This is a genomic window from Kitasatospora sp. NPDC057965, from assembly GCF_042887135.1.
Classification (GTDB): domain Bacteria; phylum Actinomycetota; class Actinomycetes; order Streptomycetales; family Streptomycetaceae; genus Kitasatospora.
Genome location: NZ_JBHVPZ010000006.1, coordinates 235,810 through 351,152, shown reverse-complemented (window position 1 = coordinate 351,152; position 115,343 = coordinate 235,810). Strand labels below are relative to the sequence as shown.

71 protein-coding genes, 1 pseudogene and 1 riboswitch (2 of these 73 only partly in view) are annotated in these 115,343 nt (G+C 74.2%); of the genes and pseudogenes, 30 read left to right on the top strand and 42 right to left on the bottom strand.

Going from position 1 to position 115,343, the window contains the following annotated elements; genetic code table 11:
• The 4 genes from ACFVVU_RS10455 to ACFVVU_RS10440 form a co-directional block, all read left to right on the top strand.
• Positions 1 to 89, top strand: partial view of a YfbM family protein gene (locus ACFVVU_RS10455; RefSeq protein WP_380681092.1) — the 3' end only. The gene continues 412 nt to the left of window position 1, outside the view; 89 of the gene's 501 nt are visible here — the last part of the coding sequence; its start codon lies beyond the left edge, outside the window; its stop codon occupies positions 87 to 89.
• 159 nt (positions 90 to 248) lie between these two features.
• A complete protein-coding gene (locus tag ACFVVU_RS10450) occupies positions 249 to 1,346 on the top strand; it encodes a chemotaxis protein (protein WP_380681095.1) in 1,098 nt (365 codons plus the stop codon).
• An 80-nt stretch (positions 1,347 to 1,426) separates the two neighbouring features.
• A complete protein-coding gene (locus tag ACFVVU_RS10445) occupies positions 1,427 to 2,410 on the top strand; it encodes a GlxA family transcriptional regulator (RefSeq protein ID WP_380681098.1) in 984 nt (327 codons plus the stop codon).
• A gap of 103 nt (positions 2,411 to 2,513) precedes the next feature.
• Positions 2,514 to 3,260 carry an MBL fold metallo-hydrolase gene (locus ACFVVU_RS10440; RefSeq protein ID WP_387789155.1) on the top strand — a complete coding sequence of 249 codons (747 nt, stop codon included), beginning with the start codon at positions 2,514 to 2,516 and terminating at the stop codon, positions 3,258 to 3,260.
• A gap of 183 nt (positions 3,261 to 3,443) precedes the next feature.
• Here ACFVVU_RS10440 and ACFVVU_RS10435 read toward each other — a convergent pair whose 3' ends face one another.
• Together ACFVVU_RS10435 and ACFVVU_RS10430 are read right to left on the bottom strand one after the other, a co-directional pair.
• Positions 3,444 to 4,226 (bottom strand): hypothetical protein, encoded by a 783-nt coding sequence (locus ACFVVU_RS10435; protein WP_380687581.1) that lies wholly within the window; start codon positions 4,224 to 4,226, stop codon positions 3,444 to 3,446.
• Positions 4,227 to 4,375: 149 nt separating this feature from the next.
• Positions 4,376 to 6,145 carry an oleate hydratase gene (locus ACFVVU_RS10430; RefSeq protein WP_380688198.1) on the bottom strand — a complete coding sequence of 590 codons (1,770 nt, stop codon included), beginning with the start codon at positions 6,143 to 6,145 and terminating at the stop codon, positions 4,376 to 4,378.
• A 371-nt stretch (positions 6,146 to 6,516) separates the two neighbouring features.
• Here ACFVVU_RS10430 and ACFVVU_RS10425 point away from each other — a divergent pair, with 371 nt between their 5' ends.
• Positions 6,517 to 6,780, top strand: coding sequence for a hypothetical protein (locus ACFVVU_RS10425; RefSeq protein ID WP_380688200.1), 264 nt, complete (start codon positions 6,517 to 6,519; stop codon positions 6,778 to 6,780).
• A gap of 176 nt (positions 6,781 to 6,956) precedes the next feature.
• The gene (locus tag ACFVVU_RS10420) at positions 6,957 to 8,333 is read left to right on the top strand and encodes an erythromycin esterase family protein (RefSeq protein ID WP_387789153.1); all 1,377 of its coding nucleotides are present in this window, start codon (positions 6,957 to 6,959) and stop codon (positions 8,331 to 8,333) included.
• 65 nt (positions 8,334 to 8,398) lie between these two features.
• Here ACFVVU_RS10420 and ACFVVU_RS10415 read toward each other — a convergent pair whose 3' ends face one another.
• The 7 genes from ACFVVU_RS10415 to ACFVVU_RS10385 form a co-directional block, all read right to left on the bottom strand.
• On the bottom strand, positions 8,399 to 9,508 hold the full coding sequence (locus ACFVVU_RS10415; RefSeq protein ID WP_380688204.1) for a HoxN/HupN/NixA family nickel/cobalt transporter: 1,110 nt from the start codon (positions 9,506 to 9,508) through the stop codon (positions 8,399 to 8,401).
• A 53-nt stretch (positions 9,509 to 9,561) separates the two neighbouring features.
• A riboswitch (cobalamin riboswitch) is annotated at positions 9,562 to 9,800 on the bottom strand.
• 214 nt (positions 9,801 to 10,014) lie between these two features.
• On the bottom strand, positions 10,015 to 10,854 hold the full coding sequence (locus ACFVVU_RS10410; protein WP_380688487.1) for a PIG-L family deacetylase: 840 nt from the start codon (positions 10,852 to 10,854) through the stop codon (positions 10,015 to 10,017).
• Positions 10,855 to 10,969: 115 nt separating this feature from the next.
• A complete protein-coding gene (locus tag ACFVVU_RS10405; protein WP_387789151.1) occupies positions 10,970 to 11,374 on the bottom strand; it encodes a DUF4259 domain-containing protein in 405 nt (134 codons plus the stop codon).
• 180 nt (positions 11,375 to 11,554) lie between these two features.
• Positions 11,555 to 12,631, bottom strand: a complete 1,077-nt coding sequence (locus tag ACFVVU_RS10400; RefSeq protein WP_387789149.1) for a YihY/virulence factor BrkB family protein — start codon at positions 12,629 to 12,631, stop codon at positions 11,555 to 11,557.
• A gap of 141 nt (positions 12,632 to 12,772) precedes the next feature.
• Positions 12,773 to 15,007 carry an MMPL family transporter gene (locus tag ACFVVU_RS10395; protein WP_387789147.1) on the bottom strand — a complete coding sequence of 745 codons (2,235 nt, stop codon included), beginning with the start codon at positions 15,005 to 15,007 and terminating at the stop codon, positions 12,773 to 12,775.
• 184 nt (positions 15,008 to 15,191) lie between these two features.
• Positions 15,192 to 16,826, bottom strand: coding sequence for a ribosomal protection-like ABC-F family protein (gene abc-f, locus ACFVVU_RS10390; protein WP_387789145.1), 1,635 nt, complete (start codon positions 16,824 to 16,826; stop codon positions 15,192 to 15,194).
• Positions 16,827 to 17,131: 305 nt separating this feature from the next.
• On the bottom strand, positions 17,132 to 18,172 hold the full coding sequence (locus ACFVVU_RS10385) for an alpha/beta fold hydrolase (protein WP_387789143.1): 1,041 nt from the start codon (positions 18,170 to 18,172) through the stop codon (positions 17,132 to 17,134).
• A 234-nt stretch (positions 18,173 to 18,406) separates the two neighbouring features.
• Here ACFVVU_RS10385 and ACFVVU_RS10380 point away from each other — a divergent pair, with 234 nt between their 5' ends.
• A complete protein-coding gene (locus tag ACFVVU_RS10380; protein WP_387789142.1) occupies positions 18,407 to 19,648 on the top strand; it encodes a cytochrome P450 in 1,242 nt (413 codons plus the stop codon).
• Positions 19,649 to 19,750: 102 nt separating this feature from the next.
• Here the strand turns inward: ACFVVU_RS10380 and ACFVVU_RS10375 are convergent, their stop codons facing one another.
• The 3 genes from ACFVVU_RS10375 to ACFVVU_RS10365 form a co-directional block, all read right to left on the bottom strand.
• A complete protein-coding gene (locus ACFVVU_RS10375; protein ID WP_387789140.1) occupies positions 19,751 to 20,515 on the bottom strand; it encodes a glucose 1-dehydrogenase in 765 nt (254 codons plus the stop codon).
• Positions 20,512 to 21,147: a TetR family transcriptional regulator gene (locus tag ACFVVU_RS10370; RefSeq protein WP_387789138.1), complete on the bottom strand. Its 636-nt coding sequence runs from the start codon at positions 21,145 to 21,147 to the stop codon at positions 20,512 to 20,514. The genes ACFVVU_RS10375 and ACFVVU_RS10370 overlap by 4 nt, the downstream gene beginning before the upstream one ends.
• A gap of 96 nt (positions 21,148 to 21,243) precedes the next feature.
• Entirely contained in the window at positions 21,244 to 21,447 is a 204-nt protein-coding gene (locus tag ACFVVU_RS10365) for a hypothetical protein (protein WP_380684684.1), read from the bottom strand.
• 247 nt (positions 21,448 to 21,694) lie between these two features.
• Between ACFVVU_RS10365 and ACFVVU_RS10360 the strand changes: the two genes are divergently transcribed.
• Positions 21,695 to 22,585 carry a helix-turn-helix domain-containing protein gene (locus ACFVVU_RS10360; protein WP_380684683.1) on the top strand — a complete coding sequence of 297 codons (891 nt, stop codon included), beginning with the start codon at positions 21,695 to 21,697 and terminating at the stop codon, positions 22,583 to 22,585.
• 42 nt (positions 22,586 to 22,627) lie between these two features.
• Here ACFVVU_RS10360 and ACFVVU_RS10355 read toward each other — a convergent pair whose 3' ends face one another.
• From ACFVVU_RS10355 to ACFVVU_RS10330, 6 genes are all read right to left on the bottom strand, one after another.
• Positions 22,628 to 23,644, bottom strand: a complete 1,017-nt coding sequence (locus ACFVVU_RS10355) for a hypothetical protein (RefSeq protein WP_387789136.1) — start codon at positions 23,642 to 23,644, stop codon at positions 22,628 to 22,630.
• Positions 23,645 to 23,705: 61 nt separating this feature from the next.
• The gene (locus tag ACFVVU_RS10350; RefSeq protein WP_387789134.1) at positions 23,706 to 24,092 is read right to left on the bottom strand and encodes a hypothetical protein; all 387 of its coding nucleotides are present in this window, start codon (positions 24,090 to 24,092) and stop codon (positions 23,706 to 23,708) included.
• Positions 24,093 to 24,233: 141 nt separating this feature from the next.
• On the bottom strand, positions 24,234 to 25,028 hold the full coding sequence (locus tag ACFVVU_RS10345) for a hypothetical protein (protein ID WP_387789133.1): 795 nt from the start codon (positions 25,026 to 25,028) through the stop codon (positions 24,234 to 24,236).
• The gene (locus tag ACFVVU_RS10340) at positions 25,025 to 25,759 is read right to left on the bottom strand and encodes a hypothetical protein (RefSeq protein WP_387789132.1); all 735 of its coding nucleotides are present in this window, start codon (positions 25,757 to 25,759) and stop codon (positions 25,025 to 25,027) included. Before ACFVVU_RS10340 ends, ACFVVU_RS10345 begins: the two co-directional genes overlap by 4 nt.
• Before the next feature lie 63 nt (positions 25,760 to 25,822).
• Positions 25,823 to 27,007, bottom strand: a complete 1,185-nt coding sequence (locus tag ACFVVU_RS10335; protein ID WP_387789131.1) for a hypothetical protein — start codon at positions 27,005 to 27,007, stop codon at positions 25,823 to 25,825.
• A gap of 144 nt (positions 27,008 to 27,151) precedes the next feature.
• Positions 27,152 to 27,643, bottom strand: a complete 492-nt coding sequence (locus ACFVVU_RS10330) for an HPP family protein (RefSeq protein ID WP_387789129.1) — start codon at positions 27,641 to 27,643, stop codon at positions 27,152 to 27,154.
• A 178-nt stretch (positions 27,644 to 27,821) separates the two neighbouring features.
• On the opposite strand from ACFVVU_RS10330, the gene ACFVVU_RS10325 reads away from it, so the two are divergent.
• The 4 genes from ACFVVU_RS10325 to ACFVVU_RS10310 all read left to right on the top strand — a co-directional run bounded on the left by ACFVVU_RS10325 (position 27,822) and on the right by ACFVVU_RS10310 (position 33,094).
• Positions 27,822 to 29,027, top strand: a complete 1,206-nt coding sequence (locus tag ACFVVU_RS10325) for an amidohydrolase (RefSeq protein WP_380684676.1) — start codon at positions 27,822 to 27,824, stop codon at positions 29,025 to 29,027.
• A gap of 211 nt (positions 29,028 to 29,238) precedes the next feature.
• Positions 29,239 to 30,801, top strand: coding sequence for a threonine/serine exporter ThrE family protein (locus ACFVVU_RS10320; RefSeq protein WP_380684675.1), 1,563 nt, complete (start codon positions 29,239 to 29,241; stop codon positions 30,799 to 30,801).
• 248 nt (positions 30,802 to 31,049) lie between these two features.
• Complete coding sequence (locus tag ACFVVU_RS10315) at positions 31,050 to 32,699, top strand: SulP family inorganic anion transporter (RefSeq protein WP_387789211.1); 1,650 nt, start codon at positions 31,050 to 31,052, stop codon at positions 32,697 to 32,699.
• Between the two features lie 41 nt (positions 32,700 to 32,740).
• Entirely contained in the window at positions 32,741 to 33,094 is a 354-nt protein-coding gene (locus tag ACFVVU_RS10310; protein ID WP_387789127.1) for a zinc ribbon domain-containing protein YjdM, read from the top strand.
• Between the two features lie 61 nt (positions 33,095 to 33,155).
• On the opposite strand, the gene ACFVVU_RS10305 is transcribed toward ACFVVU_RS10310, so the two are convergent.
• Both ACFVVU_RS10305 and ACFVVU_RS10300 read right to left on the bottom strand, forming a co-directional pair.
• Positions 33,156 to 33,518, bottom strand: a complete 363-nt coding sequence (locus tag ACFVVU_RS10305) for a hypothetical protein (RefSeq protein ID WP_387789125.1) — start codon at positions 33,516 to 33,518, stop codon at positions 33,156 to 33,158.
• A gap of 66 nt (positions 33,519 to 33,584) precedes the next feature.
• Positions 33,585 to 34,958, bottom strand: coding sequence for a cytochrome P450 (locus ACFVVU_RS10300; RefSeq protein ID WP_387789123.1), 1,374 nt, complete (start codon positions 34,956 to 34,958; stop codon positions 33,585 to 33,587).
• A 307-nt stretch (positions 34,959 to 35,265) separates the two neighbouring features.
• Between ACFVVU_RS10300 and ACFVVU_RS10295 the strand changes: the two genes are divergently transcribed.
• Positions 35,266 to 35,460 (top strand): hypothetical protein, encoded by a 195-nt coding sequence (locus ACFVVU_RS10295; RefSeq protein WP_387789121.1) that lies wholly within the window; start codon positions 35,266 to 35,268, stop codon positions 35,458 to 35,460.
• Between the two features lie 30 nt (positions 35,461 to 35,490).
• On the opposite strand, the gene ACFVVU_RS10290 is transcribed toward ACFVVU_RS10295, so the two are convergent.
• From ACFVVU_RS10290 to ACFVVU_RS10275, 4 genes are all read right to left on the bottom strand, one after another.
• Positions 35,491 to 36,429, bottom strand: coding sequence for an ADP-ribosylglycohydrolase family protein (locus tag ACFVVU_RS10290; RefSeq protein ID WP_387789119.1), 939 nt, complete (start codon positions 36,427 to 36,429; stop codon positions 35,491 to 35,493).
• A gap of 87 nt (positions 36,430 to 36,516) precedes the next feature.
• The gene (locus tag ACFVVU_RS10285) at positions 36,517 to 36,741 is read right to left on the bottom strand and encodes a holin (RefSeq protein ID WP_387789117.1); all 225 of its coding nucleotides are present in this window, start codon (positions 36,739 to 36,741) and stop codon (positions 36,517 to 36,519) included.
• Positions 36,742 to 37,105: 364 nt separating this feature from the next.
• The gene (locus ACFVVU_RS10280; RefSeq protein WP_387789115.1) at positions 37,106 to 37,582 is read right to left on the bottom strand and encodes a hypothetical protein; all 477 of its coding nucleotides are present in this window, start codon (positions 37,580 to 37,582) and stop codon (positions 37,106 to 37,108) included.
• Between the two features lie 109 nt (positions 37,583 to 37,691).
• Complete coding sequence (locus ACFVVU_RS10275; RefSeq protein ID WP_387789114.1) at positions 37,692 to 46,022, bottom strand: ricin-type beta-trefoil lectin domain protein; 8,331 nt, start codon at positions 46,020 to 46,022, stop codon at positions 37,692 to 37,694.
• Between the two features lie 639 nt (positions 46,023 to 46,661).
• On the opposite strand from ACFVVU_RS10275, the gene ACFVVU_RS10270 reads away from it, so the two are divergent.
• From ACFVVU_RS10270 to ACFVVU_RS10260, 3 genes and pseudogenes are all read left to right on the top strand, one after another.
• Complete coding sequence (locus ACFVVU_RS10270; protein ID WP_355369273.1) at positions 46,662 to 47,255, top strand: phosphoribosylanthranilate isomerase; 594 nt, start codon at positions 46,662 to 46,664, stop codon at positions 47,253 to 47,255.
• Positions 47,256 to 47,396: 141 nt separating this feature from the next.
• Complete coding sequence (locus ACFVVU_RS10265) at positions 47,397 to 48,254, top strand: class II glutamine amidotransferase (protein WP_387789210.1); 858 nt, start codon at positions 47,397 to 47,399, stop codon at positions 48,252 to 48,254.
• A gap of 69 nt (positions 48,255 to 48,323) precedes the next feature.
• Positions 48,324 to 48,629: pseudogene (locus ACFVVU_RS10260) on the top strand (TetR/AcrR family transcriptional regulator); the annotation flags it as partial.
• A gap of 71 nt (positions 48,630 to 48,700) precedes the next feature.
• Here ACFVVU_RS10260 and ACFVVU_RS10255 read toward each other — a convergent pair.
• Positions 48,701 to 49,339, bottom strand: coding sequence for a carbonic anhydrase (locus ACFVVU_RS10255; protein WP_380683081.1), 639 nt, complete (start codon positions 49,337 to 49,339; stop codon positions 48,701 to 48,703).
• Between the two features lie 299 nt (positions 49,340 to 49,638).
• On the opposite strand from ACFVVU_RS10255, the gene ACFVVU_RS10250 reads away from it, so the two are divergent.
• A complete protein-coding gene (locus ACFVVU_RS10250; RefSeq protein ID WP_380683082.1) occupies positions 49,639 to 49,965 on the top strand; it encodes a MazG-like family protein in 327 nt (108 codons plus the stop codon).
• 111 nt (positions 49,966 to 50,076) lie between these two features.
• Here ACFVVU_RS10250 and ACFVVU_RS10245 read toward each other — a convergent pair whose 3' ends face one another.
• Complete coding sequence (locus tag ACFVVU_RS10245; RefSeq protein ID WP_387789112.1) at positions 50,077 to 50,820, bottom strand: PIG-L deacetylase family protein; 744 nt, start codon at positions 50,818 to 50,820, stop codon at positions 50,077 to 50,079.
• 453 nt (positions 50,821 to 51,273) lie between these two features.
• Here ACFVVU_RS10245 and ACFVVU_RS10240 point away from each other — a divergent pair, with 453 nt between their 5' ends.
• From ACFVVU_RS10240 to ACFVVU_RS10220, 5 genes are all read left to right on the top strand, one after another.
• Entirely contained in the window at positions 51,274 to 52,332 is a 1,059-nt protein-coding gene (locus ACFVVU_RS10240) for a hypothetical protein (RefSeq protein WP_387789110.1), read from the top strand.
• Positions 52,333 to 52,346: 14 nt separating this feature from the next.
• Positions 52,347 to 52,853, top strand: coding sequence for a hypothetical protein (locus ACFVVU_RS10235; protein ID WP_387789109.1), 507 nt, complete (start codon positions 52,347 to 52,349; stop codon positions 52,851 to 52,853).
• A 10-nt stretch (positions 52,854 to 52,863) separates the two neighbouring features.
• Complete coding sequence (locus tag ACFVVU_RS10230) at positions 52,864 to 53,892, top strand: hypothetical protein (protein WP_387789108.1); 1,029 nt, start codon at positions 52,864 to 52,866, stop codon at positions 53,890 to 53,892.
• A gap of 347 nt (positions 53,893 to 54,239) precedes the next feature.
• Positions 54,240 to 55,544: a VWA domain-containing protein gene (locus ACFVVU_RS10225; protein ID WP_387789106.1), complete on the top strand. Its 1,305-nt coding sequence runs from the start codon at positions 54,240 to 54,242 to the stop codon at positions 55,542 to 55,544.
• A 282-nt stretch (positions 55,545 to 55,826) separates the two neighbouring features.
• The gene (locus ACFVVU_RS10220) at positions 55,827 to 57,461 is read left to right on the top strand and encodes an alpha/beta fold hydrolase (RefSeq protein WP_387789105.1); all 1,635 of its coding nucleotides are present in this window, start codon (positions 55,827 to 55,829) and stop codon (positions 57,459 to 57,461) included.
• 125 nt (positions 57,462 to 57,586) lie between these two features.
• Here the strand turns inward: ACFVVU_RS10220 and aceE are convergent, their stop codons facing one another.
• The 3 genes from aceE to ACFVVU_RS10205 all read right to left on the bottom strand — a co-directional run bounded on the left by aceE (position 57,587) and on the right by ACFVVU_RS10205 (position 63,010).
• The gene (gene aceE, locus ACFVVU_RS10215) at positions 57,587 to 60,241 is read right to left on the bottom strand and encodes a pyruvate dehydrogenase (acetyl-transferring), homodimeric type (protein WP_387789103.1); all 2,655 of its coding nucleotides are present in this window, start codon (positions 60,239 to 60,241) and stop codon (positions 57,587 to 57,589) included.
• A 305-nt stretch (positions 60,242 to 60,546) separates the two neighbouring features.
• A complete protein-coding gene (locus tag ACFVVU_RS10210; RefSeq protein ID WP_387789102.1) occupies positions 60,547 to 61,221 on the bottom strand; it encodes a GntR family transcriptional regulator in 675 nt (224 codons plus the stop codon).
• A 322-nt stretch (positions 61,222 to 61,543) separates the two neighbouring features.
• On the bottom strand, positions 61,544 to 63,010 hold the full coding sequence (locus ACFVVU_RS10205; protein WP_387789101.1) for an MFS transporter: 1,467 nt from the start codon (positions 63,008 to 63,010) through the stop codon (positions 61,544 to 61,546).
• A 273-nt stretch (positions 63,011 to 63,283) separates the two neighbouring features.
• Between ACFVVU_RS10205 and ACFVVU_RS10200 the strand changes: the two genes are divergently transcribed.
• The gene (locus tag ACFVVU_RS10200; RefSeq protein WP_387789100.1) at positions 63,284 to 64,207 is read left to right on the top strand and encodes an aldo/keto reductase; all 924 of its coding nucleotides are present in this window, start codon (positions 63,284 to 63,286) and stop codon (positions 64,205 to 64,207) included.
• 480 nt (positions 64,208 to 64,687) lie between these two features.
• Here ACFVVU_RS10200 and ACFVVU_RS10195 read toward each other — a convergent pair whose 3' ends face one another.
• The gene (locus tag ACFVVU_RS10195; protein WP_380682549.1) at positions 64,688 to 64,933 is read right to left on the bottom strand and encodes a hypothetical protein; all 246 of its coding nucleotides are present in this window, start codon (positions 64,931 to 64,933) and stop codon (positions 64,688 to 64,690) included.
• On the bottom strand, positions 64,930 to 66,084 hold the full coding sequence (locus tag ACFVVU_RS10190) for an anion permease (RefSeq protein WP_380682550.1): 1,155 nt from the start codon (positions 66,082 to 66,084) through the stop codon (positions 64,930 to 64,932). Before ACFVVU_RS10190 ends, ACFVVU_RS10195 begins: the two co-directional genes overlap by 4 nt.
• Before the next feature lie 414 nt (positions 66,085 to 66,498).
• Here ACFVVU_RS10190 and ftsH point away from each other — a divergent pair, with 414 nt between their 5' ends.
• The 4 genes from ftsH (at position 66,499) to ACFVVU_RS10170 (ending at position 72,530) form a co-directional block, all read left to right on the top strand.
• On the top strand, positions 66,499 to 68,514 hold the full coding sequence (ftsH, locus tag ACFVVU_RS10185) for an ATP-dependent zinc metalloprotease FtsH (RefSeq protein WP_380682552.1): 2,016 nt from the start codon (positions 66,499 to 66,501) through the stop codon (positions 68,512 to 68,514).
• A 408-nt stretch (positions 68,515 to 68,922) separates the two neighbouring features.
• On the top strand, positions 68,923 to 70,218 hold the full coding sequence (locus ACFVVU_RS10180; protein ID WP_387789098.1) for a glutamine synthetase: 1,296 nt from the start codon (positions 68,923 to 68,925) through the stop codon (positions 70,216 to 70,218).
• The gene (locus ACFVVU_RS10175) at positions 70,208 to 71,347 is read left to right on the top strand and encodes an amidohydrolase family protein (protein ID WP_387789097.1); all 1,140 of its coding nucleotides are present in this window, start codon (positions 70,208 to 70,210) and stop codon (positions 71,345 to 71,347) included. Before ACFVVU_RS10180 ends, ACFVVU_RS10175 begins: the two co-directional genes overlap by 11 nt.
• Positions 71,340 to 72,530 (top strand): M20 family metallopeptidase, encoded by a 1,191-nt coding sequence (locus ACFVVU_RS10170; protein WP_387789096.1) that lies wholly within the window; start codon positions 71,340 to 71,342, stop codon positions 72,528 to 72,530. The genes ACFVVU_RS10175 and ACFVVU_RS10170 overlap by 8 nt, the downstream gene beginning before the upstream one ends.
• A gap of 129 nt (positions 72,531 to 72,659) precedes the next feature.
• On the opposite strand, the gene ACFVVU_RS10165 is transcribed toward ACFVVU_RS10170, so the two are convergent.
• Both ACFVVU_RS10165 and rocD read right to left on the bottom strand, forming a co-directional pair.
• Positions 72,660 to 73,487: a MurR/RpiR family transcriptional regulator gene (locus tag ACFVVU_RS10165; protein WP_387789095.1), complete on the bottom strand. Its 828-nt coding sequence runs from the start codon at positions 73,485 to 73,487 to the stop codon at positions 72,660 to 72,662.
• Positions 73,488 to 73,628: 141 nt separating this feature from the next.
• Entirely contained in the window at positions 73,629 to 74,903 is a 1,275-nt protein-coding gene (gene rocD / locus ACFVVU_RS10160; RefSeq protein ID WP_387789093.1) for an ornithine--oxo-acid transaminase, read from the bottom strand.
• A 345-nt stretch (positions 74,904 to 75,248) separates the two neighbouring features.
• Here rocD and ACFVVU_RS10155 point away from each other — a divergent pair, with 345 nt between their 5' ends.
• Positions 75,249 to 76,595 (top strand): M20 family metallopeptidase, encoded by a 1,347-nt coding sequence (locus ACFVVU_RS10155; protein WP_387789092.1) that lies wholly within the window; start codon positions 75,249 to 75,251, stop codon positions 76,593 to 76,595.
• 75 nt (positions 76,596 to 76,670) lie between these two features.
• The gene (locus tag ACFVVU_RS10150; RefSeq protein WP_387789091.1) at positions 76,671 to 78,101 is read left to right on the top strand and encodes a purine-cytosine permease family protein; all 1,431 of its coding nucleotides are present in this window, start codon (positions 76,671 to 76,673) and stop codon (positions 78,099 to 78,101) included.
• A 262-nt stretch (positions 78,102 to 78,363) separates the two neighbouring features.
• Here ACFVVU_RS10150 and ACFVVU_RS10145 read toward each other — a convergent pair whose 3' ends face one another.
• From ACFVVU_RS10145 to ACFVVU_RS10105, 9 genes are all read right to left on the bottom strand, one after another.
• Complete coding sequence (locus tag ACFVVU_RS10145) at positions 78,364 to 78,876, bottom strand: AAA family ATPase (protein WP_387789090.1); 513 nt, start codon at positions 78,874 to 78,876, stop codon at positions 78,364 to 78,366.
• Between the two features lie 83 nt (positions 78,877 to 78,959).
• Positions 78,960 to 79,181, bottom strand: coding sequence for an MbtH family protein (locus tag ACFVVU_RS10140; RefSeq protein ID WP_387789088.1), 222 nt, complete (start codon positions 79,179 to 79,181; stop codon positions 78,960 to 78,962).
• A 28-nt stretch (positions 79,182 to 79,209) separates the two neighbouring features.
• A complete protein-coding gene (gene fabG / locus ACFVVU_RS10135) occupies positions 79,210 to 79,953 on the bottom strand; it encodes a 3-oxoacyl-ACP reductase FabG (RefSeq protein WP_387789087.1) in 744 nt (247 codons plus the stop codon).
• Complete coding sequence (locus ACFVVU_RS10130) at positions 79,950 to 90,644, bottom strand: amino acid adenylation domain-containing protein (protein ID WP_387789086.1); 10,695 nt, start codon at positions 90,642 to 90,644, stop codon at positions 79,950 to 79,952. The genes fabG and ACFVVU_RS10130 overlap by 4 nt, the downstream gene beginning before the upstream one ends.
• The gene (locus ACFVVU_RS10125; RefSeq protein WP_387789085.1) at positions 90,641 to 96,472 is read right to left on the bottom strand and encodes an SDR family NAD(P)-dependent oxidoreductase; all 5,832 of its coding nucleotides are present in this window, start codon (positions 96,470 to 96,472) and stop codon (positions 90,641 to 90,643) included. The genes ACFVVU_RS10130 and ACFVVU_RS10125 overlap by 4 nt, the downstream gene beginning before the upstream one ends.
• A 33-nt stretch (positions 96,473 to 96,505) precedes the next feature.
• Positions 96,506 to 99,871: an amino acid adenylation domain-containing protein gene (locus ACFVVU_RS10120; RefSeq protein WP_387789084.1), complete on the bottom strand. Its 3,366-nt coding sequence runs from the start codon at positions 99,869 to 99,871 to the stop codon at positions 96,506 to 96,508.
• Positions 99,864 to 103,217 carry a type I polyketide synthase gene (locus ACFVVU_RS10115; RefSeq protein WP_387789083.1) on the bottom strand — a complete coding sequence of 1,118 codons (3,354 nt, stop codon included), beginning with the start codon at positions 103,215 to 103,217 and terminating at the stop codon, positions 99,864 to 99,866. The genes ACFVVU_RS10120 and ACFVVU_RS10115 overlap by 8 nt, the downstream gene beginning before the upstream one ends.
• Entirely contained in the window at positions 103,214 to 107,920 is a 4,707-nt protein-coding gene (locus tag ACFVVU_RS10110) for a beta-ketoacyl synthase N-terminal-like domain-containing protein (RefSeq protein ID WP_387789081.1), read from the bottom strand. Before ACFVVU_RS10110 ends, ACFVVU_RS10115 begins: the two co-directional genes overlap by 4 nt.
• 5 nt (positions 107,921 to 107,925) lie before the next feature.
• The gene (locus ACFVVU_RS10105) at positions 107,926 to 114,306 is read right to left on the bottom strand and encodes an SDR family NAD(P)-dependent oxidoreductase (protein ID WP_387789079.1); all 6,381 of its coding nucleotides are present in this window, start codon (positions 114,304 to 114,306) and stop codon (positions 107,926 to 107,928) included.
• Between the two features lie 568 nt (positions 114,307 to 114,874).
• Here ACFVVU_RS10105 and ACFVVU_RS10100 point away from each other — a divergent pair.
• Positions 114,875 to 115,343: the 5' portion of a DNA-binding response regulator gene (locus ACFVVU_RS10100; RefSeq protein WP_387789077.1), read on the top strand. It continues 215 nt past the right edge of the window; 469 of the gene's 684 nt are visible here — the first part of the coding sequence; its start codon is at positions 114,875 to 114,877; its stop codon lies off the right edge, out of view.

Genomic DNA, 115,343 nt, shown 5'->3' with positions numbered 1-115,343 from the left:
ACCTGGTGACGGCCGAGTACCGGGCCCTGACGGAGTTCCTGCGGGCGGTCGCGACCCGGCGCCACGGGGTGCTGGTCTGGATCGAGTGACGGCAGGCGGCCCCGGCTCGGCGGACAGCGGACAGCGGACAGCGGGCGGCGGGCTGAGTGGCATCTCGGTACATTGAGGACATTACGGACAGGCGTGAGCGGTTCCGGGCTCCGCGTGTCCAGGCAGAGAAGGCCGAGCCGCCTTCGGAAAGGGTCCCCATGCAGCGTGCCCTCAGCCCCGCCGTCCTCGCCGAGCTGCGCCGGCCGAGGCCGTATCCGGCGGTGTCCATCCTGATGCCCACGCACCGCCGGGAGCCGGACAGCGCGCAGGACCCGGTCCGGCTGCGCAACCTGTTGGCCGAGGCCAAGGAGCGGGTCCAGGCCGACCCCGAGGTCTCCCGCGCGGACCGGATCGACGTGCTGGAGCAGCTCGACCGGGCCCTCGCCGAGGTGGACCTGGTGCACGCCGAGGACGGCCTGGCGATCCTCGCCGCCCCCGGGGAGCACCAGGTCTGGTCGCTCGGGCGCACCGCGCCCGCCCGGGTGGTGCTGTCGGACACCTTCCTGACCCGCAACCTGGTCGCCTCCCAGGCCGCCGAGCGCCCCTACTGGGTGCTCGCGGTCGCCGCCGACCGGGTGGTGCTGTGGGGCGGCGACGAGGAGCGGGTCGCCGAGGACCGGGGCCACGGCTTCCCGCTGGTGCGGGTCTTCGACAACCCCGACCCCGAGCGGCAGGAGCGCATCGGAGACACGCCCAGCACCTTCCGCGACGAGGAGACCAAGACCTTCCTGCGGCAGGCCGACACCGAGGTCGGCAAGCTGCTCGCCGCCGACCGCCGCCCGCTGTACGTGACCGGCGAGGCCGCCGCGCTCGCCCTGCTGGACGCCGTCGGCCCGATCGCCAAGGAGGCCACCGAGCAGATCCCGCACGGCGGCCTCGCCCAGGCGGACGCCGAGACGGTCCGCAAGGTGGTCGAGCCCGCCGTACGCGCGCAGGCCGAGCGCGAGACCACCGAGGCGCTCGCCCAGCTCGACGCCGCCCGCGGCCGTCAGACCTTCGCCGCCGGCCTGGACGAGGTCTGGCGGGCCGCCGGTGACGGCCGGCTCGGCCGGTTGGTGGTCGAGGAGAACTTCCGCACCACCGTCCGCGACGACGGCGAGCACCTGGTGCCGGCCGCGGCCGAGGAGTCCGGCGCCCGTGAGGACATCGTCGACGAGGTCGTCGAACGCACCCTCGACACCGGCGGCCAGGTCAGCTTCGTGCCCGACGGCACCCTGTCCGACGCCGGCCGGATCGCCGCCGTCCTGCGCTACTGAGGGCCGTCGGGCCCCCGATGGCCCGATGTGACAGATCCTGGTCGTTGTGGCCGTGCCCGGTCCGGCGGCAGGATCGGGGCATGCCCCAACCGCCCCAACCGCACCACGTCGTGATCGTCGCCTTCCCCGGCATCGAGCTGCTGGACGCCACCGGACCGGCCGAGGTGTTCTCCGTCGCCTCCAGGGTCGGGGCAGCCGACCGGCCCGGCTACGTCGTACGGATCGCGACGGCCGACGGCGGCCCGGTGACCACCTCCAGCGGCGTGCGCCTGCTGGCGGACCTGGCCTTCGACGAGGTGGCCGGCCCGATCGACACCCTGCTGGTGGCGGGCGCGATCGAGGTCGTCGACGGCGGCGTGGAACCGGTGATCGACCACGGGGTCACCGCGTGGCTGCGCGATGCGGCCCCCCGGGCCCGGCGGACCGGGTCGATCTGCGCGGGAGCACACCTGCTGGCCGCCGCCGGGCTGCTGGACGGCCGGCCCGCCACCACCCACTGGCTCACCGCGGGCCGGCTCGCCGCCGAACACCCCGACGTCCTGGTCGACCCCGATCCGATCTTCATCCGGGACGGCCGGGTGTGGACCTGCGCCGGTGTCACCTCGGGGATGGACATGGCGCTCGCCATGGTCGCCGAGGACCACGGTCAGGACCTCGCCCTCGCGACCGCCCGGATGATGGTGATGTACGTCAAACGCTCCGGAGGGCAGAGCCAGTTCAGCGTGCCGCTCTCCGTCCCCGGTTCCTCGGACGACCGGATCGACGAACTGCGCAGGTGGATCGGCGAGCACCTCACCGAGGACCTCTCCCTCGAAGCCCTCGCGGCCCGCACGCACCTGAGCACGCGCCACTTCACCCGGCTGTTCCGCCTGCGGACCTCCACCACACCGGCCGCCTACGTGGAGGCGGCCCGGCTGGAGGCCGCCCGGAGGCTGCTGCAGGACACCGACCGGAGCATGCCGGAGGTCGCCGCGGCGAGCGGCCTCGGCTCCGTGGAGACGCTGCACCGGGTCTTCCGCCGGCGGCTGGGCACCACCCCGGCCGAGTACCGCCGCCGCTTCTGACCCACGCCACCCGCACATCCGCTTGGCCGTCGCGCTCGCGCCCCGGCCGCGCCCCGCCGTGCCCGCACGCGCGGCACCGACCAGCACGCCCCGGAGGAGAACCGTGTCCAGCACGAAGGTCGTCCCGATCCCGGTCATGGGCCGGCACAACATCAACGCCTATCTGCTGCTCGGCCGTCGCCCGGTCGTCGTCGACGCCGGAACCCCCGGCAGCGGCCGAAGGATCCTCGACCGGATCACCGCCCACGGCGTCGACCCCGCCGACATCGCGCTGATCGTCATCACCCACGGTCACATCGACCACTTCGGCTCCGCCGCCGAACTGCACCGGCTCACCGGAGCGCCCCTGGCCGGGCACGTCGCCGACCTCGGACCGTACCGCTCCGGCCGGGTCCGCGAGCCCTACCTGCCCACCGGCCCGATGGGCCGTCTGATGGCCCGCAACCGCAAGCTCCACGTCCGCGCCGAGCCCTTCGAACCCACGGTGCTCGTCCGCGGGGCGACGAGCCTGGAGGACTTCGGCCTCGCGGCGCGCATCATGCCCACCCCCGGTCACACCGCAGGATCGGTCTCCGTCCTCACCGACGCCGGGGACCTGGTGGCCGGCGACCTGATCGCGAACTCCTTCATGGGCCTCGTCCGCGCCAGGCCCGCCAACCCGCCCTTCCACGACGACCCCCGGCAGAACCTCGCCAGCCTGCGCGAGATGCTCGCCCTCGACCCCACCCGCCTCCACGTCGGCCACGGCACCGCGCTGGACCCCGACCGGGTGCGGCGGTGGGCGGAGCGGGAACACGGGCGCCTCGCCCGTCGTGCCGCTGCCGGGCGCCTCACCGCTCGCAGCGCCTGAGGTACCGCGGGCGGCACGCCCCGGCACCGCCCCGGACGGGCCTACCGGACGGCGATCCCGACCAGGACCGACCGCTGGGGCGCCGAGCCGCACAGCCAGGGCGAGACGATCTGGTCCGAGGCCGACGCCGCGCGCTTCCCGCGCGGCGACTGAGCGGCCGCCGACCGCCGGGTTCCCTGCCGCTCAGATCCCCTCGACGGCGCGGGCGTCGCCGGTCAGCGCGTAGCGGCGGCAGGCCAGCAGCTCGTCACAGGTGCTGCCGATCTCCTCGCCGAGCAGGTGCAGGACGGCCTCGGCGTCGTGGTCCGAGACGTAGCCCGGTGCCACGCGCAGGGCGAGCAGGCCCAGCTCGCGGAAGCCGCCCCGCAGCCGTTTCTGCACCTCCAGCCCCTCGCCGACGGCCGTGCGCCAGGCCTCGACGTCCATGCCGTCGGGCCCGGGGACGCTGTGCAGCTCGGCGGGCGGCACGTCCGGGCGCTCGCACAGCTCCGCGACGGCGTCGGCCACGGCGGCGGCGACCCGGGCGGGCTCCTGGGGCCGGTCGCCGGCCTCCGCGCGCACCTGGCCCAGCCGGTCGGCGAGCAGGTCGGACAGCTCGGCCAGCCGGCCGCGGAGGTCCACGACCGCCCGGACGTCCAGCACCGCCCAGCTGTCCCAGACGTGGGCGAGCGAGGGCCCGGCCTCGCGGGCCACGGTGTCCTCGATCACCCCGGCGGTGTCCGCCAGGTCCAGCAGCCGGTAGGCCGTGGGCCGGGGGAGTCCGAGCTCGGCCATGGCGTAGGCGTCCCAGGAGGGGTGGCCCAGCGCCGTCCACGCCCGGCTCCGGTGCGCCGCGCGCACCCGCCGGGTCAGTACCAGCGCGGCGGTGCGGGGCTCCGTCACCGCCGCGCGGAGCTCGTCGGTCAGCTGCCGTGCGTCGGCCCGGTCGACCACGGCGTCCACCTCGCGGTTGCGCGTGTCATCCATACGCCTTGCTTGCCCGCTGCACGGCGGGCGAACCGTTCGATACCGGGGTGAACCGTCTGTGATCGCCATGTTCCGTACGGATACCGACGACCGGCGGACCGGCGGGTCCGCGGACCGTTCCCGGTCCGCGGACCCGCCGGTCCGTGCCGCTACCGCCCTTCGTCGATCAGCCCGAACTCCTCCAGCAGCGCGCCCACCTCGGTGGCCTCCAGCCGGTGCAGCAGCCGCTTGCGCAGGAACTCCGGTCCGGGCAGGCTCAGTTCGGCGCCGTCCCGCAGCCGGCTGGTCGCGGCGAGCAGCTTGCGCACGTCATAGGTCGAGTTGAAGACCTCCGGCACCCCGCGCTCGACGTCCATCAGACGGTAGGCCGCCTCCATGCCGGTGCGCACCGAGTACTCGGTGGTGAAGATGCAGTCCCGTCCGGTCTCCGCGAACTGGCCGATGAACGCGAAGTTCACCGCCCCCTCCGGCACCACCTGCGGCCGGTCGCCGGCCTTGCGCGGCAGGAAGAACGAGGTGACGTACGGCATCATCACCGGCACGCAGCGGGCGGCCTCGGCGGCCAGCTCGGGGATCTCCGCCTCCGGGACGCCCAGGTGGTACAGCCACTCCTGGGTGATCTCCTCGCCGGTGCACTCCGCCATCGGCTTGCGGACGTAGTCGCCCGGCCGGTCGACGAAGAGCGAGTACAGCCAGACCACGATCTGGTCGGCCGGCTGCTGCTTGAAGTGCGGCTGCCGGTTGACCGTCCAGCTCAGCAGCCAGGAGGAGTCACGGGCGGTGACGATGCCGCCGGTGACCACGCCGCCGCTGAACGGGTCGCGCTTGGCGACCTGCTGGATGTACCGGGGGATGCGCGGATCCAGGGTGGTGACGGTGGCCGACTCCCACTTGCTCTGTGCGATGTCGCCGCAGAACACCTCGGGGCGGCCGAACTCCGGGTCCTTGGCGGCGATCCGCCGCCACAGGTCCCAGGCCGGCGCCGGGCCGTCGTCCAGCCGGGCCGGGGTGTGCTGGTCGCCGTTGTCCGAGTTCTCGGTGAGCGAGCCGATGGTGGTGAACACCAGGTCGTCCTCACCGAGTTCGACGCCGCCGGGCTTTCCGGCCTCGGTCCAGTGGATCCGGGTGGCCCGCTTGCGCCCGGGCGTGAGGTCGAAGTCGATGTCGGTGACCTCGGTGTCGAAGCGGAAGGTCACGCCCTGGTCCATCAGCCAGCGGGTCAGCGGCAGCACCATCGACTCGTACTGGTTGTACTTGGTGAACTTCAGCGCCGAGAGGTCCGGCAGGCCGCCGACGTGGTGGACGAAGCGGTGCAGGTAGAGCTTCATCTCCAGGGCGCCGTGCCACTCCTCGAAGGCGAACATGGTCCGCCAGTACAGCCAGAAGTTGCTGTCCAGGAAGTCACGGCCGAAGACCTCGTCGATCCGCTTGCCCTCCAGCTCCTCGCGGGTGGCCAGGAAGATCCGCACCAGGTCCTTCTGCGCCCGGTCGTTCAGCGCGAACAGACCGTCGGTGCGGGCGTCCCGGCCCCGCTGCTCGGTGACCCGCTGGAGCGAGAAGTTCGGGTCGTCCTTGTTCAGCCAGTAGAACTCGTCGAGCACCGAGGCGCCCTCGACCTCCAGCGAGGGCACCGAGCGGAAGAGGTCCCACAGACACTCCATGTGGTCCTCCAGCTCGCGGCCGCCGCGCACCACGAAGCCCTTCTCCGGCTCCTTGATGCCGTCCAGCGCACCGCCGGGCAGCCGCAGCCGCTCCAGGATGGTGATCCGCTCGCCGGGCACCTGCGCATCGCGTACCAGGAACGCCGCTCCCGCGAGCGACGCCAGGCCCGAACCGACGAACCAGGCGCTCGCCCGGTCGGCCCGCTCGGGCTTGCGCGGCTTGGCGAACGCCTCGTAGTTCCCGCTGCTCCAGTACACGTGCACTCCTTCGATCGGTGGATCAGCCGTCGGCGCGCCGGCAGACCTCGCCCACGCTTGCCAACGGCGCTTCCGGCGGCAACGCGGCTGGTCCGAACGGGTGATGCCCCGTCGGTCCGGCCCGCCCTGCGCCGTGATCACCACACTGCTCCTCCCGGCACGGCCGGGGATCGGTCCACCGGGACCTGATCTCGGTCCGGAGGTCCCGGACCGCTCGTGCCATTGGTCCTGTTTCGCGTCCTTCGCGCCGCTGCCCGACGCGCTGCCCGACACGCTGCCCGACCCCGCTGGGCACGCCCCGGAAGCGGCCCCGGCCCCCGAACAGCCCACCCCGGGGTGTCCCGGCGGTCCGGGCGGCCGATCCTCGTGCCATGGCCTCGATCGTCGTCCTCTACGAGCTGGAACCCGCCCGGGTGCTCGGCCCCGACGGGGTCGAGCCCGCCGTCGCGGCCGTGCACGCCGCCGGCTCCGACCCGGACGTGCCCGAGGACCCGCTGCCCCGCACCCTGTGCGGCCGGGACACCGGCGACATGGAGCACGCCCACTTCCGGCCCGGCCTGGGCGAACCCTGGTACCCGCCGGCCCTCGCCGAGCAGCGCTGCCGCGAGTGCGAGCGGGCCCTGCGCGCCCGGTAACGGACGGCGCCCCCCCGGCGGGCGGGGCGACGCCCACCGAATTCCGCCGGGGGCTTCCCCCAGGAAGGTTGGGAGGCGCTCCCCAGTGCGCCGCCGTCGCCGTCGAAGCCAAGATCGACTCAACGGAACGCCGAGGTCAACGGCGTTCAGGCCGAGTCGAGGAGTGAACCGGAACGATGACGGGCAGCAAGCGGATCGGGCGGCACGGACTGCTGGCGGCGACGGCGGCGGTGGCGGCAGCGGCCGTGCTGGCCCCGGTGGCGGCGGTCGCCGCCCCGGTGGGACCGGCGGCCACGGCGGGGGTGAACGCCGAGGACGCCCGCCGGGCCGAGGTCGTGCGAGCCTTGCAGAGCGTCGCCCAGCCGCTGCGCACCACGGAAGCCGGCGGCCGCACCGCCGACCTGAACGCGCTGGGCGCGATGATCGGCGACGCCAAGGTGGTCGGCGTCGGCGAGGCCACCCACGGCTCGCACGAGTTCTTCGCGATGAAGCAGCGGCTCTTCCGCTACCTGGTCGAGGAGAAGGGCTTCACCAGCTTCGCCCTGGAGACCAGCTGGACCAGCGGTCTGCAGATCGACGAGTACGTCCAGGGCGGCCCGGGAGACGCCCGGCAGCTCGTCAAGGAGGCCCTGGGCGGCAGCCCCTGGGAGCGCGAGGAGTTCGTCGACCTGATCGCCTGGATGCGGGCCCACAACCGGAGCCACCCGAAGAACCCGGTCCACTTCGTGGGTGACGACCTCGGCCTCCCGAGGCTCGGCGACCCGGCCTTCGACCGGGTCACCTCCTACGTGCGGCAGGCCTGGCCGGCCGCTCTGCCGCAGCTCGACGGGCTCTACGCCGGCCTGCGGCCCCTGGACGACCTCCTCGCCTACATCGGCAGGCCGGTCGCCGAGCGCCGGGAGAACGCCGCCAGGGCCCAGCAGGCGCTCGACCTGGTCACCGCGAGCGGAACCCCCGGCGACGACGCGTACGAGTGGGCCGTGCAGCACGCCCGCAACATCGCCCAGACCTTCGCCTTCGCCACCTTCGACCTCGCCGACCCGGCCTCCGTCGCCGCCTCGGAGCAACTGCGCGACCGGGCGATGGCCGAGAACACCGCATGGTGGCAGCGCCGCACCGGCGGCAAGGTGCTGATGTCGGCGCACAACGGCCACGCCGGCTACCTGTCCACCGACACCTTCCTGTACCCCGAGCCGCAGGGCTCCCAGCTGCGCGACACCTACGGCGGCGACTACGTGGCCATCGGCTTCACCTTCGACAGCGGCTCCTTCCTCACCACCGACGCGGTCCTGACCGGCGACTGGAAGACCGTCACCGTCCCGGCGGCGACCCCGGACATGAACGAGTACACCCTCGACCGGGTCCGCTACCGGGACTACTACGTCGACCTGCGCACCGCTCCCCGGGCGGCCCGCGACTGGCTGGACGTCAGCCGGCCCACCTACGACGCCGGCACGGTCTTCGTCAAGGACCCCCTGCCGCAGCTCGCGATCGGCCGGGCCTACGACGTCCTCGTCCACCTGAACCAGGTCACCGAGGCGCGCAGGTTCTGATCGGGCCCGCTCCGACCGGGGCCGTGCCGGGCCCCGGTCGGGATGCGGCGTGGTCCGGACAGGCGTCAGCCGGTCTTCTCCACCCGGGCGCTCCAGCGCTGCTCGACGTTGCCGAGCCGCCAGTAGCCGAGGGCGCAGGCCCAGACGACGACGAACAGGCCGACGATGACGTAGCCGACGTTGTCGAGGCTGATGTCGGCGATCCAGGTGGTGACGGGGTCGGTGAGGTCGAGCTTCTCGTGGAGCACGCCGACGAGCTCGATGGTGCCGATCAGGAAGGCGACGGCGATCGACAGGCCGGTGATCGTGAGGTTGTAGTAGACCTTGCGGACCGGGTTGGAGAACGCCCAGTGGTAGGCGAAGTTCATGAAGGTGCCGTCGAGGGTGTCGAACAGGCTCATGCCGCAGGCGAAGAGCAGCGGCAGGCAGATGATCGCGTACCAGGGCAGCCCCGAGGCGGCGCCGGAGCCGGCCATCACCATCAGGGTGACCTCGGTGGCCGTGTCGAAGCCGAGGCCGAAGAGCACGCCGAGCGGGTACATCTGGCCGGGGCGGGTGATCGATTTGGTGAGGCGGCCGAGGAAGCGGTTCATGAAGCCGCGCTCGTCGAGGTGCTTCTCCAGCTGCCGTTCGTCGAACTGCCCGGCCCGCATGGCCTTGTAGACCTTGTGGATGCCGGCCAGGGCGAACAGGTTGAGGGCGGCGATCAGGTACAGGAAGGTGCCGGAGACACCGGTGCCGATGACGCCCAGGACGCTGCGGACGGTGGACTCGTCGTCGACCAGCGTGCCGGCGAACCGGGCGCCGCCGGCGACCAGGGCGGCCATCGCCAGGACGATGCTGGAGTGCCCGAGCGCGAACCAGAAGCCGACCGAGATCGGGCGCCGGCCGTCGGCCATCAGCTTGCGGGTGGTGTTGTCGATGGCGGCGATGTGGTCGGCGTCGAAGGCGTGCCGCATGCCGAGGGTGTAGGCGGTGATGCCCAGGCCGACGCCGAACACCTGGGTGCCGACCTCGTACCTCTCCGGGGCGACCAGCAGGAACAGCGTGCCGAAGGCGACGACGTGCATGGCGGCGATGACGGCCAGCAGGCCGCCGGTGCGGACGGTGTCCCCGCGCTGCCAGCGCGGGGCCCTGGGCAGGGTCGATGACGACGTGTCGTCGGTGAGGGTCATGACGGGCGGCCTCTCCAGCTCCTCGATGGGGGGCACCCCCGGGCGGGGCCGGGGGGTACTGCGCGCGCCGTGGCCGGTCTCCTGGCTTCGGGTGTACCGCCGCACCCGTGTCCGGGCAGGGCGGAGCGCACCCCTGACTCGTCTTCCCGTGCGCCGTGCGGCACCGGTGACTGCCCGCGTCGGTCGCGGGCACGTCGGGGGTACTTCCCTTCACAGTGGCGAGGGCCGCGCCGGATTGGGCCCTCACGGGCCGCCACCGGTCTTCCCGAGCACCACGGCGGGGAACACCGTAGGCGCTGGGCCCTCCTGCCGACAAGACAGTGCAGGTGCGCCGCGGTCGCAACAGGGCGGGTCCGCAGGGATCGAGGGGGTGGTCCTGACCTGGAGCGATCCGGTGGGCAGCGCGAGTTGCTCCAGAAGCAGGCCGTTGACGACCGATGAGCCGTCGCCCGGCCGGGCGACGGCTCATCGGTCATCGGCGCGGGGCGCCGCAGGGTGGGGGCCGCTCAGCGCAGGCCTGCGAAGAGGTCGTTCTCGGGGAGCTCCGCGCCGGTGGTGTCGTGGACCCGGACGAAGGTCTCCACGCCCATCAGCTGGGTGAACTTCTCCTTGCCCATCTTCAGGAAGAAGATGTTCTCGCCCTGGCTGGCGTGCGCGGCCAGGGCGTCGAACTTCTGGCCGCCGAACTCGGTGGTGTCCACCCAGGTGGTGATCTCCTCGTCAGGGAGGCCGATCTCGGGCATCTCGGGCATCTCCGAGTCCGCGGAGCCCGGCTCGTCCCAGTCCGCGCCGAGCTCGCGCATGACCTCCCCGAACCGCGCCATCATCGAGCGCGGGGCCGTCGTCCAGTACACCTTCGGCGTCGTGCCGGCCAGCTCCAGCGCCCGCGACGTGATGCGGTTCGCCTGGATGTGGTCGGGGTGGCCGTAGAAGCCGTTCTCGTCGTAGGTCACGACGACGTCGGGCCGGTAGCGCCGCATCAGCTCGGCGAGGCGGGCGGCCGCCTCGTCGACCGGCGTGGTCCAGAACGAGCCGGGCGCGTCGTTGGCGGCCCAGCCCATCATCCCGGAGTCCGCGTAGTCGAGCATTTCGAGGTGGCTGACCTTGAGGACCTCGCAGCTGTCCGCCAGCTCCTGACGGCGCATCGCGGCGACGGCCGCCGGGTCGTGTCCGGCCTCGCCGGGCTTGACTCCTCCGGGGCCGTCTCCGCAGGCGCCGTCGGTACAGGTGACGAGCACCGTTCGGATGCCCTCGGCCGCGTAGCGGGCGAGCACACCGCCCGTGCCGGTGGCCTCGTCGTCGGGGTGGGCGTGCACGGCCATCAGGGTCAGGGGCCGGTCGGTCATGAGGGCTCATCCTTAGGTCTGCCGAGTGTTCGGCCTCAGTCTGCGGCACGGGGCCGACAGGGAGCGGTCCGCCGTGTTTCTGATCGACTGTTGGGAACGAGGGGGCCGCGGTCCGCTATTCCGGGGAGCCGGGCACGATCGGATCGGCCGCCGCGTTCCGGGTGATGGCCTCGGCCAGCTGGTCGAACGTGCGGTTCAGGACCGCCCGGCGTTCCTCCTTGAAGCCCGGGGCGGGCTCCATGCCGTCGATGCTCCGCTCCCAGACGGCCATGAACGTCGTCTTCCACTGCATGATCACGTGGGCCTCCGGCAGGTCGCCGACGCCGTGGCCGACCCGGGCGAGGGAGAGCAGCAGTTCGAGGTTGCACGGCACGGCGACGCCCCAGTACTCGTCGGGTTCGAGCTCGACGAGGTCGCCCGCCATCGCCTGGGCGACCTCGTCGACGAGCCGGTCGATGACGGTCGACAGGTGGTCCAGGGCCGTGTCGCTCTCGAAGTTCCCGCTGCCCCACGTGCCCACAAGGTCTCCTTCGAAGGGTTCCGCTGTCAGTCCCGGTCGCTGTCCCGGTCATCGAAGCAGACCGCACTGACATCGCCGGGTCGCCGCCGTGCGATCCGTGCCACCCGCGCGGACGCCGAGCGCTCCGACCCCACCGCGGCCGCCGAACCCGTCGAGCCCGTCGACCGGTGGGCGCCCCCCTCAGCCGGCCCGGCCGTCGGCCTCCCCGTGGTCAGGCTCCGGGCCCTCCGCCTCCCTGTCGGCCCGCTCCTGGCCCTCCGGCTCCCCGCCGCTCCGCTTCTGGCCCTCCGGCTCCGTCGCGCCCACGTCGTGGAACGAGACGTCCACCCGCTGTTCGGGCCGGCGCTCCTCCTGCCGGGCGACGAAGGCGAGCACGTCCAGGTCGGCGGCGGTCAGCGGCGGCTGGAGCAGACTGCGCGGCCACAGCCGACGGGCGAGCACCACGTCGGTCTCCGCCGCGTACACGGTGACCTGCGCGGTCAGGTAGAGCCAGAAGAGCAGGCCGATCACGGTGGCGAAGAAGCCGTAGACCTGCCCGGCGTGCCGCAGCTCGTGCGCGACCAGCAGCGAGCCGAACGCCTGCAGCGCGGTGAACAGCGGCCCGGCCGGCAGACAGCCCGGCCACAGCGACCGGGTCGGCACGTCGCGCGGGGTGAGCACCCGGAAGCAGGCCAGGCAGAGCGCCGTGTTCAGCAGCGCCGAGACGACGAGTGCCCCGATCCGCGCGGGCAGCCCGCCCAGGGTGGTGCCGACCAGCGTGGCGCCGGCCGTGGTCAGCACCAGCCCGGTGCCCAGGACGGCGAACAGCAGCAGTCCGCGGGCCAGCCGGGGGAAGTAGCCGGGCCGCCGAACGCCGGGCACGTTCCAGATCTCGGCCATCGCGTGCTGGAGCACCTGGGTGACGCCGAGCGCGCCGTAGAGCAGGCCGAGCACACCGATGATCAGCGCCAGCCCGCTGCCCTGGAGCGAGTGGGTGCTCTGGCGCAGCTGGTCGCCGATGATCGGGAAGTCGGCGAGCGCGGAGTTGACGACCGCCTGCTGCGCCCCGGGGTGACCGTGCAGGACGAAGCCGAGCACGGTGCTGAGCAGGAGCAGCAGCGGGATCAGCGCGACGAAGCCGTAGTAGGTGAGCAGCGCGCAGAGCAGGCCGCCGCGGTCGTCCCCGTACTTCTTGATCACCCCGAAGACGAAGGCGGGCGGGCGGTGGCGCTGCTGGAAGCGGTCCACCGCGCGCAGGGCGCGTTCGATCGGATTCACGCCCGCGCGTCTGCCCCATCCGCGCGCCGGGACACCTGGACGCGCGCCCTACCGGTACGCTTCCTCGACTCCGGGTGCCGGCACGGCATGCCCCCTCCGCCACCCGGAACCGCGTGTTCCACGCCCTCCGTCCCCCGAGGTCTACACCTTCTCGCCCTCGCCCTCGGTGTCGATGTGCGGCAGGATCCGGTCGAGGAAGCGCGGCGTCCACCAGGCGGCGGCGCCCAGCAGGGTCATCACGGCGGGCACCAGCAGCAGGCGCACGATCGTGGCGTCGACCAGCACGCTGACGGCCAGGCCGAGGCCCATCATCTTGATGACGATGTTGTCGCTGACGATGAACGCGGCGAACACGCTGACCATGATCAGCGCGGCGCAGGTGATCACCCGGGCGGTGATCTCCAGGGCGTGCGCGACGGCGTCGTGCGGTCGGCCGGTGCGCACCCATGCCTCGTGCACGCGGGAGAGCAGGAAGATCTCGTAGTCCATGCTCAGTCCGAAGACGATGGCGAACATCATCATCGGCACATAGCTCTCGATCGGTACCTTCCCGGCCACCCCGAGCGCAGGCCCGCCCCAGCCCCACTGGAAGACCGCCACCACCACCCCGTACGAGGCCGCGATCGACAGCAGGTTGAGCACGGCGGCCTTGACCGCGACCAGCAGGCCGCGGAAGACGGCCAGGATGATCAGGAAGGCGAGCCCGACGACCACCGCGATGATCAGCACCAGCCGGCTGGACACGATGTCGAGGAAGTCCACCTGGGCCGCGGTGTTGCCGGTCACGTACGTCGTCGCGCCGGTGCCGGCCACGGCGTCCGGAAGCACGGTGTCCGACAGCCGGTTCACCAGGTCGGTGGTGGCGCGGTCCTGCGGCGCGGTGGCCGGGACGACGGTGTTGAACAGCACCACGCCGTCGGGGCTGGTCTGCAGCGGGCCGACGCTCGCCGCGCCGGGCAGGCCGGTGAGGGCCTGCTGCACCGAGGCCTGGACGGCGGGGCGGTCGTCGGCCGGTACGGCGCCCTGGTCGACGACCAGGGTGAGCGGCCCGTTGGAGCCCGGGCCGAAGGCCTGGGACATCAGGTCGAAGGCGCGCCGGTCGGTGAAGTCGGTGGAGTCCGCGCCGTCGTCGATGTGGCCGAGCTGGATGGAGAACAGCGGGATCGACAGCACCCCGAGCACGACCACGCCGGCGACCAGGTAGCGCCAGGGGTGCGCCTCCACCCGCCGGGCGTAGCGGTGCCAGGCACCGGTGGCCTCCTCGCCGCGCGCGCCGCCGCTCTCGGCGACCGGCCGGCGCATGGAGACGCGGTCCATGCGGCGGCCGATGAACCCCATCAGCGCGGGCAGCAGGGTGAGCGCGCCGAGCACCGCCGTCACCACGGTGACCCCGGCGGCGGCCCCGAGCTTGGCGATGAACGAGATGCCGGACACCGACAGCCCGGACAGTGCGATGATCACCGTGCAGCCGGAGACCAGCACCGCGCGCCCGCTGGTGGCCACAGCTTGCCCGGCGGAGGCGACCGGGTCCACGCCGTCCATCAGGTTCTGCCGGTGCCGGGTGAGCAGGAACAGGGCGTAGTCGATGCCGACGCCGATGCCGATCATGGTCGCCAGGGTGGGCGCCACCGTCGCGAAGGTGGACAGTGCGGCGATCAGCCCCAGTGCACCGAGGCCGACCACCGCCGCGAACAGCGCCGTCAGCAGCGGCAGCCCGGCCGCCAGCAGGCTGCCGAAGCCGACCAGCAGCACCACGATCGCCACCGCGAAGCCGATCGCCTCGCTGGAGCGGTCGTCCGGCGCCGGCCGGGCCAGCTCGCCCAACGGCCCGCCGTACTCCACCTGCACCCCGGCGGCCCGCAGCGGGGCGACGGCGGCGTCCACGCCGGTCAGGTAGTCGTCGCCGAGCAGGGTGGGGTTGGTGTCGAACCGGACGGTGATGTAGCCGGTCAGCCCGTCGGCCGACAGCGGCCCGCCGGGCGGCGCGGGCTGCCCGGGCGGTGGCAGCGGGTTCTGCGCGCCGAGCACGTGCGGCAGTGCCTGGAGCGCGGAGACGGCCTGGCCGATCTGCGACGCGAAGCCGGTCAGCGGCGCGGCGTCGTGCAGCACCACCTGGGAACTGGTGCCCGCGGCGGCCGGCTCGTGCGCCTGGAGGACCTCCTTGCCCTGCGCCGCCTGGGTGCCGGGCAGCGAGAAGTCGTCGGAGTAGCTGCCGCCGACCGTCCGGTTGGCGGCCTGGACGGCGGCCAGCGCCACGATCCACAGCACGATGACCAGGAGCGAGTGACGCGCGCACCACTCGCCCAGGCGGCGCAGGCCCGCGCGCTTGGCCGCGGGCGCGGCGGCCGGTGCGGAGCGGCGGATGGACGGCGGCATGGGCGGCTCCCGGGGCCTTGGGCGCGGCTGTGCGCCGATCCGGCGCAGCGTTCCCCGGCGGGCCGCGCCGCGCACCGGTACCGGTGGGTAGTCGCCCCGGCGGCGGTGCGCGGCGGTGCGCGGCGGAGGCCGGGGCAGGGGCCGACCGCCGTCCGTTCGGCCCCTGCCCCGGCATCCGTGGCCGTCAGCGCACCGGAGCCGCCGTCTCCCGCAGCTCGCCGTCGGCCAGCCGCAGCCAGCGGGTGATGCCGATCCCGCTCAGGAAGCGCTCGTCGTGGCTCACCACCACGAAGGCGCCCCGGTAGGCGTTCAGGGCGTTCTCCAGCTGCCCGGTGCTGACCAGGTCGAGATTGTTGGTCGGCTCGTCCAGCAGCAGCAGGTGCGGGGCCGGATCGGCGCACAGCAGACAGGCCAGCGTGGCGCGCAGCCGCTCGCCGCCCGACAGCACTCCGACCGGCAGATGCGCCCGGGCGCCGCGGAACAGGAAGCGGGCGAGCAGGTTCATCCGCTCCGCCTCCGGCCGCTCCGAGGCGTACGCGGCGAAGTTCTCCGCGACGGTGCGGTCCGGGTCGAGCAGGTCCAGGCGCTGCGAGAGGTAGGCGACGCGCCCGTCGGCCTGCCGCAGCTCACCGCCCTCGGGGGCGAGGTCGCCGGTGAGCAGGCGCAGCAGCGTGCTCTTGCCCGCGCCGTTGGGGCCGGTCAGCGCGATCCGCTCCGGGCCGCGGACGGTCAGGTCGACGCCGGGGCCGGTGAAGACCTCCCGCTCGCCGAGCCGTACGCGCAGCCCCTCGCCGAGGAACAGGGTGCGCCCGGCGGGCACCTGGGTGTCCGGCAGCTCCAGTACGATCCGCTGCTCCTCGCGCAGCGCCCGCCCGGCCTCGTCCAGCCGCGCCTTCGCCTCGCCGACCCGCCCGGCGTGCACCTGGCCGGCCCGTCCGGCGGCCTCCTGAGCGCCGCGCTTCATGTTCCCGGCGAAGATCTTCGGCAGACCCGCGTTCTTGAGGTTGCGGGCGGCGTTGCTCTGCCGGCGGTCGGCCCGCTCGCGGGCCAGCTGCATCTCCCGCTTCTCCCGCTTCAGCTCCTGCTCGGCGTTGCGGACGTTCTTCTCGGCGACCTCCTGCTCGGCCCGCACGGCCTCCTCGTAGGCGGTGAAGTTGCCGCCGAACAGGCGCAGTTCGCCCCGGTCGAGTTCGGCGATCCGCTCCATCCGGTCGAGCAGCGCCCGGTCGTGGCTGACCAGCAGCAGGCACCCGTGGTAGTCCTCCAGAGTGTCGTAGAGCCGGTGCCGGGCGTCCAGGTCGAGGTTGTTGGTGGGCTCGTCGAGCAGCAGCACGTCGGGCCGCTTCAGCAACTGGCCCGCCAGGCCCAGCGAGACGATCTGGCCGCCGCTGAGGGTGCGCAGCGTGCGGTCCAGGGTGAGCGAGCCCAGGCCCAGACGGTCCAGCTGGGCGCGGGTGCGCTCCTCGATGTCCCAGTCGTCGCCGATGGTGGTGAAGTGCCGTTCGTCGACGTCCCCGGACTCCACCGCGTCGATGGCCCGGATGATCTCCGCGACGCCCAGCACCTCGGCGACGGTCAGCCCGGCGGTGAGCGGGAGGGTCTGCGGCAGGTACCCGAGGGCGCCGTCCACGGTGATCGACCCGGCGGTGGGCCGCAGCTCGCCGGCGATCAGCCGCAGCAGCGTGCTCTTGCCGCTGCCGTTGGGCGCGACCAGGCCGGTGCGGCCCGTGCCGACGGCGAAGGAGAGGTCCTGGAAGACGGGGGTGTCGTCGGGCCAGGAGAAGGACAGGGTGGAGCAGACGACGGAAGCGCCGGACATGAAGGTGACCTCACGGGGTGACGGCTTCAGGGGCAGGGAAGGACACACCTGTCCCCTGAGTGGACAAGGGGGAGGAGGGGACGACAGCCGGGCCGCGGCAGCGGTGCTTCAGCGCACCGGCGAGCGGCCTGTCGGTCCGGGTATCACCCGGAGATGTCGTCGTCCACCACCATGTCCGGTCTCCTCAGCGAAAGATCAATGTTCTCGCCACTGTAGCAGCACGGGCCCGGCGCCGCAGGTGGATGGATCCGCAGGCGGAAAGGCCGCGGACGGACCGACGGGCCCGTGCCGCCGGTCTGCGGAGTTCAGAGCCGGTCGGCGTCCAGGACGGCCCGCGCGAAGGCGGCGGGCGCCTCCTGCGGCACGTTGTGGCCGACCTCCGGCAGGGTGCGGTGCAGATAGGGCCCGGTGAAGTACCGCCGGTAGCCGGAGCCGTCGCCCGGGGCGGTGAACGGGTCGCGCCCGGCGTCGAGGGTGACGGTCGGCACGGCGATCCGCGGGTGCGCGGCGAGCCGCTCCTCCAGACGGTCGTAGCGGCGTTCGCCGTCCGCCAGGCCCAGCCGCCAGCGGTAGTTGTGCACCACGATCGCCGCGTAGTCGGGGTTGTCGAAGGCGGTGGCCGTGCGGGCGAAGACCGCGTCGTCGAACGACCAGGTGGGGGAGACGGTGTCCCAGACGAGCCGGCACAGGTCGTCGCGCCGGCGCGGATCCGCCATGGCGCGCCGGCCGCGCTCGGTGGCGAAGTAGAACTGGTACCACCAGGTGTGCTCGGCGGCGGCTGCCAGCGGTTCCTGCTGCGCCTTCACATCGGTGATGAGGTACCCGCCGACCGAGACCAGCGCCTTCACCCGCTCCGGCCACAACGCGGCCAGGATGTCGGCGGTGCGCGAGCCCCAGTCGAAGCCGGCCACCACGGCGCGCTCGACGCCCAGCGCGTCCATCAGCGCCAGGACGTCCAGCGCGATCGCGGACTGCTGGGCGTTGCGGACCGTGCGGTCGGACAGGAAGCGGGTGCTGCCGTGCCCGCGCAGGTAGGGGACGACGACGCGGTAGCCCTGCGCGGCGAGCAGCGGGGCGACGTCGACGTAGCTGTGGATGTCGTACGGCCAGCCGTGCAGGCAGAGGACCACCGGGCCGTCCGCCGGGCCGTCCTCGGCGTAACCGACGTCCAGCAGCCCGGCCCGGACCTGCGCCGACCGGGCGAAGCCGGTGTTCGCTGTCGGCGCCGTGCGCGGTCCGGAGTCGCCGTCCGCCGCCCGCGCGGCCCCGGGCGGGCCGGCCAGGGACAGCGCGGTGGTGCCCGCGCCGAGTCCGAGGGCCTTGGTGAAGGTGCGCCTGTCGATCATGCTCGTTCCCTCCGTGGTGCGGCCGGATCGGCCGGTACCAGCCACTGTGGGCGGCGAAGCGACCGCGCGCATCGGTCAATTGACGGTGGGACGGCTGTTCGGGTGGTGCGCCGGAAGGGTGTCATCCGCACCCCGAAGGCCCTCTCGACGCGGCGGACGCGCGGCGGCATGCTCGTCCCCGTGCACGGTCCGGGCCGTGCCGCGTCCCTGCGCCGTACGACCGAAGGAGCCCCTGTGGACCGTCTCGTGCTGGACCCGACCGGCCGTGACCGCGACGCCGAGACCGCCGAGCTGCACGCGCGCGGACCGGCCACGCCCGTCGACATCCTGGGGGTGAAGGCCTGGGCGGTGGCCGACCCGGACCTGCTGGAGGAGCTGCTCAAGGACCCCAGGGTCTCCAAGGACGGCCACCAGCACTGGCCCGAGCTCCCCGAGTTCTCCTCCGGCTGGCCGCTGGCCCTCTGGGTGACCGTGCGCAGCATGTTCACCGCCCACGGTGCGGACCACCGGCGGCTGCGCCGGCTGGTCGGCACCGCCTTCACGGCACGCCGGATCAACGAGCTCGCCGGGCGCGTGGAGGAGCTGACGGAGGCCCTGCTGGACGACCTCGCCGCGACGCCGCCCAGTACGCCGGTCGACCTCCGCGAGCGCCTGGCCTACCCGCTGCCGATCCGGGTCATCGCCCAACTCCTCGGCTTGCCCGACGAGTTGGTGGATCGCTTCCGGGCCCACGTGGACGGCGCCTTCGACACCACGCTCACCCCGGCGGAGTCGGAGGCCAACGGGGTGGCGTTCTACGGGATGGTCGGCGAGCTGATCGCCGCCAAGCGCCGTGAGCCCGGCGACGACCTGACCTCCGCGCTGATCGCCGCCTGCGAGAGCGAGGCGGGGGGCGGCTCTCGTACCGACGGCGGTGACGCCGGACTGAGCGAGCAGGAGCTGCTCGACACCCTGCTGCTGGTCGTCTCGGCCGGCTACGAGACCACCGTGAACCTGATCGACAACGGCATCGCCAACCTGCTCACCCACCCCGAGCAGCTCGCCCTGGTGCGCGAGGGCAAGGTCGGCTGGGACGACGTGGTCGAGGAGACGCTGCGCCGCGACGCGCCCGTCGCCCACCTGCCGCTGCGCTACGCGGTGGAGGACATCGAACTGCCCGGTGGCGTGACCGTCCGCCGCGGCGAGGCGATCCTCGCCTCCTACGCCGCCGCCGGCCGCCACCCCTCCCGGCACACCGACGGCGCCGCCTTCGACCTGACCCGGGCCGACAAGGACCACCTCGCGTTCGGCCACGGCGTGCACTTCTGCCTCGGCGCCCCGCTCGGCCGCCTGGAGGGCCGCACCGCCCTGAGCAGGCTCTTCGAGCGCTTCCCGGATCTCGTGCTCGCCCCGGACGCCGAGCTGCGGCCGGTGGAGTCGCTGATCTCCAACGGCCACCGCACGCTCCCCGTGCTGCTGCACGGCCCGCGGGCCTGACGGCGGGAACGCGGCCGCCCCGCCCCGGGCACCCTCCGGGACGGCGCGGCCGCGCGGGGCTCACCGGCCGGTGATCACCGGCCCGTGATCACTGGCCCGTGATCACTGGCCCATGACGTACTTGACGGTCGGTCCGGTGGTCCAGCCGCCGTCCACCGCCAGCTCGGCGCCGGTGACGTAGGAGGAGTCGTCGGAGAGCAGGAAGACCACGGCGGTGGCGATCTCCGGGGCCTCGCCGACCCGGCCCATCGGGGTGTTCGGGTAGTTGCCCTCGCCGCGCTGGATCCCGACCGAGGCCGTCATCGGCGTGTACGTCATGCCCGGGTGCACCGAGTTGACCCGGATCCGCTCGGTGCCCAGCTCGACCGCGCCGATCTTGCTGAGGCCGCGCACGCCCCACTTGGAGGCGCCGTAGCCGGCCGTCAGCGCCAGGCCCATCAGGCCGGCCGCCGAGGAGATGTTGACGATCGAGCCGCCGCCGGCCGCGCGCAGCGCCGGGACGACGGTCTTCATCCCGATGAACACACCGGTCAGATTGACGTCCAGCACCCGGCGGAAGTGCTCGACGCTCTCGTCCGCCAGCAGCGTGCCGGTGGAGATGCCGGCGTTGTTGACCAGGCCGTGCACCGCGCCGAACTCCGCCACCGCGAAGTCCATCACGCGCTGCCACTCCTCCTCGGAGGTCACGTCGTGCCGGACGAACCGGGCCCGCTCGCCGAGCTCGGCGGCGGTGGCCTTGCCGTCGTCCTCCAGGACGTCGGTGATCACCACGTTGCCGCCGGCCGCGACGGCCAGCCGGGCGGCCTCGGCGCCGAGGCCGCGGGCGCCTCCGGTGATGATGACGGTCTTGCCGGTCAGGTCGTTCATGATGTGCTCCTTCGGGGGGCGGGGGCGGCGAGCATGGCGGCGGACACCGTCACCAGGTCGGCGAGGAAGGTCTCCTCGTCCGTCAGCGGCGCGGATCCGGTGAGGTACTGCTGCGCGCGGTCGGCGAGCGCCGCGCCGATCAGGGTGAGCACGAGGTCGAGCCGTTCCAGCCGGATCGGCTCCGGCAGCGCGGAGATCCGCTCCTCGGCCAGCTCGATCAGCCGCCAGTAGCCGCCGCCCGCCAGGGTGGGGTGCGGGGTCCGGGTGCGGACGCCGCTGTTGTGGCTGATCTGCGCGGAGATCCGCAGGCAGCGCCGGCCCTGCTCGGTGCGCAGTTCGGTGGCCTCAGCGGCGACCAGCGCGCCGAGCAGTCCCGGCAGGTCCGCGTCCGCGAGCGCCGGCAGGTCCGGCGCGAGCGCCCGCTCGGTGCGCTCCTGGCGGGCGGCCATGATCGCGTCGAGCAGGCCCTCGCGGGAGCCGAAGTGGTACTGCACGGCGGACGGGTTGCTCTGCCCGGCCAGCCGGACGATGTCCTTGGTCAGCGAGGCCTCGACGCCCCGGGTCGCGAAGAGTTCCTCCGCGGCCCGCAGCAGCCTCTCGCGGGTCTCATGGCCCGCCGACGTCCTTGCCATGCGACCAGATTAATACTGGGCATTATTAACGTCAATGAAGCAGAACGCCGCGGCCCCGCCGTCGGGGGACGGCGGGGCCGCGGGGCCGGAAGGGCGTCAGCAGCTGGTCGAGACGGTCACCCAGTGGTCCTGGTACCAGACCTCGATCTTGCACTTCTTGGGCGGCGCGGCCGTCGCCGAGGCGGTGGCGGCCGTGCCGACGGTCATGCCGCACACGGCGACGAGCGCGGCGAGCGCGGTGACCGCGCGCCGCCGGCCGGTCCCGGTGCTGCCGGTCCGGGTGGTGGTCCTGGTGGCCAAGGCTGGTCCTCCTCCTGTGGGCCGGCCCGCCGGGAGACGGAGCCGGTGGAACGAGGATGCGCCCCGGTCCCCGCCCGAGGGAGGGCAGAGCGTGCCCTGGCACAACGGCCGTCCCTGTGCGCAACGGCGGCTCCGACGACGGTTACGGCCGCGTACGTTCGAGTACCGCCACGGTCGGAGTTCCGTCCGCCGGTGTAGGTCTCGCGGCGTATGGGTGGACCGCGGGGGCGGTGTGACAATCACCGCTGTGGATATCGCTGAAGCGCTCCGTGACTTCTTGGTCTCCCGGCGGGCGAGGCTTCGCCCCGACGAGGTCGGGCTGCCCGCCCACGGCATCCGCAGAGTGACCGGCCTGCGCCGCGAGGAGGTCGCCGCGCTGGCGGCCCTGAGCGTGGAGCACTACACCCGGCTGGAACGGGGGCAGGCGTCGCGGGTCTCGGACGCCGTCCTCGACGCGGTGGCCGACGCCCTGCGCCTCAGCCCCGGGGAACGCCGCTACCTGCGCGGCCTCGCCCGCCCGACCGACCGCGCGGAGGCCGGCCTTCCCCCGGACCGGCGGTCGGGCATGCAGCGGGTGCTGGACTCGATGCTCCTCACACCGGCCTACCTGGTCGGCCGGGGCGGTTCGGTCCTGGCCTGGAACGCGCTGGCGGCGGCCGTGTTCATCGACTTCGCCCGCGTCCACCCGGACCGCCGCACCGTCGGGCGGCTGGTCTTCACCGACCCGCGTGCCCGCCGGGTGTTCGTCAACTGGGAGGAGAAGGCCCGCGAGACCGTGTCCTACCTCCGGGGCGAGGTCGGCAAGTGGCCGCACGACCCCGGCCTCGCCCGGGAGATCGGCGAACTGCGGGCGTGCAGCGCGGTGTTCCGCCGGCTCTGGGCGGAACAGGTGGTGCAGGAGAACGATCACGCGAACGTCCTGATCGCCTGCCCGGCGGTGGGCCTGCTCAGTCTCTCCGCCGAGGCACTGCACGTCGCGGGACATCCGGACACGGCGATGGCCGTGTACACCGCCGCCCCGGGATCCGGATCCGAGCGGGGGCTGCGCCGGCTGGCCCGTGCCCTCGCGCCCGGGGCCGCGCCGGCCGCCGCGCGTGTTGCGGCGCCGCCGTCCGCCGACGGTCCGGCCGGGGTCTGACGGAGCGTCCTGGTCCTGACGGAGCGTCCGGGCGCCCGTGGATCAGCTCAGGAAGCCCGCGTGCACGTGGTCGTGGTGGGTGTCGTCGGTGAAGAACTGGTTGGCCGTCGCACCGCCCGTCGGGAGCAGCGGCCCGCCGACGTTGTACGAGCCGGCCGCGGCGGCGGCCCGCATGAAACCCTCGACCAGGTCGCGCGGGGTGGCCGGGTCGACCACGGCGTGGCCGTCGATCTGCCAGGTGTCGAAGGCCCGGCCGGCCGGGTGGTCGCTGGGCCGGTCGGTCCCGAACACGTTCAGCGGGTGGCCCGAGCGGACCACGCTGACCTGGAAGGAGTGGGGACCGGCCAGGGTGAGCATGGCCTGCAGCACGCTGTCGTGGACCGAGCCGCTGCGCAGGTCGGCGACGGCCGCCGGCGGCAGGACGATCCGGGGTTCGGCGAGCACCCGGCCGGCGAGCGTCGGCAGCTGCGGCGCGGCGGGCCCCGGGTCGGCGGGATGGAGCGCGGTGACCGTCCAGCGGGGGCTCGCCGCACTCAGCCGGACGTCCACCGTCGTCCCGCCGGCGGTGACGGTGGAACCAGTGGCGGACCACTGGCGGCACACCACCAGGACGCTCGCCGAGTCCGCGAGGATGCCGCCGTACTGGGCGTCGATCACCTCCACCACCGCCTCGGCGTCGGCGGGCAGCAGCGGTCCCGCCTGGTCGGCGAGCTGCGGCGGGAGTCCGAGGGCCGCCACCCGTTCCCGGGCCGCGGCCGCTCCCTGCCCGCCCGGTCCCCAGGTGCCCAGCGCCTCGATCAGCTCGACCGCGCGCAGCTTGACGTCCGGCTGCACCTCGCCGGGCCCGGGGCGCCAGGGCGTGGCCGCCGGCAGGGGTGCGGTCGTGGGCGCGCCGGCCGGGCCCGGGGGAGCCGGCGAGGCGGTCGCCGTGGCGCCTTCCCGGGAGCCGCCGCTGTTCGGGCCGCCGCTGTTCGAGCAGCCGCATGCGGCGCCGAGCGCCACGCCGAGCCCGCCGACCAGGACCGCCCGCCGCCGCATCAGTGGAGCATGATCGCGCACGCGGTCCACTCTGCCCGCCGCCGCGTCCCTCCGCCGCCCGGCGTGAGCCGAAAGGGAGCGCCTACGGCTTGACCAGGAAGTAGGCCGTGATCATCACCACGCAGGCCAGGAAGGTCTGCGCCACCATGGCCACCGGCCAGGTCCCGTCCTCGGACTCGCCCGCCGCCTTGGCCGCCATCAGGCGTTGCGCCAGCTTCCTGCGGTGCCCGACGGCCCCCAGGGGGAAGACCAGCACCACCGAGGTGTACATCGCCAGCACGGTGGCCGGCTCCATCTGCTTCGCCGCGTAGCTCGCCAGCCCGAACAGCATCATGGCGACGGGCGCCAGCGCGGTCCGCACGCGGTACCCGGGGGTCGGCATGTGCGGCACCATGACGCACAGGTACACCCCCGTCGCCAGCAGCGCGATCCACCACCAGGTGGCCACATCGAGCCCGAGCGGAGTCATCCCCAGCCCCCCTTGTCGAGGACGTTCGTTGACGTACGTCCCATCGGCGTCAGCGTAGTACTCCGCCTCGCACCCACGATCACGGGGGACCGTCGCGGTGCGGGCCGGGAGCGCGTCCCGGCCCGCACGCGGGTGCGCCGGTCAGGTCCCCCAGGGGTCCGGTGGCTCGTCCCCCTGGCGGCCGGCCCCCGCGGGCTCGGAATGGTAGAGGTGCACGGACGCGCAGTGGACGGCTCCCCGGCCTGCTCGGCCGCCCGTCAGCAGGAAGCGCCGGTACGGCCAGGGCCCCGGTTCCTCGGTGACGGTGAGCGAGTCGTCGTACTCCTGCAGGACCGTCATCTCCCGGACGTCGCGGAACTCGACCTCCAGCCGGCCGAACCCGGGCCGGCCGTCCCCGCTCTGCAGCACGAGCCGGCGGTCCTCCGCCGTGTACGAGCGCAGCCAGGTGCTGTGGTCCAGCACGATGAGCGGTTCGCCCGGCGGACCGCTCGCGCCGTCCTCGGCGCCGAGCGGAGTCCTGGTCCGGGCCTGCCGCCCGGCCGCCCTCCGGAAGTCCGAGGAATCGAACCGGAGGTTCTCGGGGCGGGCGACGAACCGCGTTCCGACCGCCTCCGCCAGCTCGGCGTCGGAGACGGTGCCGCCGAGCCCGAGGCCGCTCCAGCAGGCGGCGCGCGTGGCGTCGACCGGGTCCAGGTCGAAGGCGAGCCCGAGCTGCGTCAGGATCTCGTCCGCCTTCTCCACCGGGCCGCACGCGCAGTCCTGCCGGGCCGCCATCTCGCGCAGCGTCCGGTGGACCGAGCCGTCGTGCCGCGCGGCGAACTCCCGCAGCGCCCGGACCGTGGCGCGCTCCTTCCGGTCGTCCTCCTCACGGATCTCCTCGAGGGTGGGTCGGCGCCTGCGGGCCGGCGGTTCCGGGGTGTTCCCGTCCCGGGTCATGCCATGGCCTTCGCGGGGGCCGGCCGGTGCACGCGGAAGCGGTGGCAGACCACGAAGTCCCGCCCGTCGCGGTGGGCCAGCAGCAGCCGGTGGTCGTTGCCGGCGGGATCCGGGCCCAGCAGCGCGTCCATCGCGGCCACCGCCTCGGCGTCCGTCCCCGGTGCGGGGGATCCTGGGGCGTGGTCGATGACGAGGTCCCGGTACACCGGCCGGACCCGCATGCCCCGGACGGCCTGGAACTCGACGTCGAGCAGGGCGCCGTCGCCGTCCGGGCCCGCGGCCCGGCCGCGCAGCACCAGGAGTCGGGAATGCCCGTAGGACACGAGCCGGGACTCGCCCGGCAGGTGCACGGGGAGGTCGTCCTGGGTGGCCGTGAGCAGCATGCGCCGGGGCATCCGGTGGGCGAAGCGGTCCCGGTCGACGGCGCCGTGGTCGAGGTCCCCGGTCCGCGGCAGCAGCCGCCCGACCTCCCGTTCCAGCCCGTCCTCGTCGAGCCGGCCGTCCCTCCCCAGTCCGGACCAGGCCATGATCAGGATGGCCTGCCCGCCGGTGATCCGGAACGCCTGCCAGACGATGGACCGCAGCGTCCCGAGCCGGTCCGCGACGTCCTCCCCGGGGGCACCCGGCAGCCCCAGCTCCCTCCCCAGCCACCGCGCCGTCGCCAGCACGGACCCTCCGTTCGCGACGGCCGTTTCCCTTACCCGCCGCACCAGTTCGCGCTCGTGGTTCATCTACCGCCCCCCTGTTCCCGTTGGCGGCATCCTCTCCCACGAGCCGGGAATCGGCCAGGCGCCTCAGCTGCCGGGAGGGGCCGGCAGGACGGCGACGGCCAGCGGGAGGCGGCCGACGGGCAGGCGGGTGGCGCGGCCGGTGGCGGTGTCGACGACGGTGAGGCCGTTCCAGCCGCCCTCGCGGGTGTAGCCGCCGGAGACGTAGGCGGTGCGGGCGTCGGGGGAGAGGGTGACGGTCTCGTGCGGGCCGTCGAGCGGGACCAGGCGTTCGGAGCCGTCGGGGGAGCGGATGGTGAGGGACGGACCGGCGTCCGTGGCGGGGTCGATCGGACCGGTGCCCACCACGTAGAGGGTGCCGTCGGGGGCGACGGCGGCGCCGTGCTGGTGGGTGTCGGCGGTCATCGGTTCGACCGTGACGCGGCCGGTGGCCGGGTCGACGACGGCGAGCCGCTCGCCCTCGAAGGGCAGCAGCAGCGCGCCGTCGGACGGGCGGACGGCGGTGTAGTGCGGCTTGAGCCAGGAGCCGAGGCCGCCCTCGGTGCCGTACGGGGCGACCTCGATGCGGCGGGGCTCCCAGGTGGCGGTGGGGACCACGGTGACGTCGAAGGAGTCGTGGCCGGTGACGTACACCTGGCGGCCGTCGGCGGAGACGTCCACGTCGAAGGGGCGGCGGCCGACCGGGACGACCCGGACGACCGCGCGGGTGGCGGTGTCCACGACCTCCAGGGTGCCGTTGCCCTCGGGGACGTTGACGCCGACGTAGAGCCGGGTGCCGTCCGGGGAGAGGGCGAGGCCCATGCCGCCGCCCCGGTACTCGCCGGTGGCGACCGGGCCGGTGCGGGTCCGGTACGGGATCAGCGCGGTGCGGGTGCGGGTGGCGGTGTCGACGGCGGCGACGCCCTCGGCGGTGGCCACCCACGCGGTGCCGTCGGCCGCGACGGCGAGCCCGTACGGGGCGGTGCCGACCCGCACGGAGCCGAGGTCGGCGGCGCCGCCCGGGCGGGCCGGGTCGACGAAGGTGACGGTGTCGGCGCCGAAGTCGCTCACCAGGAGGGGCGCGGCGGGGGAGGAGGGGGCCGGTTCGGCGGTGGTCGGAGCAGGTGTTGCCGACGACGGAGTGGCCGACGGCGTGGGTGATGACGCAGGTGCGGCGACGGGTGCGGGTGTCGGCCCCGCGCAGCCGGCGAGCAGGAGGACGGCGGCCAGCGCGGTGGCGGCGGCCGCCGGTGGCACGGGGCGGTTGGTCATCGCGGGTCTCCTCCGGGGCGCGGGCCTGACCCGCCCCAGCCTGCACCTTCGGACCCGGGCGCGGGATCGCCCGCCCGGCCCGTCCGCCGGAGCCGGCCGGTGGACAAGGGGGTCATCCGATCGGATGACCCCCCGCCTCCGCCGTCACCAGGAGAGCGGGTACCGGACCGGATGGCCGCCGATCCGGCCCGGCAGCAGGCCGATCGCCACCAGCAGCACGGTGGAGAGCACGAGCAGCGGCAGGAACGGCCAGGCGTGCGGCGCCTGGAGCACCACGACCACGGCGCTGGCGACGGCCGGGGAGTGCGACAGGTGGCACAGCATCATCGCGCCCAGCGCCAGTCCGGCGGCTATCGCCGCGCCCCAGGCGGTGCTGCCGGTGAGGGCGAGGGTGCCGTAGCCGATCAGCGCGGCGAGCAGCTGACCGCCGACCACGTTGCGCGGCTGGGAGATCGGCAGCCCGGGCGCGCCGTGCACCAGGGCCGCGCTGGCGGCGACCGGCGGGATCAGCAGGGGCTGGTGGACCAGTACACCGATCCCGGCCAGCAGGAGCAGCGCCCCGATGGCGAAGGCGGACGCCCGCAGCGCGTGCAGCGGATGCGGTCGGGAGGACTGGGCGGCGGGCGGCGTGGTCATGCGCGGGTGGCTCCGGGTGGGAAACGGGGGGACCCGGGGATGATAAACAGACTGTTGCAAGAAATGGTGGGATGTTTCGCCAGTTGGACGGTCGTCGGACACTCCGTGGACGGACCGCCTTCCCCGGTGACCCCGGAACCACCGCAGCGACCATGCACGCAGAGAGGGTTGACTCCCCATGGCCGGAGCCGCCGCCACCGTCTTCCGCAACGTCCGACCGTACGGCGCCGAACGGCCCGTCGACCTGTTCGCCGTCGACGGCGTGCTGGTCGAGCGCCTGCCGGAGGGCGTCGAGCCGGCCGTCGTCGACGGCGGGGGCCGGATCGCGCTGCCCACCCTGGTGGACGCGCACATCCACCCGGACAAGACGGCCTGGGGCGAACCCTGGTACAGCCGGCGCCCGGCCGGCTCGCTGCCCGAGTACGTCCAGGGCGACGTCGACCTCTACCACCACCAGCGCACCCCGCTCGCCGAGCGCGCCCACCGGCTGCTGGCCCACGCCGTCGCCTCCGGTACCCGGGCCGTGCGGGCGCACGTCGACGTCGCCCCCGCCTACGGGCCGGCCGGGGTGACCGGGCTGGCCGAGGCACGGGAGCGGCTGGCCGGGGCGCTGGACGTCCAGCTGGTCGCCTTCCCCCAGCACGGCGTCCGCCGGACGCCCGGCGCGGGGGAGCTGCTGGCCGAGGTGGCGGCGAGCGGGCTGATCGACGCGGTCGGCGGCATCGACCCGGCCGGCTTCGACGGCGGGCCCGACGGCGAGGGCCCCGCCCAGCTCGACCTCGTCTTCGACCTGGCCGAACGTCACGGCCTGCGGCTGGACGTCCACCTGCACGACCGGGGCGGGCGCGGCCTCGACCCGCTGCGCGACATCGTCGCCCGGACCAAGGCCGCGGGCCTGGCCGGCCGGGTGGTGGTCAGCCACGCCTTCTGCGTCCCGGAGCTGGCCGGCGAACCGCTCGCCGAGCTCGCCGACCGGCTGGCCGAGGCCGGTGTCGGCCTCACCACCGTCGCCCCCTCGGCGCACCAGGTGCTGCCGTTCCGCGAGCTCCAGGCGCGCGGCGTGCGGGTGGGCCTCGGCTCGGACGGCGTGCGCGACTCCTGGAGCCCCTACGGCAACGCCGACATGCTGCACCGCGCCCACCTGCTCGGCTGGACCACGGACGCGCGCACCGACCAGGAGCTGACCGACTGCTTCGCGCTCGCCGCCGACGGCGGCGCGGACCTGCTCGACCTGCCGCGCGTCACCCTGCGGCCGGGTTCCCCCGCCGACTTCATGCTGGTGGCCGGCGAGTGCCTCCCGCAGGTCGTCGTCGACCTCCCGTCGCGCGACGTCGTCGTCCGGGCCGGCCGGGTGGTCGCCAGGGACGGCCGTCCGCTCGTCTGAACGGCCTCACGGAAGGTCTGCCGGAGGGCGACTGCCGGGGTGGTGACGGGCGGTGTCCGTGGCGCGCCCCGACCTGACCGGCGCGAACGGTCCGCCCTCACTCCACCCCGGTGCGCCTGCGTACGCGTGGCGCGTTCACCGGGCGGTCGCACCGGGTAGTCGTTCGCATACACTGGGCGACTCCATGGGGGGTGACGGCCAGGGAGCGGCAATGCCGGAATACGAACAGCTGGGCCCACGCGCCGAGCCCGGCGGACCAGTCGACCCTTCCCGACCCGCCGGCGCGGCCGGTCCGGCCGGCCCGTCCCGGCTGCCGGCGCGGCCGGACAAGGTGCCGTTCCAGGCCCGCGCCCCCATGGACGGCCCGGCCGTCACCGGGCTGGGCGCGACCTCCTGGCCGGACCGGATGCTCCCGTTGCTCCGCATGCCCACCGCCGCCCGCCCGCTGCTCCCCGACCTCCCCGGCGAGGACCGGCCGGATCCGGCCGAGGTGGCGGCGGTGCTCGACCTCGCCCTGCTGGTGGGGGAGCTGCTGCTGGCCAGCGGCGAGGCGGCGGAGGACGTCGAGGCGGCGATGCTCGCGGTGGCGCGCGCCTACGGCGTCCACCCGTGCGACCCGCAGGTCACGTTCACCCGGGTCGCCGTCTCCTACCGGCCTGGCCCGGCCGAGCCGCCGCTGACGGTGGAGCGGTCCGTGCGCCGGCCGTCCGGCGACTACGCGCGCCTCGCGCTGCTCTTCCGGCTGGTCACCAGGATCTCGGCGGGCGGGATCGACGTCGAGGAGGCCCACCGCCGGCTCGCGGCCGGGCTCCGGTCCGGCCACCGCTACCCGGGGTGGCTGGTCGCGCTGTCCTGCGGGCTGCTGGCCGGGGCGGCCACCGTGCTGGTCGGCGGCCGCACCGACGCCCGCGCCGGGCTGGTGTTCGCCAGCGCCTTCGTCGCGGCCCTGGTGGGCGACCGGCTCGCCGTGCTGGTGGCCCGTCACGACCTCCCGGAGTTCTACCAGTTCGTGCTGGCCGCGACGCCGGCCGCGCTGATCGGCATCCTGCTGTCCTTCAACGGCCTGCACCTGCGCGGCTCGGCGGTGATCACCGGCGGGCTCTACGCGCTGCTGCCGGGGTGGCGGCTGGTCGCCGCGGCACAGGAGGGACTCGCGGGCTGCTACCTGACGGCCGCCGCCCGCATGCTCGAAGCGCTGTACATGATGACCGGCGTGGTGATCGGGGTGACGGCCGTGCTCTACGTCGGCATCAACCACGGCGCGGACCTCGCGGCCCGCGACCTCCCGGTCGGGGCCTCCAACCCACCGCTGCAGCTGGTGGCGGCCGTGCTGGTCACCCTGGCCTTCGCGGTGATGCTGAACACCGAACCTGGTGCGCTGCCCGCGGTGCTGCTGAACAGCACGGCCGGCTGGACGACCTACGGCGTGCTGGTCGGCGCGGGCCAGCAGCCGGTCGCCGCCGCCGCCCTGGCCGCCGGGCTGGTCGGCCTGGCCGGCCAGGTGATGGCCCGCCACCGCGGCACCTCCGCGCTCCCGCACGTGTCGGCGGCCCTCGGGCCGCTGCTGCCCGGCTCGGTGCTCTACTTCGCCCTGCTCGCCTTCGTCCGCGGGGACGCGGTGACCGGCCTGCGGGGCGTGGCCCACGCCTGCGCCATGGCCATGGCGCTCGCCATCGGCGTCAACCTCGGCCGCGAGGCCGCCCGGCTCTTCCTCCCGGCCCCGGCGCCGGGCGCGGTCCCGCCCCCGCGCCACCGGGGCCGCCACCGCCGCTGAGCCACGGCGTCGGCCGCCGGTCCGGTCGCTACTGTCCGGATCCGGCGCATGCCGAATCAGCGACTTGAAAAATTCTTCATGTTCATACATGCTGTCGTGCCGTTGGATCGGCACCGACCTGCCGCAGGCCGGTGAGGAAGAGGAAGAACACCGGTGAGGAAGAGCAAGAGGGAGGCAGGGTGAACATCGCCGCCTCCGTTCGCGGCCGGCTGCGCGCCGTACTGCCGAACCGGGAGACCGTCGCCACCATGGGGCGCTCGCCCCGCAAGGACCTGCTCGCCGGGGTGACGGTCGCGATCGTCGCGCTGCCGCTGGCACTCGGGTTCGGCATCTCGTCCGGCGCCGGCGCCGAGGCGGGGCTGGCCACCGCCGTGATCGCCGGCGCGCTCGCCGCGCTCTTCGGCGGCTCCAACCTCCAGGTGTCCGGGCCGACCGGGGCGATGACCGTCGTCCTGGTACCGATCATCGCCCGCTACGGGACCGGTGGCGTCCTGACCGTCGGGCTGCTCGCCGGTGTGATCCTCGTCGCCCTCGCACTGGCCCGGGCCGGCCGGTGGATGGCCTACGTCCCGGTGCCGGTGGTGGAGGGCTTCACCCTCGGGATCGCCGGTGTCATCGCCCTCCAGCAGGTGCCCGGAGCACTCGGGGTGAGCAAGCCGGACGGCGACAACCCCGCCGTCGTCGCCGCGCGGTCGGTGCGCGCCTTCGCCGCGTCGCCGCACTGGGCGGCGCTCGGCCTGGCCCTCGCGGTGGCGGCGGTGATGCTGATCGGCGCCCGGCTGCGACCCGCCGTGCCCTTCTCGCTGGTCGCCGTCGTGGCCGCGACCGTCACCGCGGGGGCCGCCGACCTGCCGGTCGCCACCATCGGCCATCTGCCCGCCGGCCTCCCGGCGCCCTCGCTCGGCTTCCTCGACCTCTCGGCCGTCCCCGCCCTGCTGCCCTCCGCGTTCGCCGTCGCGGCACTGGCCGCGCTGGAGTCCCTGATGTCCGCGACCGCCGCGGACGCCATGAGCGTCTCGGAGCGGCACGACAGCGACCGCGAGCTGTTCGGCCAGGGCCTGGCCAACCTGGCCGCGCCGCTGTTCGGCGGGGTCGCCGCCACCGGCGCGATCGCCCGCACGGCCGTGAACGTGCGCTCCGGCGCGGTGTCGCGCCTCTCCGCCCTCGTCCACGCCGCGGTCCTGGCGGTGATCGTCTTCGCCGCCGCCCCGCTGGTCGCCGGGATCCCGCTCGCGGCCCTGGCCGGGGTCCTGCTGGCCACCGCCGTGCGGATGGTCGAGGTCGGCTCGCTGCGGGCGCTCGCCCGGACCGGGCGCGGCGAGGCCGCCGTCCTGCTGCTCACCGCCGCCGCCACCCTGGCCTTCGACCTGGTCACCGCGGTCGTGGTCGGCCTGCTCGTCTCCGGCGTGCTGGCGCTCGCCGCGGTCGCACGGGCGGCCAGGGTCGAACAGGTCCCGCTGCACGCCGACCTGCCGCCGGCCGACCACCACGACGAGGAGCAGGCGCTGCTCGCCGAGCACATCGTCGCCTACCGGATCGACGGGCCGCTGCTGTTCGCCGCCGCGCACCGCTTCCTGCTGGAACTCACCGAGGCCGCCGAGGTCGACGTCGTCATCCTGCGGATGTCCCGGGTCAGCGCGATCGACGCCAGCGGCGCCACCGTCCTCGGCGACGCCATCGGCCGGCTGCGCCGCCGCGGCACGCTCGTCCTGGTCTCCGGCGTCCGGGACGAGCACCATCGCCCCCTCGACGCCCTCGGCACCCTGGACGCGCTGCGCGCCGACGGCCACGTCTTCGCGACCACCCCCGAGGCGATCGCCCACGCCCGCACCCACCTGCGGGCACGCGGCGCCGCCGCCGGGCCGCCGGCCCCCGCGGCCCCCGCCTGCCTTCGCTGACCTCGGTAACCACTACTCGAACGACTGGATAGTCTGATCACATGAGCGACAACCTCCCCGCCTGCCCGAAGTGCTCCGGCGAGTACACCTACGAGATGGACGCCCTCATGGTCTGCCCGGAGTGCGGCCACGAGTGGGAGCCCGCCACCGACGGCGGCGAGGCCGCGTCCGGCGAGCGGGTGATCAAGGACTCGGTCGGCAACGTCCTGAACGACGGCGACACCGTGACCGTCGTCAAGGCGCTCAAGGTCAAGGGCAGCGTCTCCGGCATCAAGGCCGGCACCAAGGTGCGCAACATCCGGCTGGTCGACGGCGTCGACGGCCACGACATCGACTGCCGGATCGAGGGCTTCGGCGCCATGCAGCTCAAGTCCAGCGTGGTCAAGAAGGCCTGAGGCCCCCGGCGGTGGCCGGTCACCGCTGCCGACCCGCCGGTGCCGGGTCGGCAGCGGCGCGTCAGCAGCGGTCGGCCGGAAATCTGGCGGTGACCGGTCCGCCCGGCCGCGCCCGCTCCAGCCACACCGGCCGGCTGCCCAGTTCGGCCACCGGCGGGGTGACGTACAGCAGCCCCGGCTCCTCGCCGGGTTCGGCGGTGTCGTAGGCCCCGGCCACCACCAGCCGCAGCGCCGCGCAGACCGCCCAGTCGGGATCGGCCGCCGCACCCGCCGGGTCGAGCCGGGCGGCCAGCCCGAGCAGCGCCGCGCGCAGGGTGCCGGAGAGACGGGAGACGGGCGCGCCGTCCAGGGCGGGGTGCCCGCCGCCGTCCCGGTGGGCGGAGGCGGTGCCGGTGACCGGTGTTGTTGCGCTCACAGTAGTCATGCCGAGGACGCTAGGGGAGACGTCCGACAACGGCCTGCCCGTAGCCGGCCGGTTCCGGGCGGTGCGTCAGTTGCCGTCCACCGTCGGCCGGGAGCGTCCCCGGTCGAACATCCGCAGGTGCAGCCGCTGCGGCCGCAGGACCGTGGTCAGCCGCATCGGGCGGTCGTCCGCCCGCCGGCCCGGCGCCGGCGCCGGATGCCAGCGGGCGAGCAGGGTGGCCAGCGCGATCGCCGCCTCGGCCCGGGCGTAGTCGGCGCCGAGGCACTGCCGCGGGCCGTTGGCGAATCCGGCGAACCCCCAGCGCGGCAGGGCGGCGGCCCGCTCGGGCAGCCAGCGGTCCGGATCGAACCGGTCCGGGTCGGCGAAGATCCGCGGATTGTGGTGGGCGACGTACGGGCTGACCAGCACCTGGCTGCCGCGCGGCAGGACGCGCCCGCCCAGCTCGGTCCCACGGGCGCAGGTGCGCAGCAGCACCCAGCCGGGCGGGTAGAGCCGCAGGGCCTCGGTCAGCACCCGGGTGGTGGCCGACAGCCGTGGCAGGTCGCCCCACCCGGCGGGCCGGCCGTCCGGCAGCACGGCGTCGACCTCCGCCCGTACGGCGGCCAGGGCCTCCGGGTGGGCCGTCAACAGCCGCAGCGTCCAGGAGAGTTGCGAGGCCGTGGTCTCGGTGCCGGCCAGCAGCATGGCGACCACCTGGTCGTGCAGTTCGGCGTCGGAGAGCGTCGATCCGTCCTCGTCGCGGGCGGCGACGAGTCCGGCGAGCAGGTCGGTGCGGCCCGGGCCGTGGGCGCGGTGGTCGCGCACCAGGTCGGCGACGGTCTGCCGCAGTGTCCGGACCGCCCGCCGGTAGCCCGGGCCCGCGGGCAGCATCCAGAGCCGCCGCAGCGCCCCGGCGAAGGCGGTCTCGAAGGAGTGCTGCAGCCGCTCGGCGAGCGCGTCCGGTACCTCGGTGCCGAGCAGTGTGCGGGTCACCACCCGCAGGGTGAAGCGGTAGCAGGCGGGAAAGACGTCCACCACCTCACCGTGCCGCCAGGAGCCGGCCAGCAGCGCCGCCTCCCGGCTCATCACCTCGGCGTACGCGGCCAGCCGCTCGGGCCGGAACTCCGGTTGCAGCATCCGGCGTTGGCGCCGGTGGTCGGCGTGGGCGCAGGTGGGCAGCCCGTTGCCGAGGATCTCCCGGAAGCGGCCGTAGATCGGCCCGCCCTTGTCGAAGGTGCGGTCGTCGGCGTACACCTGCCGCAGCAGCTCCGGATGGCAGGGCACCACCAGCCGGTACGTCCCCAGCCGGATCTCCACCAGGTCGCCGTACGCGTGCAGCCGCCCCAGGAACCGCGCCGGGTCCCGGGCCAGCACGGGCAGGTGCCCGAGCACCGGTACCGCGCCGGGCAGCTTTCCGTGTACGTAGGCCGTGGTCGCGGAACCCCGCGCTGACGAGGACACAGCAGCAGGTTAGGCGCACCGCGGAGCGGCGGACAACCGGCGTACGTCCACCCGCCCGCGCCGCTCGGCCGGACGGGGGACCGACGGCTGCCGGATCGCGGGTTCCCCGTCCCGGGGGTCGGCGGTCCGGTGCCGCTCTGGCGAAGCGCCCGGGCGGAGTTGAGTACCGGTACTCAGGCGAACGGCGCCCCGGGCCGGGCAGGATCGTCGGTATGACCAACGATCAGACGGCCCGGGCCCGGCAGGCCCGGACCGCGACCGGGTGGACGTGCGCCCCGTGCGCGGCGCACGAGGCGGTGACGGCGGGATGATCTGGGGACGTGGCGGCCCGGGACGCATCCCGCTCACCGACGGCGGGGCGATCCGATGCCCGGGACTCGCCCATGTGACGGTCGGCGACCGGGACCCGGGCCGGGACGACGGCGACCGGGACGGCGCCCGTGCCCCCGACGCCCCCGGCGAGCCGCCCTCCCCCGCGATGGGGCGCCGGTCCAGGCGCTGAACCGGCCCGCGGCGAGCGGGCCGGCGCCCCCTACCCCGCCGGTGCGTCGGCCTCGGCGTCGGCGACCCAGGCGGGCAACGGCTCACGACGGGTCAGCCACTCCCGGGGCACCCGGCCCAGGCCGGTGCGGGCGGCGACCACCCCGGCGGTGATGGCGCAGGTGGTGTCGACGTCGCCGAGGCCCTCGGCGGTGGTCCACAGCGCGTCGGTCAGACTGTCCAGGTGGTGGGCGGCGGACCACAGCGCGAAGGGGACGGTGTCACCCGCCTGGACGCGCTGCCCGCTCCCCAGGACGTCGGCGGCCTGCCACGGCTCGGTTCCGGCGTCCAGGTCGGCGGCGCGGCGCAGGCCCTCGCGCACGGCCCCCGGCGGCGTGCGGTCGGCGACCTCGGCGAGCAGCGCCGGGGCCTGCGGCACGGGCCGGGTACGGCTGCCCGCGGCGAGCGAGGCCGCGACGGCGACCGCCACCGCGCCGGCCACCCCTTCCGGGTGCGCGTGCGTCACCTCGGCGGACAGCACCGCCTGCTCGGCCGCCTCCTCCGGGTCCGCGGGGAACCAGGCCCCGAGCGGTGCCACCCGCATGGCCGCGCCGTTGCCGAAGCTCCCCTCGCCGCCGAACAGTTCGCGCGCACCCGACCGCCAGCTGCCCGGCGACTCCGCGAGCGCGGGCAGCAGCCGCTGCATGCCGCGCCCGTAGCCGCGTCCGGGGTCGGCCAGGTAGGTCGCGCCGAAGGCGAGGGCCAGCTTCTCCTGGTGCACCGCGTCGAACGCGGTCAGTACCCCGTACACCGACAGCGCCATCGCGGTGTCGTCGGTCCAGTGCCAGGGCGCCTCCTCGGGAATCCGGCGGGCCCTGATCTGGGCGAACGCCTCCCGGGGCGTACGGAAGAGGGGGAACCAGCGCTCCCCGAATCCGTCCCCGAGGGCCAGACCCTCCAGCGAGTCACGAGCGGCGGAAGTGGATGTCATCGCGCCATCCTCCCAGGACCCGCCAGGGGCCGTCTGCCGGGCGCCGAACGGCACCGCGCCCCGCACGGCGCACGCGAGCCGCGCCGGTCAGTCGCGCCCGCGGACCAGCAGCGCGGCCGAACTCGGATCGCCGACGCGCTTCGCCGCCGCCCCCTTGATCACACTCAGCGCGGCCGGCAGCGCGGCCACCGCCGCCGCCCTGAGCGCACCGATCGAGGTCAGGTCGAAGTTGTCGGCCAGCAGCAGGCCCAGGAACGTCACGGCATAGGTGGCGAGGGTGCGCTCGGTCAGGTCGATGATGAACGTCCGCATGGTCAGGACTCCTTGCACGATGGAGACGATCAGGCGCGTGGTCGCGGAGCACTCGGTTCGGGCAGTTCGTCGGGGGAGGGTGTCGTCGGCCGGAGGACCTGCGGGTGCGGCGAGTCGCCGCCCCTGCTGTACACGTTCGGACCCACCCGTTCCGAGGACGGCCTCGGTCCGCAACCGAAGAAATCCGAAGACCTCACCCGCGCCGTCCACTGCGCCATGACCAGCCCCTTCGTCACCGGCACCGTCCTGCACGTCGACGGCGGCGGGCGCCTGTGATGACCAGGACCACCGAGAAACGGCCGATGCCGTGGACGGCTGCGCAGCCGTCCACGGCATCGATTCCGGCCGACCACTCGACCTTCCGTCAGGCGTACGAGAAAAGGGCCTCGTAGAGGGTGACCGGTTCGTCGGCGTTTGCGAGGCGCAGCGGGACAGTCCGGTCGAGCTCGGCGCGTGACAGGAGCGCGAAACCTGCCCCGCGGACGATGTCCGCGAGCCGACGTTCCTCTTCCCGACCGGCGGCCCCCTCACCCTCAGTGGCCGGCGGAAACACGCACTCCCCCGTCGCATAGCCGGCGGAGTGCAGCCGGAAGGCGGTCGCGTACGGTCCGATCATTGAGAGGCGGAGCAGCGTCCCGCCCCCACCCCAGGTGATCCGCCACACGGAGCCGACGTCGTCGTTCTCGTCGGTCACGTCCTCGACACTCCACGACGGGGGGAATTCCGACCGGAGGGACCGGTAGGGATCCCGTTCCAGCAGTTTCAGAATCGCGTGGTAGGTGGGGCGTTCAAGGCTCCCGTAGGCACGGCGGACGAACTCCACGTAGGCGGTCGCGGTCATCGCAGGACCTCCTCTCCTTCATTGGTGGACAGGTGCGGCCGGCCCGGTGCTTCGCGGCGGAACCGCGAGGCACCGGGCCGGACCGGATCAGGAAGCGGCGAGACCTACGTCAGCGCCTCCCAGGACCCGACGGGTGACCGTGGATCTTGTTCTTCTTGTCCTTGTGGACGCGGACCTTTGTCTGTGCCCTCCCCCTGGAGTCGGTCCCCACGGCGAAGCCGAAGTCGAGTTCCCGGACCTCCTTGTGCTTCTCCTTCGTGATCACCTTCCCATGCTTCCAGGCCAGGTTGACGAGTCGACGGGCGGAGGCCCAACCGTTGAAGCTGGAGATACCGCCCCGCTTCTTGACCTCGCGGAAGTATTCCGCCGTTCCCCGGACGTGCTGTGCCTGCTTCTGCTGGGAGATCTGGCACACCGCGGACTTGTTGTGGGACAGCGCCCAGCCGTCGCCCATCCGGACTGAGAAGGTGTGCTGGTTGCCGACGTTGAGGTTGAAGACCAGCTGATCGGCCACGAATCCGCGGTCGTTGGTCTCCGTCACATCGCTAAGCGTCCCGTCCGGGGCGATGAGCTGGTCGCCGATGCCGACCTTCGCCGCGTCCGTCCAGCCCTTCCCGGCGACCCACAGCGGGTGCTCGGCGGTCACCCGGACGAGCTGGGTGCCCTCCTCGCCGGTGCCGATCTCGATGAGGTGCTTCGTCCCGTACCCGACGATGACGTTCACGACGGGCTCCGCACGGGACTCGCCCGTCGCCGGGTCGGTCGACCACACGTAGTCACCGATCTGGACCTGGTCGATCCGCGCCGCTGAGCCGTCGCCCATCAGCACCAAGGTGTCGGGTGCGAAGGAGTTGCATCCTGACTGACGGAACAGGTTCCGTGCGGTCGAGGCGGCCCGTTGCACCCTGGAGGCGGCTCGGCTGGACTTGACCGCGGTAGCCGCCGCCTTGACGACGGGGCCGGCGCCGACCGTGGCAGCCACGGCGGTGACGGCCATCTCGGCGGCCTTCTGCCAGTTTCCGGTGGCGGCGTAGGAGACCGAGGAGACGGCGGCCGCGACGGCGCCGATGGGGCCGGGGACCACGGTGGCCACGACCTCGGCCACGACCGCCACGACCTGGACCGTCTTCTTCAGCCACTTGGGCATGCCCCAGTTGCCGTCGAGGTCGGTGCAGTTGACCGGGTCGCCGGTGCAGTAGTCGTAGGCGCCGGCGTTGCCGCCGGGCACCGGGTCGATCTGCAGGAAGCGGCCGAGGGCCGGGCTGTAGAGGCGGGCACCCATGAGGATGTCGCCGTCCTGGGCCTCGGCGGAGCGCTGCTTGCCGCCCAGCCAGCCGTAGCGGACGTTCGTCTGGCCGTCCTGCGGGATGCCGAACTCGTCGAAATCGAGCACGACCGGCTTGGTCAGCGCGGTGTCGGTGGCGATGACCACCGAGCCGAACAGGTTGGTCAGCTGGAGCTGGACGTCACCCGTCTTGCTGGTGGTGGCGACCAGGTCGGCATCCGGGCCCGAGACGTTGCGGGTCAGGGTGCCCTCGGTGGTGTCCTCGACGGTCCAGCGGACCTCGTCACCGTCGTCGCCGTAGTGGTTCAGCTTCGAGGAGGCGTTCGCCCAGGTACCGTCGGCCTGCTTCTTGCTGGTGGTGAACGCGGTCAGGCGGTGGGCGGCGTCGACGGCCCACTCCTGCTTGGTGTCCCCCTTCTCCTGGGCGGCCACGCGGTCGTTCGCCCAGTAGGTGTTGGTCGCACCGCTCGCGGTCTTCACCGTGCGCCCGAAGGCGTCGTAGGAGAAGCCCGCGTCGGTCAGCCGGTCGGCGCTGTCGTAGGTGTGGTTCTCCGCCGTGGCCCCGTCCGCACTGCACTGGCCGGACGCCCCCTTCGGGGACGTCGACTTCGACAGGCGGTTGGAGTGGGCGTCGAAGGCGTACTGGCGGGTGACGCAGCCGGTGGCGACCGTGGACTGCTCGGCCTTCACCAGCCGGCCGAGCCGGTCGTACTGGTAGGAGCGGGTGGCGGTGGAGCTGGTGTCCTTGGCCACCTGGCCCTGGGTGGAGATGACGGCGCTCTGCGCCCAGATGACCTTGTTGTCGGAAGTGCGGGTGTAGGTGCGGCCGGTGGCCTCGCCGACGGCGTTGGTGGTGTCCTTGCGGACGATCCCGCCGGGGTAGGTCTGCTCGACCAGCTGGCCGTCCGGACCGTACTTGGCGGTGAACTCACCCGCGACGCTGTCGTTGACGGAGGTGACCAGTCCGCGCGGCTCCTTGGCGCGGTCGTAGGTGTAGGTGGTGGAACCGGTCGGGTCGGTGACCTTCACCGGCTTGCCGAACTTGTCGAACTCGCTGGTGGTGGTGCCGCCGTCGGCGTCGGTGTAGGAGATGAGCCGGCCGAGCTGGTCCATCACCCGGGTCAGCGACTTGCCGCCGGCGTTCGTCTTCACGATGTCGCCGGTGGCCGGGTCGTACTCGGTGGTGACCTTCGGGAGCGGCTTGCCCTCGTCCGAGGTGATCTCGGTGGAGGTGATGCGGTCCGCGCCGTCGTAGGTGGTGACCGTCTTGCGGGACTTGCCCGCGTTGGTCTCGGTCGTCTCCTCCGGCTCGCCGAACGGCGAGTAGCGGGTGACCCGCTTCACCGGCAGCGTGGTCGGCATCCGGGTCGCGTCCGCACCGGTGATCGCACCACCGGGCATGGTGACACAGGCCAGGCCCGCCCACTCGGGACGGTTGCCGCACAGGGCGTCGTCCGGGTTGGCGCCGGCGGTGTAGTACACCGCCTTGACCGTGCCGGCGTCCGCGCCGTTGGAGCCCGGCTTGCGGGACTCCACCGCGCGGGCGTGGGCGTCGTACTTGACCGTGGCCGTCAGCTTCGCGCCCAGCGCGTCGGTGGTCACCGACGTCGCGGTCTTCAGGACCCAGCCCGACGTCCCGCCGATCGGCGTGTCGTAGCCGGTCCTGGTGACCCGCAGCTCGACGTCGTCGGCGTAGCCCTCGATCCGGGCACCGTCCGTGGCCGTGGTGACCAGGTGGTACGCCTTGCCGTCCGGCTTCCCCTCGTCGTAGGTGCTGGTGTTGTGGTCCCGCGCCACCACCGAGGTCCCCGCCGGAAGGGCCGGGTTGACCGTCGTCTTGGTCAGCGTGAGGGTGTCGATGCCCGCCTGGAAGTACGGCGGGCCGGCGGACGGGTTGGTGCCGGTGACGACCAGGTCGAGCTGGTGGTCGCCGCGGGCCAGCTGCACCGGGGCGCCGGCGGACCACGGGGTGGTGGTGACGCCGTTGTTGTAGCCGTCGAAGCTGCCGGTGACGTCGGTGCCGTCGAGAACGAACTTGACGATGCCGTAGTCGATGGCCTTGGTCATCTTGGCGGAGAGCAGGTACTTGCCCTCCTCCGGGACGGTGACCCGGAACGAGGCGCTGTCGCCGGCCTTCTTGCCGAGGAGCATCACCTGGGCGTTGCCGGACCAGCCGCCTCCGCCGACCCAGCTGCCGTCGCCGTTCTGGGTGATGACCTCGGCGGTCGTGCCCAGGCGGGGCATGCTCTCGCCCTCGACCGTGACGGTCGCCGGGTTGGTGCCGGCGGCGATGTCCTCGGCGAGGCTGGCGCGGTAGAGCGGGCCGAGGGTCTCCAGGACGTCGAGGCCGTCGGCGGTGTAGGTGGTGCGGGAGTCGAGCAGGCGGGCCCGGTCCGCGGACGCGGCGGGCAGGCCGAGCTCCTCGACGAAGCGCGCGGTCTCCGGGTGGGTCCCCAGGGCGATCGCCCGGTTGGTGGCCTCCAGGGTGCGCACGGCGTGGCCGTAGCGGTCGTACTCGGTGGTGTCGATGTCACCGCCGGGCGTGACCGACGGGCTCGCGGTGTTGACCTCGTTGCCGGAGGCGTTGAGGTAGTGCACCGCGGCCGGCTTGTAGCCGTCCTTGCCCGGCTTGGCCGCCGTGGCGGTGCTGGTGCCCGGGTCGTCCTCCGGCCCGAACACCGCGGTCGCGTCGGTGGGAGCGTCCAGCTGCGCCCACTTGGCCACATCGGCACCCGCGAGGTCGTACGGACCGCCCGCGCCGACCGTCAGCGGCACCTCGTAGACGACGCTGGTCGCGACCTCGCCGCTGACCTGGTCCTTGCTGCCCTGGGCGAGAGAGGCCCGACGGACCTTCAGCAGACGCCCCGGGTCCTGGTCGGCCGCGGCCTTGCCGTAGTCGAAGTTCCACGGCAGCTCGCCGGCGGCACCGATCTGCGTGACCCGGCCGTCGGCGTCGTAGCTGTACGTGGTCTTCAGCGGCTGGGCCAGACGCGGGTCCCAGACCTGCACCAGTCGGCCGCGCTCGTCGTACGCGTAGTGCGCGACCTCGACGGCCTCCTGCTTGGACGTGATCGGGTTCCACGACCACGCCTTCACCGAGCGGATCCGGTCGGTGAAGTCACCGGGGGTCCCGGCCACCGCCGTCGTGGTGACGGCGTAGTCGTAGTCCATCGCCTCGCAGCCGCGCGGCAGGGCCCCGGCCAGGCAGCCGCCCGCGTCGTCCACGCCGGGCTCCACCGTCGGGACGGCGCGCTTGGGCAGCACCCGGCCGTCGGTGACGTCGTAGACGTAGCGGGTGGTGGAGGCCGCTTCGGGACCGGTCTCGCTCTGGACCTGGAACTCGCTCGTGCCGAGGCCGCGGGCGAAGACCGTGACGCTGCCGTCGAGGTCGGCGAGCTTGTAGGTGGTACCGGAGTTGGCCGGGGTCCACTTCTGGTTGGGACCGCCGTGGCACCAGTGCAGGGTGACCTGGGTGCCCTGGCCGCCGGAGTCCGGGGCGTCGAGGCACTTGCCGGAGTTGGCGTTCATCAGACTGCCGTCCGGGCGGACCTCCCACTGCTGGGCGCCGGTGCCGTTGCACTCCCACAGCTGGATCTTGGTGTAGTCCGCGGTGGAGGAGTTGGGGACGTCCAGGCACTTGCCGAGCGCGGAGACCGAGCCCCGGTCACCCAGGATCCACTGCTGCGCAGCGGAGGTGTTGCAGTCCCAGGTCTGGATGGCGGTGCCGTTGGCGGTGTTGGAGCCGTTGACGTCCAGGCAGCGTCCGGTGGTCGGCGTGGTGATCAGGCCGGCCACGGCGGGCTGGGCGGTCAGGGTCAGCGACTCCGCCCCCGGCTCCGGGAAGAAGGTGCCGTCGGAGCCCTTGGCGAAGGTGAGCGAGGTGTCGTCGTTGCCCTTGATCTCCGCGAGGTCGGACTCGGGGAAGGTCAGCGAGCGGTAGTCGGAACCGGCTCCCGCGTCCGGGCCGCCGGACCACTGCGGACCGAACGGTGCGACGATCTCCTTGAGCGACAGATCGTCGAAGAAGACCTCCTTGCCGCCCCCGGAGAACCCGTTGTAGAGGCGGAAGAACGCCTCGGTGGCGCCCTGCGGGACGGCCATGTCGACCGTCAGCTGCTGCCAGCCGTCGGTGAACCCGGCCTTCGCGGAGGTCACCTGGGCGTAGCCGGCCGAGGTCCTGGTGAAGCCGGCCAGACGCAGGCCGCGGTCGGCGTAGTCGGGGTTCAGACCGGTGCCGGACGGCACGTAGATCCAGCCGGTGAGCCGGTAGGTCTTGCCGGGCTTCATGCCCATGGCCATCGAGTTGTCGCCGATGGCGGCGTAGGAGTCCTGGCCGGTGGCGACGATGCGCAGCGAGTCGGTGCTGTTGTCGTGGCCGCGGGCGGTGGAACGCTCGATGGTGGCCTGTCCGGCGGAGTAGCCGTTGGTGTCGAAGCCGAGCTGCCGCTGGTTGGCCGTCAGGCGCTCGCCCTGGGGCTGCCAGCCCCGCCCGAGGTCGCGCGAGGAGGAGGAGCGCTTCACCGAGACGCCGAACTCGTCGGCGTCGGTGACGTCGACCGAGTAGTCGCCGGTCAGCAGGTTGACCGAGCCGGGGCCGATCCCGCTGCCGGCCGCGCCGTCGGCGTTGCGGTCGACGGTGATGGTGTTCCAGGCGGTCGCGTAGCCGTTGCCGAAGCCGTCCTGCGGGAAGAGCAGGGCGCGGACCTGGACGACGCCGCCGACGTTGCCGAGGGTGTCGACGACCGTCCAGTTGGCGTGCGGGCCGAGGTCGGCGAGCAGCGGCTTGGGGTCGGTGACGGGCGTGTTGTCGGCCTTGGTCAGATTGGCGAGCGGCACGTTGTACTCGGTCGCGCCGGGGCCGCGCCGGTACTGGTAGACCACCCGCTTGTACTGGGTCTGGGCGTCGACCTGCAGCTTGACGCGCTTGGCGGTCTGGCTTCCGTCGATGGGGGAGACCAGCCCGGCCTGGCCGACCGAGAAGGAGTAGACGGTCGGGTCGGACAGGTTGCCGGCCCGGTCCTTCGACTGGACCTTCAGGGTGTGGTGGCCGTCGGTGGGCGGGGTGATGGTGGCGTTCGCCGGGCCGGTGGCGTCGACGGTCACCGCGGCGGCGCCGTCGAGGCTGTGGACGAAGGCGATCTGGTCGGTGACCCCGCCGGCCGGGGTGAAGGTGAAGGTGCCGGCCTGCCCGGCGGCGCCGTGCCACAGGCCGTCCGACGGGTAGGAGGCGGAGCTGGCGAACGGTGCGCCGGGCTTCACCGTGTCGGCGATCACCGTGACGCTGGGCGTCCAGCCGGAGTTGACCCGGCCGTCCCAGAGCCGCGAGCCGATCGAGTACTGCACACCCTCGTCGAGCCGGGTCAGGCCGAAGTCGCTCGGCCGGGCCTGCAGGTAGCTGCCGTTGGGACCCTGCTTGTAGGCGCGCTTGACGAAGACGCCTTCGCGGTACAGGTCGAAGTCGGCGCCGACGTCACCGCCGTCCGGGTCGTTGGCCAGTACCTGGAAGACCGGGGTGGCGGAGGAGGTGTAGCGCGGGTTGCCCTGCTGGGAGGGCAGTACGTCGACCGTCGACGGGGTCGGCGGGACCGTGTTGTAGGTGATCGACAGGAACGGGGAGTGGGCTCCCTCGGAGGACTCGAACTTCTTCCAGCCGTAGGAGTCGTTCTCGTCGGCGGCCTTCAGGCCGAGCGCGTAGGTGCTCGCGCCCATGCCGGCCCAGGCCTGGACCAGGCCGGTGACGTCCGCCCCCGCCCACCAGCCGCCGCTGGAGTTGTAGCAGTCGTACCCGTCGCCGTCGCCCGCGATGTCCCAGGTCTCGCTGGACTCCCCGTACTTGGAGATCAGGCCGGGCTGGTTGCTCCACCTGCTGCCGGTGCTCGCGTACTGGGCCGCCCAGACCTCCCACTTCCGGGGGCTGCAGGAGAAGGAGTGGAAGTTGGCCAGGTACAGCTTGGCGTTGATGATCTGCTTCCCGTTGAACCCGCCGCCCGGGAAGTGCAGGAAGGAACGGGCCTTGACGGCGCCGCCGTTGTACGTGCCGACCTTCAGCTCGGTGGCCGAGGACTGGTCGGTGCTGTAGTCGGTCTGGACGAAGGTGTCGAAGTTCGTGCCGACGTCGACCACCGGGTCGATGGTCACCGGGAACAGCGTGGCCGGGTCGGTCAGGAACGCGGGGTCCGCGCTGAAGACCAGTTCGGCGCCCGCGCCCTCGCCGCGCAGCTCCATCGACACCGCGCCGCGGTGCAGGTGCTCGCCGGACTTCTCGTCCACGGCGGCGTCCCACATCACCGGGGCGGGGATCCGCACGGTGGGCTTGCCGCCCGCCGCGTCGGTCAGGTGGATCGAGCCGTCCTCCTGGCGCTCCACCCGGTAGCCGGTGGTGTCCAGCGGCAGCGTCAGCGTGCCGGCCTGGGACACCGCGTCGCGGTTCTTGACAATCAGGTACTGCTCGAAGCCGGTGCGGGTGGCCTCCAGCACCAGGTCCACGCCCGGGCGGGCGTCCGTGTAGGTGGCGGTGGAGCCGGAGAGCGTCGGCTTGGGCAGCTTGCCCAGCCAGCCCAGCTCGACCTGCCGGTCACCGGAGCCGACCTTCACCAGGTCCCGCTCGGCCGGAGTCGGAGCCGGGGCCGGAGCCGGGGCCTGCGGGTCGGCCGCCGGGGCGGCGAGCGGGGCGGCGGTGAGCGGGGCGGCGGCGCTGCGGGGGGCCCGCGCGCTCGCGGCCACGCCCGCGGCCGGCGACGCGTCGGCCGGCGGCAGCGGGTCGCCGACCTTCACCGAGGCGTCGCCGCCGGAGAACACCAGGCCCTCCGGGTGCGCCTTGGGCGCGATCTTCCCGTCGGGGGTCTCCACCAGCGTGGTGTCGACGGGCACCCACGCCTCGCCGACCTTCATCCGGATCGGGCCGGTCGACAGCTCCTGGCTGAGGGTGCCGTCCGGGTTGGCCCACAGGGTGAGGGTCTCGGTCCGGGCCCCGGTCACCTCGATCCGCCGGTTGTTCATCCGCGCCGCCAGCAGCGCCGACGCCTGGTCGGGCGCCTCCGTCACGGAGGAGGCGGTGGACCGGGCGGGCGGCGCGGGCTGAGCGGCCGCCGGGGGCGCGGTCAGCCCGTTGAGCGCCACTCCGGTCTCCACCAGCAGACCGAGAGCGGCGAGCACGGCTATTCGCCGGGCTCTGCGCGTAGTGAAGGCCCCACCTGCGAATGCAGATGAGGCCTGGGACTTCCGTAGCAACGCTACTCCCAAGGGATCGTCTTCTCTGAATCCGACCTGATGAGGGGTCAGGAGAATAAAGATCTCATAAGGAGGAGATGAGAAACTCATGAGGTTTGTATCGATCTGAACACGAACCGGGTGACGGATCGCCAGGTATTCAGGCGATCTCCGCAGTCTCTTCGATTACAGAAAAATCAGACATAAGTGCGTCATTCAGGGCAATTTTGATGCAATGTCAGAGCGATAAAGGGGGGGATGGGGGCGGTCGGAAAGGTATCGGTGAGGGAGGGGCGTGGACGCCGGGCGCGGACGGTCGAGCGTCGTTGTCGGACCCCGCCGCTGGGTTGAATCCACCGGACCGGAAGGTGGGGGAGCTAAGCGACTCTCCTCCCTCCGGGGCGCCCCCTCGCCGGTCGTCGTCCGCCGGCGCGAGCAGGAGCGGCGCTGGAAAGCCGGTCGTGACCCCTTCCCCGGCGAACCCGACCCCTACGCGGACCGGTTCCCGCGCTGACCCCGGCGGGCGGCCCTTCCGGCGGTACGCTGGCAGCCGCCGTCCAGTAGGGAGCGTCCGGGAACGTGTTCGTGAAGATCTGTGGTCTCAGCACCGCGGCCGACGTCGCCGCCGCGGTGGAAGCCGGTGCCGACGCGATCGGGTTCGTGCTCACCGAGAGCCCGCGCCGGGTGTCGCCGGAGCTGGCGCGGGAACTGGCGGACGCGGTCCCCGAGGGCGTCCTGACAGTGGGCGTGTTCCGGGAGGAACCGGCCGAGTACGTGCGGGCCGCCGTCCGCGCCACCGGCGTGCGGGCGGTGCAGCTGCACGGCAACCACCCGGCCGCGGCCTTCGCCGAGCTGTCCGACCTGGGCCTGCCGCTGATCCGGGCCACCTCGGCCGCGGCGGCGGCCGGCGCCGACTCCGGGGACTTCGGCGAGGACCTGCTGCTGCTCGACGCACCGGTCGCGGGCGCCGGGGAACCGTGGGACTGGTCCGCGCTGGGCGCGAAGCCGCCCGCGGGCCGGTGGCTGCTGGCCGGCGGGCTGAGCCCGGCCAACGTCGCCGACGCGATCGCGGTCGCCAGGCCGTGGGGCGTGGACGTCTCCAGCGGTGTCGAGGCGCGGCGCGGCGTCAAGGACCCGGCGCTGATCGCCGACTTCCTGCGCGCCGCCAAGTCCGGCTGACGACGGGACCGGCCGGGGAGGGGCGGGGCGTCGCCCGGGTCGCCCGAGGTGCTCCCCGTGCCCGGCCCGGCTCCTCGGCCTACCGTGGAAGGACCCGGCCGAAGGGCTGCGCACCGCGATCCCGTGAGGAAGGTGAGCCGCATGTGTCGCTGGCTGGCCTATTCCGGTTCCCCGATCATGCTGGAGGAACTGCTCTACAAACCCGAACACTCGCTGATCGATCAGAGCCTGCACGCCAGAATGGGCGTGGAGACGACCAACGGCGACGGGTTCGGCATCGGGTGGTACCCCGCCGATCACGGCGAGCCCGACCGCGTCGCGGAACCGGCGGTCGTCCGGGGGACCGGGCCCGCATGGAGCGACCGGAACCTGCGCGAGCTGGCACACTGCGTGCGCTCACCGATGTTCGTCGCCCACATCCGCGCCTCCACCGGCACCGCCGTGCAGCAGACCAACTGCCACCCCTTCCGGTACGGGCCGTGGCTGTGGATGCACAACGGGGCGATCCACGACTTCCCCAGACTCAAGCGCGACCTGATGCTCGCCGTGGACCCCTCCCTCTACCCCTCCATCGAGGGCTCCACCGATTCGGAGCTGATGTTCCACCTGGCGCTCACCTTCGGGCTGCGGGACGACGTGCCCGGCGCCGTCGAGCGCATGGCCGGCTTCGTCGAGGGGACCGCGGCCCGGCACGGCGTCGCCGAGCCCCTGCAGATGACGGTGGCCGTTTCCGAGGGCACGCAGCTGTGGGCGTTCCGCTATTCGAGCGGGCGCGCCTCACGGTCGCTGTTCTTCAGCACCAGCGTCCAGGCGCTGCGTGCCCTGCATCCGGACAACCCCGTCCTGCGACGGGCCTCCGAGGAGACCCGCATCATCGTCTCCGAGCCGCTGGGCGACCTGCCGGGGGCCTGGAACCCCGTTCCCGAGTCGAGCTACGCGGTCGTGCGGGAAGGGCACGATTCGATCCGCGCGTTCAGGCCGCAGATCGGCGCGCGCTGAGCTGAGACGTGCGAGCGAGGCCGGGTCGTTCAGCGTGGGCAGACTCGCCGCCGCGCTCGGGGCCGACTGTCCGGCGGCACCGGATCGCGGACGGCGATGGAGGAGATGCTGCAGGCCCGACGCGTCTCCGGCCTGCGCGACGAGGAGGTCCCGGTGGGGTACCACCGCCTGGTGACCCGCCCCGCCGCGCTGATCTCCTCCGAGGCGGGCATCAGCACCATCACCTCGGAGGAGTACGCACAGGGCATGGAGCAGTTCCGCGTCCCGGTGCTCGGTGCCGACCCCGAACGCTTCCCGGCGCTGGCCCACTACGCCCGCGACCTGCGCCCCCTCGGCGCCGACCGCCGGGCCCACAGCGAGGCGCGGATCCTCTGACCTGCGGGATCGTGGGGGGGCTCGCGTTGCCGTCGGGTTGTGCGGGGTCGTGCCGGGTCGTGCCGCGTCGGTCAGGAGGGCGAGTCGGCGGGCTTCTCCAGACCGTGGGAGGTCACCAGGTGGGCGGTGCCGTCGGCCAGGCGGTAGGAGACCCCGATCACGGCGGCCGTGCCGGCGGCGACGGCCTCGGCGAGGGTGCGCGAGCGCTCCAGGAGCAGGTCGACGGTGTGCTCGATGTGGGTGTCGATGAAGTCGGAGTTCTCCGTGTAGCCGGCCGCGCGCGCCGCCAGCACGCTGGGCGTCACGCGCTCGATCACGTCGCGCACGTAGCCGGTGGCGGTGGCCCCCTCCTCGACGGCGGCGCGGGTGGCGGCTACGGCGCCGCAGGAGTCGTGGCCGAGGACGACGACCAGCGGGCTGCCGAGCACGCTGATGCCGTACTCGATGCTGCCGAGCACCTCCGCGCCGACGACGTGCCCGGCGGTGCGGACCACGAAGAGGTCGCCCAGGCCCTGGTCGAAGATGATCTCCGCGGCCAGGCGGGAGTCGGAGCAGCCGAACAGGACCGCGAACGGGCTCTGGGCGGGGGCGGTGGCGGCCCGCCGGGCAGCGTCCTGGTTGGGGTGCTCGGGGGCGCCCGCCGTGAATCGGCGGTTGCCGGCCAGCAGGGTCTCCAGGGCGGTGTGCACAGTCATTCGATCGCCGGTCATGGTGGCAAGCCTATGGTGGGGCACCGGGACCCGGCAGCACCGGGGGCCGGTGTGGGGTCGGTGGGGGTCTGTGCGGGGGGCGGGACTCGAATGCGGGCCGCGTCCGGGATTGCACCCGGTCAGGTGAACTTTCCGGGCGGGCGTCGAACCGGGCGCGGGCGGGTTCGGCCGTGGGAACGCCCGGCGGGCCGGGTCGGCGCCGGGGCGGACTGCTGCTCGAAAACGCCGCGTTCGCCACAGGCTCGCCGAGAACCGCCCGTGTTGAACGAGCGGTTCGAACAGCGGCAGGATCCACCGCCATGGACGACACCTGGAAGACGCTCAACTCCCTTGCCCAAGGCCTTGATTCGCACTCCACGATGGTCGGTGAGCAGCGCTGGCTGGTGCAGATCGTGAAGCTCCAGGAGGAGGTCGGCGAGGTCGCGGAGGCGGCGATCGGGGCGCTCGGTGAGAACCCGCGCAAGGGGCGTTCCCATGACTGGGACGACGTGCGGAAGGAGGCGTGCGACGTGGCGGTGACGGCGCTGGTCCTGCTGGTTCGGATGGGCGGGGACCCGCGCTGGTTCTTCGAGGAGCACGTGCGGATGGTCGCCGCCCGCGCGCAGGCGCGACCGGTCGCGCCGTAGCGACCGCCCCCCCACCTCACCCCGCCGCCCCACCCCGCCCCGCCCCGCCCGAGCGAAGGAGGACCTCTTGCAGGACGACGAGCTGTGCCTGGTCGAGGAAGGGGACGCGGCTCACCGGAGCGGCAGGACCGTGAAGTACTCCGTCGCGAGGATCCGTTGCCGCACGTCGTCGGGAAGGCGGGACAACAGGCCGGGCAAGGGGCGCTCGCCCTTCAGCTGGCTCTGGTGGGCGGTGATCGCGGCCCACTTCCGGTCCAGCCACGGGGTGACGTCACGGGTGAGGGTGACCGTGTGGTCGGGGACGCTGAGGACGGACTTGGCGGCGCCGGTGAGGAGAGGGCCGAGGTCGGCGATACCCGCGTGGGGGTGCGTGGCCAGGTGGAGGGCGTCGGGCTGCCACGGCTCGCCGGCCTCGGCGTAGAGGTGTTCGAGTCCTGCGGCGGTCACGGCGAGCAGGGTGGCGCGGTGGGTCTGCCGGTGGTCCGGGTGGCCGGTCAGCTGCCCGTAGGCATCGTGGGTCACCACGACCCGGGGCCGGAACGCCCTGATCTCACGGACGATGTCCTCCACCACGGCGTCCAGCCGCGCATCGCACAGCCGGGGCCGCCCGGGTGCGGAGTCGCCGGCGCGGTGGTCGGCGTAGCCCAGCATCCGCGGTTCGCCCGCGCCCAGGACCCGAAGCGCCGCCGCGAGCTCGTCGGCACGACGGGTCCCGGGCTGCCACGTACAGGTGACCACACCCGTCCGCGCCCCGGCCGCCGCATGCTGGGCGAGCACGCCCCCGGCGAGCAGCGACTCGTCGTCCGGGTGCGCGAACACAGCGAGCACACTGACTACGTCGGGCACGTCGGGCATGGCGGCCTCCAAGGTCGATGGTGCGGTAGAGGTCCGGCCCGGGGGGAGGATGCCTGCGCCCTGCCCCCTGAGGCCCGCACCGCCCGCGTCGCAGCCATCAAGCGCCCCACCATCCGCGCAGCGGTGTCCATGCGCGCCATTCTCCCCGACCGCCCCCGCTGCCGGACAACATGTTTCCCACGCGTCGGGGCATCGGCCCGGCCAGGGGCCAACGCGGCGTCCGCCTTGGCGCCTTCCGGCCGCCGACGTGCGCGCACACGAGCCCGAGCACGGTCACCGACGGCCCGGCTGTTCATCCGCCCGACACCGGCCGGCCCCGCGCCGGACGTATCGACGGCAGGCGGTGTCCCGGGAGCGTCACGGTCGGGCCACACCCCGGCCGCCGAGGTCGTCCGGCGCCCCGGCGCGGGCAGGATCGGGGCGACAGCGACAGTCCAACAGGAAGGCTTGGACGTGGAGTTCACGATACGGAGGACGATCCGCCGACGCGCCCGTTTCCGCATCCTCTGTTCGCTGGCGGTGGTGACCGGCACGGCCGCCTGGACGCTCGTCACCGGCTCCCTGCCGGGGACGGCGCCACTGCTCGCCCTGGCGCTCCTGGCGTCCGCCGGTCTGATCGGGCTCCGCGACCTGGCCCGCTCGACGAAGCCGTTCCGGCTGCGGATCGACGATGGCGGGATCACCCTGCACGACGCCCACCTGCCCTGGCACCACGTCGAGTCGGCCGTGCTGTTCTACCCGCCGATCACCGACCGCGTGCCCCGCGACCAGGACGAGGCCCCGCCGGTCCCGCCCAAGCCCCGGCTGGTGCTCACCCTGGTGCCCGGGGTGGCCCTGCCGCGGAGGCCCGATGTCCTCGGCTCCGGCGGGCGGACCTACACCGTGCTGAACTGCGAGGACCTCGACCAGCCGATCCCCGACCTCGCCGACGCGCTGCGCCGCCACGCCGGGCCCCGGCTTGAGAGCGCCCCTCCCGGCGTCCTCCCGGCCGGCCCGGCGGACGTGGTGGATCCCCGTCGCGGCGGACCGGAACGGGTGTTCACCGCGGGTCGGAACGCCTGGCGCCGCTCGCTCCTGCTGCTGACCGCCGCCACCGCCGTCGCCGTTCCCGTGGCGGTCCTCCTCGGCCCCCCGCTCTGGCCGATCCTCACCATCGTCGAAACCTACCTGGTGTTCCGGACCGTCCTGCACTGGCGCCGGCCGCTGCGGCTCCGGGTGGGTCCGGCCGGCATCGGGGCCCGTGAGGCGACCGGGGACGAGGTGTTCCTGCGCTGGGAGCAGCTCTCCGCCGTGACGTGCGGGCGGGTCCCGGGGCTGGCCGATCGGCGCCCGTGGCTCGCGGTGTACTCGGCGCCGGGTGTCGAACTCGGCATCGATCGGTCCCACACCGTGGACGGTCACCAGATCTACGTGTTGCTGCGTCTGGACCACCTGCCGGACCGGGGCCGGGGCGTCCCCGACGCGATCCGCGCCTTCGCCGCCGACCGCTACGCCGACGCCGCCCCGGACTGACCGGGCAGGGTCCCATGCTGGCGTTCGTGCAGGTCCTGGGTGTGAGCGCTGAGGACGAGACGGTCGCCTGCTTCGTGAGCGGCGAGCTGTCCAGCCGGAGGTTCGGCCGGAACCTCCGGTCCCACCTGGCAGCAGCCGGGCAGGCCGAGCAGTTGCTGACGCATCCGGACCTCGCCGACGCCGGAGCGACCTCCGCACGTCGCGCTCTCCTCGCCGCGACGCGCGGGTACGGCGAGAACCGCGACCTGTTCGAGGACTTCCCCGCTCACGTCACCTGGACCAGGGCACTCCTGTCCGCCGACGAGGCGGCCGGCGTGCGCTACCTCGACCATTCCTACTGGGTCGAACTGTCGGGTGGCATCCGACGGCCGACCGACGCGGCCGCACGCATCGAGGCAGGGCTACGGGCGTTCGACGTCGAGCCCGACGACGGCCCGGACCGTGTAGTCGATGCCGCCGACCGCCACCGGGACGGGCCGTGGTACCGCGTCCGAACAGATCGGTTCCGGAACGATCAGTAAGGTCGCGTCCATGACGAGGACCACGCCCCCGCGCCCCATTGATGTCGAGGCACTGTTCCCGGAGCTGGCTGCCTATCGGGGTACGACGACGCGCCTCCATCCGCGGCCGGGCAGACCGAAGGCCTCGGAGAGTTCGGTGGGAGGCCCGATGCTGTGGCCGGCGGACGAGCCGTGGCCGCTGTGCGGCGAGGCCCACGGCCGCGGGCAGGGTCGCCGTCCGGCGGACCTCCGCCACTACCGGCAGGTGCTGGCCGCCGCATGGGCCCGCAACCCCGTCCTGGGCCCGACAGGGGAAGAACCGGAGCTGCTGCAGGAGCTGAACCGGGAGTACCGGATCCCCGGGGCATCGGAGACGAGCCCGCTTCCGATGATCGGCCTTGCGCAACTCTACCGGCGGGATGTCCCCGACCTGCCGATCGGACCGGACGGCTGCGACCTGCTCCAGGTGTTCTGGTGTCCCTTCAACGCTCACGGTCCAGGCCGGTACGACCTGGAGCTGCACCTTCGCTGGCGGCGGTCGCCAGAGGTCGGCGAGGCGCTGACGGCGCCGCCGCAGCCGCTGGTCGTCGGATCGGACGGGTTTGTCCCCGAGCCCTGCGTCCTGCACCCGGAGCAGGTGGCCACCTATCCGTTCGCCGGCCTGCTGCCCGAGAACCTGTGCGCCCGGCTCGACGCCTGGGACGAAGCGCAGGAGGAGGCCGCTCGGTCGACGGACGGGCACTGCGTGCGGCCGATCGGCTACCAGTACGACCTGTCCATCCCGCCCGGCTGGCGCGTCGGCGGCTTCGCCTCCTGGCACGCGACGGACCCCTACCCCATGGACTGCCAGACCTGCAGGACACCGATGCACCTCCTGCTGACCATCGACAGCTCGGAGTGGGACGGCGGCAGCGGCAGCTGGAGACCGCTGGAAGACCGGGACCTGCCCACCCACCGATGCGCCACCCCCACCGAGGTCACCGTCGGCCGATCCGGCGAGCTCAACGTCTTCGCCTGCCCCACCGATCCCGCCCACCCCCACCGCTGGAGCATCCAGTAGCCGGCCTGGCGTCGGCCCGTGGTGACGGCGGCAACGCTCTGATCGGGGGCTGCCGCTGTTGCTTCTCGGGTTCTGGCACAACTTCCGTGGCCTGCAAACGGTGATGGGGGACGGAGGCGGCGGCGAGCCCGGGTCGAACAGTGACATGTCGCGCCCCCGACGCGTACCGCAGCGCCCTTCGAGTGGCGGCGGTCCGGTCGTGTTCGAGGCGGTCGCGGACGGCTCCGTGGAGGAGGAGGTCGGGCGTGGGCGGTCGGTGTCGGATTCACTCGTTCAGATGGTCAGCTGCTCGATGGAGTTTCGGACGGGTCGGTGCCGGGGGCTGCCGGCTCGGCGAGACTGTGGGCATGGCTGAGCGATCGTTGGGTGCGGGTGCGAATGTTCCGGTCGACGTGGGTGTCGTTCGGGTGGAGGTCAGTTGGGTGGGTGGGGTCGAGGTCGATGCGTCGGCGGTGTTGGTGGCGGCGGGGGGACGGGTGCGGGGGGACGGGGACTTCGTGTTCTACAACCAGCCGCAGCATGCGTCGGGTGCGGTGGTGCACCAGGGGAAGGTGGGAGCAGGTGGGGTCGTGACGGATCGGATCGGGGTGGATCTGGCGGGGGTGGAGCCCGGGGTGGAGCGGATCGTGCTGGCGGCCTCGGTGGACGGGGGCGTGTTCGGGCAGGTGCGCGGGTTGGTGTTGCGGCTGGTCGACGCCGGGACGGAGGGGGAGCTGGCTCGGTTCGAGATGGTGGCCGGGTCGGAGACCGTGCTCATCGGCGGGGAGCTGTACCGGCGCGGTGGGCAGTGGAGGTTCCGGGCGCTCGGGCAGGGGTACGCGTCCGGGCTTGCGGGGTTGGCGGCCGACTTCGGCGTCACTGTTGACCAGCAGGGCCAGCAGGGCGGGGGAGCTGAGGAGGCGCGGCTGCCTGACGGGATGCGGGAGCGGTTGTCGCTGCGCAAGCGCCAGGTGGCCGTGAGTCTGGAGAAGCACGGGGCGACGGGCATGGTGGCCCGGGTCGTGCTGGTGCTGGACGCCTCCGGTTCGATGTCGGCGCTCTACGCCCGGGGCGTGGTGGCCGATGTGGTCGAGCGGATGGTGGCGGTGGCGGCGCAGCTGGACGACGACGGGGCGATGCAGGCGTGGACGTTCGCCTCGAACCCGGCCCGGCTGCCGGACCTGCGGGTGGGGGAGTTGCCGGAGTGGCTGCGGCACGTGCGGGTCGGGCAGCTGGGCGGCCTGTTCGGGCGCCGACTGCGCCGGCGCGCCCCGTTGCCCGACGGCGAGGTCGACATGAAGGAGGTCGGGATCGGCAACGAGGAGCAGAAGGTCATCGCCGAGGTCCGGGAGTACGTGCGCCGCAATCCGGCCGGGGCGCCCACCCTGGTGCTGTTCTTCTCCGACGGTGGTGTCTACCGGAACGCCGAGATCGAGCGCGAGCTGCGGGAGGCCGTGGAGGAGCCGGTGTTCTGGCAGTTCGTGGGTCTGGGCCGCTCCGACTACGGCGTGCTGCAGCGCTTCGACGAACTGCCCGGACGGCGTGTGGACAACGTCGGCTTCTTCTCGGTGGACGACATCAGCACGCTGCCCGACCCGGAGCTGTACGACCGGCTGCTGTCCCAGTTCCCGCGCTGGGTCACGGCCGCGCGGCGGGCCGGCATTCTGCGGTAGCCGGAAGGGCGGGGGCGGTGCCCGCGGCGCCACCGCCGAGGGCGCCGGGTCGGGTCGACAGGCCGGACGCGCCGAATGAGCGGCGAAATCGGCACTGTTCGCCGGGAGTTCGACATCGACACCGAAGTACGGGTGCCGCTGGGCCGTTCCGGTGACCGGGGCGCTCCACCGCGGCGGGTGCGGCTCCGGGACGGCGGGGGGAAGGCGGATCGTTGAGGATCGCCTCGGCCGGGTGCCCGCGTGCCCGACCGAGGACGAGTCTCACGCTGCCGAGGAGGCGCCATGACCGAGCCCCACCACAGGCGCATCGCCCGCCGCAAAGCCCGCCGCACCGTCCCCACCGCCGCCGGGCGGCCCCGTCTCCTCCGGCGCGCCGGCGCGGCCGCCCTCGCCCTGACGGCCTGCCTGGCCGTCACCGCCACGACGGCCCTGCCGGCGCAGGCCGCGGACTCCGCCGACGGCGCCCCGGGGCTGGACCGCTACTACCGGCAGCGCCTCGACTGGCACAGCTGCGTCCTCGGCCCGGAGGACCAGGACGGTGCCGCGCTCGAACAGGCCGGTGCCCGCTGCGCGGACGTCACCGTGCCGCTCGACTACCGCGACCCCGGCGGACGCACCGTCACGCTGGCGCTCTCCCGGATCAAGGCCACCGACACCCGCCACCGGATCGGCACGCTGGTGCTCAACGACGGCGGGCCCGGCGGTCCGACGATCGGCGCGCCGCCCCGGGTGCACGCCGCGCTCAAGGAGACCGCGGGGCGCTACGACATCGTCGGGCCGGATCCGCGCTTCGTCGGCCGGAGCGAGCCGGTCGACTGCGGCTGGCCGGTCGGCTTCAGTCTCCGGTCGGCGGGGATCGGCCGTGCGGGTTTCGACCGCCAGGTCTCCTTCCAACGGGACCTGGCGGCAAGGTGCCGCTCGACGGTCGGCGACCTGCTGCCGTTCGCGAGCACCCGCGACGCGGCCCGGGACCTGGACGTGGTCCGGGGCGCGCTCGGCGAGCGGCGGATCTCCTACCTCGGCCTGTCCTACGGCACCTACCTCGGCACGGTGTACACCCAGATGTTCCCCGGCCGCTACGACCGGATGGTCCTCGACAGCGCGCTGGACCCGCGCCACGCCGGACCCTCGTTCATTCCGATCGGGGTGGCGGGCAACGACCGGGCCTTCGCCGACTGGGCGGACTGGGTCGCGGCCCGCCACGACACCTACGGCCTCGGCCGCACCCACGAGGAGGTGACCGCCGGGATCCTGCGGACCGTCGGGACGGCCGCGGCCCGCCCGCTCGTCGTCGGCACCGGCACCGGCGCCGATGCCGTCGAGATCGACGCCTCCCAGGTACCGGCGCTGTTCTTCGTGCAGCTGTCCAGCGACTCCGACGTGGACCGGGCCTCGCTCGCCGAACTGACGGTGCTGCTCACCGGGGCTGCGGCGGGCCGACCGGTCACCGCTCCTCCACAGACCGTCGCGCTGCTGCGCTTCCTGTTCGGCGCGCAGGGGTCCTCGGCCGGAAGCGCCCTCCAGGCCATCCTCTGCGCGGACGGCACCGCGCCCCGCGACCCCGAGTACTACTGGCGCGAGATCGAGCGCAGCCGCGCGGCGAGCCCGCTGTTCGGCCCGCTGCTCGACGACATCACCCCGTGCGCCTTCTGGGACCCCCCGCGCGAGGAGCCCACCGAGGTGCGCCGCGACGCCCGGGCACTGATCCTCGCCGCCACCGGGGACCCGCGCACCCCCTACCGGGACGGCGTGACACTGCACGGCCTGCTGCCGAGCTCACGGCTGCTGACCCTGCGGGGCGCCGACCGGCACGAGCTGTTCGGGACCTACGGCAACGCGTGTGTGGACGACGCGGTCAACGCCTATCTGGCCGGCGGACGCCTGCCGAAGACCGACGTGGTCTGCACCCGCGGGTAGCCGGCCGTCCGTTGGGCGAGGGTCATGGCCACCGTCTGTTCCATGCCCGATGTTCGCGGACCACGGGCGGTCCTGCGGGCCTCGCCCGGGATCAGCGGACGAGGCCCGGTCGGGGACACGGGGGCTCAGCTGCTTCCCGCCAGGCCGTAGTGCCGGGCGGCGAGTTCGGGCGCGTCCGGCTTGACCTCGCCGCGGGCGGCGAGGGTGCGCAGGGCGTGCACGACGATGGACTCGGCGTCGACGCCGAAGTGGCGGCGTGCGTTCTCCCGGTTGTCGGAGAGGCCGAAGCCGTCGGTGCCCATGGAGGTCCACTGCTGCGGGACCCAGGGGGCGATCTGGTCCGGAACGGCGCGCATCCAGTCGGACACGGCGATGACCGGCCCCGGTGCGCCGGCCAGCGCCTCGGTGACGTACGGAGTGCGGCCCTGGGCCTCGGCCTCCATGGCATCCCGGCGCAGCAGTGTCCAGGAGGGCGCCGACCACACGTCCGCGGCGACGTCCCAGTCGGCGGCGAGCAGCTCCTGGGCCCGCAGGATCCAGTGGATCGCCGTGCCGGAGGCGAGGAGTTGCAGGCGTGGGGCGTCCGTGGCGGCCGCTGCGGCGTGCCGGTAGCGGTACAGGCCGCGCAGGATGCCCTCCTCGATTCCTTCGGCCTGCGGCATCGGCGGCTGGACCTTGGTCTCGTTGTAGACGGTGAGGTAGTAGAAGACGTCTTCGGGGGCGTCGCCGTGCATGCGACGCAGCCCCTCGCGGACGATCACACCGACCTCGTAGGCGAAGGCGGGGTCGTAGGGGAGGCAGGCCGGGTTGGTGGAGGCGATGAGGTGCGAGTGGCCGTCGGCGTGCTGGAGGCCTTCGCCGGTCATGGTGGTTCGTCCCGCGGTGGCGCCGACGACGAATCCGCGGCCCAACTGGTCGGCGAGCGCCCAGAACTGGTCGGCGGTGCGCTGCCAGCCGAACATCGAGTAGAAGATGTAGAAGGGGATCATCGGCTCGCCGTGCGTGGCGTACGAGGTCGCGGCGGCGGTGAAGGAGGCGAGTGAACCGGCTTCCGTGATGCCCTCGTTGAGGATCTGGCCGTCGGCGGACTCCTTGTAGTAGAGGAGCTGGTCCCGGTCGACGGGCTCGTAGGTCTGGCCCTTGGGGGAGTAGATGCCGGCGGTCGGGAACAGCGACTCCATGCCGAAGGTGCGGGCTTCGTCCGGCACGACCGGCACCCAGCGCGGGCCCGTCTCCTCCTCTCGCATCAGATCCTTGACCAGGCGGACGAAGGCCATGGTGGTGGCGATCGCCTGGTTGCCCGAACCCTTGGCGAGCGCGGCGAACGGCTTTTCGGCGGGGGCGGGCAGCGGCCGGGCGACGACGCGGCGTGCCGGGGCCGGGCCGCCGAGCGCACGGCGGCGCTCCTGGAGGTAGGCGACCTCGTCGGAGCCGGCCCCCGGATGCGCGTACGGGACCAGGTCAGCTCCCAACAGGGCGTCGGGAATGGGGAGTTCGAGGAGATCGCGCATGACGCGGAACTCCTTGCCGGAGAGCTTCTTCATCTGGTGGTTGGCGTTGCGGGACTCGAAGCCGGGGCCGAGCGTCCAGCCCTTGACCGTCTGGACCATGACGACGGTCGGAGCCCCGCGGTGCTCCAGCGCGGCCCGGTAGGCGGCGTGGACCTTGCGCGGCTCGTGTCCGCCGCGGGAGGTGCCGACGATCCGGGCGAGGTCCCCGTCGCTGTAGGGGCGGGCGAGGCCGGCGAGCGCACCGGTGAACAGGCGCTCGCGGATGTACGCGCCGTCGCGGGCGGCGAAGGTCTGCAACTGCCCGTCGGGCAGGGTTTCGAGGGCGTCGAGGAGCAGCCCGTCGGCGTCGGCGGCGAGCAGGCCGTCCCACTCCACACCCCAGGGCACCTTGACGACGTTCCAGCCGGCCGCGCGGAACTGGGCCTCCAGCTCCTGCATGATCTTGAAGTTGCCGCGGACCGGGCCGTCGAGGCGCTGCAGGTTGCAGTTGACGACGAAGGTGAGGTTGTCGAGCTCCTCGCGGGCGGCGAGCGAGAGCGCGGCCGTGGCCTCCGGCTCGTCCATCTCGCCGTCTCCCAGGAACGCCCACACATGGCTTCGGCTGGTGTCCTTGATCCCGCGGTGGTGCAGATAGCGGTTGAAGCGGGCCTGGTAGATCGCCGAGAGCGGGCCGAGGCCCATGGAGACGGTCGGGAACTCCCACAGCCAGGGCAGCCGCCGCGGGTGCGGGTAGGAGGGCAGGCCGCCGCCGCCCGCTTCCATCCGGAACCGGTCCAACTCGGCTTCGCTCAGGCGCCCTTCGAGGAAGGCGCGGGCATAGACACCGGGGGAGGCGTGGCCCTGGACGTAGAGCTGATCACCGCTGCCGTCGGCATCCTTGCCCTTGAAGAAGTGCTGGAAGCCGACTTCGTAGAGCCAGGCGGCGGATGCGTAGGTGGCCATGTGCCCGCCCAGGCCGCCGCGTTCGTTTCCGCGGGTGACCATCACGGCGGCGTTCCACCGGTTCCACGCCGTGATCCGCGCTTCCATCGCCTCGTCGCCGGGGTAGGCGGGTTCGGCGGCGGTCGGGATGGTGTTGATGTACGGCGTGACGGACTGCGGCGGAAGTGGCACGCCGGACCGGCGCGCGTGATCGACGACCCGTCGTAGCAGTCGCGCGGTGCGCCGCGGCCCGACGGCGCCGACCGCACCGTCCACGGAGGCGAGCCATTCGGCGACCTCCTGCGGATCGGGTTCGGGCAGCTGGTCGAGCTGGTGGTGGGGGGACATGGGCTTTGCCCTTCCGTGGTGCGGGCCGGCCGGAAGCCGGTAGGCCTCCGGTCGGCTCGATGGGACTACTGCTGGCTACTGCTGGCCCATAATGCTCAATGATCGATCAAATATTACTGGCATGGTGCGCAGCACCGTCCTCTGTGCGGCAGGACCCGGGAAGGCGGTCACCGGGGCGCCCGGAGTCGGGGGTCACCGGGCGACGGGCACAGCCGTCGCCCGGCCGCTCGGAGACGGTCGGCGATCAGGCCTCGCGTACGCCCCGGACAGGGGCTCGCCGGCGGCCGTGGAAGCGATCTTCGGTATCAGGTGCTCTTCGACGCGCGCGCGTAGTCCATGACGTGCCGCTCCATGAGACGCCCCAGGTGCGGGTCGCCGCGGAGCAGGCCCTCGGCGATCTCCTCGTGGTCCTCCGCGTTCTCGTGCAGTTCGGTGCGCAGCCACCGCAGGGAGAGGCGGGTCCAGACCTCCACGCCCAATCCGTCCCAGTGCCGGATGAGCACGGGATTCCCGCAGGCGTGGACGATGGCGCGGTGGAAGGCCACGCCGTGCAGGGCCTGGCCGTCGACGTCCCCCTCGGCGGCCGCACGGCGCATCGCGAGCAGATGCCCCTCCAGTGCGGCGGTGTTCCCGGCCAGCCGGGGAGCGGCCAGCATGACGGCACGGCGCTCCAGCGCGGCGCGCACCACGTACACGTCTCGGAGCTGCTCCACGGTCAGCTCCTGCACCCGGGCGCCCTTGTTGGGTGTGGACGTCAGGAGCTCCATGGCCTCCAGATCCCGCAGCGCCTCGCGCACCGGCGCCTGGCTGGTGCCCAGTTCGACCGCGATCCGGCGCTCGACGATGCGGTCTCCGGGCTCCCAGCGGCCGGCCACCAGGCCTTCGAGGATGAAGGCGCGCACGTGCTCGTGCAGGGCGGGCCGCTCCAGTGGGAAGCCAGGCGCGGTCACTCCGGAGGGCCGGGTGGCCGCAGGGCTCATGCGGTCCATGGGATCCGTGGGTTGTGTCAACTCAACTCTCCTCCGCTCACCAGTTGAGCAATGATCGATCATTTCCCATAGTACTCGACCTGAGGATCGCGTCCCCGGCCCGGGGTTCGTAGGCCGTCGTGATCAACGGGCGTGTTCTGGTGAGGTGCTTGAGCGCGGCCCGACGGGTGTGGCGAGGACTCCTGCCGGACGGTGCGGAGCGACCGGACGGCCGTCCTGGTGAGCCGTCCCGGCCGGGGCCGGGACGGTCACGGCCGAAGTCCGCTTTCGCGCCGCGCTCGGGCTTCCGGCAGCAGCACTCCGGCGGCTGCGGTCACCCGGCGGCTGTCCTGCGGCGGGACCGGACCGACAGCGCGATCGCCGATGCCGTGCCGAGGAGCAGGACCGCTACCGCGACCCAGCTGGCGTACCCGACCGCGTAGGTGAAAGCGGCGCGCGGGTCCCGGACGTGGGCGACGCGTTCCTCGAAGCGCGAGGTGATCAGCGTGCCGAGGATGCTGGTGCCGAGGACGGCACCGATCTGGCGGGCGGCGTTGACCGTGCCGCCCGCCTCGCCCTCGCGGCCGTGCGGGACGTGGCTGACGGCGAGCGCGGTGGACGGGGCGTTGGCGAGACCGCAGCCGAGGCCGAACAGGACGAAGGCGGCAGCGTAACCGGTGAACGTGGTGTCCGGTTCGATGCGGGCGAACAGTGCGGCCCCGACTGCGGCCAGCAGAAGGCCCACGGTGATCAGGACTCGGGGACCCAGTCGGCGCAGGGCTATCCCGGCCAGGACCGAGGCCGCGATGAACGCCCCGAATTCCGCGAGGAGTTGGACGCCCACTTGGAGGGCGGTGAGCCCCCGCACCCGCTCCAGCCACATCACCTGGAGGAGGGAGAGGCCGACGAAGCCGAACAGGACGGTCGCGGCCAGCAGGAGGGAGGCGCTGTAGGAGGGGTCGCGCATCAGCCGCAGGTCGACCATGGGGGCGGTGCGGCGCAGTTCGACGGCGGTGAAGGCGGCCAGCAGGAGGACCGCCGCCACGCCGGCGGCCACGGCTCGTGCGGAGCCGTAACCGTGGTGGCCGCCGTCGATCAGCCAGAAGACCAGCAGCGCGAGTCCGGCGATGGCGGTGCACTGTCCCGCCCAGTCCAGGCGCTGGGCCGGGTTGCGGGACTCGGCGACCCGGCCCAGCGCGACCGCCGCGGCGAGGCCGGCCATGACGATGTTGAGCCAGAACGCCGCGTGCCAGGTCCACCAGCGCAGTGCGAGGCCCGCGACCAGGGGGCCGACGGCCAGGCCCAGTCCGGAGGTGGCCGCCCAGGCGGCGATCGCCCCGGCGCGGCGGCGCGGATCGCGGACGGCGTGGGTGATCAGCGCGAGCGAACTGGGGGTGATCAGAGCACCGCCCAGGCCGGCGACCGCCTGGCCGACGAGGACCGTGGTCAGGCCGTCGGCGAACGTCAGGACCAGAGCACCGGCGGCCATCATCGCGGTGCCGGCGAGGAAGACGCGCTTGCGTCCCCATCGGTCGGCCAGCGCTCCTGCGCCGAGTACGCAGGAGGCCACGACCAGGGTGTACATGCTCGGCACCCACACCAGGTCGGCGGGGTTGACGTGCAGGTCGGCCTGGACGGAACCGAGTGTGCCGATGGTCTGCGTGGTCTGGAGGAAGACCGTGAACAGCCCCATGCACGCGGCGGCGAGGACCGGCCCGGGGCGGCTGTCGCGGGCGTTGCCAGGTTCCTCCGCCGCCACCTCATCGGTGGCGCGCGGGTCGGCGGATGGTGAAGCCCTCATTCAGGCCTCCTTGTTCGATCAGGCCCGCAGAACACCCGAGCCGGTTGGTTGGAAAGTAAGACTGACTCACTATAGGGAAGCGGGTTTGAAAATCAAACCGTTAGTCGCCGGGCGCCGGCTTCCGTGCGGACCGCTGACCTCCGAAGGTCAGGAAGGGCTCCGTCCCGCTGTCCTGCCGAACACCGGGCCGGTCTCTGAGATGCTCGGCCAGGCGGTGTCGCGGACCACCCCATCGACACCTACGAGTTGGCCGACCAGAGGAGCTGACCGGGAATGCAGGACAGGATCACCGGACGGATGGACGAACACCGGTGCGGGAACGGGTTCGTGACGATCGCCGACTCGTCCGCCGTCGCCGAGACGGTGAACAGCGCGACCACCCACCGGGTCGGCGGGGTCGAGCTCGGGCTCGGCCTGATCGGCATCGGCCGGCCGTGGCCCACACCGGAATCCGTCGTGTGCCCCACCGAACAGGCCTGGGCCCTGCTCGACCGGGCCGTCGAGCTGGGCGTCCGCCTCTTCGACACCGCCGCCGCGTACGGCCGCAGCGAGGCAGTGCTCGGCGAGTACCTCGCAGGCCTGCCCGCCGACCGGAGGGAGGAACTGCTGATCGCCACCAAGTGCGGTGAAGCCTGGCCGGCCGCGGAGGGCGCCCGGCCTGACCACTCGCTGGGCGCCCTGGAAGCGAGCTTCGAGCGGTCCCGCCGGCTGCTGGGCCGCATCGACCTCCTCCAACTGCACAAGTGCACGGTCGACGACCTGCACGACGAGCACCTTCTCGCCTGGTTCGAGGGCCTGCGGACTTCCGGCGAGGTCGGCGCCGTCGGCGTCAGCGTGTCATCGGAGGAGGCGTTGCGCACGGCCCTCGACGCCGCGGTCTTCGACACCGTCCAGTTCCCGTCGAACTCCGCCAACGCCGGTTTCACCGCCGTGTTCGCCGAGGCCGAGCGCTCCCATCTGCCGCTGCTCAACCGGCCCATGGCGTCCGGTGCACTCGCAGCCGCCGGAAACCCCTTCGCCTTCCACGCGACGGCCTTCCGGCGCGCGGTCGTGCTGACGGGCACCACGCAGGTGAGGCATCTCGAGGCGAACGCGGCGATGTTCGCCTCGGCGACGGCGACGGCCGCGACAGGTCAGGACCGGTGGACGACCACCACGGCTGCACCGCCGGGGAAAGGTGCGCGTTCACCATGGTGATCCCGTTGCAGTAGGCGGTGCCGGCCGGCGTGGGCCGGGTCGGTGACCCGCCCCGCGACGGGGACCCGGGCGTCCGCCGCGAGCGACGCCGCCCCCATCACCGAGACGCGCGCCGCCCGACCCGCCGGCGGCGCCGCCTCCGCATGGCAGGAAGGCCGTGAGCGCATGACCGTCACCGAACCCTCGCCCGTCCAGCCCCCGGTCCGGGCCGTCGGCCGCGCCTCCGGGGGTGGACGGCGCGGCCGGTCGATCGTGCGATCAGCCGCTGAACGGCGGCCTGGTGGGGGCGCAGACCGTACCGGGGGCGGGCGCGGGCGGCGGCCACGTCGCTGCCGTTGCGCAGCAGGGCGCCCGTGGTGGTCCTGCGCCGGGTGCCGGATGACAGCGAGGTCGATCCCGGCGCCGCGCGGGTCGTGGTGATCCAGCGGGACGCGGGCGGTCTCGCGCCGTCGGCCCGCAGCGCCACGGGGCGGATCGCGGTCAGCTGTGGTTGACGATGACGGAGAGGCCCCAGCCGATCGCGGCGAGGACCACGGCGAAGCAGAGAACGGCGACGGTTCGGCCGAGGGGGCCGGCGATGGGCCGTTCGGTGGCGGCCGCGCCCGGCGGGGGCGGGGGGTTGAGGGCGCGCACGCCGATGGCGAACAGCGCGGGCAGGCCGGCGCCGGTGAGCAGTCCCACCACGATGATCTTCCACAGGGCGTTCAGGTTGATCCAGGTGTTCACGGGGTCACCTCGTCGGCGGCGGACGCGGGGATGACCGAGCCGGTCCACGCGTCGTTGACGTTCTCCGGGGTGACGGCCCGGCGCCGGGAGGCGGCGAAGAAGGCGATCGAGGCCAGCACCAGCACAATGAAGATCACCACCACGCCCGCGGTCCCGCCGACGCGGTGCGCGACCCAGTAGGCCAGCGCGCCGGTCACCGCCGCCGACGGGAGGGTGAGCAGCCAGGCCACCACCATCCGTCGGGCGACGATCCACCGGACCTCCGCGCCCTTCCTGCCCACCCCCGTCCCCAGGATCGACCCGGTGGCCACATGGGTGGTGGAGAGCGAGTAGCCGAAGTCGGTGGAGGAGAGGATCACCGCGGCGGAGGCGGACTCGGCGGCCATTCCCTGCGGTGACTCGATCTCGACCAGGCCCTTGCCCAGGGCCCGGATGACCCGCCAGCCGCCGAAGTAGGTGCCGAGGGCGATCGCCGTCGCGCAGGAGGCGATGACCCAGGTCGGGGACTTCGCTCCGGCGTGCAGGGTGCCGTCGGCGATCAGGGCCAGGGTGATGACGCCCATGGTCTTCTGGGCGTCGTTGGTGCCGTGGGCGAGCGAGACCATGCAGGCCGAGCCGACCTGGCCGAGCCTGAAGCCGTGCCCGCGGGAGCCCTCGCGGACGCCTCGGGTGATGCGGTAGACGAGGTAGGTGCCGAGTGCGGCGACCGTGCCGGCGATGAACGGCGACAGGGCGGCGGGCACGATCACCTTGGAGAGGAGCCCCTGCCACTTCACGGCCGAGCCGCCCGCCGCCGCCATCGTCGCCCCCACCACGCCGCCGATGAGCGCGTGCGAGGAACTGGAAGGGATCCCGAGGAACCAGGTCGTCAGGTTCCACAGGATGCTGCCCGTCAGGCCCGCCATGATGACCGTCAGGGTCACCTGGGCGCTGTTGACCAGACCGTTGGCGATGGTCGCCGCGACCGCGGTCGACAGGAACGCGCCCACCAGATTCAGGACCGCCGACACGGCGACCGCGACACGCGGCGGCAGGGCCCCGGTGACGATCGATGTCGCCATGGCGTTGCCGGTGTCGTGGAAGCCGTTGGTGAAGTCGAAGCCCAGCGCGGTGGCCACCACGAGCGCCAGGACCACGTCGTTGCCGGTCACGGGCACGAACGTAGCGCCTCCGGCCCGCCTGCCCGGTCGCGACACCCGGATATTCCTGACATGCCGGACATTGCGGGGCGCCCTTCGGTCGGACCGGCCACGGTGCGGGAGAGCGTCCCTTGCGCCCCGGGCCGTGACGTCGTGAGCGAGCAGGTGCCGGGGCTTGCCCGCGGATGCGGCACGCAACCGGGCGGGACGCCGGCTCCGGCGAGGGTCCGGATCTTGATCAGGTCGACGGCGTCGTGCGTGCCGGAGCGCCGGCAGGCCGACGCGTCGCGGTCGGGTTCGAGGAGCAGTCCCTCGCCACTCGAAGGGGCATGCGATTCTCTCGTCGTTCCCGGTGGTCGGCCCGCTCCGGTCGGACGGCCGTGCCGTCGCCCGGTCGGCGGTGGACCATGGAAGCGGAGGCGCACGATGGACAAACGCGATCGCTTTCCCTTCCTGCACCCGACCGGGAGGGCGAAGCCCGGGCTGCCGCCGGACCTTCCGCAGCCCGCCAAGCGGGCACAGCCACCGCCGCCGGGCCGGCGGCGGTGGCTACTGCCGGTCACCATCGCCGTGACGCTGCTCCTCGTCCTGCTGATCCGGGTCCCGTCGGGGTCGGCGAACCGGTACTCCTACACCGACTTCACCGGCAAGGTCGGCGCGGGTCAGGTGAAGACGGTCGAGATCACCGACAAGGGCGCCGTCAGCGGCACGCTGAAGGACGGGACGAAGTTCACCACCCAGCTGCCGACCGCGCTGGACAGCAGCGGGCTCACCCGGCAGCTGGAGTCCCAGCAGGTCGAGATCACGGCGAAGCCGGCCAGTGGCGGGTCGCCGCTGACGACCCTGTTCCTCTTCCTGCCGCTGATCGTCCTGGTAGGGCTGTTCCTCTGGTCGGGGCGGGCGGCGAGCAGGGCGATGACCGGCGGTCTGAGCGCGATCGGGCGCTCCCGGGCGAAGATCATCGAGGCGGAACGGCCGGGCACCCGGTTCGCCGACGTCGCGGGCTACGAGGGCGTGAAGCAGGAGGTGAGCGAGGTCGTCGAGTACCTCCGGAGCCCCGAGCGGTACGCCGCCGCAGGTGCGAAGGGCCCGCGCGGGGTGATCATGGTCGGCCCACCGGGTACGGGCAAGACGCTGCTCGCCCGTGCCGTCGCCGGGGAGGCCGAAGTGCCGTTCCTGTCGGTGACCGGATCCGCGTTCGTGGAGATGTTCGTGGGTGTCGGCGCCTCGCGGGTCCGCGACCTGTTCGAGGAAGCACGCAAGCGGGCGCCGTCGATCATCTTCATCGACGAGATCGACGCCGTCGGTGCCCGGCGTGGCGGGGGAGCGAGGCTCGGCGGGAACGACGAGCGGGAGCAGACCCTCAACCAGCTGCTCGCCGAGATGGACGGCTTCGACCAGAGCGTCGGCATCGTGGTGCTCGCCGCGACCAACCGTCCCGATGCCCTCGACCCGGCGCTGCTGCGGCCGGGCCGCTTCGACCGGCAGGTCACGGTTCCGCTGCCGAACCAGGCCGAGCGGGCGGCCGTCCTCGCCGTCCACGCACACGGAAAGACGCTGGCCGACGACGTCGACCTGGACCGCACCGCTCGGGGCACGCCCGGCTTCTCCGGGGCGGACCTGGCGAACCTGGTGAACGAAGCCGCCATCAACGCCGTGCGTTCCGGCCGCACCGTCATCACGGCGCAGGACCTGGACACGGCACGGGACCGGATCCTGCTCGGCCGCCGGGAATCCTCCAACGCCCTCCTTCCCGAGGAGCGGCATGCGGTGGCCGTGCACGAGTCCGGCCACGCGCTGATGGGCGCGCTCTGTGAGCACGCCGACCCGGTCGCGAAGGTCACCATCCTGCCGGCCGGCATGGCCCTGGGCGCGACCCAGCAGTTGCCCGAAGCCGAGCGGCGTCTCTACAGCCAGGGATACCTGGAGGACCTGCTGACCGTGCAGCTCGGCGGCCGGGCGGCGGAACTGGTCGTTTTCGGTGAGGGTTCCAGCGGGGCCGCCAACGACCTCGCCAACGCGACCGTCGTCGCCACCCGCATGGTCCGGGAGTTCGGTCTCTCCGCCGCCTTGGGGCCCGTCGGCTACACGGCCGGCTCACCCCAGTACCTCGGCGAGAGCCTGGAGGACCGGCTGGGCCGTCCCTACTCCGAACAGACCCAGCGCGCGGTCGACGAGGAGGTGGCCCGGCTGCTGCGGGAGGCGGAGCGGCGGGCGGTGGACCTGCTGCGCGGACACCGCCGGCAACTGGACGAACTCGCCGGGCGGCTGATGTCGGAGGAGACCGTCGACGGGAAGGCCGTGCTCGCCATTCTCGGCACCGGGCAGCCGCCGCCCACCTCGCTCCGCAAGCCGCAGGACCCCTCCCCGGTTCCCCCGCGGGACGGGACGGCGGCGTCCGCCGAACGCCCCGGGGACACCGGCCGGGGAACAGGGGACTGAGGGGGCAGTCCGCGGACCGGCCGGCCGGCGGGGATCCGGTGCCGCGTCGGACCCACGGGCGCCGCTCGTCGTGTCCTGCGGGGCGTGCGGCATCGGGGCATGCGCCTGCCCCTGTGGTCGTCGGCGGCCGGGGCCCGGCGCACCGCCCGGGTGGTGCGGGGGTGGGACGACGGGACTGACGATCCATCCGATCCGAGAATCCATCCGATCGGCCCTGCCTCTCTCGGCCTGCCGCCGACCGTCCGCGCGGGCGGAGCGGCACGCCGGGTGCGCTGCACCTGTGAGTGAAACAAAGATTCCGTACCGTTTGCCCTTGACCGTGAATGAAAGATTTGTAACTCTCACTGGTGTCTGCGGCCCGCCCGCGCATCCGCGTCACGCGGACGCGGCCCGATCGAAGAGGTAGACATGAGTTCTTCATCCACGGTGTTCGTGGCGACCAACGACCTGTCCGGATTCACGCGTGGGCGTGCGGCACCGGGCAACGCCGCCGACGGCGTGCTGCGGCGCGGGGTGGGATGGGTCCCGGCCGATCTCGCGGTGACGGCGTTCGGGGAGATGGCGCCGAACCCGTTCGGGGCGACCGGTGACCTGAGGCTGCTGCCGGCCGAGTCCAGCGGCGTGGACGTACCCGCCCGGGGCGAGGTGCCGGGGGTGCGTCTGTATCTGGCCGACCAGGTGCTGCCGGACGGCACGCCGTGGGACAACTGCCCGCGCACCTTCGCCCGCAGGGCCCTGGAGGACTTCCGGCGGGCCACCGGGCTGGAGGTGGTGGCCACCTTCGAGCACGAGTTCATGATCCCCGGGCTTGACAGCGGCGCCCCGTTCTCCTTCGCCCGATTCCGCTCCGTCGAGCCGTTCGGCGGCGAACTGGTGGCGCTGCTGGACCGGATGGGCCTCGAACCGGAGACGTGGCTGCCGGAGTTCGGCACCGACCAGTTCGAGATCACCCTGCGCCCGGCCGACGGCATGACCGCCGCGGACCGCGCGGTCGTCCTGCGGGAAGTGGTGCGGGACCTGGCGTCGCAGCACGGATTCCGCGCCACCTTCGCGCCACTGCTGCACCCCGAGGGCAGTGGCAACGGCGTGCACGTCCACCTCTCGCTGCGCGACGCGGCGACCGGGCGCCCGGCCCTGTTCGACGCCTCGCGTCCCGGTGGACTGTCCGAGCTGGGCGGACGGTTCAGCGCGGGCATCCTGCGCCACGCCAAGGCGCTGCTCTCGTTCACGGTGGGTAGCCCCAGTTCGTATCTGCGCCTGGCGCCCGAGCGCTGGAGCTCGGCCGGGGTGTTCCTGGCCGAGCGCAACCGGGAGGCCCTGCTGCGGATCTGCCCGACGAGCAGCCTGGGCGGCGGCGTGGCGGCCGACCAGTTCAACCTGGAGTACCGTGCCGCGGACGCGACCGCCAACCCCTGGCTGACACTCGGCGTGCTGGTACGCGCCGGACTGCAGGGAGTGGAAGCCGGCTACCCGCAACCGAGGGTCTGGCCCGAGGAGGCCGGGGGAGCGGACCTCGCGGAGGTCCCCGCCCTGCCGCGCGGCCTGGAGGAGGCCCTCCTCGAACTCGACAAGGACGACGTGGTGTCCGGCTGGTTCTCCGCGGAACTGCTGGAGACGCACCGCTCGGTGAAGCGCGCGGAGATGGCCGCGGTCTCGGGTCTGGACGAGCGGGACGTGTGCGGGCGGGTCGCCGATGTCTACTGAGCTGCGCCACCGCATCGCCACGCTGCCGCTGGTCGATCACCACGTCCACGCCTCGCTCGCCTCGCCGGTCTCCCGCGCGCAGTTCGAGATGCTGATCACCGAATCCGACCGCCCGCTGCCGACCGGGGTCACCCAGTTCGACTCCCAGATCGGGTTCGCCATCCGCCGTCACTGCGCACCGCTGCTGGGTCTGCGCCCGCACGCGTCCGCGGACGCCTACTGGGCCGCGCGCTGCGAACGGACCCCTGAGCAGCTGTCGGACCTCTTCCTCGCCGCGGCCGGTGTCTGTGACTGGTTGTTGGACACCGGTTTCAAGAGTGAGGAGCTGCTGTCGCCCGGCACGCTCGCCGAGCGCCTGCCCGCCCGGTTCTCCGAGATCGTGCGCCTGGAGACCGTTCTTGAGGACGTCGCCCGGGGGAGCAGCGCGGCGCACCTGGCCGAGGACTTCCGGGCGGCGCTCGGTGCGGCGACCGCGTCGGCGGTCGGCCTGAAGTCGATCATCGCCTACCGCTATGGTTTCGACTTCGCTCCCGAGCGCCCCGGCGCCCAGGAGGTGGAGCGGGCGGCCGGCGCCTGGCTGCGCGAGCTGGCGGCGGGTGCTCCCGCCCGGGTGAGCGACCCGGTGCTGCTGCGCATGGCCCTGTGGACGGGCGTGGACACCGGTCTGCCCTTGCAGTTGCACACCGGGTACGGTGACCCCGATCTGGATCTGCGGCGGTGCGATCCGCTGCTGCTGATGCCCTGGCTCAAGGAGATCGAGGGCACCGGGACGGACGTCGTGCTGCTGCACTGCTACCCGTTCCACCGCAACGCGGGGTTCCTCGCCCAGGTGTTTCCGCACGTCTACTTCGATGTGGGGCTGGGGGTGAACTACACGGGCGCCGCCTCCACGGCGGTGGTCGCCGAGAGCCTCGAACTGGCCCCCTTCACCAAGGTGTTGTACTCCTCCGACGCCTGGGGGCCGCCCGAGCTGCATCACCTGGGCGCGGTGCTGTGGCGGCGCGGCATGTCCCGGGTGCTCGGCGGCTGGGTGGAGGAGGGCGAGTGGGCCGAGGCGGACGCCGTCCGTGTCGCCACGATGATCGGACGCACCAACGCGCAGCGTCTCTACGGGCTGCCCCATGACTGACCCGACCGAGCACGCAGCGCTGTGGTCCGCCCTGGAGCGTCACCTGCCCGCGGCGCTCGACCTCAGGCGCCGGCTGCACCGCCGGCCCGACCTCTCCGGTGACGAGGCGGCGACCCGGGACCTGGTGCTGGCCGCGCTGCCCGGCTCCGGTGGGGCGGTGAAGGCGGCCGAGACCGGCGCCGTCCTGCGCATCGGTGGGCCGGGACCGGCGATCGGGGTGCGCGGGGAGATGGACGCGCTGCCCGTCGCCGAGGACACCGGTGTGCCCTGGGCGTCGGACCGGCCGGGTGCGATGCACGCGTGCGGTCATGACACCCATCTCGCCGCGCTCGTCGCCGTGGCGGGGGCGCTGGCCGAGACCGGGCCTCCGGTTCCCCTGCTCGCCGTGCTCCAGCCGCGCGAGGAGACCTACCCGTCCGGGGCGCGGGACATCACCACCAGCGGTGTCCTCGAATCCGAGCGGTGCGCGGCCATGGTGGGCGTCCACGTCCAGCCGCTGCTGACCCGGGGAGAGGTGGCGTGCACGGCGGGGGGCGTCAACGGCTCGTCCGACGAGTTCGAGATCGTCGTGCGGGGCAGGCCCGGACACGCGGCGTACCCTCATCTGACCAATGACGCCCTGCTGGCGCTGTCGGAGGTCGTGGTCGCGCTCCAGAGCGTGGTGAGCCGGTCCGTGGATCCGATGGCTCCCGCCGTGGTGGGCGTGTCGTCGTTCACGGCGGGCAGCGCCGCGAACGTGATCGCCGGCACGGCACGGGCGACCGGGACCGTGCGGGCGCTGGCGTCCTCGACCAGGGAGTTGATGCACCGGCGGATCACGGAGGTCGCCGAGTCCGTCGCGCGGGCGCACGCCTGCACGGCGTCGGTGACCTTCACCCACGGGGAGCCCGTACTCGACAACGACGCGGTCCTGGCGGGGAGCATCGCGCGCGAACTGGACCGCCGGGGGCTGTCGGTCTCGCGGAACCTGCGCTCCCTGGGGTCGGACGACTTCTCGTACTTCTGCGAGCTGGTGCCCTCGACGATGCTGTTCGTCGGCACGGGCACCTCCGAGCCGTTGCACTCCTCGCGCTTCCTGCCCGATGACGCGGACGTACGTGCCCTGGCAGCCGCGTTGATGGCGGCGTACCTGGGAGCGGTGGCCGTCGTGCGGGACCGCGCCGGCGCCGTCGCGTCCGGGTAGCGGACCACCGGTTCCACGGCCCAGGGGCCGGGCCACCACCGCAGCGGCGGTGATGGCCCGGCCCCGGTGCTGCGCGGGTTCCGCGCAACAGGACACACGCGCACTCGGGCGGTGGTCGCGGCCGTGCGTTCAGGCGTGCTCGATCGCCGTCTCGAACCGTTCGATGCGCCGCCTGCCGGCCGCGCCCGCGGCATCCGTCACCGCCGCCACCAGGCTCTCGCACAGTGCCATCGCGGCCACCAGGGAGTCGAACGGTGAGGCGGACTCCACACGGGCGGGCAGCACGACCTTGGCGAGCTTGGCGATGGGGGAGAGCCAGTTGTCCGTCATCAGGCACACGGTGGCGCCCCGGGCGGCCATGCCCTCGCTGAAGCGGAGGCTGGACTCGCTGTAGCGGCGGTAGTCGAAGATGAGCAGGACCGTGTTGGCGTCGGCGTCGGCGAGCGCCCTGCGGCGCTGCATCTCCTCCGGGCCGACCACGTCGACGTCCGCGCGCAGCTGCCACAGGTGGATGACCAGGTACTCGGCCAGCAGCCGGCTGAACCGGCCCCCGGTCACCCGCACGCTGCGCGACGGATCGCCGAGCAGCTTCACGAGGGTGGCGAACTCCGAGGCCGGCAGATCGGTGTAGGTGGCCTCCAGCAGCTGCGCGAAGGCCCGGTGCGTCTGCGGGAGCACTCCCTTGGGGGAAGCCGACGCCTTCTCGGCGTACTGCCGCAAGGGGGAGCCCAGTTCCCCGTTCAGCTCATGGACCAGGGCGCGCTGGAAAGCGGGGAATCCGGTGAAGCCGAGCCGGGTGACGAAGCGGACCACCGTGGCCGAGCTGACCCCGGCGCCGGCGGCGAGGTCCGCGACGGTGGTGAGGCCGGCCGTGGGGTACTGGGCCAGCACCGCCCGGGCGACCTTGCGTTCACCGTTGCTCAGCTCGTCCATGGCGGAGAGCAGAAGCTTCCTCACCGACGTGTGGCCCCCCGGAATCGTCTCCATTCTTCAAGGTTACCAAGGCAAGGCGCATGCTGAAACGTTCGTTACACCAGCGGGTCCCGCGCCCGCGAAGCGGGAGCCCGCCCCCCTGCAGGGGGGCGGGCGGGCGCGTCGTCAGCCCCGCGCCGTGGCGAGGACATCGCCCAGGGCGTCCACGAGCAGGTCGATCTCGTCCTCGGTGGCCACCAGCGCGGGGGCGAAGCGCACGGTCGAGCCATGGGTGTCCTTGGCCAGGACGCCGCGCCGCAGGAGGCCCTCGCATGCCTCGCGTCCGGTCATCAGCGCGGGGTCGATGTCGACTCCGGCCCACAGCCCCCTGACCCGCACGGCCAGCACTCCGGCGCCGACCAGTTCCCGCAGACGGGTGTCCAGCCGCTCGCCCAGGACGCGGGCGCGCTCCTGGTACTCGCCCGTCGCCAGCATCGCGACCACTTCGTGGCCGATGGCGGCCGCCAGGGGATTGCCACCGAAGGTCGAGCCGTGGGTGCCGGGGGTGATGACACCGAGCACGTCGTCGTCGGCGGCGACCGCGGAGACGGGGTGGAGGCCGCCGCCCAGGGCCTTGCCGAGGACGTAGACGTCCGGGACGACCTCGTCGTGGTCACAGGCGAAGGTGCGCCCGGTGCGGGCCAGGCCGGACTGGATCTCGTCGGCCACCATCAGCACGTCGCGGCGTGTGCACAGCTCGCGCAGTTCCCTGAGGAATCCGGGCGGCGGGAGGACCACGCCGCCCTCGCCCTGCACGGGTTCGAAGAGGACCGCGACCACCGTGTCGTCGATCGCGTCGGCGAGCGCCCGGATGTCGCCGTACGGCACCCGCGTGAAACCGGGTGTGAACGGCCCGTAGTCGTCGGTGGCGAGCGGGTCGTCGGAGAAGCCGACGATCGTGGTCGTCCGCCCGTGGAAGTTGCCGCTCATCGTGAGGACGGTGGCCCGGCCGGCCTCCACGCCCTTGGTGACGTAGCCCCACTTGCGGCTCACCTTGATGGCCGTCTCCACCGCCTCGGCGCCGCTGTTCATCGGCAGGACGCGGTCCTTGCCGGTGAGCCCGGCGAGCGCCTCGGCGAACGGGCCGAGCTGGTCGTTGTAGAAGGCCCGGCTGGTCAGGGTCAGCCGGTCGAGCTGCTCGTGGGCGCACCGCAGCAGGCGCGGCGGGCAGTGACCGAAGTTCAGGGCGGAGTAGCCCGCCAGGCAGTCGAGGTAGCGGCGCCCGTCCACGTCGGTCACCCAGGCGCCGTCGCCGCCGGAGAGGACGACGGGCAGGGGGTGGTAGTTGCGCGCGGCGAAGCGCTCCGTGCGCTCGATGTGTTCCCGCGCTGTCCGTGACGGGGTCGGCGCGCCCGCCGCCGCGTGGCCGAGGCTTGCGCGTCCTTCGCCGTTCCGGTCCATCCCGGCCTCCGCCTTCCCGGCCGCCGACACAGGACGGCCGAAATTCTGGGTTCATGTGATGACTTTGACACCTAACATGAAATATCTCTTTCATTCAAGGCTGTGGGGGCGGGTCGCAGGAGCGGGTCGACGGTGCCGCCTGTTCGGGTGCTCGGGGGTGGCCTCCCGGCCTCGGGCGGCGTCGCGCCCGGGCTTCTCCGGCACTCCGTGGATGTAACATCCATTACGGAATCGGCTATTGACATGTGAAACCTATCACCTGTTTCATTCTGGCCAAGCGGCGAGGTCCCCGGCACCGAGACGGTTGCGAGCGCCGCAGTTCCCGAGCGCGCCAGTGGAGGCGTCATGAGCTCCCCCGAAGAAACTTCCCAGTTGAACCGCCTGATGTCCGTCATCGACGGGCTGCGTGACGAGATGACGGCGAGCCTGCAGGAACTCGTCCGGATCCCGTCCGTGAGCCCGAAGTACCCCGGCATCGAGTACAAGGACCATGTCGGCCGCGAGGGCGAGGCCACCGCGCTGCTCACCGGCCTCTACCGCCGCGCCGGGGCGTCCGTGGATGTCTTCGCGGTGGAGGAGGGCCGTGACAACGCGGTCGGCCGGATCACCGGCAAGGGTGAGGGAAACTCACTCATCTTCAACGGCCATGTGGACGTCGTCCCCGGTGGGGACCCCGCCGAGTGGACCAAGGCGCACCCGTTCTCCGGCGAGGTGATCGGTTCCCGGATGTACGGCCGCGGGACCACCGACCAGAAGTCCGGGCTCGTCGCCCAGGCCTACGCCGCGATCGCCCTGCGCGAGGCCGGGATCGAACTCGGCGGAGAACTGCAACTGCAGTGCGTGGTCGGCGAGGAGACCGGCGATCACGCCTGCGGAACGGGTGCGGTGGTCGAACGCGGCTACCTGGCGGACGCGGCGGTCGTCTCGGAGCCGAGCGCGCCGCCCACACCGCTGTCGATCGTCGTGGCCAGCCCCGGACTGCTCTGGTTCTCCGTCACGGTCGAGGGCAAGAAGGTGCACGGCTCCATGCGGGGCGCCACCATCCACCCCACCCAGCCCGGCGACGCGATCGGCGTGAACGCGATCGACAAGGTCGTCCTCCTCTACCAGGCGCTGCGCGCACTCGAAGACGAGTGGGCCCGCACCCAGCGGCACGACCTCTGGTACAACGGCCACTTCTCCCTGCTGCCCGGCGCCATGCGCGGCGGCCCCGGCGACCTGACCGTCCCCTTCGCCCTGTCCGACACGGCCACCATCGAGTACGGGGTCATGTACCACCCCGAGCGCTCCGCCGAGGACGTGATGGCCGAGATCCAGCGCGCCGTCGACCGCGCGGCGGACGCCGACCCGTGGCTGCGGACCCACCGCCCGCGCTGTGAGTGGAAGCTCAACTGGGACCCCTTCGTCACCTCGCCCGACGACACCATCAGCCAGGCCGTCGCCGGCGCGTACCGGACCGCGGCCCAGGGCACCGGCTTCAGTGACCAGCCCTCCTACACCGGGCTCTACGGCGTGTGCGACGCGACCGTGTTCACCCGCACCGGCGTGCCGTCGGTCGTCTTCGGCCCCGGCGACCTGCGCGTCGCCCACGGCAACGACGAGTACGTCGATCTCGACGAGGTCTGGCTCGCCGCCCGTACCTACGCCGTCCTGGCCACCCGCTGGTGCGGGACCGCCTCCCCCGTCTCCTGACCCGGACGGACCTCCTCCTCGTCGGCCGCCCCCACCCCCGGCCGCTCCCCGCGCCCCGGACCAGAAGGCTCACCCATGACCACTGACGTCCCCCACAGACAAAGCTCCGACGACAACCCGTCGCCGGCGTACCGCCAGCCGAAGTCGGTGGAGCAGTACGGCCTCGAACCCATACCGGACGACCAGCGGACCGTGCGCTGGTACGACCTGTTCCAGATCATCTTCAACGTGATGCTCAACCCCGGCCTGATCCTCATCGCCGGACTCGCGGTGGTGTCCGGGCTCTCCTTCTGGGCCGCGGTCGTCGCCCAGGTGCTGGGCGTCCTCATCGCCTTCTGCGCCTACACCGTCATGGCCACCGTCGGCGTCGACTACGGACTGCCCGGGATCGTCTCGACCAGGGCGTTCCTCGGCATCGCGGCCTCGCGCTGGCTGATCTCCCTGCTGCGCGCCGTCAGCTCGGCCTTCTGGTTCGCCTTCCAGACCCTGGCCGGAGCCATGGGCATCCTGGCCGTGCTCGACGCCTGGCTCGGGGTGAGGCCGTCGCTCATCGCCGTCAGCATCGCCTTCGCGGTGCTCCAGGCCTCCGTCGCCCTCTTCGGCTACGAATCCCTCAAGTGGCTGTCGAAGGTCGCCTTCCCGGTCAAGCTCGTCATCCTCGGATACCTCCTGTGGCTGCTCGCCAACCACCAGGCGCCGGGATTCGCACCGAGCGAGGTCTTCGCCTACTCCGGCTCGGCCGGCTGGAAGTGGGCGGTGTTCGCGGTCTGGGTGAACTCCATCGCGGCGGCGTGGTTCAGCCAGGTGACGGACGCGGCCGACTGCTGCCGCTACTCCAAGTCCCGCAAGGACATGTGGATCGGCACCATGGCCGCCGCGCTGCTCGGAACCGCCGGGTCCGCCTTCTTCGGCGCCTACGCCGCCGCCGCGACCCTCGGGACGACGGCGAACGCCTTCGAGGTGATCCCCGGCCTCGGCGTCGGCCCGGTCACCCTGATCCTCGTCCTGGTCGTACTGATCCTGGACAACTGGACGATCAACGTACTGAACGTCTACACGGGCGGCCTGGCACTGACGAACCTCGCCACCCGACTCGGACGCTTCTGGTCGACCCTGGTGGTGGCCGCCGCGGGATCGACACTGGCCGCCTTCCCCGCGCTCATCGACGGGTTCAGCGACTTCATGTCGGCGATGGGCAACGTCTTCGCCCCCGTCGTCGGCGTCCTCCTCGCCGACTACCTCGTCATCAAGCGCGGCCGCATCGACGTACCGGCCCTCTTCGACCCCCACGGCCCCTACCGCTACACCGCCGGCGTGAACATCCCCGCCCTCGTCTGGTCCGCCGTCGGCGCCCTCACCTTCCTGGCCCTGCCCGACACGATCCTCCCGATCCCCCTCGTGGCACTCGCCAGCGGAGCCGGCTACGCCCTCACGGCCAAGGTGCTCGCCGCCCGCCGGCACGCAACCGCCCCCGGCGAACTCCGGCTTCCCACCCACAGCGCATGACCGGACGTCCCGCGCCGCAGCGGTCCCGCACCTCCTGACCGACCACATCACCGAACCCACCCGGGGCCCGCCCCTCCCACCCGGAGGGCCGGGCCCCGGGCCGGTCCGCACACCACGGCACCTTCCCCCCGCCGCACCCTGTTCCTCGCCGCGCGGCCTCATGCCCACCATGCCACCGCGGGGGGAGCCTCATCCAGAAGGTGAGGCATCCGTCCGAGGCCGCGGACGGGCGCGACTCCTGTGGTGGACCGGCCGTTGACGGTCAGGAGGCCGCGGCCAGGTATTCCAGGGCCGTCGCGGTGTTCCGGGACAGGTCGAGCACGCTGTCCAGCACCAGCCGGTGGTCGGCCCACGGAGCGAACTCCTCGCGCCGTCGCTCCACCGCCTCCCAGGTCGGCTCGGGGAAGCCCTCGATACCCCGCGACCGGCCGTCGAGCCGCCGGCGGTGCACCGCCGGATCCGAGCACACCACCTCGATGAACCGCACCGGCACGCCGTGACGGGACGCCAGGGCGCGCCACTGCGCCCGAGCCTCCTCCACCGCGTTGACGGCGTCGACGATCACGCTCTGACCCAGGGCCAGCACGCCGTCGGCCACGGTCTCGGCCACGACGTACGCGGCGAGGCCGGTCGGCTGGCTGCGGGCCACCCCCGCACGCCACATCGCGGCCTCGATCGGGTCCACCGATACGACCGGAGCGGCCAGCTTCCGCCCCAACTCCCCGGCCACCGAACTCTTCCCCGCACCGGGCAGCCCGGCCGTCGCGATCAGCATGCGCCCAGACTCGCACGCCCGGCCGTCGGCCGCCGACGGAGGGGTCGGCCGGCCGGCGTCCGGCGACGTGCGGTGGAGGTGGGCTACCCGGCGGAGCCGGGGTGGGGGCGCAGGGGCAGGGGACGCAGGGACAGTGGGCGGAGGTCGGCCCAGTGGGTGTCGGTCCACGAGGCGCAGGCGTCCTCGGTGCCGGTGAAGCCGGTGGGGTGCCAGCCGGCGGGGGTGGGGAGGTGGGCGGGGTGGAGGGCATGCTGGTCCTCGTCGTTGACCAGCACGGTCCAGTGGGCGGCGGGGGAGTGGGACATCGGGGCTCCTGACGGCGGGGGAGGACGGTCAGCGGAAGCCGCCGTCGATGCGGACGACCTCGCCGGTGAGGTAGCTCGCCCGGTCGGAGAGCAGGAAGGCCACCAGGTCGGCGACCTCCTCGGGGCGGCCGAGGCGGCGCAGGGCGACCTGGTCCAGGGACTGCTCGACGGCCTCCTCCGGCAGGTCGGCGACCAGGTCGGTGTCGATGTAGCCGGGAGCGACCGCATTGGCGCGGATGCCGTAGCGGCCGACCTCCTGGGCGAGCGAGCGGGTGAAGCCGATGATGCCGGCCTTGGTCGCCGCGTAGTTGGTCTGGCCGGGGTTGCCGCAGACCCCGGCGACCGAGGAGAGGGTGACGATGGCGCCGTGGCGGCGCAGCGCCATGCCGTCGATCACCGCGCGGCAGGCGTGGTAGACGCCGCTGAGGTTGACCTGCAGGACGTCCTGCCAGTCCTGGTCCTCCATCAGCAGCAGCGGGGTGTCGCGCAGGATCGCCGCCGAGGCGACCAGGGCGGTGACGGGGCCGAGGGCGTCCTCGGCGCCGTCGACCAGCTCGCGGACGGCGGCGGCGTCGGCGACGTCGGTGCGGCGCACGTAGGCGGCGCGGCCGAGGTCCCGCAGCTCCTTCTCCAGGGTGCGGGCGGACTCGGCGTCGCTGCTGTAGCACAGGGCGACGTCGTAGCCGTCCTCGGCCAGCCGCAGGGCGGTGGCGCGGCCGATGCCGCGGGTGCCGCCGGTGATCAGCGCGACGGGGGTGGCCGTGCGGTTCATCGGGTGCCTTCCGGTCGGGGGAGCGGGGAGGTCAGGACGCGGTGGCGCAGCTCGGTGAGCGGCAGGTCGGGGTGACGGGTCAGCAGGTCCAGGACGAGCGGCCACTGGCGCATCATGGCGGCCATCGAGCGCGGGTCGACGCGGTCCGGCGCGTACAGCCACAGGCCGCGCAGCCCGGCCTCGGACTCGTGCATCATCAGGTAGAGGTCGGCGTTGTGCGGGCGCATCTCGGTGATCAGCTCCGGGATCACCTCGGCGTCGCCGACGTTGAGGTTCAGCGGCGCCGCGGTCAGACCGTGCAGGTCCAGCGGCTCACCGGCGACGTTGAGCAGGTTGAACAGCAGCCGCAGCGGGTTGCGGTCCTCCCCGGCGTCGCGGCGCAGCCAGCGCAGCGGGACCTCCTGGTGCAGGTGGGCGTCCAGGACGCCCGCGCGCACGGCGGTGACCAGGTCGCGGACGGTCGCGTCGTCGGCCGGGCGGGGGCGGACCACCACCGGGTTGATGAAGAAGCCGATCATCTGCTCGGTCTGCGGGTGCTCGCGGCCGGCCAGCGGGAAGCCCACCGCGAGATCGGCGTCGCTGTCCGCGTAGCTCTGCAGCAGCAGGTGGAAGGCGGACAGCAGCAGCATGAACAGGGTGGTGCCCTCGCGCTGCGCGGCCTCCTTCAGGGCCGCGGTGATCTCCGGCTCCAGCACGAAACCGCTGGTGTAGCCCTCGACGGCGTCGGCCTTCTGGTGCTCCGGCGCCTCGAAGCGCGGCAGCTCCGGCAGGTCGGCGAGCAGCCGCTCCCAGTGGGCCACGTGCTCGTCGAGCTCGCCGTCGGCCAGCCGCCGCCGCTGCCAGGCCGCCCAGTCCGGGTACTGCACGGTCGGCTCGGGCAGCCGGGGCTCGTGGCCCAGTACCCGGGCGGCGTACAGCTCGCGCAGCTCCCGGCCGAGCAGCGCGTACGACCACAGGTCGACCACGATGTGGTGCAGTACCAGCACCAGCACCCAGGTGTCCGGGCCGGTGGTGACCAGGGTGCCCCGCACCAGCGGGCCCTCGGCCAACCGGAACGGGCGGTCCACCTCGGCCTCGACCAGCCGCCGCAGCGCCTCGGTCCTTCTCGCCCCGGGCTCGTCGCGCAGGTCCACGGCGGTCAGCGGCCAGCCGCCGGACGGGTCGGTCAGCTGGTGCCAGGAGCCGGCGCCGTCCTCGGTGATCCGGGTGCGCAGCGCCTCGTGGCGGGCCACGATCGCGTCCAGGCTGTCGCGCAGCGCCACCGGGTCGAGGGTGCCGGTCAGCACCGTCGCGGTGATGACGTTGTGGTGCGAGGCCTCCGGGTCGACCGGCTGGTGCATGATGTCCAGCTGGGCGAAGGAGAGCGGCACACCGGCGGTGCGGTCGGCCCGGGGGACGGCGGCGCCGCGAAGCGCGGGCCGGGCCGGGCGGGCCGGACGCCGCCGGGTCGCCGGGCGGCGGACGGGCGCCGGGCCGCCGGCGCCGGGCAGGGCGGCGCAGCTGCCGACGGCCGCGAGCGCGGCGAACCACAGCTCGGCCAGCTCGCGCACGGCGGGCTCGTCCAGCGGCCCCTCCGCCCAGGTCCAGCCGGCCGCCAGGCGCGGGCCGTCGGGGCCGTCGTAGCTGACGGCGTTCAGCTCCACCGGGTGGGTCCGCAGCTCCACCGGGGCGTCGGCCTTGCTGCCGGTGTCGATGGCGCCGAGGGCGAGCGCGGCGTCGGCCGTCACCGGCGCCCAGGGGGTGTCCGGACCGGTAGCGGCGAAGCGTCCCAGGTAGTTGAACGCCACCTGCGGGGCGGGCAGCGCGGCCAGCTCGGGGGCGGTCCGCGGGTTGAGGCGGCGCAGCAGGCCGTGGCCGAGCCCGTCGCCGGGCAGGTCGGCCAGCTGCTCCCTGATCCGGACCACGGCGGCGGCCAGTTCGGGGCCCGCGTTCTCGACCGACGGCCAGGCGAGCGGGCCGGCGGCCAGGCGCACCGGCTGCACGCTGGTGAACCAGCCCACGGTGCGGGACAGGTCGACGCCCTCGGCGAGGTCCTCCTGGCGGCCGTGGTTCTCCACGGCGACCAGCACCCCGCCGTCGGGCGCGCCGTGCGGGGCGCGGCGGCGGCGCCACTCCTCCAGGGCGATGCCGAACGCCGCCAGCAGCACCTCCTGCACGCCGGTGTGGAAGGCACCGGGGGCGGCGGTGAGCAGCGGGGCGGTGGACTCGGGCGGCAGTGTGAGGACCAGCCGGCCGGTGCCCCTGGACGGCCCGGCGGCGGCCGGGAGCAGCGCCGGGGTGTCCGACAACAGGCTTTGCCAGGCCGGGAGTTCGGCCAGGCGGTGCGGATCGTCGGCCTCCTCGGCCAGCAGCTCGGCCCAGCGGCGCACCGAGGTGCCCACCGGGGCCAGCAGCACCGGCCGGTCCGCCAGCACCGCCTCGCCCGCGGCCCGCAGGTCCGGCAGCAGGATCCGCCAGGAGACCCCGTCCACCACCAGGTGGTGCAGCACCAGCAGCAGCCGCCCGGGCTCGTGCGCCCCGGCGTCCAGCCAGACCGCCTGGAGCATCACCCCGGCCCGCGGGTCCAGCCGGCGCCGGGCGGCGGCGGCCTGGCGGGCGGTCAGCGCCCGCAGCCCGGCCGCGTCCAGGCCATCGGCGTCCACCCGCAGCAGGTGCTCGGCGACCCGCACCGAGCCGACCGGACCGGAGTGCAGCACCCAGCGGCCGTCCGCCCGCGCGGCCAGCCGGGAGCGCAGCACGTCATGGTGGTCGACCAGCGCCTGCAGCACGGCGGCGAGCCGCGGCAGGTCCAGCTCCCCGCCCGGCGGTACGGCGAGTACCGCCTGCTGGCTGAACCCGTCGATGGGAACGTCCAGTTCGCGTAGCCACTCGGTGATCGGGGTGGGGCCGATCTCGCCCGTCCCGAGGTCCTCGACGTCCGCCGCGTCCTGCGCGGGCACGGCCACCGACGCGAGCGCGGCCACCGACGGGTGGGCGAACACGTCACGCGCGCCGATCACCAGCCCGGCCGTCCGGGCCTGCGAGACCACCTGGATCGCCTGGATGCTGTCGCCGCCCAGGTCGAAGAAGCCGTCCCCGGTCCCGACCTCCGGCAGGCCCAGCACCTCGGCGTAGATCGCGCACAGCGCCTCCTCGGCGGGGGTGCGCGGAGTGCCGGAGCCGGTGGCCGCGGTGAACTCTGGTGCCGGCAGCCGGTCCCGGTCCACCTTGCCGTTGGCGGTGAGCGGCAGCTCCGCCAGCACCACCACCGCGGCCGGGACCAGGTACGGCGGCAGCTGCGCGGCCAGCGCGGCCCGCACCGCCGCCGGGTCCGGCGCCGCCCCCGGACGGGGGACGAGGTAGCCGACCAGGGCGCGCCGGCCCGGCTGGTCCTCCCGGACCGCCGCCACCGCCTGGGCCGCCTCCGGCAGCGCGGCCAGCGCCGACTCGATCTCGCCCAGCTCGATCCGGAAGCCGCGGACCTTCACCTGGTGGTCGGTGCGGCCGAGGAAGTCCAGCTGCCCGTCCGCCCGCCACCGCACCAGGTCCCCGGTGCGGTACATCCGCTCCCCGGGCGGCCCGTACGGGTCCGGCAGGAAGCGGCGGGCCGTCAGACCGGGCCGGCCCAGATAGCCGCGGGCCAGCCCGGCGCCCGCCACGAACAGCTCGCCGGGCACCCCGGGCGGCACCGGGCGCAGATCCTCGTCCAGCACGTACACCCGGGCGCCCGGGATCGGCCGGCCCACCGGCGGGGCGCCGTCGCCGGTCACCAGCGGCCCGGTCAGGGTGGCGCACACCGTGGTCTCGGTCGGCCCGTAGGCGTTGACCATCCGCCGGCCGGCCGACCAGCGGTCGGCCAGCGCGGCCGGGCAGGACTCGCCCGCCACCACCAGCGACAGCCCGGCCGGCAGCCCGCCCTCCGGCACGGCGGCCAGCACGCTCGGCGGCAGCGTCACATTGGTGACGCCGTACCGCTCGCAGGTGCGGGTCAGCGGCTCGCCCGGGAGCAGTTCCTCCTTCGGGACGACGACCAGCGCGGCGCCGGTCAGCAGCGCGTCGCAGCGCTCCGCCACCGAGGCGTCGAAGCTCGGCGAGGCGAACTGCAGCACCCGGGCGTCCTCGTCCAGGCCGAAGCCCTCGGCCTGCGCCGCGACCAGGCCGGGGATTCCGGTGTGGGTGACCACCACGCCCTTGGGGGTGCCGGTGGAACCCGAGGTGTAGATGACGTACGCCGCGTTCGCCGGGCTCAGCGGCCCGCTGCGCTCGGCGTCCGTCAGCGCGGTCGCGGGGTGCCCGGCCAGCTCGGCCGCCACCTCCGGCCCGTCCAGCCGCAGCACCGGGACCTCGCCCGGCGGCAGCGCGCTGGCGGACGGCCCGTCCGTCAGCAGCAGCACCGGGCGGGCGTCCTCCAGCAGGAAGGCGATCCGCCGCGCCGGGTAGTCCGGGTCCACCGGCAGATAGACGGAGCCCGCCTTGACCACGGCCAGCATCGCCACCACCGAGGCGGCCGAGCGTGCCAGCGCCACCGCCACCGGCCGCTCCGGGCCCGCGCCGCGGGCGATCAGCAGCCGGGCCAGCCGGTTGGCCTCCGCGTCCAGCCGCGCGTACGTCAGCTCCCGCTCGGCGTCCAGCACCGCGAGCCGTTCCGGGGTGCGGGCCACCTGCGCCTCGAACAGCTCCGGCAGGGTGGCGGACGGCAGCGCGCGCGGAGCCCCGTTCCACCCGGTCAGCAGACGCCGGCGCTCCTCGGCGTCGAGCAGCTCGACCTCGCCGATCGGCAGCCCGGGCGCCGCGCAGACCGCCAGCAGCATCCGGCGCAGCCGCTCGGCCAGCAGCTCCACGGTGGCCGGGCCGAAGACGTCGGCGTTGTACTCGATCACCCCGTCGATCCCGGCCGGGGCGCCGTCGCCCGGGGCGCGGCGGCCGGTCAGCGAGAACACCAGGTCCATCCGGGCGCCGCCGGTGTCCACCGGCAGGACCTCCTCGCGCAGGCCCGGCAGGCCGAGCACCGCGTCGGGGACGTTCTGCCAGGCCAGCATCACCTGGAACAGCGGGTGGTGGGCGGTGGAGCGGGCCGGCCGCAGGGCGTCCACCAGGAACTCGAACGGCACCTCCTGGTGGGCGTACGCGTCCAGGCCGCGCTCGCGGACCTGCGCCAGCAGCTCCCGGAAGGTCGGGCGCCCGGCGGCGGAGACGCGCAGCACCAGGGTGTTGACGAAGAAGCCGACCAGTTCCTCGGTGGCGGCGTCGGTGCGTCCGGCGACGGTCGCCCCGACCGGGATGTCCTCCCCGGCTCCCAGCCGGTGCAGCAGCGCGGCCAGCGCGGCGTGCACGACCATGAACTCGCTGGCGTCGTGCGCCCGGGCGAGCCCGGCGACGGCGGCGTGCAGCTCGGCGTCCCAGCGCAGCGCCACGGTGCCGCCGCGCCGGCTTGGCTCGGCCGGGTGCGGCCGGTCGACCGGCAGCGCGATCCGCTCCGGCAGGCCGTCCAGCGCCTGCCGCCAGTAGGCGAGTTGACGGTTCCAGGTGCTGTCCGGGTCGTCCTGGTCGCCGAGCAGCCGGCGCTGCCACAGCGTGTAGTCGGCGTACTGCACCGGCAGCGGCGCCCAGCGCGGCGGGCGGCCCTCGCGGCGGGCGGCGTAGGCGACGGCCAGGTCGCGCCCGAGCAGGGCGACGGACCAGCCGTCGGCGGCGATGTGGTGCACCACCAGGACCAGGGTGTGGCGCTCCGGGCCGTGCGCCAGCAGCTCGGCGTGCACCGGCAGTTCCCGGGCCAGGTCGAAGCGGTGGCGGGCGGCGGCCGCCACGGCCGGCGCCGCGTCCGCCTCGGGCACCTCGGTGACGGTCAGCGCGGCCTGCCCGGCGGCGGGGCCGAGCACGTGCTGGCGCGGGACGCCGGCGGTGTCGGGGAAGACGGTGCGCAGTGCCTCGTGCCGCTCGATCACGTCGGCGAGCGCGGAACGCAGCGCGGCGGTGTCCAGCGGGCCGCTCAGGCGGACCGCCATCGGGATGTTGTAGGTGGCGGACGGGCCCTCCAGCCGGTCCAGGAACCAGAGCCGGCGCTGGGCGAAGGAGAGCGGCAGCTCACCGGGCCGGGCCTCGGGCGCCAGGTCTGGGCGCGGCGGCGCGGCGTCCGCGCTCCCGGGGCCGCCGCCGGCCAGGTGGCGGGCCAGCCCGGCCACCGTCGGGGTCTCGAACAGCGCCCGGACCTGTACCTCGGCGCCCAGCGCGGAGCGGATCTGGGAGACCAGCCGGGTGGCGAGCAGCGAGTGGCCGCCCAGGTCGAAGAAGCTGTCGTGGACGCCGACCGCGGGCACCCCGAGCACCTTGGCGAACAGCGCGCACAGCGCCTCCTCCCGCTCGTCGCGCGGGGCGACGTACGCGGCGGCGAGGTCGCGGCGCTCGCCGTCGGGGGCGGGCAGCGCCTTGCGGTCGGTCTTGCCGTTGGGGGTCAGCGGCAGGGCGTCGAGCAGGACGTAGGCGGAGGGGACCATGTAGCCGGGCAGCCGTTCGGCGAGGGCGGCGCGCAGCACCGGGACGAGCCGGCGGGTCAGCCGGCGGCGGGTGCCGCTGACGTGGCGGCCCCAGTCCGGCTCCTGCGGCGGGACCTCGGCGAGGCGCGGCAGGGCCTGGACGGGGGTGCCGTCGGCGCCGGTGCGGCGGGCGATCAGGGTGAGCGCGCCGTCGGGACCGTGGCCGGACCAGTCGAGGTCGATCCGGTAGCCGGTGGCCTCGCCGAGCGCCCACAGCTGCTCGGGGTCCACGGCGTCCGGGCGCTCGGCGGGCACGTGCTCGGCCTCGGGGCGTTCGGCGGGCGGGGTACCGGCCGCCGACAGGTGCCCGAGGGTGTCGGCGAGGTCGCGCAGCCGGGCGTTGGGCACCGCGCGCACGGCCAGCAGCGCGGGCCGTTCGGTGGCCAGCCGCTCGCGCAGCGCCTCCACGGTCAGGCCCTCGGCCGTCCAGTCCAGCCACGCGGGGGCGGGCTCGGGGGCGGGCCGGCCGGTGGTGAGCACGACGTCGTAGCGGAAGCGGGTCAGCTCGTTGACGGCGGCGGCCCGCTTGGGCAGCACCCGGACCTCGGAGATCGCCGGGAAGCGCCGGGGCAGGGCGGTGAACAGCTCCGGGTCGAAGACGAGTTCCTCGTCCTCCTCCGTCCGGCGGCGCACCCGGGCGAGCAACTCGGCGGCGGGCAGACCCGGTTCGGCGTGTGCCTCCTGCACCGAGAGGTGGAACGCCGACAGCAGCGGCAGGCTGCGGATGTCGCCGAGGAACAGCGAGCCGCCCGGGGCGAGACGGGCCAGCGCGCCCTCGACGACCCGCAGCAGGTAGCGCTCGTCCGGGAAGTACTGGACCACCGAGTTGAGCACGACGACGTCGAAGAGCCGCTCGGGCAGCCGGTCGAGCCGGTCGGCCGGGCAGGCGTGCAGGACGACCTCGCCGAAGGCGCCGGCGGCGGCGTCGACCACCGTGCGAAGGCCGTCCAGGGCGATCTCGGAGATGTCGGCGCCCCAGTACCGCTCGGTGTGCGGGGCGACCCGCTGGAGGATCAGGCCGGTGCCGCAGCCGATCTCCAGCACCGAGCGCGGGCGCAGGTCGAGCACCCGTTCGGCGGTGCGGTCGGCCCACTCGCGCATCTCCCCGGCCGGGATCGGCTCACCGGTGTAGCTGCTGTTCCAGCCGCGCAGGTCCTCGCCGGGGATCCCGGTGGCGGCGGTGGCAGCAGCGGCGGCGGGGGCCGCCGGGGCCTCCTCCGGCCCGTCGTAGGCGGTGTCCCAGATCCGGCGCCACTCGTCGACCTGGTCGGTCCACTCCTCGGCCGGGCGGCCCTCGTCGTCGACGCCGTCGGCGGCCGGCACCACGTACGCCACCAGCCGCTGGTCCCCGGGCACGTCCTCGCGCACCGTCACCACCGCATGGCCGACCTCGGGCCGGGCGGCCAGTTCGCTCTCGATCTCGCCCAGCTCGATCCGGAAGCCGCGCAGCTTCACCTGGTGGTCCAGCCGCCCCAGGAACTCGATGCCCCCGCCGCGGCGCCGGCGAACCAGGTCCCCGGTGCGGTACAGCCGTGCCGCCGGGTCCGGGTCGAACGGGTGCCGCACGAACCGGTCCGCCGTCAGCTCGGGCCGGCCCAGGTAGCCCCGGGCCAGGCCGGCGCCGCCGATGCACAGCTCCCCGGGCACCCCGGGCGGCACCAGCCGGCCCCGCTCGTCCAGCACGTGCAGCTCGGTGTTGGCGATCGGCGCGCCGATCGAGATCGGGCCCTCGCCGACCTCGGCCACCGCCGACCAGATGGTGGTCTCGGTCGGCCCGTACATGTTCCACAGCTCCATGCCGCCGGCCAGCAGCCGCCGTGCCAGTCCGTCCGGCAGCGCCTCGCCGCCGGCCAGGACCTTCAGGCCCGGCGCGCCCCGCCAGCCCGCGTCCAGCAGCATCCGCCAGGTGGACGGGGTGGCCTGCATCACGCTCGCCCCGGAGGCGGCCAGCAGCCGCGCCAGCCGCTCGCCGTCGGCGGCCGCGGCACGCTCGGCGACCACCACCCGGGCGCCCTCCGCCAGCGGCAGCAGCAGCTCCAGCAGCGAGATGTCGAACGAGTGGGTGGTGACGGCGAGCAGGGTGTCCTCGGCCGTGAGGCCCGGCCGCTCGGCCATCGAGCGCAGGAAGTTGGTCAGCGCCCGGTGCGGGACCTGCACGCCCTTCGGCCGCCCGGTCGAGCCCGAGGTGTAGATGACGTAGGCGAGGTCCGCCGGGTCCACCGGCGCGCCGGGGTCGCCGGCCGGTTCGGCGGCGAGCTCCGCGCGCAGCTCGTCCAGGCAGAGCACCTCGGCGCCGGCCGCGGGCAGCCGCTCGGCCACCGGCCGCTGGGTGAGCAGCACCGGCAGCCCGGAGTCGGCCAGCATGAAGGCGATCCGCTCCGGCGGGAACTCCGGGTCCAGCGGGACGAACGCGCCGCCCGCCCTGAGCACCGCCAGCAACGCCACCACCAGGTCCACCGAGCGCTCGGTGCAGACGCCCACCAGGACGTCCCGGCCGACGCCGTGCCGCCGCAGCCGGTGCGCCAGCCGGGCGGAGCGGTCGTCCAGCTCGGCGTAGCTCAGGGCCTCGGCGCCGCAGCGCACCGCCTCGGCGTGCGGGGTGCGGGCGGCCTGCTCGGCGAAGCGGTGGTGCACCGGGCCCGGCCCGGGCCACTCCCGGCGGGTGTCGTTCCCGCGCTCGCGTTGCTCCCGCTCCTCGTCGGCCGAGAGCAGCGGCACCTCGCCGACCGGGCGGTCCGGGTCGGCGAGCAGCCGCTCGACCAGCAGCCGCAGATGGCCGGCGAGCTGGTCGACGGTGGCCGCCTCGAACAGGTCGCTGTTGTACTCGAAGCGGCCGCTCAGGCCCTCCGGGCGGTCGAAGACCTGCAGCTCCAGGTCGAAGCGGGCGGTGCTGCTCGCCACCTCCATCGGCTCCAGGTGCAGCCCCGCCACCTCGAAGGAGGGCATCGCGATGTTCTGGAAGACGAAGGAGACCTGGAACACCGGGGTGCGGGAGAGGTCGCGCTGCGGGTGCAGCTCCTCCACCAGCCGCTCGAACGGCAGCTCCTGGTGGGCGAAGGCGCCCAGGCAGACCGGCCGCACCCGGGCCAGCAGCTCGCGGAAGGACGGCGCGCCCGACAGGTCGGTGCGCAGCGCCAGCATGTTGGCGAAGTAGCCGATCAGCCGCTCGACCTCGGGGCGGCCCCGGTTGGCGACCGGCACGCCGACGACGACGTCCTCCTCGCGGCTGTAGCGGTGCAGCAGCACCTGGAAGGCCGCGAGCATCGTCATGAACGGGGTGACGCCCTCGGCCCGGCTGAACTCCCGCACCCGGTCCATCAGTTCGGCGGACAGTGCGAACGGGCGGGAGCCGCCGCGGGTGGTGCGCACGGCGGGCCGGGGCCGGTCGGCGGGCAGCTCCAGGGCGACCGGGGCCCCGGCGAGCGCCTCGGTCCAGTACGCGAGGTCGCCCGCCGCCCCGTCGCCCTCCAGCCGCTTGCGCTGCCAGACCGCGTAGTCGGCGTACTGCACCGGCAGCTCGGGCAGCGTGGCCTCGGTGCCGTCGGCGTAGCCGCCGTACAGCGCGACCAGCTCGTCCAGGAACACCGAGGTGGACCAGAGGTCGCCGGCGATGTGGTGGATGGTCAGCAGCAGGACGTGCTCGTCGGCGGCGAGGCGCAGGAAGCGCATCCGCACCAGCGGGCCGGTGGCCAGGTCGAACGGGCGGGCGAACTCCTCGCGGGCCAGGGCCTGCACGCCCTCCTCGCCGTCCGGCCCGGCCAGGTGCTCGCAGGGGACGACGGCGAACTCCGGCTCGGCGCCCTCGGTGACCACCTGCACCGGCTCGCCGTCCACCTCGCGGAAGGTGGTGCGCAGCGCCTCGTGGCGGCGGGCGATGGCGGACACGGCGCGCCGCCACAGCTCCAGGTCGAGCGGGCCGCGGATCCGGGTGGCGCCGCAGACGTTGTAGGCGGTGTCGCCGGGCGTCAGCTGGTCCAGGAACCACATCCGCTGCTGCGGGAAGGAGGCGGGGAAGCGGTGCCGGCGGGGGCGGGCGGCGGCCTGCTTGCGGCGCAGGCGCTCGGCGAGCAGGGCCCGCTTCTCGGCGGCGGACAGGGCCGACGGGTCGGGGGTGGTCAGGGCCGACGGGTCGGGGGTGGTCATCGCGGGTCCGTCCTCGTGAGTGTCGCGGGTGCTCATTCCTGGTCCCCCAGGTCGGTGGACTCCTCGGCGAGCAGGGCCTGGAGCCGGGCCTCCACCTCGTCGTCGGACAGGCCGTCCAGGTCGTCCAGGTCGTCGAGCCCGGCCAGGGCGTCCGACCCGGCCGGGCCGTCCGCGGCGTCCGGGTCGTCCAGAGCTTCGAGGCCGTGGAGTTCGACGGACTCGTCCCGGCTCAGGGCCTCGATGGCCTCCCCGCGGTCGCCGCCACCGGCTCCGGCCAGCAGCCGGACGGTGTGCGCGACGGTGGGGGAGTGGAAGAAGTCCCGCAGGTCGAGTTCGGTCCCGAAGCGGCTCTGGATCCGGGTGTTGATCTGCACGGCCGCCAGCGAGTGGCCGCCCAGCGCGAAGAAGTCGTCGTCCACGCCGACCTCCTCGACGCCCAGCACCTCCCGCCAGAGCGCCGCGACGGCCTCCTCCTGCTCGGTGGCCGGCGCCACGAACGGGGTCGCCAGGTCCGGGCGCGGGTGGCTGCCGCCCAGCGGCGCCAGCTGCTCCAGCTCCCGGGCCAGCAGCTCCGGGGTGATCGAGCGGGCCAGCCGGCGCAGCGCGTCGAAGTCCTGCGGGGTGACGACCAGGTGGGCCGGCAACTCGGCCTGCGCCAGCACCCGGGCGAAGGCCGCCCGGCCCTCCGGCTCGCCGAAGCCCTCGCCGAGTGCCGCGAGCACCCCGGTGGCCGCGGGCCGCCGGGCGTCGTCGGCGGTGTCGCCGCCCGCCGACTCGGCCTCCGCGACGGTCTGCGCGATCTGCTCCAGCAGCGCGTCCACGTCGTTGATCCGCTTGACCGTGAAGTCGGTCACCCGCACCAGCAACCGGCCGTCCGGGTCCAGGAGTTCGAGATCGCAGCTGAGGGTCTCGCCGGTCGACCCGGCCGGGTGCCGGATCTCCACCGAGACGTGCACGGTGCCGGTCAGCGGGTGCAGGATCCGCAGCGAGCGGTAGGTCAGCGGCAGGTAGTACGGGTCCTCGGCGTGCAGCCGGAAGACGCCGCCGGCCATGTCGAGCAGCGCCGGGTGCAGCGGGTAGGCCTCCAGGTCGGCGAGGAAGGCGTCGTCCAGCCGCAGGGTGGCGAGCATCCGCCGCCCGCCGGTGCGGATCGTCTCCAGCACCTGCCAGCGCGGCCCGAACCAGAACTGCAGCGGTCCGCCGCCCTCCTCGAAGCGCTCCACGCCGAGCCGGCGGCGGATCTCCGCCTCGGTCGACAGCACCTCGGTCACCTCGCAGCGGGCCTCCACCTCGGCCAGGTCGCGCACCGTGTCCGGGCCGCGCTCGTGGAACGACGCCGAGCCGGTGGCGTGCTCGCGCCAGGGCGCGCCCTCACCGGGGCGGCTGCGCACGGTGAACCGGGTGCGGCCCTCGTGCTCCTCCACCGTGGTGTACACCGTGCGGTGCTGCCCGTCGGGGACGATCACCGGCGTCATGAACAGCACGTCGTGCAGCTCCGTCTCGCGCCCGCCGGCCTGCCCGGCCAGCGCGGCGCGGACCAGTTCCAGGTAGGCGGTGCCCGGCACCAGGCCGTGGCCCATCAGCCGGTGGTCGTCGACGATCCAGCTGTCCGCGGTGGACAGCACCGTCTCGTAGACCCGGGTGGTGCCCTCGGAGCGGACCAGCCGCAGCAGCGGGTGCCCGGTCTCCGCCTCGGAGGCGCCCGGCCGACCGGTGAGCCCGGCGGCCATGCCGACTCCCTCCCAGGTGCCCCAGCCGAGCGAGGTCACCGGGCGGCCCCGCGCGCGCCGCCACTGGGCGAAGGCGTCCAGGAAGGCGTTGGCCGCGCCGTAGTCGCTCTGGCCGGGTCCGCCCAGGACGGCGCTGACCGAGGAGCAGAGCAGCAGGAAGTCCAGCGGGTCGTCCGCGCAGAGCCGGTCCAGCAGCAGGGTTCCGACGGTCTTCGCCGCCAGTACGCCGTCCGCCTCGGCCGGGGTGCGGCGGGCCAGCATCCCGGCCGACGGCGCCCCGGCGGCGTGCACGACACCGTTCAACGGGCCGAACCGTTCGCGCAGTTCGGCCAGCCGGGCGGCCAGAGCCGACTCGTCGGTGACGTCGGCGCGCAGCACCGCGATCCGGGCGCCGCGCTCGCGCAGCCGGGCCAGCCGGCGGATCCGGACGCTGGTCGGGTCCTGCTCGCCGTGCGTCTCCAGCCAGTGCGGCCAGGCGTCCTCGGCGGGGAAGTCGGAGCGGCCGAGCAGGCCGAGGACGGGTGCCTCGCAGCCCTGGGCCAGCTGTTCGGCGAGCGCCAGGCCGACGCCGCCGAGCCCGCCGGTGACCAGGTAGACGCCGCCGTCGCGCAGCAGCGCCGGGCCGTCGGCCGCCGGGCCGGCGTCGGCCAGCGGCAGGGCGTCGAAGTCGCGCACCCACCAGTGCCGTCCGCGCAGGGCGAGTTCACGCTCGGCCGGCTCGCGCAGCAGCAGCGCGTGCAGGGCGCTCACCGCCTCCTCGGCCGGGGCGTCCAGGTCGGTGCCGGTGAGGTCCAGCAGCCGGCAGTCGACGTCCGGCAGTTCCTGCGGGACGACCGTGCAGGGGCCGGTCAGCAGGGCCTGCTCGGGGCGCAGCGGCTCCTCGCCGGTGACGGCGTGCACGCCCCGGCAGAGCACGTCGACGGTGACCGGCACGCCGGGGCGGGCGTCCTCGACGGCCTGGGCGAGGGCGCTCAGGCTGTCCAGGCCGAGCCGGCGGGCCGCCGCCAGCCGCGCCTCGTCCAGGACGGGGCCGTCGGTCGCGCTGTCGGTCGAGCCGTCGGACGCGTCGTCGGCGAGGCTGAAGGCGTGCACCAGCCGGAGCGAGCCGGTGCCCCGGAGGTCGAGCGCGCCGAGCAGCTCGGCGAGCTGCGCGCGATCGGCCGGGTCCAGCGTCCAGGAGTCCTCACCGCGGGCGAGCAGCGCGGGGACGCGCAGCCCGTCGCTGCGCGCGGAGCCGTCGTCGGTGCCGACCCGGACCACCGGGGCGCCCTGCCCGGCGAGGCGGTCGGCCAGCGCGGCACCGAGGCCGGTGTCGTCGCCGAGCACCACCCAGAGCGGCTCGCCCTCGCGCACCGGACCCCCGGCGGCCGGGGCGAGGCGTTTCCAGCCCGGTGTGCGGAACCAGTCCTCGACCGGAACCGGTCCGGCCGGTCGCCGCGCCGCGGCGGCGGTGTCCCGGTCCGGCTCCACCCAGTAGCGCTCGCGCTGGAAGGCGTAGCCGGGCAGCCGCAGCACCCGGCCGGTGGCGGGCCCGAGCGCGGCGGGGTCGACGGGCACCCCGGCGCTCCACAGCGCGCCCAGCGCCCGGGCGAACCGGAGCCGGTCGTCCTCCCGCTCGTGCGGGTGCCGCAGCGAGGTGACCACCGTGCGGCCCTCCTGCCAGGCGTGGTGGCGGCGGACGAAGTCGCCGAGGGTGTGCCCGGGGCCGACCTCCAGCAGCACCCGGGACGGGTCGGCCAGCAGCAGCGCGGCGGCGTCGGCGAACCGGACGGGCGCGCGCAGGTGGCGGCCCCAGTACTCGGGGCTGGTCGCCTCCTCGTCGGTGATCCAGGTGCCGGTGACGTTGGAGCAGAACGGGATCCGCGGCGGGTGCAGCCGCACCGTGCGGACCGCCTCGACGAGCGGGCCGACCGCGCCGTCCATGGCGGCGGAGTGGAAGGCGTGCGAGGTGTGCAGCCGGCGGCAGGGGACGCCGGCGGCCTTGAGCCGCAGCTCCAGGCCGTCCACCGCCCCGGCCGGGCCGGAGACCACGCTCAGCTCGCTGGAGTTGACGGCCGCCACCGCGAGGTCGGCGTCCTCGCCCAGCCAGGGCGCGAGGTCCCGCTCGGCCAGGAACACGGTGAGCATCGACCCGGTGGGCATCGCCTGGACCAGCCGGCCCCGGGCGGCCACCAGCCGCACCGCGTCCTCCAGCGAGAACACGCCCGCCAGGCAGGCCGCGACGTACTCGCCGACGCTGTGGCCGGCCATGGCGTCCGGCCGCACGCCCCGGGCCTCCCACAACCGGGCCAGCGCGTACCCGACCAGGAACAGCGCCGGCTGGGCGAACTCGGTGCGGGTCAGCCGCTCCTCGGCGGCCTCGGCCGCGCCGGGGGCGGGGAACAGCAGCGCGCGCGGGTCCTCGCCCAACTCGGCGGCGAACAGCTCGGCGACGTGGTCGAGTTCGGCGGTGAACACCGGCTCGCGGCGGTACAGGCCGCGGGCCATGTCGACGTACTGGGTGCCCTGGCCGGGGAAGAGGAAGGCGACCTCGGCCCGATCGGCGGCCTCGGCCGCGGCGGCGGCGGTCACGGCGCGCAGCGCGGTTACGGCCTGCGCCCGGTCGAGGCCGACCACCGCGTGGCGCCGGTCGAATGCGCGCCGGTGGTGGGTCAGGGTGTGGGCGACGTCGGCCAGCGGCGTGGCGGGGTGGGCCTCCAGGTGGTCGGCGAGCCGCCGGGCACCCTCGGCGAGGGCCTGCGCGCTCCGCCCGGACAGCGGCAGCACGACGGGGGCGGCGTCCTCCTCGGGCACCGGCGGCGCGGAGGGCGCGGGATCGGGGTCCGGGCCCTCCTCCAGGACGAGGTGCACATTGGTGCCGCCGATGCCGAAGGAGCTGACCCCCGCCCGGCGCGGAGCGCCGCCGCGCGGCCACGGCCGCAGCCGGTCGTTGACGAAGAACGGGCCGGACTCCAGGTCGAGTTCGGGGTTGGGCTTGGTGAAGTGCGGCGACGGCGGGATCGCCTCCTGCCGCAGCGCCAGCACCGCCTTGATCAGCGCGGCGACCCCGGCGGCGGCGTCCAGGTGGCCGATGTTGCCCTTCACCGAGCCGATCGCGCAGTAGCCGGTGGCGTCGGTGGACTCCCGGAACGCCCGGGTGAGCGCGGCGAGTTCGATCGGGTCGCCGAGCGCGGTGCCGGTGCCGTGCGCCTCCACGTAGCCGACCGAGTCGGCCGCCACGCCGGCCATCGCCAGCGCCTCGGCGATCACCGCGGCCTGGCCGTCGACGCTCGGCGCGGTGTACCCGGCCTTCAGCGAGCCGTCGTTGTTGACCGCCGAGCCCAGCACCACCGCGTCCACGGTGTCGCCGTCGCGGCGGGCGTCGGCGAGCCGGCGCAGCACCACCACACCGGCGCCGTTGCCCGGCACCGTCCCGCCCGCCGCGGCGTCGAACGGCCGGCAGTGGCCGTCGGGGGAGAGGATGCCGCCCGGCTCGTACGCGTAGCCCTGCTCCAGCGGCGAGCCGATCGAGACGCCGCCCGCCAGGGCGACGTCGCACTCGCCGTTGAGCAGGCTCTGGCAGGCCAGGTGGACGGCGGTCAGCGAGGTGGAGCAGGCGGTCTGCACGCTGAGCGCCGGACCGGTCAGGCCGAGCTTGTAGGCGACCCGGGTGGCCAGGAAGTCCTTGTCGGAGGCGAGCAGCGTCTGGTACGGGCCCGCCGAGTCGAAGACCCGCCGGTTGGCCGTCACGTTGTGCAGCAGATAGGTGTTCATGCCGGATCCGGCGAACACCCCGATCCGCCCCTCGAAGGCCTCCGGCACGCAGCCGGCGGACTCCAGCGCCTCCCAGGCGCACTCCAGGAAGACCCGGTGCTGCGGGTCCATGATCTCGGCCTCGCGCGGGTTGTAGCCGAAGAACGCCGCGTCGAAGCGGTCGGCGCCCTCCAGCACCCCCTTGGCCCTTACGTAGCCGTCCCGGCCGGACACCTCGGGGTCCACCCCGGACGCCCGGAGCCCCTCCTCGGAGAGCGCGGCGATCGATTCCCGGCCCTCCTCCAGGTTCCTCCAGAAGGTGTCGACGTCGGGGGCGCCGGGGAAGCGGCCGGCCATCCCGACGATGGCGATCTGGTCGAGTTCTTCGGACATCTCCGGCATCGGGGTCTCCTGTCGCCCTCTCACATCGGTGCCTCAGGAACGGGCGCGGCGCGCGGCCGCCTGTTGCCGCCGGGCTCCGGCCCGGCGTCGGTGCTCCGCGCGTTCCCGCGCGTCCGGTCCGGGGGCCGCGGACGGCTCCCCCTCGGACCGGCTCAGGTGGGCGGCCAGCGAGGCCACCGTCGGGTGCTGGAACAGTTCGACCATCGACACCCGGTGTCCGGTGTCCGCGGCGAGCAGCGAGCGCAGCTCGGCCATCAGCAGCGAGTGCCCGCCGAGGTCGAAGAAGTTGTCGTGGGCGCCGACCCGCTCGATCCCCAGCACCTTGCGCCAGAGTCCGGCCAGCGTGCGCTCCAGTCCGGCCCCGGGCGCGGCGAACGGCGCGGCCCCGGGCCGCTCCTCCGCCGGCTCGGGCAGCGCGGCGCGGTCCACCTTGCCGCTCGGGGTGAGCGGCAGGGCGTCCAGCACCGCGAACGCGGCGGGCACCATGTAGCCGGGCAGCCGCTCGCGCAGATGGACGGCCAGCTCGGCGGGCCCGGGCGCCCCGGCGGCCGTGTGCACGGTCAGATGGGCGATCAGCCGCACGTCCCCGGACCGGTGCTCGCGGGCCGTCACCACCGCTTCGCGCACCGCGGGGTGCGCGGTCAGCGCGGCCTCGATCTCGCCCAGCTCGATCCGCAGGCCGCGCAGCTTCACCTGGTGGTCCAGCCGGCCCAGGAACTCCAGCGCGCCGTCCTCGCGGAACCGCGCCAGGTCCCCCGTCCGGTAGAGCCGCGCTGCCGGGTCCGGGTCGAACGGGTCCGGCACGAAACGCTCGGCGGTCAGCTCGGGCCGGTCGAGGTAGCCGCGGGCCAGGCCCCGGCCGCCGATGTGCAGCTCCCCGGGCACCCCGACCGGCAGCGGGCGCATCGCCCCGTCCAGTACATGGATCCGGGTGTTGGCGATCGGCCGGCCGATCGGCACCGGGCGGTGCGGGTCCGGGTCCGGGCCGCAGGTCCAGTGGGTGACGTCGACGGCCGCCTCGGTCGGGCCGTACAGGTTGTACAGCCGGGCCCCGGAGCGGGCCAGGAAGCGGTCCTGGAGGTCGCGCGGCAGCGCCTCGCCGCTGCACACCACCCGGCGCAGCGCGGTGCACTCCTCCACCGGCTCCCGCAGGAAGGCCTGCAGCATGGACGGCACGAAGTGCACCGTCGTCACCCGCTCCGAGCGGATCGTGCGGACCAGGTAGCCCGGGTCCCGGTGGCCCTCCGGGCGGGCCAGCACGAGTGTGGCGCCGGCGGCCAGCGGCCAGAAGAACTCCCACACCGACACGTCGAAGGAGAACGGCGTCTTCTGCAGCACCCGGTCGGTGGCGTCCAGCCGGTAGGCGTCCTGCATCCACAGCAGCCGGTTGCGGATCGCCGCGTGCACGTTCATGACGCCCTTGGGCAGGCCGGTGGAGCCGGAGGTGTAGATGACGTAGGCGAGGTCCTCGCCGCCGACCTCGACGTCCGGGGCGGTGTCGGGCTCGTCGCCCGGCGCGGCCTCGAACTCCTCCACGCACAGCACCTCGGCCTCGACCTCCGGCAGCCGCCCCAGCACCCGGCGCTGGGCGAGCAGCACCGGCACCCGGGCGTCGCGCACCATGTGCTCCAGCCGGGCGGCCGGCAGCTCCGGGTCCAGCGGCAGGTAGGCGCCGCCGGCCTTGAGCACCGCCAGCAGCGCCACCACCAGCTCCGGCGAGCGCTCCATCCCGACGCCCACCACCACGTCCCGGCCCACGCCGAGCGCGCGCAGCCGGTGCGCCAGCCGGTTGGCCCGCCGGTCCAGCTCGCGGTAGCCGACGGAGCGCCCCTCGAAGCGCAGCGCCTCGGCCTCCGGATCGAGCCGGGCCCGCTCCTCGAAGGCCCGGTGGATCCAGCCCGCCTCGGCCGGCCACTCCCGTTCGGTGGCGTTGAACTCCTCCACCACCCGGCGGCGTTCGCCCTCCGTCAGCAGCTCCAGCCGCTCCACCGGGCACTGCGGATCCGCGACCGCCTGCTCGGCCAGCCGGCGGAAGTGCGCGGCCAGCCGCTCGACGGTGGACTCGTCGAACAGGTCGCGGTCGTACTCGAACCAGCCGCTCAGCCCGCCGTCCCGGTCGAAGGCCTGCAGCTCCAGGTCGAAGCGCGCGCCGCCGCTGCGCACCAGCACCTGCTCCAGTCGCGCGCCGCCCAGGGTGAGGTCCGGCACCGCCTCGCGGCCGTAGGCGAAGCTCACCTGGTACACCGGCGGGCGGCTGAGGTCACGGGCCGTGCCCAGCTCCCCGACCACCAGCTCGAACGGCACCTCCTGGTGCTCGTAGGCGCCCAGGCAGGCCGCGCGCACCCGCTCCAGCACCTCGGTGAACGACGGGTCGCCGCCCAGCTCGGTGCGGATCGGCAGGGTGTTGACGAAGTAGCCGATCAGCGGCTCCAGTTCGGGCCGGTCGCGGACGGCGGTGGGCACGCCCACCACCACGTCCCGCTGTCGGCTGTACCGGGCGAGCAGCACGGTGAAGACGGCCAGCAGCGCCATGTAGGTGGTCGCGCCGCGCCGGTGGGCGAGCGCGGCCAGCTCCCGCATCAGCGGCTCGGGCAGCTCGAACGGCAGCGCGCCGCCGCGGAAGCCCTGCACGGCGGGCCGCGGCCGGTCCGTCGGCAGCTCCAGCGCCGCCGGCGCCCCGGCCAGCCGCTCCCGCCAGTACGCCAACTGCCCGGCCCAGCGGCCCTTCTCCTGCTGCTCGCGCTGCCAGACCGCGAAGTCGGCGTACTGCACCGGAAGCTCCGGCAGCGGCGAGGGCCGGCCCTCGGCGAACGCCGCGTACAGCGCGGCGAGTTCGGACAGCAGCACCCAGAACGACCAGCGGTCCGAGACCAAGTGGTGCAGCGCCAGGACGAGCACCGACTCGTGCTCGCCGGTGCGCAGCAGCGTCAGCCGCACCGGCGGCCCGGTCTCCAGGTCGAACGGCTCGCCGATCGCCGCCGCCGTGATCCGCTCCTCCAGTCCGGCCGCCGTCAGCCCGGCGCCGCGCAGGTCGACCACCGGCAGCTCCGGCGCCGGCAGCGGCCGCACCACCTGGACCGGGCGGCCCTCGCGCAGCCCGAAGGCGGTGCGCAGCGCCTCGTGCCGGCGGACCACCTCGGCGAACGCCGCGCGCAGCACCCCGGCGTCCACCGGGCCGCGCACCCGCACCGCGCCCGGCACCACGTACGCCGGGTTGTCGGGGCGGACCTGCTCCAGGAACCACATGCCCTGCTGGAACACCGAGAGCGGGAAGACGTCCTCGGCCGGGCCGTCCGCGGCGGGGCCGTCCGCCGTCCGCCGCTTCTCGGCGAGCAGCTGCTCCAGGCGCGCCCGCTGCTGCGGGGTCAGCGCGGCGAGGCGTTCGTCGAGCTCAGCCATCGGACCGCTCCGTCTCTCCGGTGACCTGGTCCAGCAGGGCGAGCAGCTCGGCGTCGCGGTCCGCGGAGCGGGCCACCCGACGGATCGTCGCGTCCTCGTCGGCCTGCTCCGGGCGTGACCCGGCGGCGAGCCCGGCGACCACCTGCTCGGCCAGGCTCCGCACGGTGGCGCCCTTGAGGAAGTCGGCCACCGTCACCTTGACGCCGAGGCGGCCCTGGATCTCGTTGCGCAGCTCCACCGCCATCAGCGAGTCCAGCCCGAGGCCCGACAGCGGCGCGTCGGCGTCCACGGTGGCCGCGCGCGAGCCCAGGGCGGTGCGCACCCCGGTGGTCAGCCCGGCGACCAGGGTGTCGACGCGCTGCTCGGCGGGGGCCTTCAGCAGCTCCTCGGCGGTCGGCAGGGCGCTCGCCGCTGCCCTGCCGGGCGCACCGCGCAGCGGCGCCGGATGCTCGGGCGCCCCGTCCGCGCGCTCACGGCGGGCCGGGCGCTCCGGCCGGTCCGGGCGGCCCGCCCGGACCGGGTCCCGACGGGTGGTCCGCGCGGGGGTGACCTCGCCGCTGGGCTCGTGCCAGCAGCGGGTGGCGGCGAACGGGTAGTGCGGCAGGGGCGTGCGCGCCCGCGCGTAGTCGCGGTCGAAACCGGCCCAGTCGACCTCCGCCCCCTCCACGTACAGCCGGCCCAGGCTCCCCAGCAGGATCTCCCAGTCGTCGTACTTGGGCCGCAGGCTGGGCAGCATCAGCACGTCGTCGCCGGTCAGCACCTCGCGGACCAGGCCCAGCAGGGTCGGTGCCGGGCCGACCTCCAGGAAGGTGCGGTAGCCCAGCTCGTGCAGCGAGCGCACCCCGTCGGCGAAGAGCACCGGCTGCCGGGCGTGGCCCAGCCAGTAGTCGGTGTCCAGCGGCCGGTCCCACGGCCAGAGCCCGCCGGTCAGGTTGGACACCAGCGGCAGTCGCGGCGCGCCGAAGGCGACCTTCTCCAGGGCCGTGCGCAGCGGCTCCAGCACCGGCTCGACCAGCGGGGAGTGCGAGGAGGTGGAGATCCGCAGCCGGCGCACCTCGGCGCCACGCGCGGTGAACGTCTCGCAGAGCGCGTCGACCACCTCCCGCACCCCGGAGACGGTGGTGTTGGCCGGGCCGTTCACGGCGGCCACCGCCACCAGCGCGGCGTCATGGCGGGCGACCTCCGCGGCGACCTCCTCGGCCGGGGCGGAGATCGCGGCCATCGCGCCGGACTCGGCGAGCCGCTGCAGCAGCCGGCCGCGCTCGGCGACCAGCCGCAGCCCGTCCTCCAGCGGCATCGCCCCCGCGAAGCAGGCGGCGGTGTACTCGCCGAGACTGTGCCCGACCACGGCGGCCGGCTCCACGCCCCAGGAGCGCCACAGCTCGGCCAGCGCGTACTCCACGGCGAACAGGCCGGGCTGCGCGAACTCCATGGTGTCGATCAGTCCGGCGTCCGCCGCCGAGGCCGGGTACACGGCGGACAGCAGCGGGGCCGGCAGGACGTCGCGCAGGATCTCGTCGCAGCGCTCCAGGGTGCGCCGGAAGGAGGGCTGGGTCTCGAACAACTGCCGGGCCATGCCCGCGCGTTGCGGCCCCTGGCCGGTGAACAGGAAGACCGGTTCGGCGCCGCCGGGGCCGTCGCCCCGGGCGGTGCCCAGCAGCAGGCCCTCGCCCGGGTCGTCCCGGACGAAGTCGGCCAGCCGGTCGGCGAGTTCGCCGGTGGAGGCGCCTACCGCGGCGAGCCGGTGCGGGAAGTGCGAGCGGCCGGTGCCGGCCGAGAAGCACAGGTCGGGCGCGGCCTGCGGGTCGGCCGCCGCCAGCCGGTCCTGGTAGCGGCGGGCCAGCTTGAGCAGCGCGCCGCCGCTCTTCGCCGACAGGGCCAGTACGGACAGCGGGCGGCCGGCGTCCGGCTCCGCGGCCGGGCGCGGCGGCGCCTGCTCGACGATCAGATGGGCGTTGGTGCCGCTGAAGCCGAAGCTGCTCACCCCCGCCGTGCGCGGCCCCGCGCCCTCGGGCCACGGGGTCGGGGCGGTCGGGACGGCGAAGGTGGTCCCGTCGAAGGAGATGTGCGGATTGAGCTCCCCGAAGTGCAGGTTCGGCGGGATCAGCCCGCGGTCCACGCACAGGAGGGCCTTGATCAGCCCGGCGATCCCGGCGGCCGCCTCCAGGTGGCCGAGGTTGGTCTTCACCGCGCCCAGGTAGAGCGGCGCGCCCTCGGCGCGGCCGTAGACCTCGGCCAGCGCCGCCACCTCGATCGGGTCGCCCAGCTTGGTGCCGGCGCCGTGCGTCTCGATGTAGCCGAGCCGCTCCGGCCCGATGCCGGCGGCGGCCAGGGCGTGCCGGAACACCTCGCGCTGCGCGGCCCCGTTCGGCGCGGTCAGTCCGGAGCTGCGCCCGTCCTGGTTGACGGCCGAGCCGCGGATCACCGCGAGCACCCGGTCGCCGTCGCGCTGCGCGTCGGAGAGCCGCTTGAGCACCACGATGCCGCAGCCCTCGCTGCGCACGAAGCCGTTGGCCGCCGCGTCGAAGGTCTTGCAGCGGCCGTCGTCGGCGAGCATCTCCGGGAACTGCGAGAAGGAGATCGCCGCGTCGGGGGAGACCACCGCGTTGACGCCGCCGGCCATCGCCAGGTCGCACTCGCCGAGGCGCAGGTTCTGGCAGGCCTGGTGCACGGCGACCAGCGAGGAGGAGCACGCGGTGTCGACCGAGACGCTCGGCCCGCGCAGGTCCAGCAGGTAGGAGAGCCGGCCGCTGGCGATGCTGTGGGCGACGCCGGTGCTGGCGTGGGCGGTGATGTCGGCCGGCTCGCGGAACACCAGCCCGGCGTAGTCGTTGCTGCAGATGCCGAGGAACACCCCGGTGCGGCTGCCGGCCAGCGCGTGCGGGGCCTGCCCGGCGTCCTCCAGGGCCTCCCAGGCGACCTCCAGGACCAGGCGCTGCTGGGGGTCCATGGAGACGGCCTCGCGGCGGGAGATGCCGAAGAACTCGTGGTCGAAGCGGTCGATCCGGTCCAGGAAGCCGCCCCAGCGGGTGCTGTGCCGGCCGGGGGTGCGCGGCCGCTCGTCGTAGTAGGCGTCGACGTCCCAGCGGTCGGCCGGGATCTCGCCGATCGCGTCGGTGCCGGCGGTCAGCAGCTCCCAGTACGCGTCCGGGTCGCCCACGCCGCCGGGGAAGCGGCAGCCGACGCCGACGACGGCGATCGGCTCGGTCCGGGCCCGCTCGTGGGCGTCGATCCGGTGCTGCATCCGCTCCATCGTCAGATAGGCGCGCTTCATCGCCGTCATGGACGCGGACCGGTCGTCGGGCTCGGGCGTGGCGGGCCGGGTGGTGTCGTCGTGTGTGGTCATCGTCCCTGTCCCCGGTCGGTCGGATCGGCATCGGCATCGGCAGCGGCGTCGAACTGCTCGGTCTTGGCGAGGAGGAGGGCTTCGAGCTCGCTCTCCGAGAGGCCGTCGAGGTCGACGAGTTCGACGGCGGCGGGAGTGGTGGCGGGGGTGGCGACGGCAGCGGGTGCGGCCGGGGCGGCGGTCTCCCGCGTCGCGGCGGGCCCGGCCGGGGCGGGGCCGTTCACCGGGGCCTCCAGCGGGATCCCCATGCGCTCGGCGAGGAACGGCACCAGCGCGTCCAGCGTCGGGTACTGCCAGCCGAGGGTGGCGGGCAGCGGCACGCCGAGCGACAGCTCCAGCCGCGAGCGCAGCTCCAGGGTGCGCATGGAGTCGAAGCCGAGACCGGCCAGCGGCGCCGAGGCGTCGACCGCGGCGGCGTCCGCGCCGGGCCCGTCCAGCACCCGGGCGGCCAGCTCCCGGCAGTGGCGGACCAGCAGGGCCCGGCGGCGCCGGCCCGGCTCGACCTCCAGCAGCCGTCGGCGGATCGCCGCCCCGCCGTCGGCCTCCGCCTCGGGCGCGCCGTCGCCGGTCGCCGAGGCCCGGACCACCGCGGCCGGGCTGCCCAGCAGCCGGGCGAGCGAACCGAGGCCCTCGCCGTCGACGCTCAGCGCGGGCAGGCCGAGTGCCCGGCGGTGCGCGGCGAGTGCGTCCAGGCAGGCGCCGAGCGCGCTCTCGCGGCCCGGCCCGGTGTCCGGGTCGCACAGGATGAAGAAGTCCAACTCCAGTGCGGCCGTGGCGAGATGGAGCCGCCAGGCCTCGGCGGCCCGGGCCGCCGAGGCGCGCAGCGGGTCCTCCTGTGCGGCGGTGTCCTGGGAGGCGGCGTTCTGCGGGGCGCCCGCCAGATGCACCACCCCGGCCAGGTCGAGCCCGGCCGGCAGCGCCGCCGCCTCCTCGCCGCGCGTCGGGTCCGCGACCGTCAGCGTGACCTCCACGCCCCGGGCGCGCAGCCCGGTCACCGCCTCGGCGGCCGGGCCGGCGTCGGCGCCGGGGGAGCGCAGCAGGACGATCCGGCGCGCGCCCAGCTCCGCGAGGCGCCCGGCCGCCGCCAGCGCGGCGGGTGTCGTCCCGCCGGTCACCAGGTAGCCGGCCCGCGCCGCCCGGACCACCGCGGGGCTCGGCGGCACCGCGATCTCCGGCGCCGGCTCCGGGCGCAGCACCAGCTTGCCCAGGTGCCGGGCCTGCGCCATGGCGGCGAACGCCTCCCGGGCCTCGCCGAACGGGCGGGTGGTGACCGGCAGCGGACCGAACTCGCCGGTCTCGAAGCCCCGCACCACCTCCGCGAACAGCTCGGCGAGCAGCTCCGGCCGGGCGTGGAAGGTGTGGTCGAGGTCGACCGCGAACAGCGCGCGGTTCCCCTTGAGGTGGCCGAGGCCGATCGGGCTGTCGTCGAAGATGTCGCGCTTGCCCAGCTCGACGAACCGCCCGCCCGGCGCCAGCAGTGCCAGTCCGCGCCGCAGCGCCTCCCCGGTCAGCGAGTTGAGCACCACGTCGACCCCGCGGCCGTCGGTGGCCTCGGCGAGCTCGTCGGCGAAGGCCGTCGAGCGCGAGTCCATCACCCGCTCGATGCCGCCCAGTTCGCGCAGGAAGCTGCGCTTGTCCGGCGTCCCGGCGGTGGCGAACACCCGCGCCCCGCGGCGCCGGGCCACCGCCAGCGCGGCCAGCCCCACCCCGCCGCTCGCCGAGTGGATCAGCACCGTCTCGCCCGCCCGCAGCCGGGCCAGGTGTTCGAGGCCGTAGACGGCGGTCAGGAAGGCGATCGGCACGGCCGCCGCCTGCTCGTCGTCCAGCGCCCCCGGCTGCGGCGCCACCAGGTGCGCCTCGGTGGTGGCGTACGCCGCCAGCGCGGAGGGCACCACGGCCATCACCCGGTCGCCGGCCCGGAAGTGCTCGACGCCCGCGCCGACCGCGCTGATCCGGCCCGCGCACTCGACACCCAGCGGGACGCTGCCGGCGGCGCCGGGGTAGGCGCCCATCGCCTTGAGCACGTCGCTGAAGTTCAGCCCGGCCGCCGCGATCTCGATCTCCACCTGCCCGGGCCCGGGCGCCGTCCGCTCCCAGCGGGTCGGCGTCAGGCTCTCCAGCAGGCCCGGACGGACCGCCAGGATCCGGTGGTTGGTGTCCAGCTCCGGATCGAACGGCCGCCGCTGCCAGCCGGGCTCGGTGCCGTCCGCGGAGTCCTGGGGCACCCGGACCGGGACGTGGCGGACCGGGCCGCGCAGCGCGGCCGACTCCTCCCCGGCGGGGCGCAGCAGCACGTCCAGCAGCCGGGCCGGGTCGTCCCCGGCCGGGTCCGGGTCGAGGTCGACGAGCAGCGGGCGGGGCGCGCCGGGCCCCTCCGCGGCGGGGCCCCGGAGCAGCGCCTGGGCCGGGTCGGGCGCCGGGTCCCGCTCGCTCACCCGCTGCGCGCCCCGGGTGAGCAGGGTCAGCCGCGGGGCGCCGGGCAGGCCCTCCTCGGCCAGCTCCCGGAGCAGTTGGAACGCCGGGCGCACGGCGTGCTCGCGCTCCTCGGTGAGCGGGAACGGCGCGGGTCCGTCCGGGCCGGACACGGTGTCCAGGCCCCAGGCGTAGACCAGCCCGGCCCACGGCTCGTCGCCGGCCGCCCGCAGCTCCTTGAGCAGGGCGGTGAGGTCCTCCGGGCGGCGCGGGTCGAGTTCGTGGCGCAGCGGGTCCAGCCGCCGCGACCGCTCGCCGGGGGTCACGGTCACCCAGCTGCCGCGCCGGGCGACCAGTTCGGCGCCGAGCGCCGCGGCGACGCCGGTGCGGTCGGCGAACAGCAGCCACCGGCCGGGCGCGCCGCTCGGGGGAGCGGTGGCGCCGTCCTCGGCGGGGGCCCACTCCAGCGCGAACAGGGCGTGCCGTGCCTCGTCGGGGGTCTCGGCGGCGGTGACGCCGGCCGTGGCGGCACCAGGGACAGGGGCGGCGGCGGGTGCGGCCGGCGGCGGCAGGTCGGCCGGCTCGGGGGCGTGCCGGCGGCGCTGCCACGGGTATGTCGGCAGGTCCAGCACGGCCCGGGGCGGCGTCGGCGCCCCGTCGTGCTCCGCCTCGCCCTCGCCGGGCGCGGCCCCGGACGGCGACCCGCCCTCGGCGAGCGCCTGGAGCTCCCGCAGCGCGCCGCCCCGGTCGCCGGCCGTGATCAGGGCCCGCAGCCGGTGCCGGGCCCGCCCGGCGCCCGCCGAGTACGCGAACGCCGGGTAGGCGCCCTCCGGCAGCCCGGCCAGCCGGTCGCGCAGGGCGGTGGCCAGTGCCCGCAGCGCCTCCGGGGTCCGGGCGGACAGCTCGAAGCCGTCGACCGGGCCCGCCGGCGCGGAGGCCGCGCCCTCGTCCCCGGCCGCGCCGAGGACCACCTGCGCGTTGGTGCCGCCCATGCCGAAGGCGCTGACCACGGCGTGCCGCCCGGCCCGCTCCGGCCACGGCCGCAGCGCCGTCGGCAGGGTGATGCCGGTGCCGTCCAGGTCGATCAGCGGGTTGAGGGTGGCGAAGTTCACCAGCGGCGGCACCTCGCGCCGCTGCAGGCAGAGCACCGCCTTGACCAGCCCGATCACCCCGGCCGCCGACTCCGGGTGCCCCAGGTTGGCCTTGACCGAGCCGACCGCCAGCTCGGCTCCGCCGTTGCGGCGGCCCAGCGCGGCGGCGATCGCCTCCATCTCGATGGTGTCCCCGAGCGAGGTGCCCGTGCCGTGCGCCTCCACCAGGCCGATGTCGGCGGGGGAGAGCCCGGCGTCCGCCAGCACCGCCTCGGTCAGCGCCACCTCCGACAGCACGTTGGGCGCCGTGAAGCCGGTCGAGCGGCCGGTCTGGTTCACCGCCGAGCCGTGCACCACCGCGTGCACCCGGTCGCCGTCGCGCCGCGCGTCCTCCAGCCGCTTGAGGACCAGCACGCCGCAGCCCTCGCCCCGGGTGAAGCCGTTCGCCCGGGCGTCGAACGGGCTGCACCGCCCGTCCGGCGAGAGCGTGCCCGCCAGCTGGTGCAGCCGGGTCGCCCGCGGCGAGAGCACCAGGTTCACCCCGCCGGCCAGCGCCACGTCGCACTCCCGGCGGGCCAGCGCCTGGCGCGCCAGGTGCACCGAGACCAGCGAGGACGAGCAGGCGGTGTCCACCGTGATGGCCGGACCGGCCAGGCCCAGCGCGTACGCGACCCGGCCCACCGTGAAGCAGTGGCCGTTGCCGCCCGCCCAGTGGGTGTCCAGCTCGCCCCGGTGCCAGTCCCAGTACTCCTGCCCGGTGACCCCGACGAACAGCCCGGTGCGGGCCGCGTCCAGCCGGTCCGGCGGGAGCGCCGCGTTCTCCAGCGCCTCCCAGGCGACCTCCAGCAGCAGCCGCTGCTGCGGGTCGGTGCCGCGGGCCTCCTCGGCGCTCATGCCGAAGAACTCCGCGTCGAAGTCCATCACCTCGTCCAGGAAGCCGCCGGTGTGCGGCAGCCGCTCCCACTCGGCGGCGAACGGCCCGCGCCGCCCGGCGGGCAGCGGGCCCACCAGGTCGCGGCCGCCGGCCAGCGCCGCCCAGTAGCCGTCCAGGTCGGCGATGCCGCCCGGCAGCCGCAGGCCGATGCCGACCACGGCCAGCGGGCCGGTGCCGCTCGCGGCGTCCAGCTGCGCCCGCAGTTTGCGGACGGTGTCCAGCGCCCTGGTCAGCGGGGTGGGCGCGGAGGTCTGCTGCTCCGTCATCGCGCTCAGCCCTCGCCGTCCGTGGCCGCGACCTGCCCGGCGGGCCCGTCCGCCGGGTCGCCCGCGCTCTCGCCCAGCAGCCGCTCCGCCAGCACGGCCGACAGCGCCCGGGGCGTGCCGTACGTCCACAGCAGGGTCGGCGACAGCCGCAGCCCGAACGCCGCCTCCAGCCGGTTGCGCAGCTCCAGGCCCATCAGCGAGTCCAGCCCGAGCGACTTGAACGGCGTGTCCCGGTCGATCGCCCCGGCGTCCAGCCGCAGCACCCGCCCGGCCAGCTCCTGCACCTTGGTCTCCAGCAGCTCCGGCCACCGCTCCTCGGGCGCCGCCCGCAGCTCGGCGAGGAAGGCCGCGCCCGCGCTGCTGCCGCCGCCCCCGTGCCGGGCCAGCTCGCGCAGCGCGCTCCAGCTCTCCAGCGTCACCGCGTCGGGGTACGCCTCCAGGTACTGCCGCAGGTCGATCGGCACATAGGCGACCACCGGCTCGTCCCCGGCGAGGAAGCCCTCCAGGGCCCGCCACGCCTCCTCGGTGGAGAAGCCGGCCATGCCGCGCTCCGCAAGCCTGGCGCCGCGGTTGTCCTCGGCGGCGGCCAGGCCGACGTCGCTGAACGGCCCCCACTGCACGCTCAGCGCCGGTTGCCCGCGCCGGCGCCGGTCCACCGCCAGCGCGTCCATGAAGGCGTTGCCCGCCGCGTAGGCCGCCTGCCCGGCGTTGCCGAACAGCGCCGCCGCCGAGGAGAACAGCAGGAAGAAGTCCAGCGGGTCGCCCTCGGTCACCGCGTCCAGGTTGACCGCGCCGTCCACCTTGGGCGCCAGCACCCGGTGCAGCTGCTCCGGCGTCAGATTGAGCACCGTCGCGTCGTCCAGCAGACCGGCCGCGTGCACCACACCGCGCAGCGGCGGCAGCTGCTCGCGCACCCGGCGCACCGCCTCCGGGTCGGCGACGTCCGCCGCGAAGGTCTCCACCAGCACGCCGCGCGCCCGCAGCGCCTCGATCCGGGCCACCGCGTCCTCGCGCGGCGCCGACCGCCCGACCAGCGCCAGCCGGCCCGCGCCCCGCTCGGCCATGAACTCCGCCAGCGACAGGCCGAGCGCCCCGAGGCCACCGGTGATCAGGTAGCTGCCGTCACCCCGGAACCGGCCGTCGCGCAGCGGCTCCGGGACCACCGAGGAGACCGTCGACGGGTCGGACAGCACGAACTTGCCGATGTGCCGGCCGCGCGCCATCTCCCGCATCGCCTCGGCGGCCCGCTCGAACGGGTACCGCAGCACCGGCAGCGGCAGCAGCCCGCCCGCCTCGACCTGCTCCCACACCTCGGCGAACAGCCGGGTGAACAGGGCCGGGCGGCGGGCGATCACCGCCGCGAGGTCCAGCGAGGCCAGGCTGATGCCCTTGCGGAAGGCCTCCAGGCCCAGCGTGCGCCCGCCGTAGATGTCCGCCTTGCCGACCTCCACGAACCGGCCGCCCTCGGCCAGCACCTCCAGGCCCAGCGGGATCGCCGCACCGGTCAGCGAATTGAGGACGACGTCCACGCCGCGTCCCCCGGTCGCCGCGCGCACCTGCTCCGCCCAGACGAGGTCCCGGGAGTCGAACACGTGCCGCACGCCCAGCGCGCGCAGATGGGCGCGCTTCTCCTCGGTGCCCGCGGTGGCCAGCACCTCGGCGCCGAGCAGCCGGGCCACCTCGATGGCCGCCAGTCCCAGGCCGCCGGCCGCCGAGTGGATCAGCACCGTCTCGCCGGGCGCCAGCGCGGCCAGGTGCCGCAGCCCGTACCAGGCGGTGATGGTCACTGCCGGGAACGCCGCCGCCTCCTCGTCGGCCATCCCCTGCGGGACGGGCTGCGCGTGGTCGGCGAGCACCGTCCAGTGGGTGGCCAGCGAACCGCCGCTGGTGCAGGCCACCACCCGGTCGCCGGGGGCGAAGCGCTCGACGCCCTCGCCGGTCCTGGTGACCACGCCCACGCCGTCCAGGCCCAGCAGCCGGGCGTCGGCCGAGGGGTCGGGGTAGGTGCCCATCACCTTCATCACGTCGATGAAGTTCAGCGCCGCCGCGCAGACCACGATCTCGATCTCCCCGGCGCCCGGCGCGCGCCGCTCCAGCGGGCGGAACGCCAGGCCGTCCCAGGTGCCCTGACGGTCCGGGGCGAGCCGGAACGACTGCCGCGCGGAGGTGTGCGGAGCGGGCCGGTCCGACGGCGCGGCCGCGCCGCGCACCAGCCGGCCGACCAGCCGGTCGCCGCCGCGCAGCACCACCTGGTCCGCGCCGTCCTCGGCGGCCAGTTCGGCGGCGCACCGCACCGCCCAGGCGGCGTCCGCGCCCGCCACGTCCACCAGCACCGGCCGCAGCTCGGGGTGCTCGCCGCGCAGCACCCGTACGAAGCCCCAGTACAGGGCCGCCCCCGGGTCGCCCGCGCCGCCCGTGCCGGCCGGGTCGCCCGCGTCGTCCGCCGACGGCGGCAGCTGGGCGTCCGCGGTCACCACGGCCAGCCGGGGCACCAGCGGGCGGGTCGCGCAGGCCCGCACCAGCGCGGCCAGTGCCAGCAGGCCCGCGCGCTGCGCGGCCGGACCGGCGTCCGCGTCCGGCGCCACGAAGACCACGCCGGTCAGCCCCTCGACCGAGGCCAGCCGCTCCGCCCAGACCTCGTCGCGCTCGGCCGCCGCGCCGTCGGCCACCTGGGCCAGCGCGGTGGCGCCCAGCGCGCCCAGCGCCTCGGCCAGCGCACCGGCCCGCGCCCAGGCGGCCGTGCCGCCCACCGCGTCCGCCGCGCACACCGCCCACCGGCCGTCGGCGGCCCCGGTGCTCCCCCCGGTCCCGGCGCTCCCCTCGGCCTCGGCTCCGGGGCGGGCCAGCGGCCGGAACTCCATCCGGTGGATCCGCTCGGCGTCCGCCGCGCCCGGGTCCGCCGAGGCCGCCAGGGCCTGCATCCGCAGCCCCAGCAGGCTCAGCAGCGGCCGCCGCCCGGCGTCGAACAGGAACAGGTCGACCAGCTCGCCGCCGTCCCGGCGCACCGCGTGCGACCACAGCGCGGTGACCGGCTCCGCCAGGTCCTGGTGCAGATGGATCCGGTTCACCCCGACCGGCACCGCCGCCTCCTCACCGGGGAACAGCGGGATCGACGCCTGCAGCGCCGCGTCCCACAGCGCCGGGTGCAGCCGGTGCGGGTAGCCGCCGACCAGCAGGCCCTCCGGCAGCCGCACCTCGGCCAGGCACTGCGCCGCCTCCCCGCGCAGACCCAGCACGCCCTGGAACGCCGGCCCGTAGTTCAGACCGCGCGCCGCGTTGTCCGCGTAGAACCCCTCGGCCGGGGCCGCCTCCAGGTCCAGCAGCCGCTCGGGGAAGGACGGCAGCGCGGCCGCGGTGTCCTCCGTCAGCACCCGGGCCGAGGCGTGCCGCACCCAGCCCTGGGCGCCCGGCTCCAGCGAGGAGAGCGTGAAGCTGCCCCCGCCGGTCACGTCGTCCCGCCAGCCCAGCGCCACCGTCACCGGCTCCTCGGTGAGCGTCAGATGGCTGTGCAGGCCGACGTCGGCGAGCGTGCGGTGCGCCCCGCCGGTCCGGGTCAGCGCCGTGCGCAGCGCCAGCTCCAGCATCGCGGTGCCGGGCAGCACCACCGCGTCGTACACCTTGTGGTCGCGCACCCAGGGCAGGTCGGCCGGGGCCAGCTCCAGCGTCCCCGTCCACGCGCCCTGCTCGGTCACCGACGGCATGAGCCGCAGCGCCTCGCCGGCGCCGCCCGCGGTCCGCCGCCGGGGCGGCTCCACCCAGTGGGCGGTCCGCTGCCACGGGTACGGCGGCACCGGCGCCCAGGCGTCCCGGGGCAGGGAACCGAACGGCTCCAGGCCGCTCACGTACGCCCTGGCCATCGACTCGCGCACCGTGCCCGGCGAGCCCTGGTCGCGCCGCAGCGTCGACAGCACCTGCGGCGGGACCGGCCGCTGCGCCGCCAGCTGCTCCAGCGCCGGGGTGAGCACCGGGTGCGGGCTGATCTCCACCACATGGGTGACGCCGTTGTCGAACAGCCGCTCCATCGCGTCGGCGAACATCACCGGGCGGCGCAGGTTGTCCACCCAGTACCGGGCGTCCAGCTCGGGCCCCTCCAGCGGGGTCACCCGCACCGTCGACATCAGCTCGACGGCGCCGCGGCCCGGGCGCACCGACCGCAGGGCGGTCAGCAGGTCGTCCTCCAGCTCGTCCATCTGCGGGCTGTGCGAGGCGTAGTCGACGTTGACCAGGCGGCAGAAGGTGCCCTCGGCCTCCAGCAACTCCTTGAGCGCCAGCACCAGTTCGGTGTCCCCGGAGAGCACGCAGCTGTTCGGGCCGTTGTTCACGGCCAGCGACACGCCCTCCTCGAAACCTGACAGCGCCGCCTTCGTGGCGTCCAGCGAGAGGTCCACCGCCAGCATCCGGCCCTTGCCCGAGGTGCGCCGGGCGATGGCGCTGCGCCGGGCGACCACCATCGCGCCGTCCTCGTAGGAGAGGATGCCCGCCGCGGTGGCCGCGGTGACCTCGCCCTGGCTGTGGCCGACCACCACGTCCGGCTCCACGCCGGCTGCCCGCCACACCTCGCACAGGCCCAGCGAGACCGCCCACAGGGTCGGCTGCAGCATGTCGATCCGCGACAGCCACTCCTCGCCGGCCTCGCCGGAGACGACCTCCACCAGGTCCCAGTCGGTGTACGGCTCCAGGGCCCGCGCGCAGCGGCGGATCACGGCGGCGAACACCGGGTCCGAGGCCAGGAGTTCGCGGCCCATGGCGTGCCACTGGGAGCCCTGGCCGGGGAAGACGAACGCGGTGCGGCCGCGCGGCGCGGCGCGTCCGGTGACCACCCCGGCGTCGGTGGCGCCGGGGTCGGCGGCCAGTCGCTCCAGCCGCTCGGCCGCCTCGGCGGCGCCGCCGGCGGTGACGGCCGCGCGGACCGGGAACTGGTCGCGCTGCCAGGCCAGCGAGCCGGCCAGCGCCGGGAGCGCGGCGGTGCCGGAGGCCAGCAGCTCGCCCAGCTCGCGGGCGCGCTGGGCGAACGCCTGCTCGTTGTGCGCCGACACCGGCAGCAGCACCGCGCCGTCCTCCCCGGCGGGGGCCGGGGCGGCGGTGGTCCGCGGCGCCCCGGTCAGCACCACGTGCGCGTTGGTGCCGCCCCAGCCGAAGCTGCTGACCCCGAGGAAGACCTGCTCGTCGGCGGGCAGCGGCAGCGGCTCGCGCACCACCGTCAGGTTCAGCTCGTCGAAGGCGATGTCCGGGTTGAGCTCGGCGGAGTGCAGGCTCGGCGGCACCACCCCGTGGCGCAGCGACAGCAGCGCCTTGAACAGCCCGGGGATGCCGGCGGCGGCCTCCAGGTGGCCGATGTTGGTCTTCACCGAGCCGATCGGCAGCGGGCCCGCGTCCGCGCTGCGGGCCTGCCCGAGGACCCGGCCGACCGCGCCGGCCTCGATCGGGTCGCCGACGGCGGTGCCGGTGCCGTGCGCCTCCAGGTAGGCGACCCGGTCGGCCGGGATGCCCCAGTGCCGGTAGGAGTCGCGCAGCAGCCGCTCCTGGCCCAGCGGACTGGGCGCCACGACGCTCTGCCCGCCGCCGTCGTTGTTCACCGCCGTGCCGGCGATGACGCCGTGGATCCGGTCGCCGTCCGCGAGCGCGCGGGCGACGGTCTTCACGTACAGCGCGCCGACGCCCTCGCCGCGCACGAAGCCGTTGGCCCCGGCGCCGAAGGCCTTGCAGCGGCCGTCGGGGGACAGGCCGCCGAAGTGGGTGAGGCCGATCGAGGCGGTCGGGTCGAGCATCAGGGCGACGCCGCCGATGATCGCCGCGTCGACCTCGCCGGCGCGCAGCGCCTGGGCGGCGAGGTGGGCGGCCACCAGCGCGGAGGAGCAGCCGGTCTCGACGACCAGGCTGGGGCCGGTGAGGCCGAGGAAGTAGGAGACCCGGGCGGCGATCATGTCCAGCGCGTAGCCGGGCGCGGTGTGCTGGGTGACGCCGCTGCCGCTCTTGCGTCCGACGTGCTCGTAGTCGTGCCAGCCGGCGCCGACGAAGACGCCGGTGCGGGTGCCGGCCAGCGCCCGGGCCGGCGTGCCGGCGTCCTCCAGGGCCCGCCAGGCGGCCTCCAGCATCAGCCGCTGCTGGGGGTCGAGCATCTCGGCCTCGCGCGGGGAGATGCCGAAGAAGGTGGCGTCGAACTGCTCGACGTCGTCGAGGAATCCGCCGACGGCCTGGACCTCGCGCTGCGGGTCGAGCTGGGCGGTGGCGTCCCACCGGGTGGCGGGCACGGGACGGATGGCATCGTGCCGGTCCGTCAGCAGCCGCCAGAAGCTCTCGACGTCGGGGGCGTCGGGGAACCGTCCCGCCATGCCGACGACGGCCAGGGCCTGCGTCGGGTCCTGGACCACAGGGTCTGTGTGCATGTCCTCTTCCTCTGGCATCCGTGGTGAGCGGGCTTCGGTCGTGGTCCGGCACGGGGCCGGGGCGCGCGGGGGCGCACGGGAGGGCGGGGAACGTCCGGCGCGGGCGGGGGTCGGGGCCTTCCGGCGGCGCGCGGACGGTGGAGGGTGTCGGGGCAGGCGGCTGTCGGAACGGCGGACGGGGACGGCGGGACAGACGGGTACGGGTGGGCCGCCCGGGGCGGACGGGCCCCGAGCGGCAGTCGATCACCAGTGCGCATCGTGGTCCTGGCCGGTGACCGGCGACAAGGCTTTGACCTGCTTTTACTGACACTTGTCACGTCCCTGTGCCAGGGCGTCGGGTCGGCCCCCGGAGCGGGGATAGGTTGAGGGGTCACCGCATGACACGCGTAGACCCACCGACCACGCAGGTCCCGCCGCTGCCGGCGGTCCCGGCGGTCCTGGCGCGGACATGTCCGCAAGCGGACGCCGGAAGCCGTCGACGGGGCCGCTCGGGCGGCCACAGACTGGGCCTGCGACCGAAACGATCACCATGAGTTCCGTTCACGGGATCCTCGGGGGAGACCTAGTGATGACCATTCGTGTGTTGGTAGCCGACGAGCAGCTGCTGCCCCTGGACGCGATCGCCGAGGTGCTCTCCGGCGTCAAGGACTTCGAGGTCGTGGGCGCGGTGAGCCGCAGTTCGATGATCGTCCCGGTCGCGGTGCGCCGACGGCCGGACGTGGCCGTGCTGGGCATGGGCACCGCGCAGGGCGGCTTCCGCCTGGTGCGGGAGCTGGGCCGACGGCTGCCCGACTGCCGGGTCGTCATCATGACGGCCAGGCCCACCCGGACACTGGTGGACCGCGCGGTGTCGGCGGGCGTGCTCGGGGTCGTCCCCAAGCAGACGAAGATCCCGCGCCTGGTCGACGCCATCCGGGACGCCGCCGCCGTCGGCAGACCGCCGGGCGCCGGGAGACCGGGCGGAGCGAGACCGGGCCTCGGGGCACCGGGCCTCGGAGGGCCGGCGGCCGGGGAGCCCGAGCCCGCCGTCCCCCCGG

What these genes read in the sequence shown, in the direction of transcription:
- ACFVVU_RS10370 (WP_387789138.1), bottom strand. Translation starts at nt 21,147, where the DNA reads ATGGCAAGGACGTCGGCGGGCCATGAGACCCGCGAGAGGCTGCTGCGG.
- ACFVVU_RS10220 (WP_387789105.1), top strand. Translation starts at nt 55,827, where the DNA reads ATGACCGAGCCCCACCACAGGCGCATCGCCCGCCGCAAAGCCCGCCGC.
- ACFVVU_RS10155 (WP_387789092.1), top strand. Translation starts at nt 75,249, where the DNA reads ATGAGCTCCCCCGAAGAAACTTCCCAGTTGAACCGCCTGATGTCCGTC.
- ACFVVU_RS10350 (WP_387789134.1), bottom strand. Translation starts at nt 24,092, where the DNA reads ATGACTCCGCTCGGGCTCGATGTGGCCACCTGGTGGTGGATCGCGCTG.
- ACFVVU_RS10175 (WP_387789097.1), top strand. Translation starts at nt 70,208, where the DNA reads ATGTCTACTGAGCTGCGCCACCGCATCGCCACGCTGCCGCTGGTCGAT.
- ACFVVU_RS10250 (WP_380683082.1), top strand. Translation starts at nt 49,639, where the DNA reads ATGGACGACACCTGGAAGACGCTCAACTCCCTTGCCCAAGGCCTTGAT.
- ACFVVU_RS10280 (WP_387789115.1), bottom strand. Translation starts at nt 37,582, where the DNA reads ATGACCGCGACCGCCTACGTGGAGTTCGTCCGCCGTGCCTACGGGAGC.
- ACFVVU_RS10205 (WP_387789101.1), bottom strand. Translation starts at nt 63,010, where the DNA reads ATGAGGGCTTCACCATCCGCCGACCCGCGCGCCACCGATGAGGTGGCG.
- ACFVVU_RS10335 (WP_387789131.1), bottom strand. Translation starts at nt 27,007, where the DNA reads ATGACCAACCGCCCCGTGCCACCGGCGGCCGCCGCCACCGCGCTGGCC.
- ACFVVU_RS10120 (WP_387789084.1), bottom strand. Translation starts at nt 99,871, where the DNA reads ATGGCTGAGCTCGACGAACGCCTCGCCGCGCTGACCCCGCAGCAGCGG.
- ACFVVU_RS10105 (WP_387789079.1), bottom strand. Translation starts at nt 114,306, where the DNA reads ATGCACACAGACCCTGTGGTCCAGGACCCGACGCAGGCCCTGGCCGTC.
- ftsH (WP_380682552.1), top strand. Translation starts at nt 66,499, where the DNA reads ATGGACAAACGCGATCGCTTTCCCTTCCTGCACCCGACCGGGAGGGCG.
- ACFVVU_RS10230 (WP_387789108.1), top strand. Translation starts at nt 52,864, where the DNA reads ATGACGAGGACCACGCCCCCGCGCCCCATTGATGTCGAGGCACTGTTC.
- ACFVVU_RS10295 (WP_387789121.1), top strand. Translation starts at nt 35,266, where the DNA reads ATGATCTGGGGACGTGGCGGCCCGGGACGCATCCCGCTCACCGACGGC.
- ACFVVU_RS10130 (WP_387789086.1), bottom strand. Translation starts at nt 90,644, where the DNA reads ATGAGCACCCGCGACACTCACGAGGACGGACCCGCGATGACCACCCCC.
- ACFVVU_RS10115 (WP_387789083.1), bottom strand. Translation starts at nt 103,217, where the DNA reads ATGACCACACACGACGACACCACCCGGCCCGCCACGCCCGAGCCCGAC.
- ACFVVU_RS10125 (WP_387789085.1), bottom strand. Translation starts at nt 96,472, where the DNA reads ATGCCGGAGATGTCCGAAGAACTCGACCAGATCGCCATCGTCGGGATG.
- fabG (WP_387789087.1), bottom strand. Translation starts at nt 79,953, where the DNA reads ATGAACCGCACGGCCACCCCCGTCGCGCTGATCACCGGCGGCACCCGC.
- ACFVVU_RS10180 (WP_387789098.1), top strand. Translation starts at nt 68,923, where the DNA reads ATGAGTTCTTCATCCACGGTGTTCGTGGCGACCAACGACCTGTCCGGA.
- ACFVVU_RS10385 (WP_387789143.1), bottom strand. Translation starts at nt 18,172, where the DNA reads ATGATCGACAGGCGCACCTTCACCAAGGCCCTCGGACTCGGCGCGGGC.
- ACFVVU_RS10445 (WP_380681098.1), top strand. Translation starts at nt 1,427, where the DNA reads ATGCCCCAACCGCCCCAACCGCACCACGTCGTGATCGTCGCCTTCCCC.
- ACFVVU_RS10255 (WP_380683081.1), bottom strand. Translation starts at nt 49,339, where the DNA reads ATGACCGGCGATCGAATGACTGTGCACACCGCCCTGGAGACCCTGCTG.
- ACFVVU_RS10310 (WP_387789127.1), top strand. Translation starts at nt 32,741, where the DNA reads ATGAGCGACAACCTCCCCGCCTGCCCGAAGTGCTCCGGCGAGTACACC.
- ACFVVU_RS10325 (WP_380684676.1), top strand. Translation starts at nt 27,822, where the DNA reads ATGGCCGGAGCCGCCGCCACCGTCTTCCGCAACGTCCGACCGTACGGC.
- ACFVVU_RS10225 (WP_387789106.1), top strand. Translation starts at nt 54,240, where the DNA reads ATGGCTGAGCGATCGTTGGGTGCGGGTGCGAATGTTCCGGTCGACGTG.
- ACFVVU_RS10285 (WP_387789117.1), bottom strand. Translation starts at nt 36,741, where the DNA reads ATGCGGACGTTCATCATCGACCTGACCGAGCGCACCCTCGCCACCTAT.
- ACFVVU_RS10210 (WP_387789102.1), bottom strand. Translation starts at nt 61,221, where the DNA reads ATGAGCCCTGCGGCCACCCGGCCCTCCGGAGTGACCGCGCCTGGCTTC.
- ACFVVU_RS10145 (WP_387789090.1), bottom strand. Translation starts at nt 78,876, where the DNA reads ATGCTGATCGCGACGGCCGGGCTGCCCGGTGCGGGGAAGAGTTCGGTG.
- ACFVVU_RS10245 (WP_387789112.1), bottom strand. Translation starts at nt 50,820, where the DNA reads ATGCCCGACGTGCCCGACGTAGTCAGTGTGCTCGCTGTGTTCGCGCAC.
- rocD (WP_387789093.1), bottom strand. Translation starts at nt 74,903, where the DNA reads ATGGACCGGAACGGCGAAGGACGCGCAAGCCTCGGCCACGCGGCGGCG.
- ACFVVU_RS10415 (WP_380688204.1), bottom strand. Translation starts at nt 9,508, where the DNA reads ATGACCCTCACCGACGACACGTCGTCATCGACCCTGCCCAGGGCCCCG.
- ACFVVU_RS10375 (WP_387789140.1), bottom strand. Translation starts at nt 20,515, where the DNA reads ATGAACGACCTGACCGGCAAGACCGTCATCATCACCGGAGGCGCCCGC.
- ACFVVU_RS10305 (WP_387789125.1), bottom strand. Translation starts at nt 33,518, where the DNA reads ATGACTACTGTGAGCGCAACAACACCGGTCACCGGCACCGCCTCCGCC.
- ACFVVU_RS10150 (WP_387789091.1), top strand. Translation starts at nt 76,671, where the DNA reads ATGACCACTGACGTCCCCCACAGACAAAGCTCCGACGACAACCCGTCG.
- ACFVVU_RS10410 (WP_380688487.1), bottom strand. Translation starts at nt 10,854, where the DNA reads ATGACCGACCGGCCCCTGACCCTGATGGCCGTGCACGCCCACCCCGAC.
- ACFVVU_RS10110 (WP_387789081.1), bottom strand. Translation starts at nt 107,920, where the DNA reads ATGACGGAGCAGCAGACCTCCGCGCCCACCCCGCTGACCAGGGCGCTG.
- ACFVVU_RS10235 (WP_387789109.1), top strand. Translation starts at nt 52,347, where the DNA reads ATGCTGGCGTTCGTGCAGGTCCTGGGTGTGAGCGCTGAGGACGAGACG.
- ACFVVU_RS10200 (WP_387789100.1), top strand. Translation starts at nt 63,284, where the DNA reads ATGCAGGACAGGATCACCGGACGGATGGACGAACACCGGTGCGGGAAC.
- ACFVVU_RS10320 (WP_380684675.1), top strand. Translation starts at nt 29,239, where the DNA reads ATGCCGGAATACGAACAGCTGGGCCCACGCGCCGAGCCCGGCGGACCA.
- ACFVVU_RS10340 (WP_387789132.1), bottom strand. Translation starts at nt 25,759, where the DNA reads ATGAACCACGAGCGCGAACTGGTGCGGCGGGTAAGGGAAACGGCCGTC.
- ACFVVU_RS10425 (WP_380688200.1), top strand. Translation starts at nt 6,517, where the DNA reads ATGGCCTCGATCGTCGTCCTCTACGAGCTGGAACCCGCCCGGGTGCTC.
- ACFVVU_RS10290 (WP_387789119.1), bottom strand. Translation starts at nt 36,429, where the DNA reads ATGACATCCACTTCCGCCGCTCGTGACTCGCTGGAGGGTCTGGCCCTC.
- ACFVVU_RS10450 (WP_380681095.1), top strand. Translation starts at nt 249, where the DNA reads ATGCAGCGTGCCCTCAGCCCCGCCGTCCTCGCCGAGCTGCGCCGGCCG.
- ACFVVU_RS10140 (WP_387789088.1), bottom strand. Translation starts at nt 79,181, where the DNA reads ATGTCCCACTCCCCCGCCGCCCACTGGACCGTGCTGGTCAACGACGAG.
- ACFVVU_RS10265 (WP_387789210.1), top strand. Translation starts at nt 47,397, where the DNA reads ATGTGTCGCTGGCTGGCCTATTCCGGTTCCCCGATCATGCTGGAGGAA.
- ACFVVU_RS10170 (WP_387789096.1), top strand. Translation starts at nt 71,340, where the DNA reads ATGACTGACCCGACCGAGCACGCAGCGCTGTGGTCCGCCCTGGAGCGT.
- ACFVVU_RS10345 (WP_387789133.1), bottom strand. Translation starts at nt 25,028, where the DNA reads ATGACCCGGGACGGGAACACCCCGGAACCGCCGGCCCGCAGGCGCCGA.
- ACFVVU_RS10435 (WP_380687581.1), bottom strand. Translation starts at nt 4,226, where the DNA reads ATGGATGACACGCGCAACCGCGAGGTGGACGCCGTGGTCGACCGGGCC.
- ACFVVU_RS10315 (WP_387789211.1), top strand. Translation starts at nt 31,050, where the DNA reads ATGGGGCGCTCGCCCCGCAAGGACCTGCTCGCCGGGGTGACGGTCGCG.
- ACFVVU_RS10395 (WP_387789147.1), bottom strand. Translation starts at nt 15,007, where the DNA reads ATGCCGCCGTCCATCCGCCGCTCCGCACCGGCCGCCGCGCCCGCGGCC.
- ACFVVU_RS10420 (WP_387789153.1), top strand. Translation starts at nt 6,957, where the DNA reads ATGACGGGCAGCAAGCGGATCGGGCGGCACGGACTGCTGGCGGCGACG.
- abc-f (WP_387789145.1), bottom strand. Translation starts at nt 16,826, where the DNA reads ATGTCCGGCGCTTCCGTCGTCTGCTCCACCCTGTCCTTCTCCTGGCCC.
- ACFVVU_RS10330 (WP_387789129.1), bottom strand. Translation starts at nt 27,643, where the DNA reads ATGACCACGCCGCCCGCCGCCCAGTCCTCCCGACCGCATCCGCTGCAC.
- aceE (WP_387789103.1), bottom strand. Translation starts at nt 60,241, where the DNA reads ATGTCCCCCCACCACCAGCTCGACCAGCTGCCCGAACCCGATCCGCAG.